Raw genomic sequence first — 111641 nt, 5'->3', positions numbered from 1 at the left:
CTGCATCGCCCAGCCCGCGACCCGCACGTACCTCGTCGACCTCGCCGCCGAGGCGGCCGTGCGGCCCGGCGCGCGCGGTACCGAGCTGGAGTCCTGTGGCTGGTACGGCCTCGCGCATCTGCACGCCCACGACAAGACCGGCGGCGTCGCGCTCGGCGACGGGGCGCAGTATCTGATGTCGCTCTGCTTCTGCGGCGCGTGCCGTGACGGCTATGCGGCGACCGGGCTCGACCCGGACGCCCTCACGGCGTCGGTGCGGCGGGCGCTCGAACCGGTGTGGCGCGGGGATGCGCCCTCGGACGCCCCGCCGGCGAAGCTGCTCGACGGCGAACTTCTCGCCGCGACCCTGGAGTTCAGGACCGCGGTCGCCCGCTCGCTCCAGGAGGAGGCGGTCGCGGCGGTCCGTGCGGCGGCCCCCGCGGACTTCCAGGTGCTGCTGCACGCGGACCCCGTGCCGTACCACTGCGGCGCCAACGCGGGAGTCGACCCGGCGCACATCATGGGCGTGGCCGACGGGGTGGTCGTGCCGTGCACGGGCGGCGCGGACCTGCTGACGCCGTTCGCGGCACAGGGCGTGGACGGCGCCGTACTGGCGGCCAACTTCACCGTGGTGAGCGGCATGGGAGGCGCACCCGGCCGCCTCCGCGAGGACGCGGCACGGGCGAAGGAACTCGGCGCGACCGAACTGCGGCTCTATCACGCGGGGTTGGCGTCGGACGCGGATCTGGAGGCGGTACGGGTGGCGCTCGGTTAGGCCGTCGCCGCGGGCTGTCGCTCCGCACCCGCGCGTGACCCCCGCACCACAGCCGGTACCGCGGCGACGCCCGCCACCCCGAGCGCCACGAGCAGCGCCCGGTGGTCGACCAGCGCGACCAGGCCCGCCCCCGCCCCGAGCGCCACCGCGTTCGGGGCGAAGACCAGGGTGTTGGCCGTGGCCGCGACCCGGCCGAGCAGTTCCTCCGGGGTGCGCTGCTGCACCGCCGTCAGGACCGCGATGAGCACGCACGGCAGGCCGGCCCCGATCGCCGCGCTGCAGACCAGGACGACGGCGTCGTGGGGCACCGCGCGTACCGCCACCGCCACGGAGAAGAGGCCGAGCCCGGCCGCCGCGAACGTGCGCTCCCCGAGGCGGCGCAGCAGCGGCCCGGCCGCCAGGCCGATCGCCACGGAACCCGCGCCCTGCACCGCGTACAACACCCCCACGTACGCGGGTGCGTGACCGAGTCCTTCGTCCACCACCGCGAAGACCAGCGCCCCGTTGACGCCCGCGAGCAGCATCGTGAAGCCGCCCGCGAGGGCGAGCGGGCGCAGCACCGGATGCGCCCACAGGTGCCGCGCGCCGTCGGCGCTGCGCTCCCACCACGTCCCGGCGGGCGGTGCGGGCCGGTCCTCGCGGATCCGCAGGAGCGCGTACAGACCGGCCGCGAGGACGAAGGTGAGGGCGTCGAGCAGCGCGACCCGGCTCCCGCCGTACGCGGCGAACAGGCCCGCCCCCGCGAGCGGGGCGATCAGCTTCATGCCCTCGTTGACGGTCATCCGCAGCCCGTTGAAGTCACCGAGCAGGTCCTTGTCGACGGCGGTCGCGACGAGGGCCGCCTCGGCCGCGTCATGGACGACTCCGGCGGCCCCGTACACGAGCAGGACCGCGAACAGGATCCAGACCCGGGACGCGTCGTCCACCGCGAACAGCGCGGTGAGCAGGACGGCCAGGGCCAGGTTCGTCGTGACGAGGAGCGGGCGGCGGCGCACCCGGTCGGCGAGCGTGCCGAGGAGCGGTCCGGCGAGCACCGGCAGCCACAGGGCGAAGGTCGCCAGGGCGGCCAGGGCGCTGGAGCCGGTGAGCTCCTTGACCCAGACACCGCTCACGAGCCACATCGCGGAGGTGCCGAAACCGGAGACGAGGACACCGGCGAGATAGAGACCGGCGTTGCGGTCGCGGGCGAGACGGGCTGCTGTCCAGGGCATGAGGCCAGCGTGGGGGCAGGGCACGGGCGGGGCGTAGGGCGGATGCCTTAGGGCGGGCCTCAGATCGGGTGGGTTGGTGGGTAGGGGCGGGCGGCGGCGGCGGCGGGTCATCCCGCGGCGCGCGGTGCGATGAGTTTCCGTGCCCGCGACGGTCACCCCTGTACGAGCATCCACCGGAGGAGAGCCATGCCGCAGATCGACTTCGCCGCCCAGACCCGTCTCGTGACCGAGCTTGCCGACCGTGTCACCGAGGACCAGCTGGAGCTGCCGACGCCCTGTCCGGAGCTGGCCGTACGCAATCTGCTGGGGCATATCGTCGGGCTCGCCGGGGCGTTCCGTGACGCGGCGCGCAAGGACCTCGGTCCCGCCGCCGACCACGCGCCCGACGTCGCCGCGTCCGACGTCGGCCCCGGCTGGCGCGACGAGCTGGCGAAGAACCTGGCCTCCCTCGCCGAGTCCTGGCAGGACCCCGCCGCCTGGGAGGGCTTCACCAAGGCGGGCGGGGTGGATCTCCCGGCGGAGATCGCCGGGCAGGTCGCGATGAACGAACTGGTCCTGCACGGCTGGGACTTGGCGCGCGCCACCGGTCAGCCGTACGCCCCCGACCCCGCCTCGCTGCAGGTCTCGTACGAGATGGTGGCCGCGACCCCGGACGGCCCCGAGCGCGAAGGGCTCTTCGGGCCGATCGTGCCCGTGCCGGCCGATGCGCCGCTCCTGGACCGCACGGTCGGCCTCGCGGGCCGCGATCCGGGCTGGGCCGCGGGCTGAGGCGCCTTGACCGCCGGTGGCGGACGGGCTCCGCACACCACCCCCTAGCCTCGGCCCATGACCTTCACGCTCACCCCGCTCGGCACCGCCGCCCCGCACCCCCGGCCGGGGCACCCCTGTTCCGGTTACCTCGTGGAGGCTGGTGACGCGAAGGTCTGGATGGACGCGGGGCCCGGGACGTTCGCCGCGCTCCAACAGCATGTGCGGCCGCAGGAGCTGAGCGCGGTGTGGATCAGCCACCTGCACTCCGATCACTGGGCGGATCTGATCGCGGCCGAGGCGGGGATCTCCGACGGCGGGCTGCGGATCGACCGGCCGGTCCCGGTGCACGCGCCCGCCGCCGCGCCCGGCCGCCTCGCCGCCTTCTACGGGAAGCCGGACCCCGGAGCCCTCGCCGAGGTGTTCGCGTTCCACGCGATCGAGGACGGCGGCACCCTCCGGTTCGGAGACGCCGAGTTGACCGGCCACGCCGTGCCGCACGGCATCGAGGCGTACGGCGCGAGGATCACGTACGCCGGACACGTCCTCGCGTATACGGGCGACAGCGGACCGGGCCCGGAGCTGACCGAACTCGCGCGCGGCGCGGACGTGTTGCTCGCCGAGGCATATCTGGACCGGCACGACGGACCGCGGGTGAACGGACCGCGACTGCACCTCACGCCCGAGGACGCGGGCGCACTGGCGCGCGAGGCGGGCGTCGGCACGCTGCTCATCACCCACGTCGGCCCGACGCTCACCCCGGACGAGGCGACCGCCCGTGCCGCCGCCGTCTTCGGCGGACCCACGCTGCGCGCCGAGGAAGGCGTCTCGTACACCGTGGGCAGTGGGCGGACCTAAGGCAACGGGCAGACAGGGCAACAGGCGGACAGAAAGGATCAGTTGACGCCCGATCCGTAACACGGCGAAAACCTGGAGCGATCGAAGCAGGGGAACAATCCAGCCAACACCCGCACCCTGACCCCTCGGGAGCAACGCCGTGTCACACACAGGAGAGCCGGCCGGCAAGACCGACGGCATACCTGAACCATCCGCACACCCCGTGGACCGGTTCTTCCGGATCACCGCGCGTGGTTCGACCTTCGGCCGGGAGATACGCGGCGGCTTCGCCACGTTCTTCACCATGGCCTACATCCTCGTGCTCAACCCGATCATCCTCGGCACCGCCGAGGACAAGTACGGCAACAAGCTCGACGGGGCCGAACTCGTCACCGCCACCGCCCTGGTGGCCGCCGTGATGACGGTCATCATGGGCGTCGGCGGCAATCTGCCGCTCGCCCTCGCCGCCGGACTCGGACTCAACGCCGTGGTGGCGTTCCAGCTCGCCCCGCAGATGAGCTGGCCGGACGCGATGGGGCTCGTCTTCGTCGAGGGCATCCTCATCTGCGTCCTCGTCGTCACCGGCCTGCGCGAGGCCGTGATGCACGCGATCCCGCCCGCGCTGAAGTACGCGATCAGCGTCGGGATCGGTCTCTTCATCGCGTTCATCGGCTTCATCGACGCCGGCTTCGCCACCCGCATCCCCGGCGACACCGGCTCCGTACCCGTCCAGCTCGGCGCCGGCGGTCACCTCTCGGGCTGGCCGATTCTCGTCTTCTGCGTCGGAGTGCTGCTCACCGTGGCGCTGCTCGCGCGCAAGGTGCGCGGGGCGATCCTGATCAGCATCGTCGTCACCACGGTCATCGCGGTGATCATCAACGAGATCGCCGACATCGCGCCCGCCGCCTGGGGCCTGACCGTCCCGGCCGTTCCCGACGACGTGGTGGGCACCCCGGACTTCGGGCTGCTCGGCGCGTTCAGCCCGTTCGGTGCCTTCTCCGAGGTCGGCGCCGTCACGCTCGTCCTGCTGATCTTCACGCTGATCCTGAGCGATTTCTTCGACACGATGGGCACCGTCGTCGGCATCTCCAGCGAGGCCGGGCTGCTCGACGACGAGGGCAAGGTCCCGCACCTGGGCCGGGTCCTCCTCATCGACGGCGCCGCGGCCGTGGCCGGCGGCGCGGCCTCCGCGTCCTCCAACACCTCGTACATCGAGTCGGCGGCCGGTGTCGGCGAAGGCGCCCGCACCGGCTTCGCGAACCTCGTCACCGGTGGCCTGTTCGCCCTCGCCCTGTTCTTCGCGCCGCTCGCCCTGATCGTCCCCGCCCAGGCCGCCGCACCGGCCCTGGTCGCGGTCGGCTTCCTGCTGATGGCGCAGGTACGGCACATCGACTGGGAACGCTGGGACCTGGCGATCCCCGCCTTCCTCACGGTCGTCGTGATGCCCTTCACCTACTCGATCACCAACGGCATCGGCGCGGGCTTCGTCGCGTACGTCGTGATCAAGACGGTGCTCGGCAAGGCCCGCGAGGTCCACTGGCTGCTGTGGGGAGCGGCCGCCCTGTTCCTCGTCTACTTCGGCATCGACCCGATCGAGCAGCTGCTCGACGTGAAGTGAGCCCGCCGGTGGGGGTGCCCCGCACGGCACCCCCACCGAAGGCCCCGGCGAAGGCCCCACCGAAGGTCAGCTCTTCAGGGCCGCCTGCATCATCGCCTTCGCGACCGGCGCCGCCAGACCCGTGCCGCTGATCTGGTCGCGGGCCGCGCCCGAGTCCTCGATGATCACGGAGACGGCCACCTCCTTGCCGTCGGACCCCTTCGCGTACGAGGTGAACCAGGCGTACGGGGTGCCCTCGTTGTCGACACCGTGCTGGGCCGTGCCCGTCTTGCCGCCCACGGTCGCGCCCGGGATCTTCGCGTTGGCGCCGACCTGGTCCGCGACCGTCTGCATCGCCGACTGCAGCTCATCGGCCACCCGCTCGCTGACGATCCGCGAGCTGTCCGCGTCGTCGAAGCTCTGCAGCACCGAACCGTCCGCGTCCGTCACCTGCGAGACCATGTGCGGGTCGACGAGCGTGCCGCCGTTGGCGATGGCCGCGGAGACCATCGCCATCTGCAGCGGCGTGGCCGTCACGTCGAACTGGCCGATACCCGAGAGCGCCGTCTGCGCCTTGTCCATGTCCGACGGGTACAGGCTCTGCGAGGCCCGTACGGGGATGTCCTGCTCGTCGTCGTTGAAGCCGAACTTCTCCGCCATCGCCTTGACCTTGTCCTGCCCGAGGTCCGCCGCCATCTGCGCGAAGACGTTGTTGCACGAGTAGCGCAGACCGGTGCGGATCGTGGCGTTCTCGCAGGGCGCCGAGGGAATGTCGTTGGGCAGCGTCGTGGTGGTGCCCGGCAGCGTGTACGGGGAGGGGCTCTTCGTCGGTACGTCCACCGAGCTGTACAGACCGTCCTCGAGCGCCGCCGCCGCGACGACCAGCTTGAACGTCGAACCGGGCGGCAGCGGCTGCCGGATCGCCCGGTTCACCAGCGGCTTGTCCTCGTCCTCGGTGAGCTGCTTCCAGGCGTCACCGTCCGTGGAACCGGCGATCTTCGACGGGTCGTACGAAGGGGTGGAGACAAGGCCGAGGATCTTGCCGGTCTTCGGGTCGATGGCGACCGCGGCGCCCTTCTTGTCGCCGAGCGCCTCGTACGCGGCCTTCTGCACGGCGGGATCGATGGTCGTGACGACGTCGCCCGGGTCGGCCCGCTTGTCGGTGAGCGTGTCGAGCGGGTTCTTCAGGCGCGTGTCCGTGCCGTCGAGAACGTCCTGGTAGATGCCCTCCAGCTGCGTGGCCCCGTACACCTGCGAGCTGTAGCCGGTCACGGCCGCGTACAGGGATCCGTCCTGGTACGAGCGCTTGTACTTGAGGTCACCGCCCTTGGTCCGCACCGAGCCGGTGATGTCCTCACCGCCCACGATGATGCCGCCCAGCGGGTACGCGTACTTGTCGATGGTGCCGCGCCGGTTGTGCTTGCTGTCCGCGAGGGCCTGGCCGTCGTAGTACTGCACCCATGTCGCCCTCACCAGGAGGGACAGGACGAGGAGCAGCGTGAAGACCGAGATCCGCCTGATCGTCTTGTTCATCACTGGGGAGGACGAACCAGGCGGAGCGAATCGTTCCGCCCGTGTCCCGATTCACAGGAAACGTTCATATGGGGCGGGCCGCGCCTCACGTCCCGACGAAGCCCGCCTCGTACGCCGCGATCACCGCCTGGGTACGGTCCCGCGCGCCGGTCTTCGCGAGGACCGCGGCCACGTGCGTCTTGACCGTCGCGGGCCCCACGCCCAGCTGCCCGGCGATCTCCGCGTTCGTCAGACCGGTCGCCATCCTCCGCAGCACCTCCGCCTCGCGGTCCGTGAGCCGCGCCACCCACGGCGGCCGCGGACGGTCCCGTGCCGCGTGCTCCGCCGCGAGGCTGCGGACCGCCGCCGGGAACAGGAGGGAGTCGCCGCCCGCGACCGTACGGACCGCCTGCACCAGCTGGTCGGCGTCGGCGCGTTTGAGCAGGAAGCCCGCGGCGCCCGCGCGCAGGGCGTCATAGACGTACGAGTCGTTCTCGAAGGTCGTCACGACGACGATCCGGGGCGGGTCGGGCAGCGAGCCGACGAGCTGCTCGGTGGCGCGGATCCCGTCGATCCCGGGCATCCGTACGTCCATGAGCACCACGTCGGGACGGAGCGCACGCACCACGGACACGGCCTCGGGGCCGTTCTCCGCCTCGCCGACGACCTCCAGACCGGGCTCGGCGCCGAGGATCGCGCGCAGCGCCGTGCGCACCATGCGCTCGTCGTCGGCGAGCACGACACGGATCGGGGACGGTGTGCTCATCGGGCATCTCCCTGGTGGGGCGTGCTCATCGGGCGCCTTTGCCGGCGGTCGGCGGAAGCCGGACCGCGAGCCGCCACAGCTCGCCGTCGGGCCCTTCGTACGGTCCGGCGCTCGCGGTGCCGCCGAGCAGCCGGGCCCGGTCGGCGATGCCCTTGAGGCCATGGCCGCCGCCGGGGCGGGTGCGGTGCGCCGCCCTGTCGTCGGAGGGCAGGGGGTTCTCCATCACGATCTCCAGCTCCTCGCCGGACGCACCGGACGGGGCGATCCGCAGCGCGACGGGCATGTCCGCCGCGTGCCGCAGCGCGTTGCCCAGGCCTTCCTGGACGATGCGGTACGCCTCCCGCGACACCAGGGCGGGCAGCGCCGCCGTCTCGACCTCGACGGCGGCCGTGACCCGTGTTCCCGTGGCCCGGGTGCGCTCCAGGAGCCCGGGCAGGTCGCGGTCGAGCGTGGGCGCCGGTGCCTTCGAGGCGTCGTCGCCCTCGCGCAACAGACCGAGCACCGCGTCGAGTTCACCGACCGTGCGCCGTGTCGTGTCCTCGATGGCCGCCAACGCCTCGCGCACGAAGGCCGGATCGCGGTCGAGGACCCGGCGCGCGGCACTCGCCTGCAGCGATACGGCGCTGAGCGCATGGCCCACGGAATCGTGCAGTTCGCGGGCGAGCCGGTTGCGCACGGCCAGTTCCGCCGCGCGTTCCTCGGCGGCCGCGAGCCGGTCCGCCGGGGTGGGCCCGAGCAGCACGGGCGCGCAGCGGGCGAGCAGCGACCCGGCGGCGGTGGCGCAGAGGGCGAGCACCAGGAGCATCGCGAGCCCGGCGAACGGGGCGAGTGCCAGCACCCAGGGTTCTTCGAGGGACGGCGGGAGCCGCAGCCAGTCCCGCAAAGCCGAGAAGACCGGGAGGAGCATCACCGACACCGCGAACGGCGGCAGCGCGAGCATCATCCCGCTGAGCAGCCCGCCCACCGCCACATGAAGGGTGAGCCAGCCCGCCGTCCGCCGGCGGGCGGCCCATCCCCGGGCCGGACCGTCCGCGAACCGCGCACCGTCCACGCCGCACAGTGCCCGCGCCATGCCCACCGAGAGGGGCCGGACGAGCGGGAAGAGCCCGGCGACCGCGACGAGCGGCAGCGCCGCCAGGAACGCCCCGAACTGGGTCAGGACCGCCCCGCCCGCCATGACACTGCCCTGGCCCGCCACCGGCGCCACGATCAGCGCGGTGACGAGCCAGAACGGCATCAACAGGGCGCCGCCGAGCACCAGATGGACCCAGCGCAGCCGGGCGCGGTGGCCGAGCAGCGCCTCGGCACGGGCGCGCAGTCTCATACGGACGCGCGCCGGGCGGCGGTGTGCCGCACCCCGGTCAGCAGGACGAGCAGGCCGGTGATCATGGCCCCAGCGTAGGTCAGCAGCATCAGCGCTGTCGGGCGGTCCGCCATGTCCGTGGCCGCGAGCGAGCCGATGAGCAGCCAGCCGCCCCAGCACGCGGTGGCCGCCGAGCCGAGCCAGACGAGCGCGAGCGGCACCCGCAGCGCGAGACCGGGGGCGGGACGGAACGCGAGGAGCAGGGCGCCGGCGACGGCGACGACAGGGAAGAGGGCGTACAGGACCTCGAGGGCGTAGAAGTCCGAGGCGCGGCCGTCCGCGGCGGCGGAGCTGAGGCCCGTCGCGGAGCCGGTCGCCCAGAGGGTGTGGGTGGTCACCGGAAGGACCGCGCACACGGCCGCCGCGACGGCGGGTGCCTTCGGGCCGGCGTCCAGATCCCACACGCGCCCCTGCCAGATGTGGCCCCAGCGCCGGCGCGCGTACAGCACGAACAGGGCGCCGAGAGCGAGGCCTTGGAGGATGAAGCCGCCGTACACCACCGAGAAGACCCACTCGTGGAGGAAGGGGTCGTTCGCCGCCTCGGTGCGGACGCTGCCGCCGAGGAGCCGGACCAGGATCTGCAGCGGGAACCCGGCCATGATCGGCGCGAGCAGCCCGGTCGCCGCCCACATCGGCACGGCGAGCAGCCAGGACCGCACGCGCAGCCCCCAGGGCCGGGTGAGCAGCAGGGCCAGGACGACGACGCAGGCGTCCATCAGGACCGTCGCGGTGTTGGCGATCAGCATCGTGGCGCGGTGGTCGAGCAGGGTGCTGTCCTCGGGGATGCCGATACGGCCGCCGAAGATCCAGGTGAGCTTGAGCGAGAGATACGGGACGCACGCGGCGATGGCGACCGCACGCAGCGCCTTGACGCCGCGGCTTGTCGCGGGTCGGTCGGTGGTCCGGGTGGTGAGCGGTGTCGTGGTCATGCCTCCACGTTCCTGTCCCGCCGCCCCCGTGCCGTCCGACGGGAAGACGATCCGCCTCCGCCGCGCGGGGGAGAGGGTCCGGGCGGATCCGCCTCCGCCGCGCGAGGGTCCGGGCGCGCGCTCAGGCGTCGAGGCGCAGGACCACTTCGTCGATCTCCTCGCCGCGCGCGTGCGCGAACCCCCGGTCGTGCCCCGTCAGGACGAAGCCGCACTTCTCCAGGACCCGGATCGACCCCGCGTTGTCGGCGGCCGCCCGCGCGTGCAGCGGACGCTCGGTGACCTCGCCGACGAGTGCGCGCAGCGCGGCCGTTGCGACGCCCTTGCCCCAGTACGCACGGTCGATCCAGTACGTGACCTCCAGCTCGCCCGGGTCGCCGTAGACCGCCGCGCTGCCGACCACATCGCCGTCGAGCAGCACCGTGCGCACCACGTACTGCTCGCAGATGCGGGCCCAGTGCGCGGCGAACTCGTCCCAGTCCGCGGACTTCGGCGAGACGAACGCGGCCACGCGCATCGACTCGGGGTCGTTGGTCTGCCGGAAGAACACCGGGATGTCGCTGGGGTGCACGGGGCGCAGGGCGAGATCCATCAGAGCCTCCGGGTGGCGAGCGTGAGACGGTCGCGCGCGTCGAACAGCGCGTCCTTGATCATCTGTTCATGGCCCGGCGTGAGGCGGGCCACCGGCACCGAGCAGCTGATCGCGTCACGGGCCGGTGTGCGGTACGGGATGGCGACGCCGAAGCAGCGCAGCCCGAGCGTGTTCTCCTCGCGGTCCACGGCGATGCCCTGCTCGCGGATCTGGTGCAGCTCCTCGATCAGCTGCTCGCGGTCCGTGATGGTGTGCTCGGTGAGCGGCGCGAGCGTCTCCGGGAGCATCTTGCGGACCTGCTCGTCGGTGTGGGTCGCGAGCAACGCCTTGCCGAGGGACGTGGAGTGCGCGGGCAGCCGGCGGCCGACGCGCGTGAACGGGCGCAGATAGTGCTGGGACTGGCGGGTGGCCAGATAGACCACGTTGACCCCGTCGAGGCGCGCCAGGTGGATGGTCTCCGTGGTGTCGTCGGAGAGCCGGTCGAGGGTGGGCCGGGCCGCGGCCACCACCTCGTCGCCGTCGATGTAGGAGGTGCCGACGAGCAGGGCGCGCACCCCGATCCCGTAGCGCGTACCGGTCGCGTCCGTCTCGACCCAGCCGAGCTCCACGAGGGTGCGCAGCAGCATGTAGAGGCTGGATTTGGGGTACCCGACCGCTTCCTGGACCGCCGCGAGCGAGTGCATTCCGGGGCGGCCCGCGAAGTACTCGAGCAATTCCACGGTCCGCACAGCGGATTTGACCTGTGCACCACCGGTGTCGGCTGCCGACATCGCCCTTGACCCCTTCGTTCGCCTGCGCATAGCCTCCGAAGCGATTCACATTCGGAGACAGCGTTCAGCATATCGAACAGCCCTGGTGGGCGGCAGAGTTTCGCACCAGGAAACTCCGCCCTCCGGGCCTCGTGGAAGGACCGGCCCGTGGCAGCAGCACAAGTCTGGAGTGTCGACCCCCGTACGGGGAAGCCGCGTGAAGAGGTTGCGGCCGAGGCCACAGCGGAGGAAATCGACCGCGTCGTCCGCACGGCCCACGCCGTACGGGACGCCCTGGCCGACCGCGCCGTACGGGCCGCGTTCCTGCGCACCGCCGCCGCCCTGCTGGAGGAGACCGCCTCCCATGTGGTCGAGGCGGCCGACGCGGAGACCGCGCTCGGCCCCGGCCGCCTCAACGGCGAACTGGCCCGCACGGCCTTCCAGTTGCGCTCCTTCGCGGACATCGTCGACGAAGGCGCCTTCCTCGACATCGTGATCAACCACGCCGACGACTCCCGTACGCCGCCGTGGCCGGATCTGCGCCGTATCAAGGTGCCGCTCGGCGTCGTCGCGGTCTACGCCGCCTCCAACTTCCCGCTCGCCTTCTCCGTCCCCGGCGGCGACACCGCCAGCGCGCTCGCCGCGGGCTGCCCGGTCGTCGTCAAGGCCCACCCGGACCACCCGGCCACCGCCGAGCTGTGCGCCTCGGTGCTGCGCCGCGCCGCCGCGCAGTCCGGACTGCCGCAGGACGTCGTGCAGTTGGTGCACGGCTTCGAGGCCGGCGTCGAGCTGATCAGGCACCCGCTGGTCTCCGCGGCCGGCTTCACCGGTTCCGTACGCGGCGGGCGCGCCCTCTTCGACGCGGCGGCCGCCCGGCCGCACCCGATCCCGTTCCACGGCGAGCTCGGCTCGCTCAACCCCGTGGTGGTCACCGCGGCGGCCGCCGCCGAGCGCGGCGAGGAGCTCGGGGCGGGGCTCGCGGCCTCGATGACCTTGGGCGTCGGCCAGTTCTGCACGAAGCCCGGTCTCGTCCTCGTGCCCGCGGGCGCCGACGGCGACGTCCTGGTCAAGGAGCTGACGCACGGGGTCAGCGAGGTCGAGGCCGGGGTGCTGCTCGACCACCGGATGCGGGAGGCCTTCGTCGCCGGGGTCGCCGAGCGGGCCGCGCTCGACGGCGTCGAGGCGCCGGTGACGCCGGGAGCGGGCGGCGAACACACCGTCGGCGCGGGCTTCCTCGCCGTGGACGCCGCGCGGCTGGCCCGGGAAGGCGCGCACGATCTGCTCCTGGAGGAGTGCTTCGGCCCCGTCACGGTCGTCGCCCGTTACTCCGACGACGCCGAGATCACCGCCGTCCTGTCCCGCCTGCCCGGCAACCTCACCGCGACGCTGCACCTGTCCCGGGCCGAGTCCGCGGGGGAGGGCCACGGCGCCGCGCTGCTCGCCGCGCTCACCCCGCTCGCAGGACGTGTGCTCGTCGGCGGCTGGCCCACGGGTGTGGCGGTGGCCCCGGCCCAGCAGCACGGCGGCCCCTACCCCGCGACCACCTCGACCTCGACCTCCGTGGGCGGCACGGCGATCGAGCGCTGGCTGCGCCCGGTCGCGTACCAGACCACACCCGAGGCACTGCTCCCGCCGGAACTGCGCGACGCCAACCCGCTGGGGCTGCCGCGCGTGGTGGACGGGCGGCGCGAGGCCGGGGTGCGCGCGGAGGGCAACTGAGCACCGTCGTCCGGTACTTCACCGGCCACGGCGCGGCAGCAGAGCCGTCGCCGTGGCCGTGGCCGTCATGAACACCGCGGCGATCAGCACGCTCGCGTGCAGACCGGTCACGAACGAATGGGCGCCGGACGAACCCGAGATCAGTACCCCGAACACGGCGACGCTCAGCGCGCCCGCCACCTGACGCGCCGAGTTGAGGACTCCCGCCGCCAGACCCGCCCGCTCGGCCGGCACGGCGTCCAGGATCGCGGCGGTCAGCGGCGGCACCGTCAGGGCCGAGCCGATGGCCATCGGCATCAGGATCAGCGCCAGCATGAGCGTGGAGTCCCGCTCGTCCACGAGGAGCAGCAACAGCAGACCGACGATCGCGACAGGCTGCCCGATCAGCATCGGCAGCCGTGGTCCGTACCGCCCCGCGAGCTTGCCCGCGACGATGTTGGAGACGGCGATCAGCCCCGTCATCGGCAGGAACATCAGACCGGCCGCCATCGCCGAACGCCCCTGCTCCTCCTGGAAGAAGAGGCTGAACACGAAGACGAGACCGTAGAACGCCACGCTCACCGCCGCACCCGTCGCCACCATCACCGCGACCGTGCGGTTGCGGAACAGGCCGAGCGGCACGACCGGGTGTGCCTGGCGCCGCTCGATCCGTACGAACACCGCCGCGGCGCCGACCGCCACCACCGCGGCCACGGCACCCACCGCGCCGCGCTCGATCACCGCGAACGCCAGCGCGGTCAGCGCCACCGCCGCGCTCGTCTGGCCCGGCAGGTCGAGCGGCGTACGACGGCGCTCGAAGCGCGGTGCCCGCACCAGGAGGGCGAGCGCGAGCAGGCCGAACGGCACGTTGATGAAGAAGATCCCGCGCCAGTCCCAGGCCGTGGTCAGGGCGCCGCCCGCGACGGGACCGAACGCCGTCGCCGCCGAACCGCCCGCCGCCCAGGCCGCCACCGCACGGGCCCGCTGGGCCGCGTCGGGAAAGGCGCGGCGGACCAGCGCGAGCGAGGCGGGCAGCACGATCGCGGCGCCGATGCCCTGAAGGACGCGGGCGCCGGTCAGGACGGCGAGGTTCGGGGCCAGACCGCAGGCCACGGAGGCCGCCGTGAACAGCGCGACCCCGATCCCGTACGCCTTCGTCGCACCGATCCGGTCCGCGAACGCCCCGGTCGAGAGCATCAGGGCGGCGAGCGCCAGGGTGTACGAGTCCACCACCCACTGCAGACCGGTCATGCCCGCGCCGAGCGAGTCGGCCATCGACGGCAGGGCGACGTTCACGACGGACACGTCGAGGGTGATGAGGAAGAAGCCGAGCAGGGCGGCGAGCAGGGTGAGCGCAGGGGAGTGCCGGTGTTCGGGGCTTGCCGAGGCGGCGGGTCGTGCCTGCTCGGAAGGTGCGGTCCGGGTTGTCATGGCCTCTACCTTGGCCATCGCCGCGGGCGTAGAGTAGTGGCTTGAATGCCATGCACCCGGAGGTTCTGGCCATGCCGACCCGAAAGCCGCCCCCGACGAGCCCGCACCGCATCCCGCACCGCATCGCCGTGATCGCCCCCTCGCCCGTCTCGATGTTCAACCTGGCGATCCCCGAGATGCTCTTCGAGAAGGTCGAGATCGACGGCGTACGGGGGTACGAGGTGGTGGTCTGCACCCCCGAACCCGGCCCGATCGTCACCACCGGCGGGCTCGGCCTGGAGGTGCCGCACGGCCTCGAAACGCTCGCCGCGGCCGACACCGTCCTGGTCGCGGGCACGGGCCACCGCTATCTGCCCGACCCGCGCACCGTCGAGGCGGTACGGGACGCGGCGGAGCGCGGGCTGCGCATCGCGTCGATCTGCAGCGGTGCCTTCGTGCTCGCGGAGGCCGGGCTGCTCGACGGCCGCTCGGCGACGACGTACTGGCAGCTCACCCAGGAGCTCAAGGAGCGCTACCCGTTCCTCGACGTGCAGGGCGACGTCCTCTACGTGCAGGACGGCCAGGTCATGACCTCCTCCGGGTACGCGGCCGGGATCGACCTGTGCCTGCACATGATCCGCACGGACTACGGGGCGGCCGCGGCCAACACCGTCGCGCGGCTGGCCCTGGTCGCGCCGGTCCGTCCGGGCGGCCAGACCCAGTTCACCCAGACCCCGCTGCCGCCCGCGCGCGGCACCGCGTGCGCCGACACCCGCGGCTGGGCGATGCGGCGCCTCGACCAGCCGCTCACCCTGACCGACCTGGCCCGCCACGCGGGCGTCAGCGTCCGCACGCTCACCCGCCGCTTCCACGCGGAGTCCGGCGTGAGCCCGCTCCAGTGGCTCCTGCACCAGCGCGTCGAACGCGCGAAGGAGCTGTTGGAGACGACCACACTCCCCATGGACCAGGTCGCCCGCGCCTGCGGCCTGGGCACAGCGGACTCACTCCGCCAGCACGTGGTGCGACGGACGGGGCTGACACCCAGCGGGTACCGGGTGCAGTTCAGCAGGGTGGGCGCGGCCTGAGCCCGAGGGAATGAAACCCACCGGTTCAACGTTCACCCAAACACCCCGAGCAACCCCTGACCTGGAGACATACCCCATGCGCGTGGAGATCTGGTCCGACATCGCCTGCCCCTGGTGCTACATCGGCAAGAAGCGCTTCGAGGACGGCCTCGCCGCCTTCGCCCACCGCGACGACGTCGAGATCATCCACCGCTCCTTCGAGCTCGACCCGAACCGCGCCAAGGGCGACACCGCACCGGTGATCGACATGCTCGCGAAGAAGTACGGCCGCACCGTGGACGAGGCCCGCGCCATGGAGGAGCACGTCGCGTCCAACGCGCACGCCGAGGGCCTCGGCTACCGCACCGAGGGCCGCGACCACGGCAACACCTTCGACATCCACCGCCTCCTGCACCTCGCGAAGGCCCGCGGCAGGCAGGACGAGCTGCTCGCGCTCGCCTACCGCGCCAACTTCGCCGAGGAGCGCTCCGTCTTCGACCCGGAGGTCCTGGTCGCCCTCGCCGCCGAGGCCGGGCTCGACGAGGCCGAGGCGCGGGCCACCCTCGCGGACGAGTCGGCGTACGCGGACGACGTGCGCGCCGACGAGCGCGAGGCCGCCGAACTCGGTGCCTCGGGCGTCCCGTTCTTCGTCCTCGACCGCAAGTACGGCGTCTCCGGCGGCCAGCCCGCCGAGGTCTTCACCCAGGCGCTCCAGCAGGCCTGGGGCGAGCGCTCGCCGCTCACGCTGATCGACCGGGCCGGCCCGGAGGGAGAGGCCGAGGCGTGCGGCCCGGACGGCTGCGCGGTGCCGCAGAACTGAGACCCGGGGGACGGGGTGCGCCCGCAGATGCGGTGCTCAGAGCCCATGTATAAGCATCGCTAAGACAAACCCTGCAAAACTCCGCAATGGACGTGGAGTTGGTCCCGTACCAGCATGGTGTCCATGGAGCGCACCCCGAGCACCGCATCCCCGAGCACCGCCCCGAGCACCGCATCCCTGGGCGGCGACGCCTTCGTCGCCCCGCAGTCGACGTATCTCAACACCGCGAGCACCGGGCTGATCCCCGCCGCCGGTGTCGCCGCGCTGCACGAGGGCGTCCTGGCCACCGCGGCCGGGCGCCCGCTGGATCACTTCCGTGACGTGGAGGCCGCGCGGGCCGCGTTCGCGCGGCTCGCCGGCGTCCCCGCGCACCGCGTCGCCACCGGCGCCTCGGTCGCCGTGTACGCGGGCCTCATCGCCGCCTCGCTGCCCGACGGCGCCGAAGTCCTGCTCGCCGAGGACGACTTCAGCTCGCTCGTGAACCCCTTCCACATGCGTCCCGGCCTCAAGCCGCGCACCGTCGCCCTGGAGCGCCTCGCGGAGGAGGTCCGCCCCGGCACCGCCCTGGTCGCGGTCAGCCAGGTGCAGTCCGCGGACGGCCGGATCGCCGACCTCGACGCCGTACGGGACGCGGCGCGCGCCCACGGCGCCCGCACTCTCGTCGACGTCTCGCAGTCCGCGGGCTGGCTGCCGGTGCCGCAGGCCGACTTCGTGGTCTCGGTCGGCTTCAAGTGGCTGCTCGGCCCGCGCGGGATCGCCTACCTCACCGTCCCCGAGGACCTCGGCGGCCTCACCCCGTTCCTCGCGGGCTGGGTCGCGGGCGAGCAGCCGTGGGACAGCTGCTACGGACCCGTCACCGAACTCGCCCGCTCCGCACGGCGCTTCGACATCAGCCCGAGCCTCTACTCGTACGCGGGAGCCGTGGCCGGACTCGACCTGATCGAGACCCTCGGTATCCCGGCCGTCCGCGCCCACGACACCGCGCTCGCCGACCGCTTCCGCACGGGCCTGGCCGCCCTCGGCCACACCCCGGTCGACGCGCCCGGCTCGGCGATCGTCGCCGTCCCCGGCCTCGGCGCGCGGCAGCCGCAGCTCAGCGAGGCCGGTCTCGAACTCTCGGACCGCGCCGGGAACTTGAGGGCCTCATTCCACCTCTACAACACCACGGAGGACGTCGACCGCCTCCTGAACCTGCTCGCCTGAGCCCTCCCGACGCACCCTGGCGCCCGCCCCGTCCACGCGCTAGGAATGCCGGGAGGAGGCGGTGCCGGTGGAGAAGAGTCGGGCGCCGACCGACGCCGAGCTGCACCGGCGTCTGGTGTACGGGGACGAGACCGCCCTGGCCGCGGCGTACGACACCTACGGCGGACTCGTCCGACGGATCGCCCTGCGCGTGACGCATGCGCCGGGCGCCGCCGACGACGTGGCGCAGGAGGTGTTCGCGCACCTGTGGTCCCGTCCGTACACCTACGATCCGCAGCGCGGCACCCTGCGCACCTGGCTGTCGATGCTCGCCCACCGGCGCTCGGTGGACTGGGTGCGCGCAGAGGAGCGGCACCGCAAGGCCGTGCACGCGGACGAGGCGGTCCTGCGCTCCCTGCCCGCACCGGGCCCTGGCCCGGACGAGGCGGTCGTCGACATGGAGCGGGCGCTGCTGCTGCACTCCGCACTCGCCGCACTCCCGCTGCCGCAGCGGCAGGCCGTGCATCTGGCGTATTTCGCCGGGCACAGTTACCGGCAGGTGGCCGTCGAACTCGGCATCCCGGAAGGCACCGCGAAGACCCGGCTGCGCGCCGCCCTGCGCCGCCTCGCGGCCACCCTCGCCGAGCCACCGGACCCGGCTGTGGAACGGGGTGCGTGAGGGTGAGCGACGCGAGGACAGGCACGGAAGTGCGGTGCCTGATGACGGACACCGGCAAGAAGGGCACGTGATGGCCGCCGACCACGAAGGCGTACGCGAACTCCTGGGAGCCTGGGCCCTCGACGCCGTCCCGCCCTCCGACGAGCCGCGGCTGCTCGGCCATCTCGCCGAGTGCGAGAGCTGCGCCGACGAGGCCGGCCGACTGCGCGACACGGTCCGGCTGCTCGACGGCGGCGACCCCGCGCTCGCCTACGAACGCATCGACCGGGCCGCCGCCGGCGAACCCGACGACACGGCCGCCCCGGCGGCCCGCGGACGGCTGCTCGCCTCCGTTCTGGCACAGCGCCCCGCCGCCGCACGGACCGCACCGCACGCCGCCCCGTACGCCGCCGCCGTGGCCGGACTGCAGGCGCTGTTGCGGGAGTTGGGCGCGCAAGGCCCCTGGGGCACCCCGGTCGTGCACGACTGGGACGTGCACGCCACCGTCGCGCATCTGCTCGCCGCCGACGAGTCCCTGGCGCTGCGCCTGGGACTGACGGCCAGCGTGCCGCGCGGACCGCAGCCGCAGGACGCCTCCTGGCGCCGGATCTGGGCGCACCGCACGGCCGAGGTGATCGCGCACGAGCGGACCCGGATGCCTTCGGACACCGTCGCGTCCTGGCAGGAGCAGTCGGCCGCGCTGCTCGCCGCACCCGAGGCCGCCTCGGCCGAACTCGCCGCGCAGGCCACGACCTTGCTCGGGGTGCGCCTGCCGCTCGCCGACCACTATGTGGTGCGCGGCTTCGAGACCTGGATCCACACCGACGACATCGGCCGCGCACTGGGCCGGCCCGTCCCCGCCCCGCCCGACGCGCACCTGTGGCGCATGGTCCGGCTCGGGGTGCGCATGCTGGGCCTCGCGCTCGGCGACAGCCCCGCGCCCGTGCTGCTCACGGTGGCCGGGCAGGGCGGCGAGGGGGAGTGGGTGCTCGGCTCCGAGGACGAGCCGGTCGCGGCCGAACTCGTCCTCGAACCTGTCGACTTCTGTCTGCTCCTGGCCGGCCGCCACGACCCGCACGAGGTGCCGCGGGGCCTGGCCGGAGACGGCAGGGCGGCACGCTCCGTACTGGAGCGCGCCGCCCGGATCGCCTGGCTGTGAGGACTCCCGCGACCTACTGCACCGGGGTGAAGTCCCTCGCCCCGATGAACTCCGGCCGCCGGATCGGCGCCGCGAACGGCTCCTCGGCCGCGTTCTCCACGCTGTTGAACACGATGAAGACGTTCGAGCGCGGATACGGCGTGATGTTGTCGCCCGAGCCGTGCATCGCGTTGCAGTCGAACCAGGTCGCCGAACCGGCCCTGCCCGTGAACAGCCGGATCCCGTGCCGGTCCGCGTACCGGGTCAGGGCCTCGTCGCTCGGCGTCCCCGCGTCCTGCATCTGCAGCGACTTCTTGTAGTTGTCCTTCGGGGTCTCACCCGCACACCCGAGGAACGACTTGTGCGAACCAGGCATGATCATGAGCCCGCCGTTGGTGTCGTAGTTCTCGGTCAGCGCGATCGAGACGGACACGGTCCGCATGTGCGGCAGACCGTCCTCGGCGTGCCAGGTCTCGAAGTCCGAGTGCCAGTAGAAGCCGCTGGCCCCGAAGCCCGGCTTCACGTTGATCCGCGACTGGTGCACGTACACGTCCGAGCCGAGGATCTGCCGCGCGCGGCCCACGACCCGCTCGTCGCGCACGAGGCGTGCGAACACCTCGCTGATCCTGTGCACCTCGAAGACCGAGCGGATCTCCTGCGACTTCGGCTCGACGATCGAGCGCTCGTCCGCACGGATCGCCGGATCGGCGATCAGCCGCTCCAGCTCCCCCGCGTACACGCCCACTTCGTCGGGCGTGATCAGCTGCTCGATCGCGTGGAACCCGTCCCGCTCGAACCCCTGCAGCTCCGACGGCGCCATCGGCCCCGGCGCACCCGGCGAGGACCACACGACAGGGTCCTTCCGCTCGGTGATCACCTCGGTCGCGGCGCGGGTCGGATACAGGTCGGTGCGTTCGGGTGCGGTGGTCATGATGGTGCCTTCCTCTCCTTACGTACGGTTCCTCATGCGGTCCCTTATGTGCGGTTCGGGAGTGCCGGTGGATCAGACGGGATCGGGCTCCGTCAGAAGGGGGTAGACCCCGTTCTCGTCGTGGTCCTCGCGGCCGGTGACCGGCGGGTTGAAGACGCACAGGCAGCGGAAGTCCTGCTTGATCCGCATCGTGTGCTTCTCGTGCCCGTCGAGCAGGTACATCACGCCGGGCGTGATGGTGTGCTTCTCTCCGGTCTCGTCATTGGTCAGTTCGGCCTCGCCCTCGATGCAGACGACGGCCTCGATGTGGTTCGCGTACCACATGGACGTGGTCGTACCGGCATACAGCACGGTCTCGTGCAGGGAGAAGCCCACGCGCTCCTTGGCGAGCACGATGCGCTTGGACTCCCAGGTGCCCGACGCGGACTTCACATGCCGGTCGGTGCCTTCGATCTCCTGGAACGAGCGGACGATCACGGTGGGTTGCTTCCTTCTCTCGTACGGGGGTGGGGTCGGCGGGGCAGGCTCAGACGGTTTCGCGGATCGCGCGGGCCAGGATGCGCAGGCCCTCGTCCAGCTCCTCGGGGGTGATGGTCAGCGCCGGAAGCAGCTTGACGACCTCGGACTCCGGGCCCGAGGTCTCCACCAGGAGCCCCAGGTCGAAGGCGCGACGGGCGATCTTCGAGGCATGCTCCGGGGTGGTCATCTCCAGGCCCCACACCAGACCGCGGCCGCGGTACTCCCGCGTGGCCTCGGGGTGTTCGGCGCGGATCGCGACCATGGCCTGCTCGATCTGCTCGCCGCGCGCCAGGGTCTGCTTCTCCATCTCGCCGTCCGCCCAGTACGCGCTGAGCGCGGCGGCGGCCGTCACGAACGCGGGGTTGTTGCCGCGGAACGTGCCGTTGTGCTCGCCCGGCTCCCACACGTCGAGCTCCGGCTTGAACAGGCAGAGCGACATGGGGAGTCCGTAGCCGGAGATCGACTTCGAGACGGTGACGATGTCCGGGACGATCCCGGCCTCCTCGAAGGAGAAGAAGCCGCCGGTGCGGCCGCAGCCCATCTGGATGTCGTCGACGATCAGGAGCATGTCCCAGCGCTTGCAGACATCGGCGAGCTTGCGCAGCCACTCGGCGCGCGCCACGTTGATGCCGCCCTCGCCCTGCACGGTCTCGACGATCACCGCGGCCGGGTGGTTCAGACCCGAACCGGAGTCCTCCAGGAGGCGCTCGAACCAGATGAAGTCCGGGGTCTGCCCGTCGAGGTAGTTGTCGAACGGCATCGGCGTGCCGTGCACCAGCGGGATACCGGCACCGGCGCGCTTGAACGCGTTGCCGGTCACCGCGAGCGAGCCGAGCGACATGCCGTGGAACGCGTTCGTGAACGACACGATCGACTCACGGCCCTTGACCTTGCGGGCCAGCTTCAGCGCGGACTCCACGGCGTTGGTGCCGGTCGGGCCCGGGAACATGACCTTGTACGGCAGGTCGCGGGGCCGCAGCACCGTCTCCTGGAAGGTCTCCAGGAAGGCGCGCTTGGCCGTGGTCGACATGTCGAGACCGTGGGTGACGCCGTCACGTTCCAGATAGTCGATCAGTGCGCGTTTCAGGACCGGGTTGTTGTGCCCGTAGTTGAGGGAGCCGGCGCCGGCGAAGAAGTCCAGGTACTCATGGCCGTCCTCGTCGTACATCTTGCTGCCCTGCGCGCGGTCGAAGACGGTGGGCCAGCCGCGGCAGTAGCTGCGCACCTCCGACTCGAGGGTCTCGAAGACGCTGAGGTCGGGCTGGGTGATGGTCACAGGGACTCCTTGGTGGTGAACGGACCGATGAGGTACAGCACTTCGGGATCGTGGGCGCTGCCGTCGGGGAACTCCTCCGCGCTGAAGAGGACTTCGCGCTCGAGGGGTGCGCCATGACGCGCGGCGAACGAGGTGAACAGCCGCTCGGAGGCGGTGTTCCCGGGCGTGATCGTGGTCTCGACGCGGTTCACCCCGTGCGTTCCGGCGACTCTGCGGGCGAGCCCGTCGAGGAGCGTGGCCGCCAGGCCCCGGCCGCGGTGCGCGGCGTCCACGGCGACCTGCCACACGAGCAGCGTCTGCGGGCTCTCGGGCCGGATGTACGCGGTGATGAAGCCGACCGGTTCCCCCTGCTCGTCACGCGCCACCACCGACGTACCGGAAAAATCACGGCACCACAGCAGATAGCTGTACGACGAGTTCAGATCGAGCGTCTTCGAGTCACGGGCGATACGCCACAGTGCTGCCCCGTCCTTAACCTCAGGGCTGTCGAGCCGGACGCCTTTAAAAGGCAGAGCCTGTGCAGTGGTCATGCGGATTGAATTTACCGAGAGGAAATCGAAATCGCATGGGGCTCAGGGGTTACGCAGGGCGCGCCGGTCTGTTATCCGCGCGGGCGAGGCTCGGCGATTTGAGGGGATTTGGGGCCGATTTAAGGTGCGAATCGGGCGTGGTGTGGAGTCGGTCACAGCCCCGAGGGTCCCGTAGATGTCTACAAAATCTTAGTGTTTAGGCCCCGGGAAACCGGGCAGAAGCGAAACGGGAAGCTACGTATAAACGCGCTTCCCGTTTTCACGAATTCTTAATTCAATTAAGGCTTCTGAAGGTGCATGGCTTCACTCAGTACCGCGAGCACGCGCTCCACGACGTCGATACGGGCATCGGGACCGTAGTGGTTGACGCGGATCATCTCGTGGGCGAGCGCCCCGCCGCCCGCGGCGACCGGCAGCGTGGCATCGGCGGCCAGCGCCGCCGCGACCACCGCGGAGGCGTCGACACCCTCCGGCGTCCGCAGCGTCGTGGCCACCGGAGCCGCGTCCTTCGCGTCGTGCACGTACGGCGCGAGCCCCGCGGCCGCCGCACCCTCACGCGTGGCACGCGCCGCATCGGCGTGCCGCGCCATCAGCGCGTCCAGGCCCTCGTCCTCGATCCGGTCCGCACAGGCGCCCAGCGCCAGCATCTCCAACTGCGCCGGCGCGTGCAGCAGCGCCTTGCGGCCGCCGTCGACCCAGCGCTCCTTCCAGTCGAGCAGCGACAGATACGAACGCCGCGGCGCCCGCGGATTGTCCGCGAACCGCTTCCACGCCCGCTCGCTCACCGACACAGCCGACACCCCGGCCGGACCGCCCATGGCCTTCTGCGCCCCGATCACACACAGGTCGACGCCCCACGCGTCGGGCAGCAGCGGCTCCGCGCCCACCGACGCGACGGCGTCCAGATAGAAGAGCGCACCGTGCTCCCGTACGACCGCGCCGATCTCCGCCACCGGGTTGGTGTTGCCGGTCGCGGCCTCCGCGTGCACGAGCGAGACGAAGTCGATGTCCGGGCGCTCGGCGAGGGCCGTGCGGATCTGCTCGGCCGTCACGGCCGTGTGGAAGGGGACCGCCAGGTCGATCACCTCGGCGCCGCAGTCCCGCAGCCAGTTGCCGAAGGTCTGCCCGTACGGACCGGTGATCACGTTCAGTGCCACCGTGCCGGGCTGTGCGGCCGCGCGGATGCAGCCCTCCAGCGGGAGCAGCGCCTCGCCCTGCATGATCACGACGTCCTGCTCGGTCCGCAGGAGCCGCGCCACCTTGTCCTCGATCGCGGCGAACTCGGCGGCGCTCATCGGGGCCAGGTCGAGGAAGGGGTGCTGGTCGTGCGTCATGGTGCTCTCTTCGGTCCGGCGCAGGGATGGGCGCAGTGCGTGGCGCGGTGGTCGGCGCATGCATCGGGTTGCGTGTCCGAGCGTACCCAGTGGGTTCTACGCTGCCGTACATGAGCGATCAGTCGACGGTGCTGCGGGTGAAGGGACGGGTCCTCGCCGGACCCGAGGACGTGCGGGACGAACTGTGGGTGATCGGCGGGCGGATCACCTACGACCGCCCCGTCGGATCCCACGACGTGACCACCGTCGAGGGCTGGGCGCTGCCCGGACTCGTCGACGCGCACTGCCACGTCGGACTCGACACCCACGGTCCCGTGTCCGACGAGGTCGCCGAGAAGCAGGCCCTCACCGACCGCGACGCCGGCACCCTGCTCATCCGCGACGCCGGCTCGCCCTCGGACACCCGCTGGACCGACGAGCGGCCCGATCTGCCGAAGATCATCCGGGCCGGCCGGCACATCGCCCGCACCCGCCGCTACATCCGCAACTACGCCCACGAGATCGAGCCCGAGGACCTTGTCGCGTACGTGGGGCAGGAGGCGCGGCGCGGCGACGGCTGGGTCAAGCTCGTCGGCGACTGGCTCGACCGCTCGTCCGGCGACCTCGGCGCCTGCTGGCCGCGCGAGGCCGTGACCGAGGCCATCGCGGAGGCCCACCGGCTCGGTGCCCGCGTGACGGCGCACTGCTTCGCCGAGGACTCGCTCGTCGACCTCGTCGAGGCGGGCATCGACTGCATCGAGCACGCGACGGGCCTCACCGAGGAGACGATCCCGCTCTTCGCCGCACGCGGCGTGGCGATCGTCCCCACCCTCGTCAACATCGCCACGTTCCCCAAGCTCGCGGAGCAGGGCGACGCGAAGTTCCCCATCTGGGCCGACCACATGCGCCGCCTCTACGACCGCCGCTACGACACGGTGCGCGCCGCCTACGACGCGGGCATCCCGGTCTTCGTCGGCACGGACGCGGGCGGCGCGCTCGCCCACGGCCTCGCGGGCGCGGAGGTCGAGGAGTTCGTCACGGCGGGCATCCCGGCCGTCGCCGCCCTCTCCGCCGCCACGTGGGGCGCCCGCGAGTGGCTCGGCCGCCCGGGCCTGGAAGAGGGCGCGCCCGCGGACCTCGTCGTGTACGAGGAGGATCCGCGGGCGGATGTGCGGGTGCTGGCGGGGCCCCGGCGGGTGGTGCTCGACGGGGTGGTGGTGGGCTGAGGCGCGGCGGGTGGTGGTGGGTTGAGGCGCGGCGGGCGGTGGGCCGAGGCCCGAACGGCCGCCCGCTCCGGTCAGCTCTTGCGGCTGCTCAGGACGCAGAACTCGTTGCCCTCGGGGTCGAGGAGGGTCACCCAGTGCTGCTCGTCCTGCACGGAGTTCGCGCGTCGGGCGCCGAGCGAGAGGAGCCGGGCGACCTCGGCCTCCTGGTCGTCGGGGCGGAAGTCGGGGTGCAGCCGGTTCTTCGCCGTCTTGCCCTCGGGGACCGGCACGAAGAGCAGCCCCGGCAGCCGGTCCGGCGCGGGCCGGATCTCGATGATCTCCGCGGTCTCGTCGACCACCACCCAGCCGAGCGCCTCGGCCCACCAGCGCCCGAGGGCGACGGGGTCTTCGGAGTCGACGATGATCTGTTCCCATTCGAGAGCCATGGGCGTGAGCTCAAGCAGGGCCGGCCGGCTGCGAGGACCGAGGGTCGTGCCCTGTGCCGCCTTGACGGAACGTGACATTCACCTGGGGCACTCGTTGGTCACGGTTGCGCATGCGCCGGAGCGTCAACCGGCGCGTTCGTCCGGTGTTCGGGCGGTGTCGGCGACACGGGTGACGGACGGGTCCGTATATGCGACAGAAATCGAATACCAGGCCGGAAACCCCACTTTGGGGTGAACTCACGCCACGCTGCTGTCAGTTCACTCTCCGTGCGTAAAGATTCTCGGCGTCGAGGTCGTCGGCACGGCGCATGTCCCGGAAGTACCCGCGTGGGCCGACGGCTCCAAGTCTCCCTGGGGGTTTCTCCGTCTTGAACAGCAACACCTTTGGCATGCCCGCACGCATGCCCGCACGCAGGCTCGCCGCGACCGCCGCGGCGACCCTCCTGGCCACCGGTCCCGTGGCCCTCGCCGGCGCCGTTCCCGCCCATGCCACGGGCGACGAGGGCAAGGCGAGCGCGGCCGTGCTGCGGACGCAGCTCGATGTCGGGCTGCTCAACAAGACCGTCCAGGTCCCGCTGCGGACGACGCTCAACGAGGTACAGGCGCCGCAGTCCGCGGAGAAGACCGCCCTGTCGGTGCGCCTCGACGGCGTCGACCGGGGCAAGCCGGTCAGCATCCTCAAGGCCGATGTCGCCACGGCCAAGGCGACCACGGACCGGCACAAGGCCGAGGCGCGCAGCAATCTCGCGCAGGCCAGGATCCATGTCCCCGGCCTTCCGCTGCTCTCCCTGATCGAGGTGGAGCAGGTCACCTCGAAGGTGGTCTGCGAGGCGGGCGAGCAGCCCGTCGCCGAGTCGAACCTGCTCGGCTCCGTGACCCTTCTCGGCAAGAAGGTGACGATCTCCCCGGGCGAGGTCACCCGGGTCGCCGTGCCGAAGGTCGGCGAGGTGACCCTCTCGTACGCGAAGACGCACACGACGTCGAAGACGGCCGCGGCGGCGGCGCTCGAACTCAAGGTCTCGGTCGACCCGTTGGACCTCAACGTCGCCGAGGTTGAGGGGGTCATCGCCCTCGCGGAGGCTTCGTGTGAGACGCCTGCGGGGCCGCCGCAGCCGGCCGACGAGGGGGAGAAGCCGGCCGGTGAGGCGAAGGACAAGGCCAAGGACGAGGGCGGGATCGAGGCGCAGTCCGCGGGCGAGCCGGAGCAGCAGGATCTCGCGGCGACCGGCGGCAGCACCGCCACGCCGTTCATCGCGGGCGGTGCGGTGCTTCTGCTCGGTCTGGGCGGCGGCGCACTGGTCCTGGCCCGCGCCCGCAGCCGCGGCTGACCCGCGGCCACGGAAACGTCCCCTGCAGTGACATCCCTTGGGCTGTACGGGGCTTGAGCAAGGGGAGGGCGGAAATCCCTGTGCCGCCCTCCCCTTGTGGTTCCGCTTGCCGTTCGTTGTGCGGCGAGGTGCCTACCGCGCACCGCCTACCGCGCACCGCCTACCGCGCACCGCCTACCGCACACCCACCTTCGCCAGCGCCTCTGCCAGCAGGTCCGTCGTCGCCCTGTCCCGTACTGCCAGTCGCAGCCACTGCGGGCCGAGCCCGGGGAAAGTGTCGCCGCGGCGGACCGCGAAACCGGCCTCGCGCAGGCGCGCCCGGACCTCCATCGCCCCGTCGAGCCGCAGCAGCACGAAGGGACCGGCGGCCTCCCCGGCGACCGAGACCTCCGCGAACTCCCGCAGGGCCGCGAGAAGATACGCCCGGTTCGCCGCGTACGTACGGGCCGCCTCCTCCGCCTCCGCCAGCGCGGCGGGCCGCATGCAGGCCGATGCCGCGGCGAGGGCCGGGGTGGACACCGGCCACAAGGGCTGCGCCTGTTCCAGACGCGCGACGGTCGACGGATCCGCGAGCACGTATCCGATCCGCAGACCCGCGAGCCCCCAGGTCTTCGTGAGGCTCCGCAGCACGATCAGGCCGGGCACGTCCGTCCGGCCCGCCAGCGACTCCCGCTCCCCGGGAACCGCGTCCATGAACGCCTCGTCCACCACCAGGAACCGCCCGGGCCGCGCCAGTGCGGCCACGGTGCGGGCCGGGTGCAGCACCGACGTGGGGTTCGTCGGATTCCCGAGGACCACGAGGTCCGCCTCCTCGGGTACGAGGCCGGGGTCGAGCCGGAAGCCGCCGGCCGCGGGCAGCACGACTCGCCCCACCTCGTGCCCGGCATCCCGCAGCGCCGCCTCCGGCTCCGTGAACTGCGGGTGCACCACGACCGGCCAGCGCACGTCGAGCGCCCGCGCGAGCAGCACGAACGCCTCCGCCGCCCCCGCCGTGAGCAGCACCCGCTCGGGGTCGACCCCGTGCCGCGCCGCCACGTCCGCCCGCGCCGCCCGTCCGTCCGGGTAGGCGGCCAGACCGCCGAGCGCGGCCGCGATCTCGTCGCGGAGCCACTGCGGGGGCGTGCCCGTACGGACGTTGACCGCCAGATCGGTCAACGCACCGCCGTCCCGCACCTCCGCGTCACCGTGGTGCCGGAGGTCGTAGGTGCCGTTCGCGGACCGGTCCGCCGCGCTTGACACGGCCGCCGGATCCCTCTCAGTGTGCGTGCGCATGGCCGTGGTGGTGACCGGACCCGTGGTGATGGTGGTGGCCGTCGTCGTCGGGGTGGAAGTGCGGCTGCTGCGGCAGGCCCACCTTGTCCTCGAAGCCCGGCAGGGCCACGCGGTACACGCACGAGTCGCAGTTCATCCGCAGATCGCCCTTGAGCGCCTCGCGGTAGCGCTCCATGACCAGGGCGAGCAACTCCTCCTCGGGACCGATCACATCGGCGCACCGCACCTCGGCGTCGGACTGCGCGGCCGCCCAGTCACCGGCCTGCTGACGCACCCGGTCCGGCAGGATCCCCGTGAACAGGAAGTACGGCAGCACGACGACCCGCCGCGCCCCCAGCCGGACGCACCGGTCAAGCCCGCTCGGCACATCGGGAGCCGCGAGCGACACGAAGGCCGTCTCGACCCCCGCGTATCCCCGTCCCTCCCAGAACAGCCGCGCCGCCTTGTGCACCTCGGCGTTGGCGTCCGGATCGGTCGAGCCGCGTCCGACGAGCAGCACCGTGACGTCCTCGCGCGCCCACTCCCCGCGCGCCTCGTCCACCCGCCGCTCCAGGACCGCGAGCAGCGAGGGGTGCGGGCCGAGCGGGCGGCCGTAGGTGTACGTGATGCCGGGGTGCCGTTCCTTCTCGCGGGACAGCGCCGCCGGGATGTCCCCCTTCGCGTGCCCCGCGGACACCAGCATCAGGGGGACCGCGGCGAAGCGCCGTACGCCCTGCTCGACCAACTCGGTCACCGCATCGCCCAGCGGCGGCGGGGAGAGCTCGATGAAGCCGCCGGCCACGGCCAGTTCGGGGTGGCGGCGCCCCAGCTCCCGTACGAACGAACGGAATGCCTCGGCGCCACCGTCATCGCGGGTGCCATGCCCTGCTACGAGCAGGGCGGGAAGGGTGGTGCTCACGGGGTCTCCTTCGAAGACGGGTTGTGCTGGGGGGTGTGCGGCGCCGGGTGGTACAGCAGCGCGTTGAGCGCCGCCGAGGCCACGGCGGAGCCGCCCTTCTCGGATACGTTGCTGACGGCGGGCAGTCCGCTCTCGCGGAGCGCCGCCTTCGATTCGGTGGCGCCGACGAAGCCGACGGGCAGCCCGATCACCAGCGCCGGCGCGGCGTCGAGCGTGAGAAGTTCCTCAAGCGCGGTGGGCGCGCAGCCGATCACCCAGAGCGCGCCGGGCCCGACCTGCTCGTACGCGAGGCGGATCGCGTGCGCCGAACGGGTCAGCCCCGGACCGGACTTGGCCTCGCGCAACCGGCAGACCGTCCCGCGCCGGGTGATGCCCGCCGCGACCATCTCCACGTCCACCACCACGGGCACGCCCGCGTGCAGCGCCGCATGCCCGCGGACGAGGGCGTCCTCGTCGGTGACGAGGTCGTCCGCGTAGTCCAGGTCGGCCGCCGAGTGGATGACCCGCTCGACCACCGCCCTGGTCAGCGGCGGGAAGTGCGAGGTGTCGAGGCGGGCGCGCAGCCTGCGGAACGACTCCTGCTCGATGGGGTGCACCACGCGCTCCCACACGGGAGCGGCGGCCGGGTCCTGCGCCCCGGGCCGTGCCTCACAGGTGCTCATCGGCGGTCTCCGTCCCGGCCGGGTCCTGCTGCCAGCGGTAGCCGCGCGGCGTGACCATACGGCCCGCTATCTCGCGCGTGGCCGTATTGCCCACGGTGACCACGGTCATCATGTCGACGGTCGCCGGGTCGAGCCCGCCCAGCGTCGTCAGGCGTACGGACTCGTCGGCGCGCGACGCGTTGCGCACGACGCCCACCGGAGTACGCGGCGTGCGGTGCTCCGCGAGCAGGCCGAGGGCCTTGGGGAGCTGCCAGTCGCGGCCCCGGCTGCGCGGGTTGTAGAAGGTGACCACGAGATCCGCCTCGGCGGCCGCGCGGACCCGCCGCTCGATCACCTCCCACGGGGTGTGCAGATCGGAGAGGCTGATCGAGACATGGTCATGGCCGAGCGGCGCCCCGAGCAGCGCACCCGCCGCGAGCGCGGCGGTGACACCGGGCACCCCGACGATGTCGATGTCGTCGCCGGCCTCGGCGAGCGCGGGGGACGCCATCGCGTACACGCCCGCGTCACCCGAGCCGATCAGCGCGACGGTCTGCCCCTTCGCGGCCTCGGCCACGGCGGTACGGGCCCGCTCCTCCTCGGCACCGAGCCCGGACTCCAGGACGAGCGTGCCGGGCCGGAGCAGATCGCGGATCTGGTCCACGTACTGGTCGAGGCCCACGAGCACGGCGGCGCGCCGCAGTTCGTCCTTGGCGCGCGGCGTGACGAGGTCCCGCGCACCCGGCCCGAGCCCGACGACCGCGAGCCGCCCGCGCGGCGCGCGGCGCGCGACGGCGACCGTGGCCATGGCGGCTCGCCCTTCCGGCGCGGACTTCCGCTTCGGCACCAGGAGTCGGGTGCCCGTCTCGGCCAGCGCGGCGGCCTCGGCGACGGACGGGGTGCCGACGGCGGCGAGGGGCGCGTCGGAGGGATTGGGCACGGGGACGCAGGCGAGGCGGTCGGCGTCGTACGTCACGAGCGGCACCCCGAGCCGCGCGGCCGCGTCGACGATCCCGGGCTCCCCGGCCTTGGCGTCGACGGTGGCGAGGTGTGCCAGGGACCGGACGCTGAGCCCGGCGTCGGCAAGGGCGTCGGTGACGAGCCCGTACACCTCGTCCACGGGCGCGCCCTTGGAGGCGCCGACGCCGACGACGAGCGAGGGCGGGCGCAGGACGGCCTCGTGCGGGGCGAGGCCGACCGTGCGGTCACTGAGGAGGAGGCGGGCCGGTGCGGTGTTCCGGGATGCACCGGAGCCCTGACCCGCCGGCGTCGGGTCCGACTGCTCCGGAGCCCGGACCTGTGCGGGGAGCGCGGGCAGGGGCCATGCGAAGTCGGGCTCCCAGGCGACCTGTTCGCCGTCGAGGACCGCCCGGCCGACGGCCGCGACGTCTCCCTCCACGGGCAGCCCCAGCATGTCGAGCCCGGGGATCCCCACGGCGTCCGTCGCCGTGGTCACCACCGGCTGCGCGCCGAGCGCCTCGGCCACCTCGTGGGCCAGCGCGTTCGCCCCGCCGCCGTGGCCACCGACCAGCGACACGGCGAACCGGCCCGCCTCGTCCACGCACACCACACCGGGATCGGTGGTCTTGTCGGTGAGCAGCGGGGCGAGGAGACGGACGGTCGCGCCCGTGGCGAGGAAGCAGACGAGCTGCTCGCACTCGGCGAACGCACGCTGCACGCAGGACCCGACGGGCCCTTCGTACACCCGCACCCGCCCGGGCCAGACCGCGGCGAGCCGCGCACTCGCGGCGGCACCCGCGGCGGTGGCGGAGATCAGGCCGATCACTTCAGGACTCCTTCAGGGGAGGTGAGAGGGGAGTGGTTCCGGGGGTGCGGGGAGGACGTGACGTCGCACTCCGGCGACGGCGACGGCGACAGCGACGGCGGGGAAGCCGGGGCCGGGGTGTCGTCGTTCAGCGCCGGGACCAGGTCCGGCGCGCCCGCCGCCCCTACGCGGTCCCCCCACAGCAGGAACACCGGATTGCCCGCCGCGAGCCGCGTCACCTCGCCCGGCAGGGGTGCCAGGCGGGAGGACTGCAGCAGGACGCCGTCGCACGCGTACCCGGACTCCGCGAGGGCCGCCTGCACCTGCGGTACGCGGTCGAGCGCGGCGAGGGCGACGACCACCGTGCGGCGGGCGCGCCGGGCGCAGGCCCGGACGATCGCCGGCAGCTCACGGCCGCCGCCCCCGATGAACACCGCGTCGGGATCGGCGAGATGGGACAGCACCGTGGGCGCGGCGCCGTGCACCGCGCGGACGTCGACCCCGTGCGCCGCCGCGTTGGCCCGGATCCGCTCGACACCGTCCGCCGTCTTCTCGACGGCGACCGCCGCCGCGCCGAACCGCGCGCACTCGATCGCCACCGAGCCGCAGCCGGCGCCCACGTCCCAGACGAAGTCGCCGGTGCGCGGCCCGAGCCGGGCCAGCGCGAGGGCCCGTACCTCGAACTTGGTGATCATCGAGTCCCGGTGCGCGAACGCGTCCTCCGCCAGCGCCCACCGCGCGGGCCCAGGCCGTGGCCCCGCCACCGTCCGTACCGGTGAAAGCACCCGCGTCTCGTCGAGACACAGCACCACGCTCACCGCGTCCCACACCCGCTCGGCCGCCTCCGCGGGCGTGACCCGCTCGAGCCGCTCGTGCACGGGATCGCCGAGCGCGCTCGCCACGAGCAGCACCCGCTGATCCGCCCGGTGCACCAACTCCGCGCCCAGCTCGGCCGGTCCGGCACCCGGACCCGTGAGCACCGCCGTCTTGGGGTGCGCACGGCACACGTTGACCGCGGTGCGCAGATCGCGCCCGTGCGCGCTGACCACCACCGCGTCGTCCCACGGCAGCCCGGCCTTCGCGAAGGCCGCCGCGACCGAGGACACCCCGGGCCGGATCTCCAGCGCCTGCGGACCGAACCGCTCCGCCAACGCCCGGACGACGCCGAAGAACCCGGGATCGCCGGAGGCGAGCACGACCACGCGCGAACGCCCGTCCGCGATCCGTTCGTCGAGCACGTCGAGGGCCGGCGCGAGTGGTCCGAGCACGATCCGCTCCACGTCCGCCCCGAGCTCCACCGCGTCGAGGTGCCGCTTCCCGCCGACGGCCACCGTCGCCGCGGCCAGCAGTTCACGGGCCCGGGCATCGAGCGGCGCCCCGCCCGCGCCCACCCCGATGACCGCGACCGTCATGACCCGGCCCCTTGCGTGCGCAGGGACTTGCGGGCCGCCGGGTCGGCCTTGCGGTAGCCGTGGAAGTGACCGGGGTGGTACAGGTGCGAGCGCGTGCCCGAGGCGGCGAGCGCGGGCCCGACCAGGAACAGCGTGTGCTTCCAGAGCTTGTGCTCCTTGACCGTCTCCTCCAGCGTGCCGATCGTGCAGTGCACGAGCAGCTCCTCGGGCCAGGTCGCCTGGTACGCCACCACCACGGGCGTCGTCGTCGGATAGCCGCCTTCGAGCAGCTCGCGCACCAACTGCCCGGAGCGCGCGGCCGACAGGAACAGGGCCATCGTCGTGCCGTGCCGCGCGAACTCCCGTACCTCCTCACCCGGCGGCATCGGCGTCTTGCCGCCGCCGAGCCGCGTCAGGACCACGGACTGGGCCACCTCGGGAATGGTCAGCTCACGCTGCGCGAGCGCCGCCACCGCGGAGAACGCGGACACGCCCGGCACGACCTCGGTCTCCAGACCGAGCGCGGCGCAGCGGTCGAGCTGCTCCTGCGTACCGCCCCACAACGCGGGGTCGCCGGAGTGGATACGGGCCACCTCGAGGCCGTCGCGCAGCGCCCGCTCGTAGACCTCGACGACGTCCTCCAGCGACATCGTCGCGGAGTCGAGTATCTCGGCGTCCGGGCGTGCGTGCTCCAGGACTTCGGCCTGTACGAGGCTCGCCGCCCAGATCACGACGTCCGCGTCCGCGATGGCCCGCGCCGCGCGGAACGTCAGCAGATCGGCGGCGCCGGGGCCCGCGCCGACGAAGGTCACCTTGCCGGTCACGGGAGCGTCCTCGGTTGCCATGGGGTGGAGATCCTCTCGGGGTGGTTCGTGGGGGTGGGGTGGCTGTTCGTGCGGGAAGGGCGGGCGTGCGTGGGGCCGGGGCGGGCCGCGGACCGACTCGTCCGGGTGCGCTCGGCCGCTCGCGGCGAGCCGTGCGGGCGCCGGAGCGCCCCATCGGCTAGCAAGGGCGCATGGCGGTGTTCGTAGCGCTCGGCGCGTTCTTGATGACGCTGGTCGGCGGGTGGACGGCGCAACGCGTCACCGACCGCCGCCATCTCGTACTCGGTCTGGCCGGCGGCCTGATGCTCGGTGTCGTGGGCCTCGATCTGCTGCCCGAGGCGATGCACGCGGCGGGCCAAGAGATCTGGGGCGTACCGCAGGCGCTGTTGCTGTTCGTGGGCGGCTTCCTCACCGCCCATCTGCTCGAACGGCTCCTCGCGCTCCGCCAGGCCGCTCATGGGGCGGACGGCGAACGCGTCCCGCAGGTCGGCCTCGGGGCCGCCGCGGCGATGGTCGCCCACAGCCTCATGGACGGCATCGCGATCGGTGCCGCGTTCCAGGCGGGCAGCGCGATGGGCCTGACCGTCGCCCTCGCCGTGATCACGCATGACTTCGCCGACGGCTTCAACACGTACACGATCACGCGTCTGTACGGGAACGCCCGCCGCCGGGCCGTCGCCATGCTCTTCGCGGACGCCGCCGCCCCGGTGGTCGGCGCGGCCTCCACCCTGCTGTTCACATTGCCCGAGGAACTGCTCGGCTCCTACCTCGGCTTCTTCGGCGGCGCGCTCCTGTACCTCGCGGCGGCCGAGATCCTGCCCGAGGCCCACCACGAACACCCCGCCCGGTCGACGGTCCTGTGCACCATCGCGGGCGTGGCCTTCATCTGGCTGGTGGTGGGCGCGGCGGAGTGACACGGCGGCGAGCCAGTCGCGAGGGTGAGCCGCCGCCCGGGCGCCGCCGCTCACAACTTCCCTCCCCGTCCGCCCTCGCGCCGCGCCGGAGCGATCAGCGTCGAGAGGTACGGCAGCGGGCCGTCGGCCAGCTCGCTCGCCGGGCGGATCGACTCCTGGGGGAGGCCGAGCGCGGAACCCCAGACCGCACCCTCGGTACGCCCCGACTCCCGCAGCGCACCGGCCACTTCCTCGGCGAGGCGGCCGAACTTGTACGCCACCACGGTGCCCGGCCCGTCCAGCGCGTCCTTGAGCGCCGCGGACCCCGCCGTCACCGGCACGAGCGTCAACGGCTCGGTGCCCTCGGTCAGTACGGCACCGCTGCGCGCCGCCAGGTCCTGCATCGCGGTGATCCCGGGCACGGTCTCGACCGCCACGCCGGGGACGAGCCCGGAGATGGTCTGCGCGAGATACGTGAACGTCGAGTACACATTGGGGTCCCCGATCGTCGCGAACGCCACCACGGCGTGCGCCTCGAGGAGCTCGGCCACCCGCGTGCCCGCCGCGTCCCAGGCCGCCTCGCGGCGCCCGCGGTCCGAGCGCTCGTTGAGCGCGAACACCACGCGGACGACCTTCTCGCGCGCCACGTACTCCAGGACCGTCGCCTCGGCGCGCCCCGGCTCCCCGCCGTCCGAACCGTCGGCGGCCGCCATCACGGGCACCACCACGACATCGGCCTCACGCAGGGCCCGTACGCCCTTGACCGTCACCAACTCCGGGTCACCGGGGCCCACTCCGACACCGATCAGCGTCCGGCTCACCGTGCTGTCCACTGCGCACACCTCTCCACGAACCTGCGGGCGGCCGACGGCAGCGCGGCCGCATGGGTGTGCAGATAACTGGCGTGCACCCCCTGCTGTACAAACCCTTCGACCCGGCGCTCCGGAGCATGCAGCCCCCACGCCGGGGTGGCACCCGCGGCCGGTTCGATCGCGGTGCGGTGGAACTCATGCCCCCGCACCCGTGTCCCCGCCGGCGCGAGCACGCTGTCGGAGACGGCGACCGCCTCCCGGTAACCGAGCGTCAGCCGCTCCGTCATCCGCGCGTCGGCGTCGAGGACACCGCACATCGGCTTCCCGTCCAGGGAGCGCGCCAGATAGAGCAGCCCCGCGCACTCCGCCGCCACCGGCGCACCGCCGTGCGCCAGGCCGGCGACCGCCTTGCGCAGCGGCTCGTTGGCGGACAGCTCCGGCGCGTACACCTCGGGGAACCCGCCGCCGATCACCAACCCCCGGGTGCCGTCCGGCAGTTCCGTGTCGTGCAGCGGATCGAACGGCACGACCTCGGCACCCGCCGCCGTCAGGAGCTCGGCCTGTTCCGCGTACGAGAACGTGAACGCCGGACCGGAGGCGAGCGCCACGACCGGCCGACCGGACGCCATCCCGGACGCCGTCCCGGAGGTCTCGTCCGCAGGGGAAGCGGTCTCCGCGCCCGAAGCCTCACCAGCACCCGGCATCCGCGCGAGCGCCTCCCGAGCCGACCAGACCTCCGTCTCCAACGGCGGCGCGCTGCGCGCCAGCGCGAGCAGCCCCTCCAGATCGCAGCCCGCCCGCACCTGCTCGGCGAGCGCCGCCACCGACGCGACCGCCTCGTCCGAGCGCTCGGCGACCGGCACCAGCCCCAAGTGCCGCGACGGGGCCCGCACTTCACGGACCCGGCGCAGCGCGCCGAGCACCGGCACACCCGCCCCGTCGAGCGCCTCGCGGAGCAACGCCTCGTGGCGCTGTGAGCCGACCTTGTTGAGGATCACCCCGGCGACCCGCACCCCGGTGTCCCAGGACGCGAAGCCGTGCACCAGCGCGGCCACGGAACGCGACTGCGAGGACGCGTCCACGACGAGCACCACCGGCGCCCGCAGCAGCTTGGCGATCTGCGCGGTCGACGCCAGCTCGCCCTGCCCCGACGCACCGTCGAACAGCCCCATCACGCCCTCGACCACCGCGAGATCGCAGCCCGCCGCCCCGTGCGCGAACAGCGGCGCCACCAGCTGCGGACCGCACAGATACGCATCGAGATTGCGCCCCGGCCGCCCCGTCGCCAGCGCGTGATACCCGGGGTCGATGTAGTCGGGCCCGACCTTGTGCGGGGACACGGCGAGCCCGGCCGCGGCGAAGGCCGCCATCAGGCCCGTCGCCACGGTCGTCTTGCCGCTGCCGGACGAGGGCGCGGCGATCACCAGACGGGGGACCGAGGTCACCATTCGATGCCCCGCTGGCCCTTTTGCCCGGTGTCCATCGGGTGCTTGACCTTGGACATGTCGGTGACGAGATCCGCGAACTCCACCAGCGCGGCCGGGGCGTTCCGCCCGGTGATCACCACATGCTGGGTGCCGGGCCGCTCCCGCAGCACGGACACGACCTCCTCGGTGTCGATCCACCCCCAGTGCATCGGATAGGCGAACTCATCGAGGACGTACAGCTTGTACGTCTCGGCGGCGAGGTCGCGCTTGACCTGCTCCCAGCCCTCGCGGGCCTTGTCCTCGTTGCTCATCTCGCCCTCGGCGGGCGCCCGCTGGATCCACGACCAGCCCTCGCCCATCTTGTGCCAGTCGACGCTGCCGCCCTCGCCGGAGGCGCCGAGCACCTTCAGCGCGTTCTCCTCGCCGACCTTCCACTTCGCCGACTTCACGAACTGGAACACCCCGATCGGCCAGCCCTGATTCCAGGCCCGCAGCGCGAGCCCGAACGCCGCCGTCGACTTTCCCTTGCCGATCCCCGTGTGCACGACGACCAGCGGACGGTTGCGGCGCTGGCGCGTCGTCAGTCCGTCGTCCGGCACCACGGCCGGCTGTCCCTGGGGCATCAGGCGGCCCTCCGCTCGTGTCGGTTGACGTTCTGTACGTCCTTGACCAGGCCCGCGATAATGTCCGCGCGCAGCTCGTCCAGGGTGACGACGGTGCCGCCGAGCCCCTGCGCCACCGCCCCCGCGAGCCCCAGCCGCACCGGCCCCGACTCGCAGTCCACGGTCACCGAAGCGATCGACGCGGCCGCGAACAGGCCCGCCGCCCGCAGCGCCTGAGCCACCGGCTCACCCGCACCGGCCGACCGTCCGCCCGTCGCCCGCCCGTCGGTCACGAGCACGACCAGCGGCCGTCGTACGGGGTCGCGCAGCCGCTCCACCCGCAGCACCTCGTGCGCCGTGAGGAGCCCCGCCGCGAGCGGGGTCCGCCCGCCGGTGGGCAGCGCCTCCAGACGTGCGGCGGCGGCGTCCACGGAGGACGTCGGAGGCAGCGCGACCTCGGCGCCCGCACCCCGGAAGGTCACCAGGCCCACCTTGTCCCGCCGCTGGTACGCGTCGAGGAGCAGGGAGAGCACGGCGCCCTTCACGGCACTCATCCGCTGCCGCGCCGCCATCGACCCCGAGGCGTCCACGACGAACAGCACGAGGTTCCCCTCGCGCCCCTCCCGTACGGCCTGCCGCAGATCGTCTCTGCGCACGACGAGCCCGCGCCCCGAGCGGCCGCGCGCCTGCTGGTGGGGTGCGGCCGCCTGGACGGTCGCCGCCAAGTGCAGCTTGGTGAGCGCCCCTTGAGGCCGCCTGGCCCCCGTCGTGCGCCCGTGGTCGGTGCGCGCACGCGAGCGCCGCCCGGCCGCCCCGGCGCCCGTGCCGGGCACGCTCAGGAGTTTGGTGCGGAACGGTTCGGCCGCGGCGGCCGGACCCTGTTCGGCCGAGCCCGTACCCGAGCCGGTGTCCGAGTCCGAGTCCGTACCGGACGGCGCGGGCTGCTCGCCCTGCTCCGTGCCGGACTCGGGCGCGGGCGCCTGCGGAGGCACCCGCGAGCCCTCGCCCTGGTCGCCCCCGTCGCCCTGCGGCGGGACACCACCGGGACCGCCGCCTCCCGGCCCGTCGGGATCCGGGTCGTCCTCGGGCCCGTCGCCCTCGGCCTGCGAGGGATCAGGCCCGAACTCCTCCAGGGTCTCGTCGAGCTTGTCCTCGTCGAGCCCGGGCGCGTCGAACGGATTACGCCGCCGCCGGTGCGGCAGCGCGAGCAGCGCGGCCTGCCGTACGTCCTCCGCCGTGACCTCGTCACGCCCGGCCCAGGCCGCCAGCGCGGTGGCGGTGCGCGCCATCACGATGTCGGCCCGCATCCCGTCGACCTCGAAGGCCGCGCAGGTCGCCGCGATCTGCCGCAGCACGCCATCTCCGAGCCGTACGGACGGCAGCAGCGCGCGGGCGGCCACGATCCGTGCCCGCACCGCGTGCTCCTCGTCGGCCCAGCGCGCGGCGAACCCGGCGGGATCGGCGTCGTAGGCGAGCCGCCGCTTGACGACCTCGACCCGCTGGTCGGGCTCGCGCGAGGCCGCGACCTCCACGGTCAGGCCGAAGCGGTCGAGCAGCTGCGGCCGCAGCTCGCCCTCCTCGGGATTCATCGTCCCGACGAGCAGGAACCGCGCCGCATGCCGTACGGACACGCCCTCGCGCTCCACGTACGACGCACCCATCGCGGCGGCGTCGAGCAGCAGGTCGACGAGATGGTCGTGCAGCAGATTGACCTCGTCGACATAGAGGATCCCGCGATGCGCGTCCGCGAGCAGCCCCGGCTCGAAGGCCTTGACTCCCTCGGCGAGCGCCCGCTCGATGTCGAGGGCACCGACGAGGCGGTCCTCGGAGGCGCCGACGGGCAGCTCGACCATCCGCGCGGCCCGCGCCGCCGCCCCTGCCGCGTCATGCGGCCCGTCCGGACACTCCGCGTCCGGCGCGAGCGGATCGCACGAGAACCGGCACCCGGGCACGACATCGACGTCGGGCAGCAGGGCCGCAAGGGCCCGCACGGCCGTCGACTTGGCCGTCCCCTTCTCCCCGCGCACCAGCACACCGCCGACGGCGGGGGAGACGGCGTTGAGCAACAGCGCAAGCCGGAGGTCGTCCTGGCCGACGAGGGCGGTGAAGGGATAGGGCGCGTTCATAGGGAAACCTCCACTGTCAGCCCCTGCGGCGTCTGAGCAGATCCGAACGGAGCTCGGATGACGGGGGCGCTCACGACCCATCACCTTCCAAGTCACCCTCAAGCTCCAGATACATCGCCCGAAGCCGCTCCAGGGTCGACGGATCGGGCGCGGCCCACAGCCCTCGCTCCGCCGCCTCGAGCAACCGCTCCGAAATCCCGCGCAGCGCCCAGGGGTTGGACTTCCGCATGAACTCCTGGTTGTCCGGCGAGAACACGTACTCCGCGGCCAACTTCTCGTACATCCAGTCGTCCACGACTCCGGCCGTGGCGTCGTACCCGAACAGGTAGTCCACGGTGGCCGCCATCTCGAACGCGCCCTTGTAGCCGTGCCGCCGCATGGCCGCCATCCAGCGCGGATTGACCACGCGGGCACGGAACACCCGGTGTGTCTCCTCGCCGAGCGTGCGCGTCTTCACCTGGTCCGGAACGGCCGAGTCGCCCACGTACGCCTCGGGCGAGTCGCCGGTCAGATGGCGCACCATGGCGACCATCCCGCCGTGGTACTGGAAGTAGTCGTCCGCGTCGACCAGGTCGTGCTCGCGCGTGTCCACGTTCTTCGCCGCGACGGCGATCCGCCGGAACGCCGTCTCCATGTCGGCGCGCGCGGCCCGCCCGTCGAGCCCGCGCCCGTACGCATAGCCGCCCCACACCGCGTACACCTCGGCGAGATCCGCGTCGGACCGCCAATTGCGCGCATCGATCAGCGGCAGCAGCCCGGCCCCGTACGCACCGGGCTTGGACCCGAAGACGCGCGCGGTCGCCCGCCGCCGGTCGCCGTGCTCGGCGGTGTCCTCGTCGGCGTGCGCCCGTACGTAGTTCGACGACGCGGGCTCGTCGAGCTCCGCCACCGCCCGTACGGCGTCGTCGATCAGGGCGACCACATGCGGGAACGCATCACGGAAGAAGCCGGAGATCCGCACGGTCACATCGATCCGCGGGCGGCCCAGCTCCTCCAGGGGCACCACCTCGAAGCCGGTGACCCGGCGCGAGGCGTCGTCCCACACCGGCCGGCAGCCGAGCAGCGCGAGGATCTCCGCGATGTCGTCGCCCTGGGTGCGCATCGCCGACGTGCCCCACACCGTGAGGCCCACCGACTTCGGGTACTCGCCCGTGTCCGCGAGATAGCGCGCGACAAGAGAGTCGGCCAGCGCCTGCCCCACGTCCCACGAGAGGCGTGAGGGGATGGCCTTGGGATCGACCGAGTAGAAGTTCCGCCCGGTCGGCAGCACGTTCACCAGGCCACGCGTGGGCGAGCCGGAAGGACCGGCCGGCACATAACCCCCGTCGAGGGCCCGCAGGATGTTCCCGATCTCGTCCGTGGTCCGCGCGAGCCGCGGCACGACCTCCTCGCACGCGAAGCCCAGGACGGCCACCGCGGGCGGCAGTTCGACCCCGAGCACGTCACGCACAAGGTCCCGCACCGCCGACAGCTGCCAGTCCTGTGCCTCCATTCCCTCCGCGAGCCGGCGGCACAACTGCTCCAGAAGGTCCAGGGCATCCGCGCCGGTGCGCGCGGGGCCGTCGACGAGCGCCGTCAGACCGTCCGCCACCTTCACGGCCGCCCCGGGCTCCGCCAGCAACTCCTTCTCCACCAGGCCGAAATGCTCGGCCAGACAGGCCCGCAGACCCGGCAGCGCATGCGCCGTACCGCCCCACACCTGCGAGGCGCGCAGCACCGCGAGCACGAGGTTGACCCGCGGCTCGCCGACGGGACCGCCGCCGAGGATGTGCAGGCCGTCGCGGATCTGCACATCCTTGATCTCGCAGAGGTAGCCGTCGATGTGCATCACGAACTCGTCGAACGCCTCGTCGTCCGGCTGATCGTCGACATGCAGATCGTGGTGCAGCTCCGCGGCCTTCACCAGCGTCCAGATCTGGGCCCGCACCGCCGGAGCCTTCGCCGGGTCGAGATCGCTCACCAGGGCGTACTCGTCGAGCAGCTGCTCCAGCTTGGCCAGGTCACCGTAGGTGTCCGCGCGGGCCATCGGCGGCACCAGATGGTCCACGACCGTGGCGTGACCGCGCCGCTTGGCCTGGGTGCCCTCGCCCGGGTCGTTCACGATGAACGGATAGATCAGCGGCAGCTCGCCCAGCACCGCGTCCGGCGCACAGCTCCCGCTCAGACCGAGCCCCTTGCCGGGCAGCCACTCCATCGTGCCGTGCTTGCCCATGTGCACGATCGCGTCGGCGCCGAAGGTGTGGTCGAGCCAGCGGTACGCCGCCATGTAGTGATGCGACGGCGGCATGTCCGGGTCGTGGTAGATCGCGATCGGGTTCTCCCCGAAGCCGCGCGGCGGCTGGATCATCACCACGACGTTCCCGAACTGCAGGGAGGCCAGCACGATGTCGTCCCCGTCGACGTACAGCGACCCGGGCGGCTCCCCCCACGCCTCCAGCATGCCCTCGCGCAGCGAAGGCTCGAGCCGGTCGAACCACGCCTGGTAGTCGGCCAGCGGCACCCGCGCGGGCGCGGCCGCCAGCTGCTCCTCGGTCAGCCACTCCACGTCGTGCCCGCCCGCGTTGATGAGCCGGTGGATCAGCTCATCGCCCTCGGCGGGATGCCCCACCACCCCGTACCCGGCGTCGCGCAGCGCGTCGAGCAGCCGTACCGCGGAGGCCGGCGTGTCCAGCCCCACCGCGTTGCCCACGCGCGAGTGCTTCGTCGGATACGCGGTGAACACCAGGCCGAGCTTCTTCTCGGCGTTGGGCTTGTACCCGAGCCGGGCGTGCCGCACCGCGATCCCGGCGACCCGCGCGGCCCGCCCCGCGTCCGCCACGTACACCGGAACGTCGTCGGGCCCCTGCTCCTTGAACGAGAACGGCACGGTGATGAGCCGCCCGTCGAACTCCGGGATCGCCACCTGCATCGCCGCGTCCATCGGGGACAGCGCCGCGTCCGAGGCCTCCCAGGCCGCTCGCGACGACGTGAGGCAGAGCCCCTGCAGCACCGGGATGTCGAGGTCGGCTAGCGCACCGATGTCCCAGGCCTCCTCGTCCCCGCCCGCGGACGCCTCCGAGGCATGGGTGCCGCCCGCCGCGAGCACGGTCGCCACCAGGGCGTCGGCCTGCCCGATCAGCTCATAGAGCGCGGGGTCGGCGCCCCGCAGCGAACCGCAGTACACCGGAAGGGCGTTGGCGCCCTGCGCCTCGACCGCCTCGCAGAGCGTGTCGACGAACGCCGTGTTCCCGGAGAGCTCGTGCGCACGGTAGAAGAGCACCCCGACCGTGGGCCGGCCCTCGATGCGCGCATACGTGCCGTGCACGCCGAACTCCGGCATCTTCTCCGGCTCGGCGAAGCCCTCACCGGTCAGCAGCACCGTGTCCGACAGGAAGCGCGCCAGCTCCGCGAGGTTCCCCGGGCCGCCCTCGACGAGATAGCGCAGCGCTTCGGCGACCACGCCCGCGGGCACCGACGACTCGGCCATCAGCTCGGCGTCCGGCACGGACTCCCCGCCGAGCAGCACCGTCGCCACCCCGGACGCGCGCAGCGCCGCGAGCCCGTCCTCCCAGGCCCGCTTGCCGCCGAGCAGCCGCACCACGGCGATGTCGACGCCGTCGAGCAGCCCGGGCAACTCCTCGGTGACATCCACCCGCATCGGATTGCCTATGCGGTACGGCGCGTCGGACGCCCGCGCCGCGAGGAGATCCGTATCGGCGGTGGACAGAAGAAGAACGGTCATGAAGGTGCCCCCGGAGCGATGAAAGGAAGACCGGATGGCGCACCGGTCTCGATCAGCCTGAGCAGCGCGGAGGTGTCCGCGTGCTCCTCGATGAGGTCGCCGAGCCGGTCCAGCTGCTCCTCGCGCAGAGCACCGAAGCTCGTGTCGTCGGCGGGCACAAAACGCCGGCCCGCGTCCGCCGCGACAGCACGCAGGAACGCACGGCGGAACGCGTCGCTCTCCAGCGACCCGTGCCAATGCGTGCCCCACACACCGCCGACCCGGCAGCCGTCCAGGAACGGCTCACCGCCGAGCACTTCGGCGACCCCGTGATGAATCTCGTAACCTTCGACGTTTTCGCCCAGTGCCCTGCCCACTGGACGCGTCAGCGTCTTCTCGCGCCGGAAGCGGACGCGGACGGGCAGCAAGCCCAGCCCGTCCACCGCTCCCTCGCGGGACTCGATCTCGTCCTCGATGTGCTCGCCCAGGATCTGGAATCCGCCACAGATCCCCAGAATCGGGCGTCCCTCGGCTGCCCTGCGCCTCAGCGCCGACTCGAATCCCCGCCGTCTCAACCATGCCAACGCCGCGACGGTCCCGCGAGTTCCCGGGATCACGACGAGATCCGCGTCGACCAACTCCTCGGGCCGGTCCACGAATCGGACCACCACGCCCGGCTCTGCCGCGAGCGCGTCCACATCGGTGAAGTTCGACATCAGCGGGATCGCGCACACCGCGACCCGCAGCACCTCGTCACCGACCGGCGGCGCGACCTCCGACTCGCGCACCGCGCCGCGCAGCGAGACCCGGAGCCCGTCCTCCTCGTCGATCCCGAGCCCGTGCGCGAACGGCAGCACCCCGTAAGTGGCGCGCCCGGTGAGCCCCTTGAGCATGTCCAGGCCCGGTTCGAGCAACGAGACATCCCCGCGGAACTTGTTCACCAGATACCCGGCGACCAGCTCCTGGTCCTCCTTGCTCAGCAGCGCCGTCGTACCGAAGAAGGACGCGAAGACCCCGCCGCGGTCGATGTCGCCGACCACGACCACCGGGAAGCGTGCGGCCCGTGCGATCCCCATGTTCACGATGTCGGTGCGGCGCAGGTTGATCTCCGCGGGACTCCCGGCCCCCTCGCAGATCACCGCGTCGTACGAACTCCGCAGCTGCTCCAGGCAGTCCACGACCGTCCCGAGCAGCGCCTCCTGCCGCCCGCCGTGGTAGCCGCGGGCGCTCATCTCGCCGACCGGCTTCCCCATCAGGACGACCTGACTCGACCGGTCACTGCCGGGCTTGAGCAGCACCGGGTTCATCAGCGCAGTGGGCTCCACCCGTGCGGCCTGCGCCTGCATCGCCTGCGCCCGGCCGATCTCCGCGCCCTCGCGCGTCACAAAGGAGTTGAGGGACATGTTCTGCGCCTTGAACGGCGCGACCGACACCCCCTGCCGCACCAGCCAGCGGCAGATCCCCGCGGTGACCACGCTCTTCCCGGCATCCGACGTGGTCCCGGCGACCAGCAGTCCACCGCTCATGCCATCCCTCTTCCTGTACGCATCCGCCGCAGTCCGCCACGCGACACACGGCCCACGACCGCACCACCCGCCGCGGCCACCGCGAACGCCAGCCAGTTCACCCGCCGCGCGAGCCGCACGGCCCGTTCGACATCCGCCACGTGGACGGCGCGCCCGGCGTCGTTCAGGACAGGGCGGTGCTCCACTCGACCCCCGTACGAGAGAACACCCCCCAGCCGTACGCCGAGCGCGCCCGCGAAAGAGGCCTCCACCGGGCCTGCGTTGGGGCTGGGATGCTTCCCCGCGTCCTGCCGCCACGCGCGCACCGCACCCCGCGGGTCACCGCCCGCGAGCACGGCGAGGCACGCGGTGAGCCGGGCACCCGGCCACCCCGCGACGTCGTCGAGCCGGGCCGAAGCCCAGCCGTAGTTCAGGTATCGGGGTGACTTGTGGCCGACCATCGCGTCCAGCGTGTTCACCGCACGGAACCCGACGAGACCGGGCACCCCCGCCACCGCACCCCACACCAGCGCACCCACCACCGCGTCCGAGGTGTTCTCGGCGACCGACTCCACGACGGCGCGCGCGATGCCCGCCTCGTCGAGCGCCTGCGGATCACGGCCGCACAGATGCGGCAGCCGCTCGCGCGCGCCCGCGAGATCGCCCGCGTCCAGCGCCGAGGCGATGAGCCACGCTTCGCGCGCGAGCGAAGTGCCGCCCACCACCGACCAGGTGGCGACGGCCGTCAGCGCGACGGAGGCGGCGGGGGAGCGGCGTACGGCGCCGGCCGCGAGCGTTCCCAGGGCCACCGCGCCGCCCGCGCAGAAAGCGGTGTGCAGGACGCCGGCGGCCTTGTGGTCGCGCCACAGGACACGCTCGACGGCGCTCGCGGCGCGCCCGAACGCGGCGACCGGATGCCCACGGCGAGGATCGCCGAACACCAGGTCACCGAGGAGGCCGGCCGCGGCGCCGTACGCGAAAGTGCGATCGGCACTCACCGGTCAGCCGGCCGTCACGCCTCGGAGAACGCGCATGCGGGAGGTACTCGGCGTACATCCCGCAGCAAGGGAGGGCGGGGGAACCGGCGGAGCAGAGCAGCCGCGCATCGCGATACGTCCTCACTCAGGGTGTCCACGCCCTGGTCAGAAGGAGACGGCGGCGAGAGTTCCTGACTCCCGGGGATCAACTCCCCGGTCACAGTGGCGGGACCGCGCCGGATTCGCACCGGCTTCCTCTGCTGCTGCCGTATTGGCTCCGGCAGTCCACCACGCACCGAGAACACCCGTCAACTCGGCGTTGACCTGCGACGGAAGAGTGTGCGCAGACACACACCGGCGTACGCCGAAGCGCCCGTCGTCCGACCCGGAACGGGGGTCGGACGACGGGCGCTTCGGTACTGCTTCAGCCGCTGTTCGCGACCTCGGCCGACGATCAGGCCGACGACCTCAGCTGACGATCAGGAAGATCCCGAACGACACCGCCGCCACGCACAGCGCGAAGCAGGCGTACGCGCCGGTGCGGGCCAGCGCGGCGGAACCGCCCTGTGCGGCGGCCTCCTCCTGCTTGGAGAGGCCGAGGATGCCCAGGGTGAACAGGCCCACGAGAAGGACCGTGGCCAGGAGGCTGACGCCGAAGACGGAGCCCAGAGCTGCCCAGTCGATGTTCATGCTGCTGATTCCTTACGTGTCGGACGCGCCGCGTCAGGCGGTCGCACCGGCCGGCTGCGTGGAGTCGGCAGCAGGGGCGGGGGCCGGGATGGTGGTCTTGACGGCGCTCGCGGCCGGTGCCTCGGCCGCCTCGGCGGCTTCCGCGGCAGCGGTCGGCGGCGGGGTCACCGCGGCGATGGCGGTGGTCACGACGCCGGGACCGTCGACAGCCGGCTCGCCGGCGGCCGGGGTGTCGACCTCGTTCACGTTGTTGTGGTCGACGACCTGGCGGCGCGAGATCAGCCAGATCGCCGCGCAGGAGGCCACGAGGAAGACCGCGACGACCGCGACACCCCAGTCGCCCTGACGGGCCACGAACTCGGCGCCCGCGGCGACCAGACCGGCGGCCGGCAGGGTCAGACCCCAGGCCACGAACATCCGGGTCGCGGTGGACCAGCGCACGACGCCGCCCTTGCGGCCGAGACCCGCACCCATCACGGCACCCGAGCAGGAGTGCGTGGTGGAGAGCGAGAAGCCCAGGTTCGACGAGGCCAGGATGACCGCGGCGGCCGAGGTCTGGGCGGCGAAGCCCTGCTGCGGCTGCAGGTCGGTGAGGCCCTTGCCCATGGTGCGGATGATGCGCCAGCCGCCCAGGTAGGTGCCGAGCGCGATGGCCAGACCGGCGGAGACGATGACCCAGACCGGCGGGTTGGAGCCGGGCGCGAGCGCGCCGCCGGCGACCAGGGCCAGGGTGATGATGCCCATCGTCTTCTGGGCGTCGTTGGTGCCGTGGGCCAGCGAGACCAGACCGGCGGAGGCGATCTGGCCGGCGCGGTAGCCCTTCGCCGACGTCTTCTCACCGACGTTCTTGCCGAGCTTGTACGTCAGGCGGGTCGCGAGCATCGCGGCGAGGCCGGCCACGAGGGGCGCGGCGATCGCGGGGATGAGGACCTTGGTGACGACGACATCGCCGTTGACCCCGCCGAAGCCGATCGAGGCGACGGTGGCACCGATCAGACCGCCCATGAGGGCGTGCGACGAACTGGACGGGAGGCCGACCAGCCAGGTCAGCAGGTTCCACAGGATGGCGCCGACGAGCGCCGCGAGGATCACTTCGGGTTGGATCCCGTCCTCACTGACCAGGCCGCTGGAGATCGTCTTGGCGACCTCGACCGAGAGGAAGGCTCCGACAAGATTCAGGACGGCGGACATGGCGACCGCCGCCTTGGGCTTCATTGCGCCGGTCGAGATGGTCGTCGCCATCGCGTTGGCGGTGTCGTGGAAACCGTTCGTGAAATCGAACACGAGAGCTACGGCGATCACAATCGCGAGCAGCAGCGTGAAGTGTTCCATTTACCCAGGCAATCGTTCGATGTCAGTGGCTCGATGAACGTAGGCAACCTGGGTGAACGGAAGGTGAACTGAGACGGGCGGCTGGGTGTCCGAAGGCGGGGTCGGCGCCCAGCCTTGATTTCCAAGTAAAAGGCGCCAACCCGTGCGAAATGGGGCCTATCGACCTCGGGCGAACTTCTTCAGCTGCCCGCTCGAGCCGTTGAAGAGATTCTGATCACCCGGCAGACGACCGCTGTTGTCGTACTGCCAGAAGGTCGGATACGACCATCCCGCGGGCAGCGGTCCCGGCGAGGAACTGTAGCGCGCGAGCCACAGCGCGTGATTGCGGCCGAACCCCGAGTAATTGCCCGTGCACATCTTCCACCAGTTCGTATTGGTGTAGATCACGGGCCGCCGACCGGTCTGGCGCACCATCTCGTTGCTGAACGCACGGATCCAGCCGACCATCTTCTTCTTGCTCAGGCCGTAGCACTTCTTCTTGCTGTACGGGTTGTACTCGATGTCGAGCGCGGGCGGCAGCGTCCACCCGTCGGCACGCCAGCCCCCGCCGTTGCGCGCGAAGTAGCGGGCCTGGGTGGTGCCGGAGGACTTGTTCGGCAGCGCGAAGTGGTAGGCGCCGCGGATCAGCCCGGCGCTGCGCGAACCCTTGTACTGCTGGTTGTAGTACGGGTTCTTGTACGTGTGCGACTCGGTCGCCTTCACGTAGACGAACTTCGCACCCTTGGACTTGGCCTTCTTCCAGTTGACGTTCTTCTGGTGCGAGGAGACGTCGTGCCCTCTGGGCTTGGAGGCCGCCGCGGCCGGCGACTCGACGAGCGCCGTTCCCCCCAGTGCGAGTGTCGCCGCGGACGCGGCCAGCATGCGGATACGGCGACTGCGACGGCGTGCCGCTTTGTCACGAGCCATATTTCCCCCCGGATGGCGACGTGCATGACAAATCCCCCCGAGGGTAGCGAGGGATCCCCCGATGCCCCCCGATGCCCATCGATCTTCGGCCAATCCGGAGAGAGTGGTACGTATGCGCTTTTGCGCCCTTACGGAGCCCTGGGCTCCGGGCTACAGTGCCCCGGCTTCGGCCCCGTACCGCCGCGGGCCCTGGCAGGATCGGGCCCATGGTGCGCGACGAGGGTGAGGCCGGCGGCAGCAGCTGGCAGGACAAGGCGGCCGCCCGCTGGCAGGGCAGGGCCGAGGCGCGCGAGCAGGAGCAGGCCGTCGCCGACGCCTGGCACCTGCTCACGGTCACCGCCCGCAGGACCGCCGCGGAGGGTCTGGTCGTCGGCACCTCGGGCAACGTGTCGGTACGGGTCGGGGACCTGGTCCTCGTCACGCCCAGCGGTGTCCCGTACGAACGGCTGCGGGCCGAGGACGCGCTCGCCGTGGACCTCGACGGCAGGACCGTGCTCGGCGAGCTCACCCCGACCAGCGAACTGCCGCTCCACCTGGCGCTCTACCGCGCGACCGACGCGCAGGCCGTGGTGCACACCCATGCGGTGCACGCGACGGCCGTCTCCGCGCTCGTCGACGAACTGCCGCCCGTCCACTACATGACCGCGGCCCTCGGCGGAGTGGTCCGCGTGGCCCCGTACGCCCTCTACGGATCGGCCGAATTGGCCGAGAACATGCTGGCGGCTCTTCGCAATCGCACTGGTTGTCTACTCCAGAACCACGGCACGGTCACATACGGAGCCACCCTCGAGCAGGCCTACGACCGCACGGCCCAACTCGAATGGATGTGTCAGCTGTGGCTGACCGCGAGCTCCGTGCCGGGTCGTACGCCGCGCCTGCTTTCCGACGGCGAATTGCGCGAAGTGGGGGAGAAGCTTCAGGGCTACGGGCAGCGGGAGCGGCCCGACACCACCGACTGACCCTCCCGTACGGACCTCCTGACCCGCCCGTACGGACCGCCTGACCGCTCCCGCCCACTGGCCGCCCGCCCGTGACGCACCGACACTGGACCCGTGCGCCCCGCTACCGCGACGGCAGCAGCCGTCACCGCCCTGATCGGCGCCGGCGCGGCCGTGCTCGCGGCCGGCCGGCACGCCAGTGATGCCGCCCTGAAGGTCTCGCCGGGCCGGCCTCTCGCCGGTGAGCCCGCGCTCACCGTGCATGCCACGTCCACCCGCCAGGTCGCCCTGACCCGCGCCATCGCCTCGCGGCGGCCCGGCGTCTACGGGCTGACCGGCCATGACTGCCATGCCGTGGTCGGTCCGCTCGTCGAGGACGCCCTGCACCCGGCCGACACCGTCGTGCGCCGCCTCGACCGCATCACGCACGGCACCCTCGACGTCGGTACGAAGGTCTGGCTCACGCCGCAGGTCCACCTCGGCAACCCGCGGACCGCGCTCGGCCTCGACCACGCCGACGTCGACATCCCCGGGGAGCTCGGCGGACTGCCCGCCTGGTTCGTGCCCGCCGAGCGCGACACGTGGGTGATCACCGTGCACGGGCTCGGCGCCACCCGCGAACACCCCATGGTCGTCATGGACTTCCTGCACGGCATGCGCATCCCGGTGCTCGACCTCGCCTACCGCGGCGACCTCGGCGCACCCCGCTCACCGGACGGACTCGCCCACCTCGGCGAGACCGAATGGCGCGACCTGGACGCCGCCCTGCGCTACGCGGTGCGCTACGGAGCGCGCAACATCGTCGTCCACGGCTGGTCGACCGGCGCCACCATGGCGCTGCTCGCGCTCACCCACTCCGCGCTGCGCGACCGGATCTCCGGACTGATCCTCGACTCGCCCGTCCTCGACTGGGAGAACACGGTCCGCGCGCTCGCCGCCGCCGGCCGCACCCCGGGACCGCTGCTGCCGCTCGCGGTGCGCGCCGCACAGGGACGGACCGGGCTGACGGGGGACCGGGCCACGGGGGCCGTGAAGCACGGCGCGGTCGGGGTGCCCGTGCTGCTGTTCCACGGCCCTGAGGACACGGTGGCTCCCTGGGGCGCCAGCCGTGAATTCGCCGCGCGGCAGCCTGACTTGGTCACGCTGCACACCGTCCGCGAGGCCCCGCACGGGGCGATGTGGAACGCGGACCCGGCGGGGTACGAAGAGGCGATGCGGAGGTTCCTGACGCCGTTGCTGTGACGGTGCGGGTGTGACGGTGCCGGGTGGGCGGTGTGCCTCCGGAGCGGAGTTGCAGGCCCCGATTGGGTTTTCGGGAGCCGAGCGGGAAGACTGCACCCCGTGACGTCCCGTACCCCGCGCGACTCCAGACTCCGACTCGTCCGCCCGCGCCCCCTCGCGCCCGTCCCCGCAGCAGCGCCCCCGAGGGTCCGGCGCAGGCCCGCGCCCCGTCCGCCCGAGGGCACGCCCGCGCCCGCGGAGCTGGCCGGGATGGCCCGCCAAGGGCTGGCCGCCGCCGCGCGGATCGCCCGCTGGGCCGGTGGCACCGGCGGGGAGCAGCCGAACGTGCTGCGCACGGCGCCCGGCGGACTGCTCACCGCGGACAGCGCCGAACAGGCCGCCGCCGCACTGGTGCTGACGGAGCAGCAGGTGCGCGCCGACTGGGACACCGCACGCCTGGCCGGTCTGATCGAGGTGCACGGCGACACCGCGCGCGCCGGCTGGCGGCTGCGCGCCTGGGACCGCGACGACTCGGCGGTGCTGCGTGGCTGGGTCGCGCTCTTCGACGCCTGGTCCCTCGTGCACCCCGCGCCCGTCGAGCTCGCCTCCGCCGCGGTGGCCGAAGTGATCGAGGCCGTACCGCAGTTGCTGTCCGTCCTGCAGCTCTCGCAGGGGCCCGTGCCCCTGCCGCAACTGCTCGACCTGCTCGACCAGCGCGTGGCCGAACTGCGCGACGAGCGCTGCGAGATCCCGTACGGCCCGCAGCCCGAACCCGTCCCCGCCGAGACCGACCTGGCGCCGCTGCTCGACTGGGCGCTCGCCGGTCTCGCCGCCGTCGGCGCGCTCACCCTGGACACCGGTCAGGCCACCATGACGCCGCTCGGCAGCTGGGCGGTCTGGGTCAAGCTCGAGCAGATCATCGTGGCCGCGCAGAGCCCCGCCGGGAACATCGAGCAGGCCGCCGAGGGCATGCTCCGCGGCTGCGCACGGCTGCGGCCCAACGCGGCCCGCGCCGAATACCGCGCCTGGCTCGCCGCCCGCCCCGTCGGCAGCGCCGTCACCGAACTCCTCGACGCGGCCCGCGGCGACGACTCCCTGCTGCGCGGCCTCGCCTTCGAGGCCCTGCGCGTGGTCGGCGCCCCCGCCGAATCCGATGTGCGCGCGGTCGTCGACGAGCTGCTGCTCCGCCCGTACGCCCTGATCTGGCTCGCCGAGCAGGAGGGCTGCGACCCCGAGGACGTGCACACCGTGCTCAGCCGCGAGGAGTCGACCTGGCTGTGGGTGGACACGGCGGCCGCGGTCGCCGACCACGGCGAGGCCACGCTCCTCGTACGGCACCTGGAGGCGGCGGTGCAGCCGACCATTCCCCAACTGCTCACCGAGGTACGGGCCGTCGGGCACCCGCGCACCGTCCAGGTCCTTGTCGCCCTCGCGGCCGCCCACCCCGACCCGGCGCTCGCCAAGGCCGTGAGGCGGGCGGCCTTCCAGGTGCACACCGGGGGAGCCTGAGCGAGGCCGGTGCGGGCAGCCCGCGCGGGCTCAGCCGCCCTGCGGGCTGTAGTCGCCGAAGCTCCAGACGTTGCCCTCCAGGTCACGGGCCATGTAGTCCCGCGAGCCGTAGTCCTGGTCGGTGGGCGGCATCAGGATCTCGACGCCCTGCTCCACGGCGTGCCGGTGGTGTCCGTCGACGTCGTCGACATGGATGAACAGACCGGTGGGGCCCGACTGCGCCATGGCCTTGGCGAAGACGCCGTCGCGGCTCTTGGAGCCGAGCATCACCACACCGTTCCCATAGGTGAGCTCGCAGTGCTCGACGACGCCGCCCTCGCTCTCGTACAGCGCGGCCTCCTTGAAGCCGAAGGCCTCGGTGAGCTGGCGGATCGCGGCCTTCGCGTCGTCGTACAGCAGGGTCGGAGTGATGGTCGGTGACGATGCCATGGTGATCCACTTCCTCGGGGATGCAGCGGCTGATGTGACCTGCGACCCAGTCTTCCACCGGGCACTGACAATCCCCGCCGGACCGGTCGGCCGGCGAGCGGCGAGAGCTCAGCGGAAGGTGTTGCACTGGGCCATGTCGCCGGTGCGGAACCCCTGGTAGAACCACTGCTGGCGCTGCTCGGCCGAGCCGTGCGTCCAGTTCTCGGGCTGCACCCGGCCCTGGAAGCGCTCCTGGATCCGGTCGTCGCCGACCGCCGCGGCGGCGCTCAGTCCGTCGCGGATGTCCTCGTCCGTGAGCGAGGTGATCAGCGGGCGGCCCGTGGCGTCGTCCGGCGTGCTGGTCGCGTGCTTCGCCCACACCCCCGCGTAGCAGTCGGCCTGCAGCTCCACGCGGACGGCGTTGCTGTTCGCGCCGGTGCGGCCGTCCTGGGCGCGCTGCAGCGTGCCGGCCAGGTTCTGGATGTGGTGGCCGTACTCGTGCGCCACCACGTAGGCCTGCGCGAACGGGCCGCCGCTCGAGCCGAACTTGGTGCGCAGCTCGTTGAAGAAGCCCAGGTCCAGATAGACCTTGCGGTCGCCGGGGCAGTAGAACGGGCCGACCGCCGAGGTCGCGGCGCCGCACGCGGTGTTGACCCGGTTGGTGAAGAACACGGTCTGCGCGTCGCTGTAGCGGGCGCCCCGCCGCGGGAACTCCTGGCGCCAGTAGTCCTGCAAGCTGTTGACCACCGCGACCATCCGGCAGTCGTCCTTGGTGTTCGCGTCCTGCCCGGTCCGGCAGGTCTGCTGCACCTGGGCGGCGCTCGACGCGGCGTCCGAAGGATCGTCGTTGCCGGAGGTCAGGCCCAGGTTGTCCGGGCCGACCCCGAAGAAGAGCCCCATGATCAGCGCGATGATGCCGGCGAGACCGCCGCCCATGGCCGCCTTGCTCTTCATCCGGCTGCCGCGGACGTCCTTGACCTCGGAGGTGTCCAGATTGGCGTTGTCGTCGAACTGCACGGGCGCACGCTCCTTATGCCGCCGATATCCGATTCTCGGCCTCTTCATCCTGTTACGCCCGGCGGAGGAGGGCGTCAGCAGAGGACCGAACGGGCGACACCCGCACTCGCGCCCGCCGTGTCGCAAGGCTCCCCGGCGGCCCGCGCCCGGCCGCGGGACTACGCTCTGCGCCTGATCCAGGCGGCAGCAAAGGGGGATACGTGAGCGGTGCACCGACGCGTACGGGGACCGGGGCCGTCACGCCCCCCGCACGGGAGCCGCACGCCGGCCGGCATCCGGCCGGCGGACCCTACGCGCCGACCCGGCCGGACGGCCCGCGGCGCCCCCCGCGCCGAGCCACCCGCCTGATGCTCCCGCTGGCCCTCGCACTCGCCGCGGCCGTCCCCCTGATCACCGCCGCGCACGACGCCCGCCCCGCCCCCTTCGGCGACCGCCTCGTGCGGCACGCCTCGGGCCCGGTCGAGGCCCGCCTGCGTACCGGCAAGGCCGAACCCCGCCTCCGTATCGAGAACGGAGCGGTACGCGCCTACGACGCGGCCGCCGACCGCCCCCGCTGGACCCACGCGCGCACCGGACGCCGGGCCCTCGCCCTGCTGCCCGCTCCCGGGCACGCGGTCACGGTCTGGGACGACGGGCTGATCACCGACACCCTGCGCGACGGCAGCGCGGTCCGCTGGCACCGGGCCCTCCCCGGCGCGGCCGCCCGGCTGCGTGCCCACGGTGCCCGGGGCGTGCTGCGGCCCCTGGACGCCGAGGCGCGGATGGTCGCCGTGGTCACCCCGGAGCGGATCACCGCGTACCGCACGGCCGACGGCGATCTGCGCTGGGTGCTGCCCGCCCGCCGCGGCTGCGCCTTCGCTCCGGAGCGCGCGGTGCGGCACGGCTCGGCGTGGGTGATCGCACAGCCGTGCTCCGGTGCGGCGGTGGCCTGGCCGCTGGAGATCGTGGCGGTGGACGACCTCGGGCGGATCGCGCCGCACCGGCGCCCCATGGGCAACGCGCTCCCGTAACCGCGGCCCCCGGGCCCACCGGCCCCGTAAAGCAGTTGCCCGCCCCCGGTAGAATTGCCGCCATGGCCATTCTCCTTGTGCATTAGGCGGCGTCGACACGTCCCTCAGCCCTGTCCTCGCCCGTCCCACCTGCCTGGAGACTGTCCCGTGATCACCGCAACCGGCATCGAGCTGCGCGCCGGCGCCCGCATCCTCATCGAGAACGCCACCTTCCGCGTCGCCAAGGGCGACCGCATCGGTCTGGTCGGGCGCAACGGCGCCGGCAAGACCACCCTCACCAAGTGCCTTGCCGGTGAAGGCATCCCGGCCGCAGGCACCATCACGCGCTCCGGCGAGGTCGGCTACCTGCCGCAGGACCCGCGCACCGGCGACCTCGACATCCTGGCCCGCGACCGCATCCTGTCCGCCCGCGGCCTGGACACCCTGATCCGCAAGATGCGCGAGAACGAGCAGCGCATCGCCACCGGCCAGGGCGGCACGCGCGAGAAGGCGCTGAAGCAGTACGAGCGCCAGGAGACCGAGTTCCTCACCAAGGGCGGCTACGCGGCCGAGGCCGAGGCCGCCACCATCGCCGCCGCGCTCGGGCTGCCCGACCGCGTGCTCGGCCAGCCGCTGCATACGCTCTCCGGCGGTCAGCGCCGCCGCGTCGAGCTCGCGCGGATCCTGTTCTCGGACGCCGACACCCTGCTCCTCGACGAGCCCACGAACCACCTCGACGCCGACTCGATCGTCTGGCTGCGCGAGTACCTGAAGACGTACCGCGGCGGCTTCATCGTGATCTCCCACGACGTCGACCTGGTCGAGACCGTGGTCAACAAGGTCTTCTACCTGGACGCCAACCGCGCCCACATCGACGTCTACAACATGGGCTGGAAGCTCTACCAGCAGCAGCGCGAGGCCGACGAGAAGCGCCGCAAGCGCGAGCGGCAGAACGCCGAGAAGAAGGCCGCGGCCCTCAACGCGCAGGCCGACAAGATGCGCGCCAAGGCCACGAAGACCGTCGCCGCACAGAACATGGCCCGGCGCGCCGAGCGCCTCCTGTCCGGCCTCGATGAGGTCCGCCAGTCCGACAAGGTGGCCAAGCTGCGCTTCCCCGACCCCTCGCCCTGCGGCAAGACGCCGCTGACGGCGGAGGGCCTGTCGAAGTCGTACGGCTCGCTCGAGATCTTCACGGATGTGGACCTCGCCATCGACAAGGGCTCGCGCGTGGTCATCCTCGGGCTCAACGGTGCGGGCAAGACGACCCTGCTCCGTCTGCTCGCGGGCGTCGAGCAGCCCGACACCGGCGAGGTCACGCCCGGGCACGGGCTCAAGCTCGGCTACTACGCGCAGGAGCACGAGACCCTCGACCCGGAGCGCACCGTCCTGGAGAACATGCGCTCGGCGGCCCCTGACCTCGATCTGGTCCAGGTGCGCAAGACGCTCGGCTCGTTCCTGTTCTCCGGTGACGACGTCGACAAGCCGGCCGGTGTCCTGTCCGGCGGCGAGAAGACCCGGCTCGCGCTCGCGACCCTCGTCGTCTCCTCCGCCAACGTGCTGTTGCTCGACGAGCCCACCAACAACCTCGACCCCGCGAGCCGCGAGGAGATCCTCGGCGCGCTGCGTACGTACCAGGGCGCGGTCGTGCTGGTCACGCACGACGAGGGCGCGGTCGAGGCGCTGCAGCCGGAGCGGATCATCCTGCTGCCGGACGGTGTCGAGGACCTGTGGGGCGCGGACTACGCGGACCTGGTGGCGCTCGCGTAAGGCGAGGGAGCCCGGCAAGGCCGTGGGGAGGCTCGTCCGGAACACGATCGGACGAGCCTGATCCACTTCGTCTGGATCATTCTGCTGATGCGTGATCCTTCGTCTGTGTGAGATCGCCTAGTACCGCGGTGTGTCGTACACCGGATCAAGGGCTGGCCTGGCCGTGCGGGGTTGACCGCGACCTTGTGCGCCTTGACCTGCCAGTTCGTTCATGGACGTGTTCGGCGGGGCGAACCAAGGTCACCGGAATTGTTCCCTCCTCTTGTGAGGAAGCGCTTGGAGGCGCCAATTCCGGCCGGACGGACCTTGCCGAATGGGTGGCCAGGACGCTCATGAGGGGTGATCATGAGAAGTCCAGAGCGCACTTCCCATGAGGAGGCACGGGTGGCCGAGACTCTGAAGAAGGGCAGCCGGGTAACCGGCGCCGCGCGCGACAAGCTCGCGGCAGACCTGAAGAAGAAGTACGACTCCGGTGCGAGCATCCGGGCGCTGGCCGAGGAAACCGGCCGCTCCTATGGATTCGTCCACCGGATGCTCAGCGAGTCCGGCGTCACGCTGCGGGGACGCGGCGGGGCGACGCGGGGCAAGAAGGCGGCTTCCTGACCCCCTGGTCCTCGATGGTGGCCACCCGGTCGGTCCGCTGACCGCCCGGGTGGTTACTGTGCAGTCACTTAACGGTTCGCCGTACTGACCGCACCCCTCGGAGACCTCATGACCACGACCGAACCCTCCGGCTCCGTCGTCCTCGACAAGGACGGCGTCCGGCTCACCATCGACGGCGCGCTCGCCACGGTGACCCTGGCCAACGCGGCCAAGCGCAACGCCCAAAGTCCCGCACTCTGGCGGGCGTTGACCGAGGCCGGCCAGTCGCTGCCGGGCAGCGTACGGGTGGTGGTCCTGCGCGGGGAGGGCAAGTCGTTCTCCGCCGGTCTCGACCGGCAGGCCTTCACGCCCGAAGGATTCGAGGGCGAACCCTCGTTCCTGGACATGGCGCGCGGTGATGAAGCGGAGCTCGATGCGCTCATCGCCGAGTACCAGGAGGCGTTCACATGGTGGCGGCGCAGCGATGTGCTGACCGTCGCGGCCGTGCAGGGGCATGCCATCGGTGCCGGTTTCCAGCTGGCGCTCGCCTGCGATCTCCGGGTCGCGGCCGATGACGTCCAGTTCGCGATGCGCGAGACCAGCCTGGGTCTCGTGCCCGACCTCACCGGCACGCATCCGCTGGTCTCGCTGGTCGGCTACGCACGGGCCCTGGAGATCTGTGTCACCGGGCGCTTCGTGCACGCCGACGAGGCCGAGCGGATCGGCCTCGCCAACCTGGTGGTCCCCGCCGCGGAACTCGACGCGGCGGTACAGGACCTGGCGGGCGCACTGCTCGCCGCCCCGCGCGACGCCGTCGTCGAGACGAAGGCGCTGCTGCAGGGTGCGGTGGAGCGCTCGTACGAGGACCAGCGGGTCGCCGAGCGCGCGGCGCAGGGGCGGCGGCTGCGCGATCTGGCCGGGCTCGGGGACTGATTCCCCGCCCCTGCCCGGTTCCCCGCCCGGCGGACGCGGGCTTCGGCTTGCGTCCGTCGCGTGGGGCGCGGGCCCTACGTGAGCCCGTCCACCTCGGACACGAGGACCGCCACCGTCGGCCGGTCGGGCAGCGCGCCCGACACGGCCCGGCGGACCGCGAGTGCCACTTCGAGCGCGTTGTGGTGCGCGGCGGTCGCCACTTCGATACGGAGGTGGCGTGCCGTCAGCGCACCGGGCGTGCGGCGCTCCACCACTTGAACGGCGCGCCCCGTGCCGCCGAGCACCCCCGTGAGCCGGGACACTCCCGGCACCCCGAGGGCGGCTCGGGCGGCCGGGTCCCGGCCCGTACCGATCGCGGTGCGGGCCGTTTCCGTGCGGGCCGCTTCGGTGCCGGTCGTTTCGGTGCGGGCCCTGTTGGTGCGCCGGCCCGGCTCGCGGGCCTTAGTCTCCGGCGGGAGCAGCTCGGTGATCTCCACGTCCACCGCGTCCACCACCAGACCGAGCCCGTGCGCGGTGACCGCGAGCGCCGACCGCAGCCGCCGGGCCACCGCGGGCAGCGGCTCGCCGCTCTCCGCCGCGATCCGCGCGGTCATCCTGAGCGGCCCCGGCCGCAGTGCGCTCGGCGGTCCCGGCACCACCGGCTCGGCGGTCGTGTCAGGGTCGGCGAGGGCCAGGCCGACGGCATCGAGGCGCACGCCCCGTAGCGCCGCGGCGGCGTGCTCCAGGACCGCGCGCGCCGCCGACTCCGCGATCCACGCGCCGTCCGCGGGGCCGCCGAGCGCCAACAGACGCCCCAGGCGCAGCTGTTGGCGGACCGTCCGCGCGAGACCGTCCCTCGCGTCCCTTCTTTCCATGGATGCAGCTTGCCCGGTGACCGAACGGGCACGCGCACTTACGGTGGGCCGGGAAGCGCAATCGGCAGCGATGGGGACAAGCGATGACCGAGACCGCACAACAAGGCAGCGTCAAGGCGGAAGCGACCGAAGCGGCGCAAGCGGCGGCGGGGGAACCGGCCGCGGTGGTGAGGAAGCGGGGCGGCGGTGACCCCGCGACCCGCGGGCGCACCACCATCGCCGACGGAGTGGTGGAGAAGATCGCGGGCCTGGCCGCACGCGATGTGCTCGGGGTGCACGCGATGGGCAGCGGACTGTCCCGTACCTTCGGCGCGGTGCGGGACCGCGTGCCCGGCGCCAAGTCCGTGACGCGCGGCGTCAAGGCCGAGGTGGGCGAGGTGCAGACGGCACTCGACCTGGAGATCGTCGTGGAGTACGGCGTCTCGATCGGGGACGTGGCCCGTGCCGTGCGCGAGAACGTGATCGCCGCCGTGGAGAGGATGACCGGGCTCGAGGTCGTCGAGGTCAACATCGCGGTCGGCGACGTGAAGCTGCCCGACGAGGAGGACGACGACGAGACGCGGCTGCAGTGAGCCGGCGGACAGGGTCGGCGAGTTCAGGCGGCACCGGACGATCTGCTGCGAGCGGCAGCGGAGCGTCGGTCCCGGTGAGACACCGGCCGACGGTTCCCGCCGGCCGTCGGGCAGCGCCCCCGGTACGGCACGTGACCGTGGCTTCGGGGAGTCGGCGACGAGTTGGGAGGCGGGTGCGATGAGCAGGGCTTCGATCGGGCTGCTCGCCGGGATGGCCCTCGGATTCGCCGCGTACTTCGGCGGGTTCGGCGCGTTCCTGCTGGTGGCGGCGCTCGGCGCGCTCGGCTTTCTCGTCGGGCGGTACGCGGACGGGGAGCTGGATGTGGGCGACCTCTTCCGCGGCCGGGGCGAGTCCCGTGGCGACCGGCGGCGGTGATGGCCGGTGACGACAGCGCGTCCCGGCCCGGGGTGCGCACCGTCCCGCCGGCCGAGCGGGGCGCGACCTCCGTCGCCGACCGTGTCGTCGAGAAGATCGCGGCACGCGCGGCGTACGAGGCACTCACGGCGGACGTGCCCGCACCCGGCGTACGGCCCCGGGCCGCGATCCGGGTCAGGGACACCACCGTACGAGTGCGGATCACCCTCGACCTCGGCTACCCCTGCGACATCGGCGCTCAGTGCGCGGCCGTGCGTCGTCAAGTCACCGAACGGGTAGAGGCGTTGGCGGGGATGACCGTGCCCGAGGTGGCCGTCCGGGTGGACGGACTGCATCCGGCGCACGCGGTGGGGAGGACACGATGAGCGAAGGACGCGAAGGGCGGGCGGCACCGCCCGGTCCCGGGAGCGAGGGCACGACAGGGAGTCTGCCCGTACTCGAGAAGTCCGGGCAGGCCGGGGCGTCGGCCGCGCTCGACCAGTCGGCGTCGGCCGCGCGGTACGCCCCGGTGGTCACCCCGCAGGAGGACGGCGACGGCGGCCGCCTGTGGTCCGTGCGCCGGATCCCCGCGGGTGTGCTCGCCCTCGTGCTCGCGGCCGCCGCCGGGCTGCTGGTCTACGACCTCGCGGCAGTACGGGCCGAACAGACCGCGATGGCCTGGCGCAGAGAGCTCGCCGCACAGCTCGGCACCCGTCCTCTCGACGACGGGTGGGTGCTCGCGGGCGCCGCGGCGGCCGTACTGCTCGGCCTCGCGCTCCTGCTCCTGGCCGCCGCACCAGGCCACCGCGCCGCCCTGCCGATGCGCAGCGGCGACGGCGAGGTACGGGCGTGGCTGGACAGCGCCGCCGCGGCCCTCGTGCTGCGCGACCGGGCGATGGAGGTCGCCGGGGTGCAGTCGGTACGGGTCCGGGTGTACCGCGCGAAGGTCGACGTCCGCGCGGTCTCGCACTTCCGTGAACTCGACGAGGTGCGCGCCGATCTGGACGCCGCGCTCGGCGACGGCATCCGCTCGCTGGGCCTCGTCGTGGGCCCCGCGCTGTCGGTGACGGTCGCCCGTCCGGGCAAGTCCGCGAAGGGGGCGTGAGCGATGCTGAGGATTCTCAACCGTGTGCTGCTCGGAGCCGTCGGCCTGACGCTGCTCGTCGTCGGCGGGAGCGTGCTGGTCGCAGGGCTCGGCGGGCCGGTGCCCTCGTGGTGGTTCCACGACGCGCAGGGCGATGTCCTGCTCGCCGAGTCGGCGCGGGACCGGTGCCGTGAGGACACCTGGTGGTGGCCCGCGGTGTTCGGGGCGCTCGGCGTGCTGTTCGGGCTCATGGTGTGGTCGGTGATCGCCCAGATCCGGCGCAACCGCCTCACCGAGGTCCTCGTCGACAGCGGCGACGGACAGGGCGCCCTGCTGCGGGCTCGGGCCCTCGCGGGCGTCCTGGCCGGTGCCGCCGAGGAGCTGGACGGCGTCGACCAGGCCGACGTACTGCTCGTCGGGCGCCGCAACGCGCCCGAGGCCCGCGTCCACCTCGTCCTGTCCGCCGGCGCGGAACCGAAGGAGACACTGCGTGGGCTGACCGACGAGGCGCTGGCCCAGGCGCGCGACTCGGCGGGTCTGGAGCGGCTGCCGGCGCAGGTGGAGCTGGGGGTGGTCAGGCGCCGGGCGCAGCGCGTGAGCTGACCGCGGCGCCGGGCGCCCGCCGGGGTTCCGCACCGTCTGGGTCGCGAGCACACTGGGGCGTGAACTCCCGGGCAACCGCACACGGTTCACGTATGAGGGGCGCGGCCATGGGACAACCACCACAGGGCCCTTCGGGCCCGCGGGGCCAGTGGGTCGACGAGAACGGCGACGTCTGGGAACCCGACGGCGACGGCGGCTGGATGTACCTCGGCAATGTGCACGACGACGCACCCGGGCGGGCCGATCCGCGGCCCGTCTCCTGGCGGATCGAGGACGCCGCCGACGCGGCCCGCTCCGTGATGGGCATGATCGTCGGGGCGGTCTTCTTCATCGCCTTCATCGCGCTGGTGCTCGCGATTCTGGTCTGAGCCCTGCGCATGGGCGGCCGCGCCCCACGCGACCGCCCACCTGCCGAGACCGCCGGTCAGAACCCGCGCAGCGCCCCGCCGTCCACCGGCACCATCACACCGGTCAGATACGAGGCCGCGGGCGACAGCGTGAACGCCGCGACCCGGCCGAACTCCTCCGGCGTGCCGTAGCGGCGCAGCGGGATACGGGACTCGTTGGCGGCGCGGGCCGCCTCCGGATCGGGGGAGAGGCCGTCGAGCTGGCGCAGCCGGTCCGTGGCGATCCGCCCCGGGAGCAGACCGAGAACCCGGATGCCACGCGGGCCGACCTCGTCCGCGAGGGACTTCGCGAAGCCCGCGAGGCCAGGGCGCAGACCGTTGGAGATGGTCAGACCGCCGATCGGCTCGTACACCGAACCGGACAGGACGAAGGCGATCGTGCCGCCCTCGCCGAGCTCGGCGGCCGCGGTGCGCGCGAGCCGTACCGCGCCGAGGAACACCGCGTCGAAGGCGTCCTGCCACTGCTCGTCGGTGTTGGAGGCGGCCGTGCCGGGGGCGGGGCCGCCGACGCTCACGAGGATGCCGTCGAAGCGGCCGAAGCGCTCACGCGCGGTGTCGATCAGCCGCTGGGCGACGGCCGGGTCGGAATTGTCGGCGCCGACCCCGACGGCGTTCTCACCGAGCGCGGCGGCGGCCTCGGCGGCGGCCTTCTCCTCGCGTCCGGTGATCACGACCTTCGCACCGTCCGCGACCAGCGCGGCGGCGCTCGCGTACCCGAGGCCGCGGGTGGCTCCGGTGACGACGTACACACGGTCCTTCAGTCCAAGATCCATGGCCCCATCCTGCCGCGTCCGCGCGCACCGGGGGAGTCCGGGGTCAGAGCCTGTTTCCGAACCCCCGTCTGCGCCCCGACGCCCGGCACGCACTCTCGGCGCACGGCGCCCCAGGACAGGTGGCTCCGCCACATGACCTGGAACGCCGCACGCCGAGAGCACGCACCGACCGCCGCTGCGCCGTCCTTCGGACGAACGACGGGGGTTCGGAAACAGGCTCTCAGGCCGGAACCGGCGCGGCTTCCTCCTCGGCCGCCTCCCGCTCGCGCTCACGGCGCTCGCGGAGCTCCCGCCGTACGAGGAAGACCCAGCCGACCGGGACGGCCGCGGTGAACAGCCACCACTGGACCGCGTACGCGAAGTGGTTGCCGATCGAGTCGTGGTCGGGCGCCGGGATCTGCTCCGGGGACTCGGTGGCCGGGTCGGTCAGCTCGATGTAGCCGCCGAGGACGTCCTTGCCGAGGAGCTGCGCCTGCTGCTCGCTGCTGATCAGCATCACCTGGCGGTCGGGCAGGCCCTTGAGGTCCTTGATGCCGCTGGCGTCCGTGGTCTGCGAGGCCATCAGGCGGCCCGTCACCGTCCGCTCGCCGGCCGGCGGCGGGGGAACCTTCGGGAACGCCTTCTGGTCGTCGGCCGTGGGCACCCAGCCGCGGTTCACCAGGAGGACCTTGCCGTCCTCGAGGACGAACGGGGTCAGGACGTGGAAGCCGACGCGGTCGTCGGAGTTCGTCCGGCGCCGGACCACGACCTCGTGCTCCGTGTCGAAGCGGCCGGTCGCGGTGACCTGGCGCCAGTAGTCGGCGCGCGGCAGGGTCTCACCGGGGGCGGTGAGCTCCTCGACGGGGACGGCCTTTGCATTGAGGCTCTTCGCGATCAGCGCGTTCTGCGCGACGCGCGCCTCGTGCCGGTGCATCTGCCAGAAGCCCAGCTCGATCATCACGGGGATGAGCACAAGGGCGAGCAGGGTGACGAACACCCACTGCCGGGTCAACAGGAAGCGGTACACGCCGTCGACGGTACCCCGGCACGCGAAGGCCCCCTGCGGGAGGGTCCCGGAGGGGGCCGAAACGGACAGAACGGAGGGGTCACACCCGGTCGACGATGCCCACCTGCCCCTCCGCGCGCGAGCAGTGCGCTCCGCAGTACCAGTGGCCCTCGACCTCGACGCCCTGCCCGATGATCTGGCACCTGCAGTGCTCGCAGATGGGGGCCATGCGGTGGATGGCGCAGGAGAAACAGTCGAAGACATGGACCGCGCCCTGGGCGTGGATCTCGAAGCTCATGGAGTAGTCGTTTCCGCAGACTTCACAACGTGCCATGCGCCACAGAGTGGGGATCCGGCGCGGCGGCCGTCACCACGGCATGCGGGACGCGGGCTGATAATCACCCGGACAGCTTCCCGGCGGGCACACCCGCGAGCCACGGACCCGGCCGCTCCGGTCCTTCCTCCGCTCCCGTCAGCCCCCGGTCGCCGCCGGTGCCACATCCCGCAGCAGCTGGCCGAAGGCCGCCTCGTCCACGATCGGTGTCCCGAAGCTCTTCGCCTTGACGACCTTGGACGTGCCCGAGTCCGGATCGTTCGTCACGAGCAGGCTCGTCAGCCGCGACAGGCTGGTCGCCACATGGAGCCCCGCCTCGACCGCACGGTCCTCCAGGAGCTCGCGCTCGGTGGAGGTGTCGCCCGAGAACGCGACCCGCATGCCCTGCCGCAGCGGCCGCCCCTCCTCGTACCGCCCCGGGTTCGGATACGGGCTCGGCGCCAGCTTGCGGGCCGGCCGCCAGTTCGTCTGCGGGCTGTACTGCCGGCCGATGCCCGGCGACGGCGGCGCGCTCCACTCGGTGAGCGGCCGGCATTCGTGCAGCGGCAGCCGCATGGAATCCTTCGCGGCCGCCCGCAGGCTGGGCCGGAACGCCTCCGCGAGCACGCGTGCGTCGTCGAGCGCGTCGTGTGCCCGCTGCTGGACGACGCCGAAGTGGGCGGCCAGCGACTCCAGTTTGTGGTTGGGCAGCGGCAGCGCCAGCTCCTTGGAGAGCGCGATGGTGCACAGCCGCTGCCGTACGGGCGGGGTGAGCGCGGCCCGTGCGTACTCGCGGGCGATCATCTGCCAGTCGAAGACAGCGTTGTGCGCGACGAGCACCCGGCCGTCGAGCCGGGCCGAGAACTCCTCGGCGATCTCCGGGAAGAGGGGCGCTCCTTCGAGCGCGTCGCTCGTCAGACCGTGAATCCATACGGGGCCCGGATCACGCTCGGGATTGACCAGCGTGTACCAGTGGTCCTCCACCTCGCCTCGTGCGTCCAGCCGGTAGACGGCGGCGGAGATGATGCGGTCGTCGCGGGCGAGACCGGTGGTCTCGACGTCGACGACCGCATACCCCGACGGGTAGGCGGCCGGCCACGGTGCGGCGGTGGTGGGGTCTTCGAGCATGGTCCATGAGGATAGGGCCCGACACTGACAAGACGGACAGCGGGGCCAAACCGGCTGCGGGACCGACCGGTTGCGGACCCTCGTGTTCAGTGCGGGAGAGCGGCGGCTTCAGCGAGGGGGAGCGGCCAGCAGGCCCTCCACCATGGCCCGTACGGAGAGCAGGAAGAGCCGCTCGGGATCCGGCTCGGCCGCCAGGCCCTTGGCGAGCCCCGGATCGTGCTCGCTCGCACCGGCGTCCCACAGGGACTCGTCACCGGGGTACTGCACGGGCGCCCGTTCGCGATTGCGCTCGACCAGGACGAAACCGACGACCTGGAAGAGCAGCGACCGTACGACGTCCGCCGCCTGGCCGCCGCGCAGTCCCGCCGCGTGCACCTCGTGCACCAGGGCCTGGGTGGCGGGCTGGAACATCCGCTCGGTCAGGCCCCGTTCGTGCACCATCGCCACCAGGTGGGGGTGGCCGCGCAGCTGCGCGCGCAGGGCGCGGGTCACCGAGACGATCCGGGTGGTGGGGGTGCGGCCCTGGGCGCGGATCTCGCCGAGGTCCGCGACCGTGCGTTCCACCAGGGCGTCGAGCAGCGATTCGCGATTGCCGACATGCCAGTAGATCGAGGTGACGGCCGTGCCGAGCTCGGCGGCGAGCTTGCGCATCGTCAGCGCGCGCGGGCCGTGCTCCTTGACCATGGCCGCGGCGGCGGCGAGGACGTCGTCCCGGGTGAGTGCGCGCTTCGGTGCGTCGCTCATAAGACTCCCAACTTCCGTTTCCCGCACGGCTCTTTACCCTTCATCGCGGGCGGTGTAACAGTGTTACAGGCTCGTTGGAACACCCCCATCGAAGGGCGGTACGCCATGGCACGAGTACGGTACGGCGCGCGCACCGAGGCCGAGATCCAGACGGCGCGCGAGAAGAGCTCGAAGCTCCCCGACATCTGGTCGACCGGTGTGGTCGCGGTCTGGGAGAGCGATCCGGACGCGGTGGCCGCGGTGCTGCCACCGCCGCTCAAGCCCACCGAGAAGCCGCTCGTACGGGCGAACATCAGCAAGGTCGACCTGCCGGGCTATCCGCTCGGCGCGGGCTCCGTGGCGGTCGCCGCAGAGCACAACGGTGTCGAGGGCTGGTATCCGCTCGTCATGCCGATGACCCACGAGCGGGCCCTCATCGGCGGCCGCGAGGTCTTCGGCGAGCCGAAGAAGCTCGGCGAGGTGACCGTGGACCGCGACGGTCTGGTGGTCAACGCCCGCCTCGCCCGGCACGGCATCGCGTTCGTGGAGGTGCGGGGTGCGGTCAACGGCGATCTGCCGCTGCCCGAGCCCACGCAGAAGACCGACTTCTATTTCAAGTTCCTGCCCGCCGTGGACGGTTCGGGCTTCGACGCCGACCCGGTCCTCGTGCACTGCACCCGCAACGAGAAGGTGCGCAAGCTGGAGCGGATCACCGGCGACGTGGTGCTGCGGGAGTCGATGTTCGACCCGATCGCGGACCTTCCCGTCCGCACCATCGTGGAGATCACCATCGGCGAGAAGACCACCGACCAGCGCGGCAAGGTCGTCGAACGGGTCAGCGCCCAGGCCCTGCTGCCGTACATCCACCAGCGCTATGACGACCCGCAGCAGATCCTCGACGGCCCGCCGGAGGGCAGCGACAGGGAGGCCGGTACCCGATGAAGCTGGAAGCCGGACAGGTCGCCGTCGTCACCGGCGCCGCGAGCGGCATCGGTCTCGCGATGGCCCGCCGCTTCGCCGCGAGCGGACTCAAGGTGGTCCTCGCCGATGTGGAGGAGGGCGCCCTGGAGAAGGCCGCCGCCTCGCTCAGGGAGGACGGCGCCGAGGTGCTCGCCCGCGTCGTCGACGTCTCCGACCGCGACTCCGTGATCGCGCTGGCGGACGCCGCGTACGACGCGTACGGCGCCGTGCACGTCCTCTGCAACAACGCGGGCGTCGGCTCGGGCGCCGAGGGCCGGATGTGGCAGCACGAGCCCAACGACTGGAAGTGGGCCTTCTCCGTCAACGTGTGGGGCGTCTTCCACGGCATCCAGGCCTTCGTGCCGCGGATGATCGAGGGCGGGCAGCCGGGCCATGTCGTCAACACCTCGTCAGGGGACGGCGGGATCGCCCCCCTTCCGACCGCCTCCGTGTACGCGGTCACCAAGGCGGCGGTCGTCACGATGACCGAGTCGCTGTACGCGCACCTCAAGGCCGAGGGCGTACAGGTGGGCGCGTCCGTGCTGTTCCCGGGCCCGCACATGCTGCGCACCGGACTGTGGGAGTCGCACCGCAACCGGCCCGAGCGGTACGCGAAGGAGAAGCCGCGCAAAACGCCGTACCGCAGCCTCGACCAGTACGAGGCGGCGATGAAGGCCGCCGGACACGAGGTGCAGTTCACGCCGGTCGAGGAGGTCGCCGACTTCGTGGCCGAGTGCATCGAGGCCGGCAGCTTCTGGATGATGCCGGCGAGCGAGCACAGCGACCGGCAGATCAAGGCACGGTCGCAGTCGATGCTCGACCGTGCGAACCCCGCGTATCTCGAGAGCTTCATCCTGGACTGAGGGGCGCCATGACAGAGGCACAGGATCCGTATCTGATCATTTCGAGCGACTGCCATGCCGGGCTCCCCACCGAGGAGTACCGGCCGTATCTGGACTCCCGTTTCCACGGGGAGTTCGACGAATTCCTCGCGGGCCGCGACCGGCGCCGCGAGGAGATGACCCGGCTCGGCGTCCGCAACGAGGCCTTCGCGGACAAGTGGTTCAGCGACAACGAGGAAGGGCTGCGCGGCGGCTGGGACGTCGCCCAGCGCCTGAAGGAACTCGACGGCGACGGGGTGGCCGCCGAGGTGGTCTTCCCGGACGCCGACGCCGTCGACAGCCAGACCGCCGCGCCCTTCGGCGTCGGACTCGGGCTCTCCGGCGACCAGGACCCCGCGCTCGGCATGGCGGGGGCACAGGCGCACAACCGCTGGCTGGCGGAGTTCGTGGGCGAGAACCCCGAACGGCACTGCGGCGTGGCCCTGCTGCCGATCACCGCCGACGTCGACAAGGTCGTCGCCGAGATCCACCGGGCCAAGGAGTCGGGGCTCGGCGCCCTGATGATCCCGTCCATGTGGGTCGACCACCCGCCGTACCACGACCGCCGCTACGAGCCGGTCTGGGCCGCGGCCGCCGAGACGCAGATGCCGCTGGTCACGCACTCCGGTGCGGCGCCGCGGCACGAGTACGGCGATCATCTCGGGATCTACGTGAGCGAGGTGACGTGGTGGCCCGCGCGGCCGCTGCACTTCCTCATCTGGTCGGGTGTCTTCGAACGGCACCCGGGCCTGAAGTTCGGGGTGGCGGAGTCCGGTTGCTGGTGGCTGCCGAACCTCCTGTGGTTCATGGACCGCCTCTACCTCGGCGCGCACGGCGGCAAGAAGCTCTCGCCGTTCTCCGAGCTGAAGCGGCCGCCGAGCGAGTACCTCGACCGCCAGGTGTTCATCTGCGCCACCAACACCAAACGGCGCGAACTCGCCCAGCGCTACGAGATCGGCGTCGACAACATCCTCTGGGGCTCCGACTTCCCGCACCCGGAAGGGACCTGGCCCAACACCCGTACCTGGCTCAAGAACACCTTCCACGACATCCCGGTGGCGGAGACCCGGCGGATGCTCGGGCTCGCGGCCGCGGATGTCTTCGGCTTCGACACGGAGAAGCTCGCGCCGGTCGCCCGCCGCATCGGCCCCACGCCCGCCGACCTCGGCCAGCCCGAGGACCAGTCGGCGGTCGAGGCCTCCTGGGCCCGTTCGCGCGAGGTGGGCCGGCACTGGCTCACCGGCAACGACTTTCCGACGATGGGGGTGCAGGTGCCATGAGCGAGGACCGCTACACCGTCATCTCCGCCGACTGCCACGCCGGCGCCGATCTCCTCGACTACAAGCCCTATTTGGCGTCCGGGCACCACGAGGCCTTCGACGCGTGGGCGGCCACGTACGTCAATCCGTACGAGGACCTCCTCGCCGACACCGCCGACAAGAACTGGAACTCCGACCGGCGGATCGCCGAGATGGAGGAGGACGGGATCGTCGCCGAGGTGGTGTTCCCCAACACCATCCCGCCGTTCTTCCCGTCCGCCGCGCTGATGGCGCCCGCGCCCACACGCGAGGAGTACGAGCAGCGCTGGGCGGGGCTGCGCGCGCACAACCGCTGGCTCGCGGACTTCTGTTCGCTGGCCCCCGGCCGCCGCGCGGGCGTCTTCCAGATCCTCCTCAACGACGTCGAGGAGGCGGTCAAGGAGATCCGCTGGGCGCACGGGGCGGGGCTCACCGGCGGGCTGCTGCTGCCCGGTACGCCACCGGGTTCGGGGCTGCCCGAGCTCTACTCGCAGGAGTACGACCCGATCTGGGCCGTCTGCGCCGAGCTCGGCGTGCCCGTGAACCACCACGCGGGCTCCGCGTCCCCGCCGCTGGGCGAGGAACCCGCGGCGCGCGCGGTGTTCATGGTGGAGACCACCTGGTTCTCGCACCGCGCCCTGTGGCACCTGATCTTCGGGGGCGCCTTCCGCCGCAACCCCGATCTGAAGCTGGTCCTCACCGAACAGGGCTCGGGCTGGATCCCCGGCGTCCTGGACATGCTGGACTACTACCACGCGCGTCTGGTGAAGGCCGCGACGAAGGCGGCCGGGCCGAAGGCCAACACCGCGGAGTCGAAATTCGGCCAGGGCCTCGCGGCCTCCATGGGCAAGGGGCCGTCCACGGTCTGGGCGGAGAACTGCTTCGTCGGCGCCAGCTTCATGCGCCCGCACGAGGTGCCGCTGCGTGAACGGATCGGCCTCGACAAGATCATGTGGGGCAGCGACTACCCGCACGACGAAGGCACGTATCCCTATACGAGGGAAGGTCTGCGGATCGCCTACGCGGGGCTGCCGCAAGCCGAGGTCGCGGCGATGGTCGGCGGCAACGCCGCCCGCGTCTACGGCTTCGACCTCGATCTCCTCGACCCGCTCGCGGCGAAGGTCGGGCCGACGGTCGAGGAGATCGCCGAACCCCTCAAGGAACCGCCGTCGGACGCGACTTCGCCGGTCTTCGCGCCAGGGGGCAAGGTCCGCGTGTGGTGAGCGTTCATGCCGGGAGGGCGTGAGAACCTCCCGGCATGAACGAGCCGAACGACCGCGCCGGGCACGTCGAGCACCACGACTCCGGGATGTCCACGCGGCTCAACTGGCTGCGGGCCGCGGTGCTCGGCGCCAATGACGGCATCGTCTCCACGGCGGGCCTTGTCGTCGGCGTCGCGGGCGCCACCTCCGAGCGCGACACGCTCCTGACGGCAGGTCTCGCGGGACTGCTCGCCGGCTCCATGTCCATGGCGGCCGGCGAATACGTCTCCGTGGCGACCCAGCGGGCCTCCGAGAAGGCGGCGCTCGCCCAGGAGAAGCGCGAACTGCGTGAGAACCCGACGCCGAACTCGACGAGCTGACCGGTCTGCTCCAGGCCCGCGGCCTCAGCGCCAAGGTGGCCCGCGAAGCCGCCGTGCAGCTCACCGAGAAGGACGCGCTGCGCGCCCACGCCCGCGTGGAGCTGGGCATCGACCCGGACGCCCTCACCAATCCCTGGCACGCGGCGGGCGCCTCCTTCCTCGCGTTCACAGTCGGGGCGCTGCTGCCGCTCCTCGCGATCGTCCTGCCGTCCGAGTCCCTGCGTCTGCCGGTCACGGTCGCCGCCGTACTCGCCGCGCTGTGCTTCACCGGCTGGTGGAGCGCCCGCCTGGGCGAGGCCCCGACGGCCCCGTCCGTCCTGCGCAATGTGGCGGGCGGCGCGCTGGCGATGGCGGTGACCTACGGCGCCGGGTCGCTGCTCGGGGCCGTCGGGGGCTGAGGCGTCCGGTGCCTGCGGGCCTCTTGGCGGAGTCCGCCAAGAGACAGGGCGTAACCACTGGTAATACTTGTCGGTAACTACCTCTAGCCCCGGCCCCACCAGCGCCCTTACCGTGCACCCATGCCTAACCTGCCCGACGTGGTCCTGTGGTCCATACCTGCCTTCGTCCTTCTGACGATCATCGAGATCGTCAGCGTGCGGCTGCACCCCGACGAGGACGCCGCCGGATACGAGACCAAGGACGCCGCCACCAGCATCACCATGGGGCTCGGCAGTCTGGGCTTCGACTTCCTGTGGAAGATCCCGGTCGTCGCGATCTACACCGCCGTGTACGAGCTCACGCCCGCTCGCGTGCCCGTGCTCTGGTGGACGGTCCTGCTGATGCTGCTCGCGCAGGACTTCTTCTACTACTGGTCGCACCGCGGACACCACGTCATCCGGATCCTGTGGGCCTGCCACGTGGTCCACCACTCCAGCCGGAAGTTCAACCTCTCCACGGCGCTGCGCCAGCCCTGGACCTCCGTCACGTCCTGGCCGTTCTACCTGCCCCTCATCGCGTGCGGTGTGCACCCGGCCGCGCTGGCCTTCTGCTCCTCGGCGAACCTCGTCTACCAGTTCTGGATCCACACCGAGCGCATCGACAAGATGCCGCGGTGGTTCGAGTTCGTCTTCAACACCCCCTCCCACCACCGCGTCCACCACGCCTCCCAGGGTGGCTACCTGGACCGGAACTTCGGCGGGATCCTGATCGTCTGGGACCGTATGTTCGGTTCCTTCGTCGCCGAGACCGAGCGCCCCGTCTTCGGTCTGACGAAGAACATCACGACCCACAATCCGTTCAAGGTCGCCACCCACGAATACGTGTCGATCGCCAAGGACCTCAAGGCCGCGACCAGTTGGCGCGAGCGCTTCGGACGGATCCTGCGCGGACCCGGCTGGTCGCCCGAGCCGGCCGCCGCCGAGACGGTTCCGGAGCGTGTCGCATGATCCTGCTGTGGGCCTTCGCCGTAGCTGTCACCGGCGACCTCGTCTCCCTGCTCGCGGACTGGGACCTCGGCCACACGGTCTTCAAGCCGCTCCTCGTCCCGCTGCTCCTCGCGTACGCGGTGACCCGCAAGGCACCCCGGCTGCTGCTCGCCGCCCTGTTCTTCGGCTGGACCGGTGACGTCCTGCTGATGTTCGACGCCGACGCGGCCTTCCTCGCCGGCATGGGCGGCTTCGCGGTCGGTCACATCTGCTACCTCGTTCTCTTCGCGAAGTACGGGACCCCGCACCGGCACACCGCCCCGCTCGCGGCCGCGTACGGCCTCGTCCTCGCCCTGACCCTCGTCCTCATGTGGGGCGACCTGCCCGGCGACCTGCGGGTGCCCGTCGCCGCGTACAGCCTGCTGCTCACCGCGATGGCGCTGCGGGCGGCCGCGCGGTTCGGGCTCGTCGCGGGGATCGGCGGCGCGCTGTTCCTGCTCTCCGACACCCTCATCGCCACCGGGATCGCGGAGTGGCCGCAGCTGCCGCGCCCCGACTTCTGGGTGATGCTCACGTACGCGGCGGCGCAGGCGCTGCTGGTCAAGGGCGTACTCGCCGGGCTCGACGCGCAGAAGGAGCAGGCCGCGGCGTACGGTGAGAGCCGCACGGCCGCCGCAGCGCCCTGACGGCGACGCGGCCCGCCGTACCCCCGCTTTCGCGGCCCGCCGCACCCGTACACCCGAAGGACCCGCCATGCGCGCCACCACCATCCACGCTCCGTACGACATGCGCGTGGAGGAGGTGGCGGACCCACGGGTCGAGCAGCCCACCGACGCCGTGCTGCGCGTCCTGCGGGCCTGTATCTGCGGCAGCGACCTGTGGGCCTACCGCGGGGAGGCCGCGCGGCAGAAGGGGCAGCGGATCGGGCACGAGTTCCTCGGCATCGTCGAGGAGACCGGGTCCGACGTGCGCGGATTCAAGGCCGGCGACCTCGTCGTCGCACCGTTCATGTGGTCCGACGGCGTCTGCGACTACTGCGCCGAAGGGCTCACCACGTCCTGCGAGCACGGCGGGTTCTGGGGCGCGGTCGGGCACGACGGCGGCCAGGGCGAGGCCGTGCGCGTCCCGTACGCGGACGGCACCCTCGTACGGCTGCCCGCCGACGCCGCCTCCGACGACCACCTGCTCACCGCGCTGCTCACGCTCTCCGACGTGCTGGGCACCGGCCACCACGCGGCGCTCGGCGCGGGCGTGCGCGAGGGCTCCACGGTCGCCGTCGTCGGCGACGGGGCCGTCGGCCTGTGCGCGGTGCTCGCCGCCAAGCGGCTCGGCGCCGAGCGGATCATCGCGCTCGGCCGCCACCAGGTGCGGACCGACATCGCCCGCCGCTTCGGTGCCACGGACGTGGTCGCCGAGCGCGGCGACGAGGCCGTCGAGGCGGTACGGGCGCTCACGCGCGGGCAGGGCGCGGCCTGCGTGGTCGAGGCGGTCGGTACCGAGCAGTCCATGAGCACGGCCGTGAACATCACCCGCGACGGCGGAGCGATCGGCTTCGTCGGCGTCCCGCACGGCAGCGGCACGGGTCTCGACCTGGGCGTCATGTTCGACCGCAACATCGCGCTGCGCGGCGGCGTCGCGCCCGTGCGCACGTACATCCCGGAACTGCTGCCCGACGTCCTCGACGGCACGATCGACCCGTCCCCGGTCTTCGACCTGACGGTCGGCCTGGACCAGGTGCCGGACGGCTACAAGGCGATGGACGCGCGAACGGCGCTGAAGGTGCTGGTCACGTTCTAGGGCCGTCCTTTTCGCCGTCACGGGGCCGCCCTTCTCGCCGTCACCCCCACAGCGGCCGGTCCCACCAGATCGGCGCCGGCACCGCGGTGAGCAGAGCCGACACCGCGACCGCGAGGCCGAGCACCACGACCTCCGCCCGCGCGGGCACCGCGGCGGCCACCGCACCGCCGCGTCCGAGGCGGGCCCGGGCGGTGACGGCGAGGCCCGCGATCACCACCACGAGCAGCAGCTTGGCGAAGAGCACGCGACCGTACGCGGTGGTCAGCAGCGAGTCGAGCGGCAGCTTGCGCAGCGTCGAGCAGATGCCCGACGCCGTGATCGCGGCGAACAGCACGGCCGCGACCCGCGCGTACAGGCCGAGCAGCGCGGCCGAGGGCGCAGGCCGGGCCCGCCACAGCCGCAGCGTCCGCAGCACATGGAGCAGTCCGCCCGCCCAGAGCGCGGCCGACGTGAGGTGGACAAAGGTCAGCGCGCTGCCGATCAGCGGGTCTTCCTCGGGGCCGATATTCGGGTGCGCCCGCAGCGCCTCCGCCGCCGCGAGCACCACGAGCGGCAGGAACGCGCTGCCGGGGCGGCGGGACTGGGCGCAGTAGCCGGCGGCGATGAACGCGTTGACCTCCAGGAGCGCCAGGCGCCCGTCCGTCGTCTGCCACAGCCGCCCCGGCCGCAGCTCGGCCAGGGAGTCCGGCGGGATGTTGCCGTTGGCGACGATCAGCGCGAGACCCACCGCGGCGACGGCGCCGACGAACGCCGCCATCACCGACCAGTTCACGGGCCGCGGCTCGGGCGCCCCGGGCACCCGGCGGGTCAGCCAGCCGTCGGCGGCCTGCCCGGCGAGCACGCACAGGGCGGCGAACATGACCATCCGCAACGCCGTGACCATGCCGATTCCCGGCGGGGTCGCCTCGCCCGATTCGTACAGCGCGAGATCGGGGCCGAGCAGCGGCACCAGGGCGGCGAGCAGCAGCAGGACGAGCACGGCTGCGCCGCGGCGCAGCGCGGACCTGCGCTCGGGAGCCGACGGAGCGTCAGTTCCCATGCTGCCGTCTGATTCTTCGGCCGGGGCGGCCGCAACGGAGGGGCGGGATACGGTCATTGATCGATTTTGACCGGAACAGTGTGATTGTTGCAACGGTTGACGGTGCAGGTCGGCCCGGAGCCACCCGTACGTCGCCCCCGGTCAGCGGCCACGGACCCACGATCTGCTCAGCCTTCGAGGACCACGGGCAGCGCCTCAAGGTCGTTCTGCGTCAGGACCGGCGCCTTGCGCAGCTCCTGCGCGGGGACCGCCAGCCGCAGCGACGGGAAGCGCGCGAAGAGCGCGGGCAGCGCGATGGCCGCTTCCAGGCGCGAGAGCGCCGCACCGGGGCAGATGTGCGGGCCGTGGCCGAAGGCGACGTTGCGGGCGGCGTCGGTACGGGTGATGTCGAAGGAGTCCGCGTCGTCGCCGTAGAAGGAGGTGTCGCGGCCGATCGCCCGGTAGGACATGACGACGCCCTCGCCCTTCTCGATCACGAAGCCGCCCGCTTCGTCGACCACCACGTCCTCGGTCGCGAAGCGCATCAGCAGATGCGTGACCGGCGGGTCCCAGCGCAGCGCCTCCTCGATCACGGCCTCCCACGAAACGCTCCCGCCGAGCACGAGCTCCAGCTGGGCGGGGTGGGTGAGCAGGCCCCGTACCGCACTCAGGATCAGCGCGATCGTGGTCTCGTGACCGGCCGCGATCATCGACTGCAGATTGCCGGCGATCTCCTCGCGGCTCATCGGCGCGCCGCCCTCGTCGGCCAGGATCAGCGCGCTGGTCAGGTCGTCGCCGGGCGCGGCCTTCTTCTCCTCGACCATCTTGAGGAAGATCCCGTAGATCTCCGCCATCACCGCGAGCCGCTCGTCCTGCGGCGTCAGCATCGAGAAGAAGGCCTTCCACAGCCGCATCTGCCGGGGTATCTCCGCCTCCGCGACGCCCATCAGATGGCAGACCACGGACATCGGCAGCGGCCCCGCGAACGCCGGCTTCAGGTCCACCACCCCGCCTGGCGCGCTCTTGGCCTGCCCGGCCATGGCGTCGAGGAGCTGCTCGGTGTACCCCTCGATGACCGGCCGCAGATCCTCGACGCGGCGCGCGGTCAGCGCCTGCGCGATCTTCGTGCGCAGCCGCCGGTGCTCGGCGCCGTCCGTCGTGAACATCGACGGCGGTACGTCGACCATGCCGATCAACGGCCAGTCATGGGTGACCTGCCCCGAGGTGAAGAGCCCCCACTGGTTGATGTCCTTGACCAGGCGCGCATCCGTGAGCAGCCGCCGCGCCACGGTGTGCGAGGTGACGGTCCACGCGGGCGCGCCGAGCAGATCGATCCGCACGATCGGCCCGGCCGCGCGCAGCCGGGCGGTCTCGCCGTCGAGGTCCTGGACCAGCGGGTCGATGGAGAGGGGAGTCGGCGACGCGTTCAACGGGGCCTCCGGAGGCGGGAACGGATGACGGGCCGGGCGGGAGGTGCGGTGGCACTCACAGCGGTGGCGCTCACCGCAGTGGCGCCCACACATGCGCACGGGCCCGCCCCTCGGGAGGAGGGGCGCGCCCGTGCGGTCCTTCGGATGCCGGCCGCGCGAAGGCGTACCGGCGGTTCGTGCGGTACTGCTACTTCACCGCGTCCAGGGCGTTCACCACTCCGGCCCCGAAGAACCCGTTGGTGCGCTTGCCCTCCTTGCACCACGCGTCCACGACACCGTCGCCGTCACCGTCGTACGGAGCCGTCGGGCAGCCCGGGTTGTCGGCCTGCGCCTTGAGCATCGCCTGCAGCTGCTTGGGGCTCGCCCACGGGTACTCGCTCTTGAGGAGCGCGGCCACGCCCGAGGCGTGCGGCGACGCCATCGAGGTGCCCTGCATGTAGTCCCAGCCGCCGCCCGGCACGGTCGACAGGATGCGGCCGTTCTTCAGCGGGGTGTCCGGGATCTGGTACTTGTCGCCACCCGGCGCCGCGACGTCGATGACGCCCTTGCCGTACGTGGAGAAGTACGACTTGGTGCCCTTGACGCCCACCGAGCTGACCGTCACGACACCCGGCAGCTGGGTCGGGATGTCGAAGCACTCGTGCGGGTCGATGGTGCGCGTCTGGGGCGTCTCGACGTCGTCCGGGCTGGAGTCGTCCACGATCGCGTCCGAGTCGAGGTCGTGGTTGGAGTTGCCCGCGGCCGCGACGTTGAGGGTGCCCTTGCGCTGTGCGTACAGCTGGGACCGGTTGACCGCGTCGACGATCGCCCGCTGGTCCGGGTCGTTCATGCAGTTGTACAGCCAGGGGTCCACGTAATAGCTGTTGTTGGTGATCTCGATGCCCTTGTCCGCGGCGAAGACGAACGCGCAGACCACGGACTCCGGGAAGAACAGCTGGGTGTCCGGCTCGGCCACCTTGATGCCCGCGACCTTCACACCGGGCGCCACACCCGCGACACCGATGCCGTTGCGCGCGGCCGCGATCTCGCCCGCCACGTGGGTGCCGTGGTCGTGCGAGGGGTCGGCCGGGCGCCAGGCGCCGGGGGACGTGTCGGGCTTGCCGCCGACACAGTTGGCGGACTGCGAGGCCGAGAAGTTCGGCGCGAGGTCCGGGTGGGTGTCATCCACACCGGTGTCGATGACACCGACCGTGACCCTCCGGCTGCCGTCGTTGATCTTCGCGGCCTTGTCCGCGCCGATCGCACGGAGATCCCACTGCTCGGGCTCCAGGGGCTCCTGGCCCTTGCCCGCCTGCGCAGTGATCTTCGCGGCATCCTCCGGCGTGAGCTCCTGGACGGAGCCCTCGCGGGTGATGCCCGCGGGCGCGAGCGGCGCGGTGCGGGTCGCGCCCGCGCTCTGCACGCCGCGCACCTTGCGTATCTGCTCGCCGAACGAGGGGTTCGTCGAGTGGACGACGATCACGCCTATCTGCCGGTAGGTGATGACGACCTCACCACCGGCCTTGGCTATCGCCTTCTCCACGGAGGAGATCGTGCGGTGGTCCGTCCGCGTGTTCACCACATACGGCAACTTCGGACCGGTCTGCGTCGAAGCCGTCGGAACGTCGGCCGGAGCCGCGGCCTGGGCCGCGGGTGCGACGCCGAGCGTGGCCAGTGTGAGGACCAGGCCCAGCGGGGCGACGAGACGACGCCGTCTGGAACGCAGATGAGTCATGGGATCTCCACTTCATCCGTTGTGAGGGATTTGCTTGGTTCGGTGCGCCTTTATGCCCCAACTGCCGTAATAGGCAGGGCTGTTGGCGCGTACAACGAACGTGAAGCTAGCGCCCGGCATGTCGGCCGAGCAATGGGAGCGGGGTGAGTGGGCGGAAAAGTTTCCGACTGGCCGGGTGGGGCGTTGAACCACAACGCGCGCGTCGCCGTGCGGTTGGCAGGGGGAGAAGCCAGCATCAGCCCCCTGCCGGATCACCCCGGGGAGGTCACCGACTCGCCCTCCCGGCCGGAGTGGTCCCTGTTCACAGCGAGGTCGAATGTCCCCATCCACCGCTTCCGTCGCGCAAGGAGTCCCCGTGGCCACCGACGCACCACCGCCCGCCAAAGGCGGGCCAGAACCCGTAACGCCGTCGACCGAGGCCTTCCTGGAGGTCCAGGAGAGCGCGGAGTTCGGTGAACTGCGCCGGTCCTACCGCTCCTTCGCGTTCCCGCTCACGATCGCGTTCACCACCTGGTACCTGCTGTACGTGCTGCTCTCGAACTACGCGGGCGGCTTCATGGGCGCCAAGCTCTTCGGCAACATCAACGTCGCCTTCGTGTTCGGCATCGCCCAGTTCCTCACCACGTTCCTCATCGCCTGGTGGTACTCGCGGCACGCCGCCGCCAAGCTCGACCCCAAGGCCGAGGCGATCAAGTCCCGTATGGAGGGCGGCGCATGAGCCCCATGATCCAGTCCGCGATGGGTGACACCCTGCTCGCGGCCAACGAGGCCAGCGAACACCGGCCGCTGATCATCTCGCTGTTCGGGGCGTTCGTCCTCGCGACCCTCGGCATCACGATCTGGGCCGGACGGCAGACCAAGGACGCCTCCGACTTCTACGCGGGCGGACGGTCGTTCACCGCGTTCCAGAACGGACTCGCCGTCTCCGGCGACTACATGTCGGCCGCGTCGTTCCTCGGTATCGCGGGCGCCATCGCGCTCTTCGGCTACGACGGCTTCCTGTACTCCATCGGCTTCCTCGTCGCCTGGCTGGTGGCGCTGCTCCTGGTCGCCGAGCCGCTGCGCAACTCCGGCCGCTACACGATGGGCGACGTCCTCGCGTACCGCATGCGGCAGCGTCCCGTGCGGACTGCCGCCGGCACCTCGACCATCGTCGTCTCGATCTTCTATCTGCTCGCGCAGATGGCAGGCGCCGGTGTGCTCGTCTCGCTGCTCCTCGGCATCACCTCGGACGCGGGCAAGATCGGCATCGTCGCCCTGGTCGGCGTCCTGATGATCGTCTACGTGTCCATCGGCGGCATGAAGGGCACCACCTGGGTCCAGATGGTCAAGGCCGTGCTCCTGATCGGCGGCACGATCCTCATCACCTTCCTGGTGCTGCTCAAGTTCAACTTCAACATCTCCGACCTGCTCGGCACCGCCGCCGAGAACAGCGGCAAGGGCGACGCCTTCCTGGAGCCCGGGCTGCAGTACGGAGCGGACGCGACCACCAAGCTCGACTTCATCTCGCTCGGCATCGCCCTGGTGCTCGGCACCGCCGGTCTGCCGCACATCCTGATCCGCTTCTACACGGTGCCCAACGCCAAGGCCGCCCGTAAGTCCGTGAACTGGGCGATCGGCATCATCGGCGGCTTCTACCTGATGACCATCGCGCTCGGCTTCGGCGCGGCGGCCCTCATCAAGCCGGACGAGATCATCGCGTCCAACCCGTCCGGGAACACGGCGGCCCCGCTGCTCGCCCTGCACCTGGGCGGCACCGACTCGGCCTGGGGCGCGATCCTGCTCGCCGTGATCTCCGCTGTCGCCTTCGCCACCATCCTGGCCGTGGTCGCGGGCCTCACCCTCGCGTCCTCGTCCTCGTTCGCGCATGACATCTACGCCAACGTCATCAAGCGCGGCAAGGCCACCGAGAAGGAGGAGATGCGCGCCGCGAAGCTCGCCACCATCGGCATCGGCGCGGTGTCCATCCTGCTCGGCGCCCTGGCCCGCGACCTCAACGTCGCCGGCCTCGTCGCCCTCGCCTTCGCCGTGGCGGCCTCGGCGAACCTGCCGACGATCCTCTACAGCCTGTTCTGGAAGCGGTTCACCACCCAGGGCGCCCTGTGGTCGATCTACGGTGGTCTGATCGTCGCCGTCGGCCTGGTGCTCTTCTCGCCGGTCGTCTCCGGCGACCCGAAGGCGATGTTCCCGGACGTGGACTTCGCCTGGTTCCCGCTGAAGAACCCGGGTCTGATCTCCATCCCGTTCGGCTTCCTGATGGGCTGGCTTGGCACCGTCCTGTCCAAGGAGGAGCCCGACACCGGCAAGTACGCGGAGCTCGAGGTCCGCTCGCTCACCGGCACCGGCGCCCACTGACGGCGCTCCGGTCCGCACGGGTCACGGCCGCGTCGTAGGTCTCTACGACGCGGCCGTACCGGTCGTCGTGCGATCAACACCCTGATACCTGTCAGCCCCCTCGCGTAGGCTCGTATACAGAAGCCAGTTCCAGCCGCATCGCCAAGGGAGGGGCCCCACGTGCTCATCGACACGTTCGGCCGCGTGGCCACCGATCTCCGGGTCTCGCTCACGGACCGGTGCAATCTGCGGTGCACCTACTGCATGCCCGAAGAGGGCCTGCAGTGGCTGGCCAAGCCCGACCTGCTCACCGACGACGAGATCGTCCGGCTGATCCGTATCGCCGTCACACAGCTCGGCGTCGAAGAGGTCCGCTTCACCGGCGGTGAGCCGCTGCTGCGCCCCGGGATCGTCGGCATCGTCGAGCGCGTCGCGGCCCTCGGGCCGCGCCCCAAGATGTCCCTGACCACCAACGGCATCGGCCTCAAGCGCACCGCCACCGCCCTCAAGGCGGCGGGCCTGGACCGGGTGAACGTCTCGCTCGACACCCTGCGCCCCGACGTCTTCAAGACGCTCACCCGCCGCGACCGCCACCAGGACGTGCTCGACGGCATGGCCGCCGCCCGCGACGCCGGTCTGACCCCGGTCAAGGTCAATGCGGTCCTGATGCCCGGCCTCAACGACGACGAGGCCCCCGACCTCCTCGCCTGGGCGATGGAGAACGACTACGAGCTGCGGTTCATCGAGCAGATGCCGCTGGACGCCCAGCACGGCTGGAAGCGCGACGGGATGATCACGGCCGGTGACATCCTGCAGTCGCTGCGCACCCGCTTCTCGCTCACCGAGGAGGGCCAGGACGAGCGCGGCTCCGCCCCGGCCGAGCGCTGGATCGTCGACGGCGGCCCGCACACCGTGGGCGTGATCGCCTCGGTCACCCGCCCGTTCTGCCGCGCCTGCGACCGGACGCGCCTGACGGCCGACGGCCAGGTGCGCACCTGTCTGTTCGCCACCGAGGAGACCGATCTGCGCGCGGCCCTGCGCGCCGAGGACTCCTCGGACGAAGAGGTCGCCCGGCTGTGGAAGCTGGCGATGTGGGGCAAGAAGGCCGGTTCTGGTCTGGACGACCCCACGTTCCTTCAGCCCGCCCGCCCCATGTCCGCGATCGGCGGCTAGCCGCTCGTCAAATCGGCGGCTAGTCGCTCTCCTGCGCGGCGTCCCAGTCGGAGAGCCGTACGACATCCTTCAAGAACCCGCGCACGCCCAGGAATTGGGACAGGTGCTCGCGGTGCTCCTCACACGCGAGCCAGGTCTTGCGGCGCTCCGGCGTGTGCACCTTCGGGTTGTTCCACGCGAGGACCCAGACCGCGGCGGTCCGGCAGCCCTTGGCGGAGCACTGCGGGGTGTCGATGGAAGGTTCGGGGAGGATCACGCCTCAACCCTAAACGCTGCGGAAAAGGCGACGCCGAGCAGCCACGGGGGGAGCTGCCCGGCGTCGGTCTGTCGCTCCGACGGGGGATGCGGAGCGCGTACGAAGTATGTCACGGGGGACCCCGTGCGGTGCACCGGAACTACATGATTGATCTGAGCTTTTCTTGAGCTTTGCAGACCGGTGCAGGTCAGGTTCGGCTGCCCGAGCCCTCCTGTGTCTCCTGCCCCGCGGATTCCGGGACGGATTCCGCCGGATCGGGTGCGGAGGGCGGCGGCAGCATCGGCCGCACGGGCGCCGCGACGAAGGTCGACGGCAGCGAAGGGACGTTCTCCCGCCCGGCGTTGGCGATCACGACGGCGATGTAGGGGAGCAGCACACCCGCGGCGAGCGCCACGATGGCGACATGCCGCTCCACGTTCCACAGGACGGCCGCGAGAATCACCGACAGCGTCCGGATCGACATGGAGATCACGTAGCGGCGCTGCCTGCCCCGGACGTCGTCCGCGAGGGACTGGCGCGCTCCCGTGATCCGGAAGACCTCGGTCCCGCCCGCTGTGCTCTGCTTCCGCATCACGTTCCACCACCCGCTCTGCTGCCGGACTCTCCCCGGACCGGACACGGCTCCACGGTACGCCGGGCCTGCGCAGCCTTCGAGACCGGGGCGGTCGCCGCCGGGGCGGATCCACTGCGCCGTACCCCGTATGGGGGTGCCCGACATGCGCCGTATGGCCGAGGGACGGAGACTGGCGGTACTGCTCACCCGTGCGCATATGAGGAGGCGGTCATGGGCTGGTTGTGGGCGATCATTGTGGGATTTGTACTGGGTCTGCTCGCGAAGGCGATCCTGCCCGGAAAGCAGCACATGCCGCTGTGGATGACCACCATCCTCGGCATCATCGGCGGTGTGGCCGGCAACTCCCTCGCGGCGGGCTTCGGCATCGACGAGACCCGCGGTATCGACTGGGGCCGGCACGCGCTGCAGATCGCTGCGGCCGTCGTGCTCGTCTTCCTGGGCGACATGATCTACAAGGCGGTCAAGGGCGGCAGCAGACAGGCCACCTGAGCCTTCGGTACACGCATGAGGGGCCGGTCCATACGGACCGGCCCCTCATGTGCGTGCGTCAGCCCGCGACGACCTCGATCAGCCCGCGACGACCTCGATCGCCGCCAGGTTCTTCTTGCCGCGCCGCAGCACCAGCCAGCGGCCGTGCAGCAGGTCCTGAGCGGCGGGGACCGCGTCCTCGCCGGCGACCTTCACGTTGTTCACGTACGCGCCGCCCTCCTTGACGGTGCGCCGGGCGGCCGACTTCGACGCCACGAGGCCGACCTCCGCGAACAGGTCCACGACCGGGCGCAGCTCGGTGACCTGCGCGTGCGGCACCTCGGACAGCGCGGCGGCCAGGGTGGCCGCGTCGAGGTCACCCAGCTCGCCCTGGCCGAACAGCGCCTTGGACGCGTTCATGACCGCGGCGCACTGGTCGGCGCCGTGCACCAGCGTGGTCAGTTCCTCGGCGAGCGCGCGCTGCGCGGCCCGGGCCTGCGGCCGCTCCTCGGTGAGCTTCTCCAGCTCCTCCAGCTCCTCGCGGGACTTGAAGCTGAGGATGCGCATGTACGTGGAGATGTCACGGTCGTCCGTGTTCAGCCAGAACTGGTAGAACGCGTACGGCGTCGTCATCTCCGGGTCGAGCCAGATGGCGCCGCCCTCGGTCTTGCCGAACTTGGTGCCGTCCGACTTCACCATCAGCGGCGTCGAGTAGCAGTGCACCTCGGCCTCGGGGTGCATCCGGTGGATCAGGTCGATGCCGGCCGTCAGGTTGCCCCACTGGTCCGAGCCGCCCTGCTGGATGACACAGCCGTGGCGCCGGTACAGCTCCAGGAAGTCCATGCCCTGCAGGAGCTGGTAGCTGAACTCCGTGTAGCTGATGCCCTCCTGGGACTCCAGGCGGCGGGCCACCGAGTCCTTGGTGAGCATCTTGTTGACGCGGAAGTGCTTGCCGATGTCGCGCAGGAACTCGATCGCGGACATGCCCGCGGTCCAGTCCAGGTTGTTCACCATCTGCGCCGCGTTCTCGCCCTCGAAGTCGAGGAACGGCTCGATCTGCGAGCGCAGCCGCTGCACCCACTCGGCGATGACCGCCGGGTCGTTCAGCGTGCGCTCCGCGGTCGGGCGCGGGTCGCCGATCTGGCCGGTGGCGCCGCCCACGAGGGCCAGCGGCCGGTGCCCGGCCTGCTGCAGCCGGCGCAGGGTGAGGACCTGGACGAGGTGGCCCACGTGCAGGCTCGCCGCGGTCGGGTCGAAGCCGCAGTAATACGTGACCGGGCCGTCCGCGAGCGCCTTGCGCAGGGCGTCTTCATCAGTGGACTGGGCGAAAAGGCCGCGCCACTTCAGCTCGTCGACGATGTCGGTCACGGTGGTGGATCTCCTCGGGAGGCGGTGAAGCGCCCACGGTCCGCCGCAGGCGCTTCACCAGTCTATGGGGGCGGCGGCCAGGAGCCGACCGGATTCCACCCTTCAAGATCGTCGCCGCAGGATCACCGCCCGGGTCAGACGCCCTGGCTCACCGAGCTCATGTTGAAGTCCGGCACCCGCAGCGGCGGCATCGCGGCACGGGTGAAGTAGTCGCCCCACTCGCGCGGCAGCGTCTTCTCCGTGCGGCCCGCCTCCGTGGCGCGGCCGAGCAGGTCGACGGGGGACTCGTTGAAGCGGAAGTTGTTCACCTCGCCGACCACCTCGCCGTTCTCCACGAGGTACACGCCGTCGCGCGTGAGCCCGGTCAGGAGCAGGGACGCCGGGTCGACCTCGCGGATGTACCAGAGGCAGGTCAGGAGCAGCCCGCGCTCGGTCCCGGCGACCATCTCGTCGAGGGAGCGGTCGCCGCCGCCCTCCAGGACCAGGTTGTCGATGTCCGGGGCGAGGGGCAGTCCCGTCAGGCCCGCGCTGTGCCGCGTCGTGACAAGCCGGGCGAGCTCGCCCTCGCGGATCCACTCGGTGGCCGCGAGCGGCAGACCGTTGTCGAAGACCGACGAGGTGTCGCCCGAGGCGTGCGCGATGACGAAGGGAGCGGACTCCAGACCGGGCTCCCGCGGGTCGCTGCGCAGGGTCAGGGGCAGTTCGCTGAGCCGGTCGCCGATGCGGGTGCCGCCGCCGGGCTTGGAGAAGACGGTCCGGCCCTCCACCGCGTCCCGGCCCGCCGACGACCAGTACTGGTAGATCAGCAGATCCGCCACCGCCGTCGGCGGCAGCAGGGTCTCGTAGCGCCCGGCCGGCAGCTCGATGCGGCGCTCCGCCCAGCCGAGACGCTGGGCGAGTTCGGCGTCGAGCGCTCCGGGGTCCACGTCCGCGAAGTCCCGTGTCGCGCGACCCGCCCACGCCGAGCGCGTACGGTCCGGCGATTTGGCGTTCAGCTCCAGCGTCCCGTTGGGCTGGTCGTGCCGCAGCCGCAGCCCTGTCGACGTACCGACATAGCTCGATGTCATCTCGTGGTGCGCGAACCCGTACAGCTCACGGCCGCCCGAGCGGGCCCGTGCGAAGGCCTCGCCGAGGGCCGGGGCGAACGCGCCGAAGACGGCCGACGAGGTCTCGGCGGGGGAGTCGGCGAAGCCCGGCGAGGCAGGCGTGCCGGACACCAGCGCCCGGGCGTCCTCGGCCGGTTCACCGTCGCGTGCCGCCTTCTCCGCGGCCCGTACGAGATCCTCCAGGTCATCGGCGGTGACGGCCGAGCGCGAGACGACCCCGGAGGCCGTGCCCTCCTTGCCGTCGACCGTGGCGATGACCGTGAGGGTGCGGCCGCGTGTGACGCCGTTCGTGGTGAGCGCGTTGCCCGCCCAGCGCAGGTTGGCGCTGGACTCCTCGTCGGCGATCACCACGCACCCGTCGGCGGTGGACAGGTCCAGGGCCCGCTCGACGATCTCGTGCGGCTTGCTGCCACGGTGCGTCCGAGAGCTCATCGACCGGCCTCCTGCGTCGTGTTGAGGATGTTCACGTTCTGGAAGAGTGCGGAGGGGCAGCCGTGCGAGACCGCCGCCACCTGGCCCGGCTGCGCCTTGCCGCAGTTGAAGGCTCCGCCGAGGACATACGTGTCGGGGCCGCCGACCGCTGCCATCGAGCCCCAGAAGTCGGTGGTCGTCGCCTGGTACGCCACATCGCGCAGCTGGCCCGCGAGCTGCCCGTTCTCGATCCTGAAGAACCGCTGCCCGGTGAACTGGAAGTTGTACCGCTGCATGTCGATCGACCAGGACCTGTCGCCGACCACGTAGATCCCGCGTTCGACCCCCGCGATCAGCTCGTCCGTCGAGGGCCCCTCGGGCGCGGGCTGCAGCGAGACGTTCGCCATCCGCTGCACCGGCACATGGCTCGGGGAGTCCGCGTACGCGCAGCCGTTGGAGCGCTCGAAGCCCGTGAGCTTCGCGATCCGGCGGTCCAGCTGGTAGCCGACGAGCGTGCCGTCCTTCACCAGGTCCCAGGACTGCCCGGCCACGCCCTCGTCGTCGAACCCGATGGTCGCGAGGCCGTGCTCGGCCGTGCGGTCACCGGTCACGTTCATGATCTCGGAGCCGTACGCCAGCTTCCCGAGCTGGTCGAACGTCGCGAACGACGTGCCCGCGTACGCCGCCTCGTAGCCGAGCGCACGGTCCAGCTCCGTGGCGTGGCCGATCGACTCGTGGATCGTCAGCCAGAGGTTCGAGGGGTCGACGACCAGGTCGTAGCGCCCCGCCTCGACACTCGGCGCCCGCATCTTCTCGGCCAGGAACTCCGGGATCTGCGCCAGCTCCTTGTCCCAGTCCCACACCTCCTTGCCGAGGTACTCCCAGCCGCGCCCGACCGGCGGTGCGATGGTGCGCATCGAGTCGAACTCGCCGGTCCGCTCGTCCACCGCCGTCGCGGTCAGCTGCGGATGCAGCCGCACGCGCTGCTGGGTGGTCACCGTCCCCGCCGTGTCCGCGTAGAACTTGTTCTCCTGCACGGTCAGGAGCGAGGCGTCCACATGCGCCACGCCCTCCGCCGCGAGCAGCCGCGCACTCCAGTCGGCGAGCAGCCCGGTCTTCTCGGCGTCCGGCACGTCGAAGGGATTGATCTCGTACGAGGAGATCCACTCCTTGTCCGCATGGACCGGCTCCGCCGCGAGCTCCACCCGCTCGTCCGAACCGGCGGCGGCGATCACCTGCGCGGAGAGCTTCGCCATGGCGACGGCCTGCGAGGCGACCTTCGCGGCCGCGTCCATCGACAGATCGACACCGGAGGCGAACCCCCAGCTGCCGCCGTGCACCACACGGACGGCATAGCCCAGGTCCGTCGTGTCCGACGAACCGGACGGCTTCGCGTCCCTCAGCCGCCAGGCGGCGCTGCGCACCCGCTCGAAGCGGAAGTCCGCGTGGTCGGCGCCGAGCGCACGCGCCCGGGCCAGCGCGGCGTCCGCGAGCGCGCGCAGCGGGAGTGCGGTGAAGGTCGCGTCGAGGACGTGACGGGCTTGGGGCACTTCAGCACCAGCCTTTCTGTAGGGACCCGACAGGGACTGCTCCGGGTCACTGTGGGTGACCGATTCTCCGTAACCACGACGGGCCAGATAAGTTTCCGGGTATCCGACCACTATCGAAAGGGTGATCCGTTGAGCCGCTCGGTTCTCGTCACCGGAGGAAACCGGGGCATCGGCCTCGCCATCGCCCTCGCGTTCGCCGAGGCCGGCGACAAGGTCGCGATCACTTACCGCTCGGGCGACCCCGCCGAGCTGGAGAAGCAGGGTCTCCTCGCCGTCAAGTGCGACATCACCGACAGCGAGCAGGTGGACCAGGCCTACAAGGAGATCGAGGAGAAGCACGGTCCCGTCGAGGTGCTCGTCGCCAACGCCGGCGTCACCAAGGACCAGCTCCTCATGCGCATGTCCGAGGACGACTTCACGTCCGTCCTCGACACCAACCTCACCGGCACCTTCCGTGTCGTGAAGCGCGCCAACCGCGGCATGCTGCGCGCGAAGAAGGGCCGAGTCGTCCTGATCTCGTCGGTCGTGGGCCTTCTCGGCTCGGCCGGCCAGGCCAACTACGCCGCCTCCAAGGCCGCCCTCGTCGGCTTCGCCCGCTCGCTCGCCCGTGAGCTGGGCTCGCGCAACATCACCTTCAACGTCGTCGCGCCCGGTTTCGTCGACACCGACATGACCAAGGTGCTCACCGACGAGCAGCGCGCCGGCATCGTCTCGCAGGTGCCGCTCGGCCGGTACGCGCAGCCGGCGGAGATCGCGGCGGCGGTCGCCTTCCTCGCGTCGGACGACGCTTCGTACATCACTGGTGCCGTCATCCCGGTTGACGGCGGACTGGGAATGGGTCACTGATCACCATGGCTGGAATCCTCGAGGGCAAGAAGATCCTCATCACCGGTGTGCTGATGGAGTCCTCCATCGCCTTCCACGCCGCGAAGCTGGCGCAGGAACAGGGCGCGGAGATCATCCTCACCGCCTGGCCCCGGCCGACGCTGACCGAGCGCATCGCCAAGAAGCTCCCGAAGCCGGTCACGGTCATCGAGCTCGACGTCACCAACGACGAGCACATGGCCTCGCTCGCCGACAAGGTCCGCGCCGACCTCGGCGGTCTCGACGGCGTCGTGCACTCCATCGGCTTCGCGCCGCAGGACGCCCTGGGCGGCAACTTCCTCGACACTCCCTTCGAGTCGGTGTCGACGGCCATGCACGTCTCGGCGTACTCCCTGAAGTCGCTGACGATGGCCCTGAAGCCGCTGATGACCGACGGCGGCTCGGTGGTCGGCCTGACCTTCGACGCGCAGTTCGCGTGGCCGCAGTACGACTGGATGGGCCCGGCGAAGGCCGCGCTGGAGGCGACCAACCGCTACATGGCGCGCTACCTCGGCCCGGACAACATCCGCTGCAACCTCGTCTCGGCCGGCCCGCTCGGCTCGATGGCCGCGAAGTCCATCCCGGGCTTCTCCGACCTGGCCTCGGTCTGGGACACGCGCTCGCCCCTGAACTGGGAGCTCACGGACCCGGAGCCGACGGGCAAGGCGATCGTGGCCCTGCTGTCGGACTGGTTCCCGAAGACGACGGGCGAGATCATCCACGTGGACGGCGGTCTGCACGCCATCGGCGCGTAGTTCCCGTACGAGGGCGGTGACGCCCCGGCCTTCACGGACCCCCGAGGCCCCGTTTCCCGCACCGCGCGGGAGGCGGGGCCTCGCCCGTTCGGGCGCTCTCCGCCTGCGGGCGGGAGGTGAACGGCGCACGGTGGAAGTCCAGTTCCCCCCTTGAGGTGCAGCCGCGGCGGCAGTTGACTGCCGGGTCGCGGTACGGCCGAGGAGGTCTTCCGAGTGGTGCGCAGTCCGCGGTGGTACGGGCCCCTCCTCGCGGGGCTGAGCCTGCTGCTCGTGCTGCCGGGCCACGCCGGCACCGCACCCGCCGCCGCGCAGCCCGCACCCGAGCCGCGTCCCTTCGGCGCCGACTGCCGTACCGGCGTCGACGGGTCCCGGGTCACCGCGTACTGCCACAACCCGTATCCCGAGACGGACCACGTGCGGCTGCACATCGAGTGCGAGCAGTGGTGGGACATCGACACGGACGCCGCGCCGGTCGCGACGGGCCCCGCGCAGACGGTGCGGCTGAGCGGGCGCTGCTGGAAGGGCGTCGGCTCCGCGTGGGTGAGCCACGCCCGCGCGCCCCGAGGCTGATCAGCGCGGGCGGAAGTGCTCCAGGCGGCACATGAACGGGTAGCTCGCCGCCTCGTCCGCCGCCGCCTGCGCGTCCCCGTTCCGGATCGCGTCCACGAGACGGGTGTGGTCCATGTGGTTCTCGGGCCGCAGGGTCTCGCCGATGTCGTCCCGCAGCCAGCCGCGGAGCACATCCCCGAGGTCCGCGTACAGCTCGGTCAGGACGTCGTTGTGCGCGGCCGAGACGACCGCCAGGTGGAAGGTCGCGTCTGCGCCCACGAACGTCTCGCGGTCGCCGGACTCCCAGGCCAGCTCACGCCGGTCCAGGAGCGCGTCGAGCTGCTTCAGGTCGCGCTCGGTGCGCCGCCCCGCTGCCAGCTTCGCCGCCGTGGACTCCAGCGTGGCGCGCAGCTCCGCGATGTGCCGCGGATCGGCGGACGCGAAGCGCTGCTGCATCACCCCGGCCAGCTCGCTCGTGGCCACCACGTACGTGCCCGAGCCCTGGCGGATGTCGAGGAGCCCGTTGTGCGCGAGCGCGCGCACCGCCTCGCGCACCGTGTTGCGCGCCACGCCCAGCTGCTCGACCAGCTCGGGCTCGGTGGGGATGCGGGAGCCGACCGGCCACTCGCCCGAGGTGATCTGGTTCCTGAGCTCGGCGATCACCTGGTCGGCGAGCGCGGAGCGCCGCGGGGACGAGAGGGCCATGGCTCTTCCTTCAGCAGAACTACGAAAGCGGCGGTCGACCTGACCGTACCGCCGGGCCGGAACCGGGTGTGACCAGGACCGACTGGACAACCAATCATCCCATGATTCTATGATGGCTCTCATGGCCAGTGAGAAGTCGACAGTTCTGCCCCCGACCGAGGCGCCCGCCGCCACCTCCGCGGCGACCCCCCTCGCGCAGCCCGAGCCCGCCTCGGCCGCGCGCACCTGGGGCGTGCCCTTCGTGATCGCCGGCATCGTCCTGGCCGCCCTCAACCTGCGCCCCGCCATCACCAGCCTCGGCGCCCTCCTCGAAGAGGTACGGGTCGGCCTGGGCATGAGCGGCTCGGTCGCCGGTGTCCTCACCTCCGTACCGCCGCTCTGCTTCGCGGTCTTCGGCAGCCTGGCCCCGCGCCTGGCCCGCCGCTTCGGCCCGGCGGCCGTCGTCTGCGGCGGCATGGCCGCCATCGCGGCCGGCCTCGTGGTGCGCCCGTTCACCGGCAGCACCGCCGCCTTCCTCGCCACCAGCGCCCTCGCGCTCGCGGGCATCGCCGTCTCCAACGTCCTGATGCCCGTCGTCATCAAGGAGTGGTTCCCGCAGCGCGTCGGCTCGATGACCGGGCTCTACTCGATGGCCCTCGCGCTGGGCACCTCGCTCGCGGCCGCCATCACCGTCCCCGTCACGGAGGCGCTCGGCGGCAGCTGGCAGACCGGCCTCGCCGTGTGGGCCGCGCTCGCCGCAGCCGCGGTGATCCCGTGGCTGCCGGTGCTCCGAGGGCCCCGTAACCCCGCCGTCGCCACCTCCCCCGAGCAGGCGCCGCAGCCCGCGGTGAAGCTGCGGATCACGCGCAGTGGTACGGCGTGGGCGCTGGCCGTCTTCTTCGGGCTCCAGGCCACCGGCGCGTACATCACGATGGGCTGGATGCCGCAGATCTTCCGCGACGCCGGGGTCTCCGCCGAGACCGCCGGTGTGCTCCTGGCCATCACCATGGCCGTCGGAGTCCCGCTGTCCTTCGTGATCCCGCGCACCGCGGCCCGCATGAACCACCAGGGCCCCATCGTCGCCGCGCTCGGCATCTGCGGACTCATCGGCTACACCGGCCTCTACCTCGCCCCCGCCGGCGGAGCCTGGGTGTGGGCCGTGGTGCTCGGCATCTCCAACTGCTCGTTCCCGCTGGCCCTCACCATGGTCGGGATGCGCGCCCGGACCGGTCCGGGTGTCGTGCAGCTGTCGGCCTTCGCGCAGAGCGCGGGCTATCTCCTGTCGATCCCGGGACCGCTGCTCGTCGGCGTCCTCTACCAGCACACCGGTGGCTGGGAGGTGCCGATCGTCCTCATGGGCGCGATCCTCGTGCCGCAGATCGTCTTCGGCATCCTGGCCGGACGGCAGCGCACCGTCGAGGACGAGTGCGCGGCCTGACCATCGTTGCCGGGTGACCCCGGCGGCGGGGGAGTGCGCAAAGGGTGCGAGACTGGCCGTATGCCAGTGCTCGACCCGCACCCCAAGAACAGCCAGAAGAAGCTGCTCATCGTCTTCGGCGCCATGATGGCGATCACCGTCGTCATCGGGATCATCGCCACGATCGCCTCACCGTGACCGCCCCCGTGGCGCCCCATGGTGGTGCTGGCACCACCATCCCCTAGGGGGCTGGTGTCAGGGTCAAGTGGGTGGATCACCGGATGGGTTGGAGGCCCGGGCCTCCGTAGGTTTGTGAGTACGCCGCGAGGACGCGGCCACCCAGACCTGAAGACCCGGAGGCGTCATGTCGGCCCCAGCGCACACCCGCTCCCCGCAGCAGGCCCGTGACGCCGGCACCCGCCTTCCGTGGTGGGGCGTCGTCCTTCCCGTGATCGCCTTCGTCGCGCTGCTCATGATCGTGCTGCATCCGGCCGAGGCGCACGCCACGACCGGCGACCCGGCCGTCGGCGACTTCCTCGGCCGCCTCAAGGAAGCGCTGATGTTCCGCATCCCGTGAACCGCTTCCGCGTTCTTCGCCGTCCCGTGAACCGGCCGTCATCCTTCGAGGGAGAGCCCGTCAACTCCCTGCGCCGCAGGGAGCGTTTCGTGCGAAGCTGGGACACATGAGTGTCGATACACCGCGCAGGCTTGTCCTCCTCAGGCACGCGAAGGCCGACTGGCCCCAGATCTCCGACCACGAAAGGCCGTTGGCCGAACGGGGCCGCAAGGACGCCCCTTCGGTGGGCCGCCGGCTCGCGGAGAGCGGGATCGCCTTCGACCTCGCCGTCTGCTCCACGGCCGCCCGCACCCGCGAGACCTGGAAGCTGGCCGTCGGCGAGCTGCCGCACCGCCCGCGGACCGTGTACGAGGAGCGGGTCTACGAGGCCTCGCCCGGCGAACTGATCGCCGTGCTCAACGAGACGCAGGACGATGTCGCGGATCTGCTCCTGATCGGCCACAACCCCGGGATGCAGGCCCTCACCGAGATCCTCGCGGGCTCCGCCGACGACGAGGTGCTGGCGCGGCTCAACCGCCGCGGATTCCCGACCTCGGCGATGGCGATGCTGACCTTCAAGGGCTCCTGGAAGTCCCTGGAGCCGGGCGTGGCGAAGCTCTTCGACTACTGGGCGCCGAACGAGTAGGCAGCGCACCTGGATTCCATACGTACGCGAGGGCCCCGGCAGCGCTGCCGGGGCCCTCGATGTGTGTGAGGGCGCTCAGCCCACGTGGGTGTCGGCCGCCTCGACCTCTTCGCGGGTGACGCCGAGGAGATAGAGCACCGTGTCGAGGAACGGGAAGTTCACCGCGGTGTGCGCCGCCTCCCGCACGACAGGCTTCGCGTTGAACGCGACACCGAGGCCCGCCGCGTTGAGCATGTCGAGGTCGTTGGCGCCGTCGCCGATCGCCACCGTCTGCTCCAGCGGGACACCGGCCTCCGCGGCGAAACGCTTGAGGAGCCGCGCCTTCCCGGCCCGGTCCACGATCTCGCCGGTGACCCGGCCGGTCAGCTTTCCGTCGACGATCTCCAGGGTGTTGGCCTGCGCGAAGTCGAGGCCGAGACGCTCCCGCAGATCATCCGTGACCTGGGTGAACCCGCCCGATACGACGCCGACTTGGTAGCCGAGCCGCTTGAGCGTGCGCACCAGGGTGCGGGCGCCGGGCGTGAGCCGCACCTCGGAGCGCACCTTGTCGACGACCGAGGCGTCGAGGCCCTCCAGGAGCGCGACCCGGGCGTGCAGCGACTGCTCGAAGTCCAGCTCGCCGCGCATCGCGCGGGCGGTCACCTCGGCGACCTCCTCCTCGCAGCCCGCGTGCGCGGCGAAGAGCTCGATGACCTCGTCCTGGATCAGCGTCGAGTCGACATCCATCACGACGAGCCGCTGGGCGCGGCGGTGCAGCCCCGCCGAGACGACGGCCACGTCGACGCCGAGCGCGGCGGCCTCTATGGCGAGGGCGGTGCGCAGCGGTTCCGTCGGCGTACCGGAGACAGCGAACTCCACGGCGGTCACCGGGTACTTGGCGAGCCGGAAGATACGGTCGATGTTGCCGCCGGTCGCGGTGATGCACGCCGCGATGGCGGCGGTGGACTCGGCGGTCAGCGGGTGCCCGAGGACGGTGACGTGGGAACGGCCCTCGCCGCGGGGGCGGTTGTCGCCGACGCCCGAGATGATCTCGGCCTGCAGTTTGAGCGAGTCCGCCCAGCTGTGCACGGTCGACCGCAGCTCGCCCTCGAGCCCGGCCGCGGGCTCGGTGACGAGCGCGCAGAGCACGATCCGGCCCCGGGTCACGACCTGCTCCAGATCGACGACGTCGACGGAGAAGGCGGCCAGGGTGTCGAAGAGCCCGGCGGTGATCCCGGGCCGGTCCTTCCCGAAGATCTTGACAAGCAGCGTGGGGACATCGGCGTTGCCCTGCGGGGGCTGCGGTGAGCTCATGGTGGGTCCACGGTAGCGGGCGCCCGGATCGGGGGTGGGGGGTGCCCGGGTTGTGGGATGGGGTGGGGTGCGGTCTCGTTCTTGGGCGCGGGTGCGTGGCGCCTGCGGCGGGCTCCCTCCCCCACCCCGCCCCTTCCCGAAAATTCAGCCCGTCCGGCGATTGAGGACATCCGAACGAAGTTCGGATGCGGGGTCCGGGGCGAAGCCCCCCACGCGGCGGAGCCGCAAATGTCACTGCCGGGAAGGGGCGGGGTGGGGGAAGAAGATCACCGGCCGCCACCGGACCCCGGCGGATCCCGGAAGTCGTCCGGGAGCTGGAGGTACGGGTTGGTGTGCGGATTCGCCGGCCGGAACGGCGGTGCGGGATCGTAGGGACCCGAGGCGTCCGGGTCCGGTGCATCCAGGTCGGGCACGGCCCCGCCGACACTCACCGCACGCCCACCCGCCGCCCCCGTCCCGTACGCGAGAAGCCCTCCGAGCCCTCCGGCCCCAAGCCCCCACGCGGCCCCGAGCAGCACCCCGAGACCCGCCTGCCCCTGCAGCGACAACCCGGCCCCGAAGGCGTCGAAGCCCAGGACGGACAGGGACGCGTCCGCGGTGACCGTGGTGAGCTGGATCAGGAGCGGCACCGCGAGCGCCGTGGCCGCGCCGAGCCGCACCGCGCACCGCCCCGCGAACCCCGCCGCCGACAAGGGCCCCACGGGAGTGCGCACCGCCGTGAGCACCCCCGCGAACAGCATCATCACCGCGACGGCCACCACGAGCAGCCACACCCGCCCGTCGAGCGAGGCGAGCCGCCCGATCGTGGCGGGTTCGTCCGCGCCGACCCGGAAAAACTCGTCGAGCGGCGCCGGCAGGACCTCGGTCAGCGCACCGGTCGCCTTGCCCTCCCAGGGCACGAACATCCCGAGCGGCACCGCGAGCCACACGCCGTTGGGTGCCCCGAGCAGTGCGGCCCCCGCGATCCGCCCGGGATGGTCGTCGCCGACCGCCGCGTACGCCGCCGCCGCGAGCCCCGCCGCCACCGCCACCAGGAGCACCGTGACGAGGGCGGACACCGCGGGCCGTACGACCGTGTGCAGGGACGAGAGCGCCGCGGGCAGCGCCGTGCGGCGCGAGGCGAGGAGCGCGATGGCCAGCACCCCGAGCACCCACACCAGGCCGCCGAGCAGGGAGGGCCCCGTGTTCACGGTGAAGCCGACCGCCGCCTCGGCCTCGGCGAGATCGCCGAGCCGGTCGGGGAGCAGATCGCCGAGTCCGCCCGGCAGGTCGTCGGTGAGACCGCCGCCGCCCGGCAGCTCGTCGAGCCCGAGCGAGGCGCCGTCGAGGGTGATCACGTCGTGGCCGGCCCAGGCGAGCCCGGCCAGCATCGCGAGGAAGAGCACCGCCACGGCGCCCGCCCGCGCGGCCAGCTCGCGGGCCGTCACGTCAACTCCCAGGGCCCGTAACGACCGCAGGAAGAAGAAGGCGAGGAGCAGGGCGCCCGCGAGCCCGACTCCCAGCGGAGTCACCTCTATTGCGGTCGTCGCTTCCGCGCCATCGAGGCCGAAAGCCGACACATCGCCCGAAGGGGTCACCGAACCGCCCGCCCCGAGCACCACGGCCGCGGCCGTCATCGGTCCGAGCGAGCCTGCCGCGTCCGCGCCGAGCAGATGGAGGCCGAGGGCCGCGACCCCGGCCATCCCGATGAGGGCCCAGCTCACACAGGCCACCGCGGTGAGCAGTACATCACCCCAGCGAATCCGCGGCACTTGGCCGGCCGCCGCAGTCGACCGCATCGCGCCCATCGGCCGTCCCCCGATCCGTAGACCTTTGCCACCTATGTACAGATTCGCTCCTGTGGGATCCGCCAGGAGCGGGTGATCGATCTGTTCCGTTCCGCATGATCTGTCTGCACTGATGGGTGATTACTACTCTCCGGGGCGGTTTCCGGACCGTCAACGGGGCGAACCGCAGGGCGCCTACGCTCTCTTCACAAGGCCCGACTTTCGGACAGGGGCCTGCGCCTGAAATAGTTCCCCACGATGTTCGACATCCCTAGACTCCCCATGTCGGGGGTAACTCGGGGGACAACGTAGTGGGGCATGGAGTGCCGGAACTCGTACTGGAATTGAACGGACGGACCTGGACCCTGGATCCGTCCAGGTCATACACGCTCGGACGCGACCCGGGCGGTGATGTGGCGATCGACGATGCGCGGGTTTCCTGGCGTCACGCCACCATCAGCTGGGGCGGCCGGAGTTGGGTCATCGAGGACCACGGCTCGACGAACGGCACGTTCGTCCAGGGCCAGCGGATCCATCAGATGGAGATCGGCCCCGGCTCGGCGGTCCACCTCGGCAACGCGACGGACGGCCCGCGGGTGAACCTGACGGGCGCGGGCGCCGGAGCCGCGGCGGGCGCCGCTGCCGCCGCCCCGCAGCAGCAGGCCCAGCGCCAGGCGCCGGCCCAGCCGCAGCACGCCCAGCAGCAGGCGCACCAGCAGGCCGCGCCCCAGCAGGGTGCCCCCGGCTGGTCGCAGCAGCAGCCGCAGCAGCCGCCGGCCCCGCAGCAGGGCGTGCCGCAGCAGCAGGGCTGGCAGCAGCAGCCGTCGCCGCAGCTCCCGCAGCAGGGCGGCAACGCGGGGGCGCCGCCGGTCTACGGCGACCGCAGCCCCACCACGTTCCACCAGCTGGCTCTCGGCCGCGTGATGCGCATCGGCCGTGCGCTGGAGAACGAGCTGGTCGTCTCCGACCTCCAGGTCTCGCGTCACCACGCCGAGTTCCACGCGACGCCCGACGGCCGGATGGAGATCCGCGACCTCGGCTCGCACAACGGCACGTATGTCAACGGTATGCCGATCGCCAAGGGCGGCACCGCCCTGCTCGGCCCCAACGACATCGTCGGCGTCGGCCACTCCACGTTCCGTATCGTCGGCGGCCAGCTCGAGGAGTTCGTCGACACCGGTGAGGTCTCCTTCTCGGCCCGCCACCTCACGGTCACCGTCGACGGCGGCAAGCAGATCCTCAAGGACGTCTCCTTCGGCGTCCCCGAGAAGTCGCTGATCGCCGTCATCGGCCCGTCCGGTTCTGGAAAGTCGACGCTGCTCAAGGCGCTCACGGGCTACCGCCCGGCCAACCAGGGCGACGTCCTCTACGACAACCGGAACCTGTACAAGCAGTTCGCCGAGCTGCGCCAGCGCATCGGTCTGGTCCCGCAGGACGACATCCTGCACAAGGAGCTGACCGTACGGAAGGCCCTCAAGTACGCGGCCAAGCTCCGCTTCCCCTCGGACACCACCGAGGCCGAGCGTGCCGCCCGGATCGACGAGGTGCTGCGCGAGCTCAAGCTCGACATCCACAAGGACAAGAAGATCACCTCGCTCTCGGGTGGTCAGCGCAAGCGCGTGTCCGTGGCCCTCGAGCTGCTCACCAAGCCGTCGCTGATCTTCCTGGACGAGCCCACCTCGGGTCTCGACCCGGGCATGGACCGCGACGTGATGCAGCTGCTCCGCGGTCTCGCGGACGACGGCCGCACCGTCCTCGTCGTCACGCACTCCGTGGCCGAGCTCGCGATCTGCGACAAGCTGCTCGTGATGGCGCCCGGCGGTTCGGTGGCCTACTTCGGCCCGCCGGAGGAAGCGCTGAACTTCTTCGGCTACAGCACGTGGGCCGATGTGTTCTCCGCGTTCGAGAACTACCGCGACTACGACTGGGCGGGCCGCTGGAAGGGCTCGCAGCACTACCAGATGTACGCGGCCGACATCGACGCCGTCGCCGCGCAGCCGGTACAGATGCCGCCGATGCAGCAGATCAACCCGCCGAAGCCGCAGGGCTGGTTCTCGCAGCTGCTCACGCTGGTGCGCCGCTATGTGTCGGTGATCGCCTCCGACAAGGGCTTCATGGCCCTGATGGTGATCCTGCCCGCCGTGCTCGGCGCGGTCAGCCTGCTGATCGAGCCGGACAAGGGCCTGTTGGTCAACGTCAACGAGCAGACCGGCCGGATCATCCCCAACGGCACGGCGACCACCGTTCTGCTGATCATGGCGGTCGGCGCCTGTTTCGCCGGTGCCGCCAACTCCGTACGAGAACTGATCAAGGAACGGGTGATCTACGAGCGCGAACGGGCCACCGGCCTGTCCCGCTCCGCGTACCTCATGTCCAAGGTGATCGTCCTCGGCCTCATCACGGTCATCCAGGGCGCGCTGGTCGGCGTGATCGGCTTCTCCACCCGTGAGATCCCCGAGGAGGGCCTGCTGCTCGGCAGCCAGGTGCTGCTGGAGCTCTCGCTGCCGATCATGGCGCTCGGCTTCACCTCGATGATGTTCGGCCTGATCATCTCGGCCCTGGTGAAGACCGCCGAGAAGACCATGCCGCTCCTGGTCATGTTCGCGATCATCCAGGTGGTCTTCACCGGCTGCCTCTTCATCCTGCACGGCACGGTCGGCGTCAACGAGTTCTCGTACCTGATGCCGTCCCGCTGGGCGGTCGCGGCCGCGGGCACCACGCTCGACTTCAACCGGATCAATCCCAACACCGACGATCCGGGCAGCACCGACCCGCTGTGGGACCACGAGGCCGCGGCCTACGGCATCGACATGGCCGCGCTGCTCGCCCTCGGCGCCCTCTGCGGCTTCCTCGTCCTGCGCTTCCTGCGCCGGCACGAGCCCGAGGTCATGCGCAAGTGACCCGGTGGTCCAGGCGAACGCCGAAGGGCGGCACCCATGCGGGGTGCCGCCCTTCGGCGTTGCTGAGGACGTGATCAGTACGCGGGACTGATCAGTACGCGCTGTTCACGTTGTCGATCGAGCCGTAGCGGTCGGCCGCGTAGTTCGAGGCGGCGACGATGTTCGAGACCGGGTTGTACTGGTTGTGCTCGGTTCCGGACACGTGGTACGCGTCGAAGGTCGGCTTGATGACCTGCAGAAGACCGATGGACGGCACGCCGTTCTGGGCGTTGATGTCCCAGTTGTTGATGGCGTTGGGGTTGCCGGACGACTCACGCATCACGTTCTTGTAGATGCCGTTGTACGTGCCCGGGATGCCGTTCTTCTTCATGATGTCGAGCGACTCACGGATCCAGCCGTCGAGGTTGTTGGCGTAGACCGGCTTGCGGGCGGCGGCACGGCTGGCCGCCTCCTTCTGCTCGCGGGCCTTCTTCGCCTTCGCCTCGGCCTCGGCCTTGGCCTTCGCGTCGGCCTTGGCCTGCGCGGCCTTCGCCTCGGCCTCGGCGCGCTTCACGGCGGCGTCGGCGTTCTTGGCCGCGGCGGCGTGCTGCTTGTCGATCGTGGTCTGGAGGTCCTTGTTGACCGTGAAGGCCACAGGGTTGGCGGAGACCTCGGCGGCCTGCGCCGGGGAGGACTCGTCGGCGTTGCCCGGCACGACGGAGACCGCGAGAGCAGCGGCGCCGAGGACGGCGACGCCGGCCATCGAGATCTTCTGGCTCTTGGTCAGGGACTGACCAGCAGTTCGGTGCTTGGGCATGGCGAATGGACCTCTTCGAATAGCGGGGGTCGCCTTTCCGGCTCGGAAACAGATTCCGGCCATCCGAGCGGTGGCGGATGACCACTGCTCCGAGCGACGGGTGCCATTCTTAGCGGCCGCAAAATTCTGGTGCAATCATGTGACGTACGAAGACGCTTAGTGGATCAGGCTGTGGGACCTAAGTCCTGAATGGGGCATTGAAGGGGGCAATCTCCCGCCCGTGAGGCCCCCTAGGGTTCTACTAGGGGGCCTCGTAAGTGATGTAGGTCCTATGCGCGGGCTCACATCGGGCGTGTAACGGTTTCACCAGGAGTTGCCACTGCAATTCAGCGGGTAGTCGCCCTCATTCGGAAGGATGAGGTGGCTGTCCCCGAACTCATGCCAGAGATAGAGCCCGCGTACCGCTGCGGCATAAGAACGCTCCAACGCGGGCCTTCCCGCAATGGCTTCGAGCATCAGGAGATGAGAGGCCTCCGGCTCGTGCAGTCCGGTCAGAAGCCCGTCCACGACCTTTACGCCGCGCTCAGGTGTGACCACGAGATCCGTCCAGCCCGCGGCCGGCCGCACGATCCCGTCGCTGCCCGCCGCCGACTCCACGGCCCGCACCCCCGTCGTCCCGACCGCGATGATCCGGCCGCCCCCGGCCTTCGCGGCGTTGATCAGCCGCGCCGACGCGGCCGGCACCTCGAAGCGCTCGGGATACGGCGGCTCGTGCGCCTCGCCCGACGCCACCCCCGTATGCAGGGTGATCGGAGCGAACTGCACCCCGCGGCTCACCAGCTCCGCCACGAGCCGCGCCGTGAACGGCCGCCCCGCGCTCGGCATCTCAGCGGACCCCGCCCCGCCGGGCTGCGGCAGCGCGAAAACCGTCTGGTACGCGGAGAGCGGCTGGTCCTTCCTCGTGTACGAGTAGCGGATGGCCCGCCCGTACCGGCCGAGCAGCGCCGGCACCGGCACGGACGCCCGCGCCCACCAGATCCGCGTCCCGGCCGGATCGAGCGGCTCCTCCAGTACAAGGGAGGCACCGCCCGGCAGCCGCACCGTCACCGGCCGGCCCGCCAGCGCCCGCGTCGTGCCCGCGCGGTCGGGCTCGCGCAGCTCCACCGCCCAGCGGCCGTCGGCGCCCCGCGTGGAGAAGTGGACGACCACGTCCGTGTCCCCGATCCGGCCGTCGAGCGCGGCGGCCAGCGTCGGCGAGGTGTTGACGATGAGCAGATCGCCCGCCCGCAGCAGCTCGGGCAGCGCACGGAAGGTGTGGTGGGAGACCGCGGTGCCGCGCGAGACGAGCAGCCGGACCGCGTCCCGGTCCCGTCCCGGACCGCGCTGCTCGGCGGGCTCACGGGCCGACAGCTCCTCGGGGACGCGCAGATCTGCGAGGCGCACCGCCTCGTCGACGCTCACCGTGTCTCCAGGAGCGCCGGAGCCGCGTACCGACCGCTCGCCGGACGCTCGTCGAGCAGCCGCAGGAACGCGGGCACGACCGTCGCGGGCTCGGGCCGCCCCGAGTCGTCGTCGACCGGTACGGCGGCGCGGTAGAGATCGGTGCGCATGTCACCCGGATCCACCGCCCACACCCGCAGCCCCGGCTCCTCCACCGCGAGCACGGCACTGAGGTGGTCGAGCGCCGCCTTCGAGGCGCCGTATCCGCCCCATGTCTCGTACGCCTCCGCGGCAGCGTCCGAACTCAGCGAGATCACCGTCCCCGCCGCGGCCTCCCGCAGCAGCGGCAGCGCCTCCTGCACCAGACCCAGCGGCGCCACCACATTGACCTCGAAGGCCTCGCGCAGTCCGTCGAGCGGATGCCGTTCCAGCGGTACGAGCGGTTCGGAGCCCAGCACGCTCGCGTTGTTCACCAGCAGATCGAGCCCGCCGAGGTCACGCGCCGCGGCGATGAGCGCCGAGCGGTGCCAGGCGTCGGCGACCGTCCCCGGCAGCGCCACCACCCGCGTGCCGTGCGCCCCCAGCTCCTCCGCGGCCTTCGTCAGCGCGTCCGCGGACCGCGCGTCGACGACCAGATCCCAGCCGCGGGCGGCGAGCGCGCCCGCGAGCGCCTTGCCGAACCCCTTCGAAGCCCCCGTGATGATCGCTACCGGCATGATGTCCGTCCCCTTAGTACGTCTTAGTACGTCGCTCTGTACGTCACTGCCCTCAACGTAGAAAGAGGGAGGGCCCGGGCACCTCGGACGCGGGACCCGCCTGCGCAAGGTCCTTCGGACTACGCCCGGGGTCCTAGGCAGGGGCGGTCCGTGGTCCGATACGGGCCGTGGAACCCCGCCGGTACGGTGTGTCCATGACCGACGGCCCCCGATCCGGCCTGTACGCCGTGAGCACTGCGCTCCTGGCGATGAGCAGGCATCTCGAAGTGCGCGACGTCCTCAAGACGATCGTGGCCTCGGCCCGTGAACTGCTCGACGCCGAGTACGCGGCGCTCGGCGTCCCCGACGACCACGGCGGCTTCGCCCAGTTCGTCGTCGACGGCGTGAGCGACGAACAGTGGAAGGCCATCGGCCCGCTCCCGCGCCAGCACGGCATCCTCGCCGCGATGCTCCACGACGACGGGCCCGAGCGGCTCGCGGACGTCCGCAAGGACCCGCGCTTCGGCGGCTGGCCCACCGCGCACCCCGACATGTCCGACTTCCTGGGCCTGCCGATCCGCGACGGCGACGAGACCATCGGCGCCCTGTTCCTCGCCAACAAGAACTGCCCCAAGCCGGACGGCGGCTGCGGCTTCACCCAGGAGGACGAGGACTTGCTGGGCATCCTCGCCCAGCACGCCGCCATCGCCCTCACCAACGCCCGGCTGTACGAGCGCAGCCGCGAGCTGACCATCGCCGAGGAACGCACCCGCCTCGCCCACGAACTGCACGACGCGGTCAGCCAGAAGCTCTTCTCGCTGCGGCTCACGGCCCAGGCGGCCGCCAAGCTGATCGACCGCGACCCGGTGCGCGCCAAGGGCGAGCTCCAGCAGGTGGCCGCACTCGCCGCCGAGGCCGCCGACGAACTGCGCGCCGCCGTCACGGAGCTGCGGCCCACGGCGCTCGACGAGGACGGCCTGGTCGCCACGCTCCGCACCCACATCCAGGTGCTCGACCGCGCCCACGCCCCCGTGGTGACCTTCCGCTGCGAAGGCGTACGGGCACTGCCCGCCTCCCAGGAGGAGGCGATGCTGCGGGTCGCCCAGGAGGCACTGCACAACGCGTTGCGGCACTCCGACGCCGCCCACGTGACCGTCGTCCTCGAGAAGCACGGCCAGGGCGCCGTGCTGCGGGTCACGGACGACGGCCGGGGCTTCGAGCCGCGCGCGACCCGGCGCGCGGGACGCCACCTCGGCCTGGTCTCCATGCGGGACCGGGCGAGCGGCGTCGGCGGCCGGCTGACGGTGGAATCGGCGCCCGGCGAGGGCACCACGATCGAGATGGAGGTGCCCGGTGGCTGACAAGGTGATCCGTGTACTGCTGGTCGACGACCACCAGGTCGTACGGCGCGGACTGCGCACCTTCCTGGAGATCCAGGAGGACATCGAGGTCGTCGGCGAGGCCTCGGACGGGGCCGAAGGCGTCGAGCGCGCCGAGGAGCTGAAGCCGGACGTCGTCCTCATGGACGTCAAGATGCCCGGCATGGACGGCGTCGAGGCCCTGCGCAAGCTGCGCGAACTCGCCAACCCCGCCCGGGTGCTGATCGTCACCAGCTTCACCGAGCAGCGCACGGTGGTCCCCGCACTGAAGGCGGGCGCCGCGGGATACGTCTACAAGGACGTGGACCCCGACGCGCTCGCCGGCGCGATCCGTTCCGTGCACGCCGGTCACGTCCTGCTCCAGCCCGAGGTGGCCGGGGTGCTCCTCGCGCAGGACGAGGGCAACGGTGCGCAGGGGCGCGGCGGTTCGCTCACCGAGCGCGAGCGCGAGGTGCTCGGCCTGATCGCCGACGGACGGTCCAACCGGGAGATCGCACGCGCGCTCGTCCTCTCCGAGAAGACCGTCAAGACCCACGTATCGAACATCCTGATGAAACTCGACGTGGCCGACCGCACCCAGGCCGCTCTGTGGGCCGTACGGCACGGTCTTAACGGCTGATCAGGGACGATCGCTGCCGGCAGGACCGTTTCGCCCGGGAACGGTTGCGGATCGTCGTCTTCCGGTCTGAGATTCATACCGTCGTGTGGATGTCCCCCGGATGGCGTATCCCGGGCGGCCGTGGGCCGTTCTCCTTGCATGCTGCGGCGGCTGGCCGCAGTCACCGCAAGGAGGACTCAGAAGTGAAGAACCTGAAGAAGGCCGCGGCTGTCACGATGGTGGCGGGCGGCCTGGTCGCAGCCGGTGCCGGTTTCGCCTCCGCCACGGACGGCGCGCACGCCGACGGCCACGCCACCAAGTCGCCGGGCGTCGCCTCGGGCAACCTCATCCAGGTGCCGGTCCACGTGCCGGTCAACGCGTGCGGCAACACCGTCAATGTGGTCGGTCTGCTGAACCCGGCCTTCGGCAACGACTGCTTCAACGGCTGACGTTCGCCCGGTCGCACGGCGACTGACCACCGGCCCTCCAGGCGCTGCCTGGGGGGCCGGTCGCGTGTGTGCCACGCATCCCGGCTTGCCATGCATCCCTTGCTTGCCACACATCCCGGCCGGATTCCACAGATCGTCGTCCTATTGATCCGTACGAGGGTCATCGCGCGGCGATCCGTGTCATCCGGACGGCCCAAGCGTTCTTCAGCGTACGACCCCGCGGCTGGGGTCGCGGAACAGTGAACTCCCGTACCTGGTACGGGACTTGATGGAGGAACAACCTCATGAACTTCGCCAAGAAGGCCGCTCTGGTCGCCGCCGCCGCTTCGATGGCCGCGGGCGCCTCCGCCGGTGCCGCGTTCGCCGACGCCGAGGCGGGCGGCCAGGCCACCCAGTCCCCGGGTGTCGCCTCCGGCAACCTCGTCCAGCTGCCGGTGCACGTCCCGGTGAACGCCTCGGGCAACTCCGTCAACGTGATCGGTATCCTGAACCCGGCGTTCGGCAACACCGCCGTGAACGACTGATCCTGACTGCCACGAGCCCCGCGAACACCTTCCTGTTCGCGGGGCTTCGGCATGTCCATGGGGCCGCGTCCGCAACGCATCCGCGTCCGGGAGGTCCGGCGGGGGCCTCAGCCCCGCAGCAGCTCCTCGACATACGCGTTGTACGCGGCCACCTGCGCCCGGCGCGCCGTCCGCTCCACCGGCCGCAGCGCCTCGGCCCGCGCCCCGATCTCCGAGGAGCTGACGGCCCCGCCGTGCCCGTTCTCGGACGCCACCGAGATCAGCAGCCCGACCCGCTGCGCCAGCTCCAACACCCGCACCGCACGCGGCGGATACCCCGGCGCGAGCACCTCGCGCCCGCGTTCGGCCCGCGCCCGGTAGGCGTCGACGGCCGCCTCGGCCACCGGACCCGAGCCCGCGACGTCCAGCTGCGTCAGAAGCGCCGTCGCCTCCCGCAGCGCCTCTGCCAGCTCACGCTCCGCCTCGCCGAGCGAGGGCACGTCCGCGGGCGGCGCCTCGCGCACGGGCAGACAGTGCCAGACGACCTCCACGTGTACGTCGTCCTCGTACACCTCGGGCACCAGCCCCAGCGCGACCCCGTGACAGACCACGGCCTCCTCGGCCTCCAGCGCCCGCGCGTTGAACTCCGGCGGCCCGCTGAGCCCCAGCGGATGCCCGGGCGCGGGCAGCGCGACCCGCAGTCCCTGAGCGCCGAGCGCCCGCAGCCGCCCGAGCGCGAGCGTCAGCCCGACCTGCCCGGACTCACCCGGCAGCCCTTCCACCCGGTGCACGGCATCGTCCCCGACGATGGCGAGCACGGCCTCGTCCGGCGAGATAAGTCCGGCAATCAACGCATTACCCCAAGAGGCCAACAGGCCCGAGCGTGGTTCCGTGAGCATGGACACCAGCCTAAGGACTGGACTGCCGACAGGACTCATCGCCCGGTGGCGTAGGTTTTCCCTGGGGGCGGCGTCCACCCGACGCTCGCAAGTTCCGATACGCATGGGAGACAGCACGCTCATGAGCGATGTGCTCGAGCTGGAGGACGTGTCCGTGGTCCGAGGGGGCCGCGCGCTGGTGGATCAGGTCTCCTGGTCGGTGAAGGAGGGGGAGCGCTGGGTCATCCTCGGCCCCAATGGCGCCGGCAAGACGACGCTGCTCAATGTCGCCTCCAGCTACCTGTTCCCGAGCAAGGGCACTGCGACCATCCTCGGCGACACCCTCGGCCAGGTGGATGTCTTCGAGCTGCGCCCGCGCATCGGCATGGCCGGCATCGCCATCGCCGACAAGCTCCCCAAGAGCCAGACCGTCCTGCAGACCGTGCTCACCGCCGCGTACGGCATGACCGCCGGCTGGAACGAGCAGTACGAGGAGATGGACGAGCAGCGCGCCCGCGCCTTCCTCGACCGCCTCGGCATGTCCGACTTCCTGGACCGCAAGTTCGGCACCCTCTCCGAGGGCGAGCGCAAGCGCACGATGATCGCCCGCGCGCTGATGACCGACCCCGAGCTGCTGCTCCTCGACGAGCCGGCCGCCGGCCTCGACCTCGGCGGCCGCGAGGACCTGGTGCGCCGCCTCGGCAGGCTGGCCCGCGACCCGATCGCCCCCTCCATGATCATGGTCACGCACCATGTCGAGGAGATCGCCCCCGGCTTCACCCACGTTCTGATGATCCGTCAGGGCAAGGTGCTCGCCGCCGGCCCGCTGGAGCTGGAGCTCACCTCCCGCAACCTCTCCCTGTGCTTCGGCCTCCCGCTCGTCGTCGAGCAGGTCGGCGACCGCTGGACGGCACAGGGCCTGCCGATCGCCTGATCCGCGGCAGGGGGCGCACGGCTGCCGCAGTCCATGCCCACGCGCACCCTGTCCCGAGGGGCCACCCCACCCCTACCATGAACAACATGGACCCTTGGCTGTGGTGGCTGATCGGCGCGGTCGTCCTGGGCATCGCCCTCGTGATCACCGCGATGCCCGAGCTCGGGATGCTCTCCGCCGGTGCAGTCGCCGCCGCCGTGACCGCCGGTCTCGGCGGCGACGTCGTGCTCCAGGTGATCGTCTTCGCCGCCGTCTCGGTGGCGCTGATCGCCGTCGTACGCCCCATCGCGGCCCGGCACAAAGCCCAGCGGCCCCAACTCGCCACCGGGGTCGAGGCGTTGAAGGGCAAACAGGCCGTCGTCCTGGAACGGGTCGACGCCCGCGGCGGCCGGATCAAGCTCGGCGGCGAGATCTGGTCGGCCCGCTCCCTCGACGCCACACAGTCGTACGAGGTGGGCCGCCAGGTCGACGTGGTCGACATCGACGGCGCCACCGCCGTCGTGATGTGACCACAGGCTGATCCACGGAACTGGACTCGCAGCACACGCCGTTCTGACAGACTCGACCAGCAAGATCTTCAGACGTACGCGAACCACGCAGCGTATTCAGGTACTTCAGGCTCGAAGGGCACGGGGAGCGCGATGCAACCGGTCATCATCGTCCTCATCATCCTGGTGGTGTTGGTCTTCATCGCCCTGATCAAGACGATCCAGGTGATCCCGCAGGCCAGCGCCGCCATCGTGGAGCGCTTCGGCCGCTACACGCGCACGCTCAACGCGGGCCTGAACATCGTGGTCCCGTTCATCGACTCGATCCGCAACCGGATCGACCTGCGCGAACAGGTCGTCCCGTTCCCGCCCCAGCCGGTGATCACCCAGGACAACCTCGTCGTCAACATCGACACCGTCATCTACTACCAGGTGACCGACGCCCGAGCCGCCACGTACGAGGTCGCCTCCTACATCCAGGCGATCGAGCAGCTCACCGTCACCACGCTCCGCAACATCATCGGCGGCATGGACCTCGAGCGGACGCTGACCTCCCGCGAGGAGATCAACGCGGCGCTGCGCGGCGTCCTCGACGAGGCCACCGGCAAGTGGGGCATCCGCGTCAACCGTGTCGAGCTCAAGGCGATCGAGCCGCCCACCTCCATCCAGGACTCGATGGAGAAGCAGATGCGCGCCGACCGTGACAAGCGCGCCGCGATCCTCACCGCCGAAGGTATCCGCCAGTCGCAGATCCTCACCGCCGAAGGTGAGAAGCAGTCCGCGATCCTGCGCGCGGAAGGTGAGGCGAAGGCCGCGGCCCTGCGCGCAGAGGGCGAGGCTCAGGCCATCCGTACGGTCTTCGAGTCGATCCACGCGGGCGACCCCGACCAGAAGCTGCTCTCCTACCAGTACCTCCAGATGCTCCCGAAGATCGCCGAAGGCGACGCGAACAAGCTCTGGATCGTGCCCAGCGAGATCGGCGACGCGCTCAAGGGCCTGTCCGGTGCGATCGGGAACTTTGGCGGCGGACCGCTCGGCGGCGTCGGCCCGCAGGCCGGCGCGCCCAATGCGGAGCGCCGCGAACAGCCGCCGGTCGACTGATCCGTCGTGACGCCCTGGGAGATCGTCGGGGTCCTTGCCGCCGGATTCGGTGCAGGGGCCATCAATACGGTCGTGGGCTCCGGGACCCTCATCACCTTCCCGGTCCTGCTGGCCATCGGCCTCCCACCCGTGACCGCCACGGTCTCCAACGGGCTCGGTCTGCTGCCCGGCTTCGCCGGCGGAGTCTTCGGCTACCGCCGTGAACTGGCCGGGCAGCGGGCGCGCGTCCTGCGCTTCGGCATCGTTGTCACCGCGGGCGGACTGTGCGGGGCGATCCTGCTCCTGACCCTCCCGCACTCCGCCTTCGAGATGATCGTCCCGGTCCTTGTCGGCCTCGCGCTCGTCCTCATCGCGCTCCAGCCCTGGATCGGCAAGGCCGTTCAGCGCCGACGGGAGCGCAAGGGCGAACCCGGCAGCGAGTTCGGCGGACCCTGGCTGCACATCGGCCTGTTCCTCGCGAGCGTCTACGGCGGCTACTTCACCGCCGCCCAAGGCATCCTCTACATGGCCCTGATGGGCATGTTCCTCGGCGAATCACTGCAGCGCGCCAACGCCGTCAAGAACATCCTGGCCGCCATGGTCAACGCGGTCGCCGCGCTCTTCTTCCTCTTCGCGGCCCACTTCGACTGGAACGTGGTCCTGCTCCTGGCGGCCGGCTCCACGGTGGGTGGTTTCGTGGGCGGAACACTGGGTCGGCGCATCCCGTCGGGGGTGCTGCGAGGCCTGATCGTGGCCGTCGGTACAGTCGCCTTGATCCAACTACTGCTGAGGTGACCCATGGCTCTTGAGATGCGCACCGTGTGCGAGCGCTGCGAGTGCGCCATCGCCCCGCACGAGACCGCGTACATCTGCGTATACGAGTGCACCTGGTGCCCCGCGTGCACCTCGGCCATGGATCACACCTGCCCCAACTGCGGCGGCGAGCTGGTGATCCGGCCCCGGCCCAAGGCCTGACGCACCGAGGCCCGCCTCCCCATCCGGGAAGGCGGGCCTCGACGGGACCACGTCTCGTACGACTGCTTACGCCGCCACCGACTGAGTCAGCCACTCCGGCAGCGCCGACCTGTCATCCGCGGCCAGCGCGAACAACATCGCGTCGCTCGGCGTCGGCACGAACGGGTCGAACAACAGCGGCATCTGCGCCTGCTCCGGTGTCCGGTCAGCCTTGCGGTGGTTGTCCGGCGCACACGAGGCCACCGTGTTCAACCACGTGTCCCCACCGCCCTGCGCCTTCGGCACGACGTGGTCCACCGTGGTGGCCCGCCTGCCGCAGTACGCGCACTTGTTACGGTCCCTGATCAAGACACCCCGCCTCGACCAGGGCGCGTGTCTTCGGAACGGCACCCGTACGTAGCGGCACAACCTGATCACCCGCGGCACCGGCAGTTCCATCGTGGCCGCACGCATCTTCAGCTCGGGGTGGGCCTGCTCGACCACGGCCTTGTCCGTCAGAACCAGCACAACTGCTCGGTTCAACGTCACCGTCGACAGCGGCTCGAAGCTCGCGTTCAGCACCAGCGTGTCCCGCATCTCGCCCACCCTCCCGTGCGCACCTGCCCACCGCGCGGCGGACTGGGATCAACTCTGGCCGGGCGGGCTGATCTGGACAACGGAATAAAAATGCCCGCCCCTGATCAATTCCATGACCAGGGGCGGGCAAACAGCGGATGAACCCTCGGCTCCCCGCTCAGCTCTCGGCAGGCGCCTCGTACTCCCCGACGAGCTGCGCACGCGCGAGCGTGTGGAACCGGAGATTGAAGCCGACGACGGCAGGCGACGCCTCCGCGTCCGGCCCCAGCTTCTCCTGGTCCACCGCATAGACGGTGAAGACATAACGGTGCGAACCATCCCCGGGCGGGGGAGCGGCACCACCGAAGTCCTTCGTCCCGTAGTCGTTGCGCGCGTGCACCGCGCCCTCGGGCAGCCCCTCGAACTTGCCGCTGCCGGCACCGGCCGCCAACTCCGTGACGGAGACCGGAAGGTCGAAGAGCACCCAGTGCCAGAACCCGCTGCCCGTCGGGGCATCCGGGTCGTAACAGGTCACCGCGAAGCTCTTGGTCCCCGCCGGGAAACCCTCCCACCGCAGCTGCGGCGAGACATTGCCCTGCGCGAACACCTGGGCATCGTCCAGGACTTCACCCGGCGCGACATCGTCGCTCAGCACCGTGAACGACGGCACCTGGGGGTGGAAGTCATGGGGGAGCGGTCGCCGCTTGTCCGTCACGTCTAACCTCCGGTCGGCAGTCTCGGGTCTGCGCCTCAGAGCCTAGGCCCAGTTGCGCTTGCCGCCGACCTGGGAAATCCACTCGTTCAGGTAAGCCGTCCAGTCGGTGCCCTGGTAGTCGTTCAGACCGACCTTGAAGGCACGGAAGGTGTCGCCACCCGAATTGAACAGGCCCGGCTTCTTGTCCATCTCCAGGACGACGTCCATCTCACGGTCGTCGGCTACGAAGCTCAGCTCGACCTGGCTCAGACCCTGGTACTGCGACGGCGGGAAGAACTCGATCTCCTGGTAGAACGGCAGCTTCTGACGCGTGCCGCGGATGTGACCGCGCTCCATGTCCGCGCTCTTGAAGCGGAAGCCCAGCTGGATGAAAGCGTCGAGGATCGCCTGCTGCGCCGGCAGCGGGTGCACGTTGATCGGGTCCAGGTCACCGGAGTCCACGGCGCGCGCGATCTCCAGCTCCGTGGTCACACCGATGTTCATGCCGCGCAGCGTCTGACCGTCGATCGTCGTGACCGGCGTCTCCCACGGGATCTCCAGACCGAACTGCACCGCGTGCAGCGCGTTGGCCTTCAGCTCGAACGCGCCACCGAGCCGCTGCTTGGTGAACTCGATGTCCTGCTTGACCTCCTGGTCACCGCCTTCGACCTCGACCCGGGCCTGCAGACCGACCGACAGCGCCTCGATCTGCTGATCGACCGACCCGCCCTGGATCCGGACCTCGCCCTGGACGACGCCGCCCGGGACCACATTGGCCTCGGTCAGCACGGTCTCCACCGAAGCGCCCCCGGCACCCATGCTCGCAAGCAGCCTCTTGAACCCCATGTCAGTCCTCCCCGTGCCGTACGACGACGGCCCGTCTTGATCAGTGATCTCTCATCTATCAACGCGAACCGGCAGGCGCTGGTTCCGGCCCACACCCTTCCAAGCCCGGGCCCCGGTGACCACCCACCCGTACAGAACATTTGCACTACGCTCGTACGCCATGATCGCGGCCCCCGACCGTACGCCCCTGCCCCGCGCCTTCTTCGACCGCCCTGTTCTGGAAGTGGCCCCCGATCTTCTGGGCCGCATCCTCGTCCGCAGCACCCCGGACGGTCCGATCGCACTGCGCCTCACAGAGGTGGAGGCATACGAGGGCGAGTCCGACCCCGGCTCACACGCCTATCGCGGCCGGACCGCACGCAACGAGGTGATGTACGGACCTCCGGGTCACGCATACGTCTACTTCACGTACGGCATGTGGCACTGCCTCAACATGGTCTGCGGTCCCGAGGGCTTCGCGAGCGGAGTCCTGCTGCGGGCCGGCGAGATCATCGACGGCGCCGAGCTGACCCGGCACCGTCGGCAATCGGCCCGCCATGACAAGGAACTGGCCAAAGGCCCGGCCCGCCTCGCCACGGCACTGGACGTGGACCGCGCCCTCAACGGCACGGACGTCTGCGCCGGCCCGACCGCACCCCTCTCCCTCTATACAGGGGCTCCCGCACCCGCCGACCAGGTACGGAGCGGTCCGCGCACGGGAGTCTCGGGGGAGGGCGGCGTCCACCCGTACCGCTTCTGGATCGCCAACGACCCGACCGTCAGCCCTTATCGAGCCCATACGCCCCGACGAAGGACGTCTTGACGGGACTTGACGCGGCCCGGGCGGATCCGTAATGTAGCCCGAGCCGCTTGAACCGGGTACTGCCTTTGACAGCAGCCGGAAGCGGCCAAACCACTACTGCGACTTCCCTCAACGGGGTCCATTTCGGCATGCCGAAATTCGATTCCCGTGACTCGATTATGAGTTACCGAAGGAATCGGCTAACGTAGTGAATGTCGAAAGGCCGCGAGGCCGAATAGACCGCCGAAAGGCAAATCCCGCCGACAGGGAATCGGAACTCGAAAGAGTCTGATAGAGTCGGAAACACCGAAGGGAAGCCCGGAGGAAAGCCCGAGAGGGTGAGTACAAAGGAAGCGTCCGTTCCTTGAGAACTCAACAGCGTGCCAAAAGTCAACGCCAGAT

The 111641-nt window shown here is 71.6% G+C and carries 111 protein-coding genes, 1 pseudogene and 1 riboswitch (1 of these 113 running past the window's edge); of the genes and pseudogenes, 56 read left to right on the top strand and 56 right to left on the bottom strand.

What is annotated here, in order from left to right; all coding sequences use genetic code 11:
- On the top strand, window positions 1-754 hold the 3' portion of the coding sequence (locus tag ACIBI4_RS15785; protein ID WP_399204438.1) for a hypothetical protein. It extends 398 nt beyond the left edge of the window; the window shows 754 of its 1152 coding nt (coding positions 399-1152); its start codon lies beyond the left edge, outside the window; it ends in the stop codon at window positions 752-754.
- Here the strand turns inward: ACIBI4_RS15785 and ACIBI4_RS15780 are convergent.
- Entirely contained in the window at window positions 751-1965 is a 1215-nt protein-coding gene (locus tag ACIBI4_RS15780; RefSeq protein ID WP_399204437.1) for an MFS transporter, read from the bottom strand. The two genes, ACIBI4_RS15785 and ACIBI4_RS15780, sit on opposite strands and share 4 nt — an antisense overlap.
- Before the next feature lie 186 nt (window positions 1966-2151).
- Here ACIBI4_RS15780 and ACIBI4_RS15775 point away from each other — a divergent pair, with 186 nt between their 5' ends.
- The 3 genes from ACIBI4_RS15775 (at window position 2152) to ACIBI4_RS15765 (ending at window position 5167) form a co-directional block, all read left to right on the top strand.
- Complete coding sequence (locus ACIBI4_RS15775; RefSeq protein WP_399204435.1) at window positions 2152-2733, top strand: TIGR03086 family metal-binding protein; 582 nt, start codon at window positions 2152-2154, stop codon at window positions 2731-2733.
- 57 nt (window positions 2734-2790) lie between these two features.
- On the top strand, window positions 2791-3570 hold the full coding sequence (locus ACIBI4_RS15770) for an MBL fold metallo-hydrolase (RefSeq protein WP_399204434.1): 780 nt from the start codon (window positions 2791-2793) through the stop codon (window positions 3568-3570).
- 178 nt (window positions 3571-3748) lie between these two features.
- A complete protein-coding gene (locus ACIBI4_RS15765; RefSeq protein WP_399204810.1) occupies window positions 3749-5167 on the top strand; it encodes an NCS2 family permease in 1419 nt (472 codons plus the stop codon).
- Between the two features lie 66 nt (window positions 5168-5233).
- Here the strand turns inward: ACIBI4_RS15765 and ACIBI4_RS15760 are convergent, their stop codons facing one another.
- From ACIBI4_RS15760 to ACIBI4_RS15735, 6 genes are all read right to left on the bottom strand, one after another.
- Complete coding sequence (locus ACIBI4_RS15760) at window positions 5234-6679, bottom strand: peptidoglycan D,D-transpeptidase FtsI family protein (protein ID WP_399204433.1); 1446 nt, start codon at window positions 6677-6679, stop codon at window positions 5234-5236.
- A gap of 85 nt (window positions 6680-6764) precedes the next feature.
- A complete protein-coding gene (locus tag ACIBI4_RS15755) occupies window positions 6765-7424 on the bottom strand; it encodes a response regulator (protein WP_399204432.1) in 660 nt (219 codons plus the stop codon).
- 25 nt (window positions 7425-7449) lie between these two features.
- Window positions 7450-8742 (bottom strand): sensor histidine kinase, encoded by a 1293-nt coding sequence (locus tag ACIBI4_RS15750; protein WP_399204809.1) that lies wholly within the window; start codon window positions 8740-8742, stop codon window positions 7450-7452.
- A 2-nt stretch (window positions 8743-8744) separates the two neighbouring features.
- On the bottom strand, window positions 8745-9716 hold the full coding sequence (locus ACIBI4_RS15745; RefSeq protein ID WP_399204431.1) for a hypothetical protein: 972 nt from the start codon (window positions 9714-9716) through the stop codon (window positions 8745-8747).
- A 121-nt stretch (window positions 9717-9837) separates the two neighbouring features.
- On the bottom strand, window positions 9838-10305 hold the full coding sequence (locus ACIBI4_RS15740) for a GNAT family N-acetyltransferase (RefSeq protein WP_399204430.1): 468 nt from the start codon (window positions 10303-10305) through the stop codon (window positions 9838-9840).
- Entirely contained in the window at window positions 10305-11075 is a 771-nt protein-coding gene (locus ACIBI4_RS15735; protein WP_399204429.1) for an IclR family transcriptional regulator, read from the bottom strand. Before ACIBI4_RS15735 ends, ACIBI4_RS15740 begins: the two co-directional genes overlap by 1 nt.
- A 147-nt stretch (window positions 11076-11222) precedes the next feature.
- Here ACIBI4_RS15735 and ACIBI4_RS15730 point away from each other — a divergent pair, with 147 nt between their 5' ends.
- Complete coding sequence (locus tag ACIBI4_RS15730) at window positions 11223-12773, top strand: aldehyde dehydrogenase (NADP(+)) (protein ID WP_399204428.1); 1551 nt, start codon at window positions 11223-11225, stop codon at window positions 12771-12773.
- Window positions 12774-12791: 18 nt separating this feature from the next.
- Here ACIBI4_RS15730 and ACIBI4_RS15725 read toward each other — a convergent pair whose 3' ends face one another.
- Window positions 12792-14183, bottom strand: a complete 1392-nt coding sequence (locus ACIBI4_RS15725) for an MFS transporter (protein WP_399204427.1) — start codon at window positions 14181-14183, stop codon at window positions 12792-12794.
- A gap of 71 nt (window positions 14184-14254) precedes the next feature.
- Between ACIBI4_RS15725 and ACIBI4_RS15720 the strand changes: the two genes are divergently transcribed.
- The 5 genes from ACIBI4_RS15720 (at window position 14255) to ACIBI4_RS15700 (ending at window position 19045) form a co-directional block, all read left to right on the top strand.
- Window positions 14255-15247, top strand: a complete 993-nt coding sequence (locus ACIBI4_RS15720) for a GlxA family transcriptional regulator (RefSeq protein WP_399204426.1) — start codon at window positions 14255-14257, stop codon at window positions 15245-15247.
- 76 nt (window positions 15248-15323) lie between these two features.
- Entirely contained in the window at window positions 15324-16046 is a 723-nt protein-coding gene (locus tag ACIBI4_RS15715) for a DsbA family oxidoreductase (RefSeq protein ID WP_399204424.1), read from the top strand.
- Between the two features lie 123 nt (window positions 16047-16169).
- Entirely contained in the window at window positions 16170-17249 is a 1080-nt protein-coding gene (locus ACIBI4_RS15710; protein WP_399204423.1) for an aminotransferase class V-fold PLP-dependent enzyme, read from the top strand.
- Between the two features lie 61 nt (window positions 17250-17310).
- On the top strand, window positions 17311-17907 hold the full coding sequence (locus ACIBI4_RS15705) for a sigma-70 family RNA polymerase sigma factor (protein ID WP_399204422.1): 597 nt from the start codon (window positions 17311-17313) through the stop codon (window positions 17905-17907).
- A gap of 70 nt (window positions 17908-17977) precedes the next feature.
- Window positions 17978-19045 (top strand): maleylpyruvate isomerase family mycothiol-dependent enzyme, encoded by a 1068-nt coding sequence (locus ACIBI4_RS15700; protein ID WP_399204421.1) that lies wholly within the window; start codon window positions 17978-17980, stop codon window positions 19043-19045.
- 13 nt (window positions 19046-19058) lie between these two features.
- Here the strand turns inward: ACIBI4_RS15700 and thpD are convergent, their stop codons facing one another.
- The 5 genes from thpD to ACIBI4_RS15675 all read right to left on the bottom strand — a co-directional run bounded on the left by thpD (window position 19059) and on the right by ACIBI4_RS15675 (window position 23614).
- Entirely contained in the window at window positions 19059-19955 is an 897-nt protein-coding gene (gene thpD, locus ACIBI4_RS15695) for an ectoine hydroxylase (protein ID WP_399204420.1), read from the bottom strand.
- Between the two features lie 72 nt (window positions 19956-20027).
- Window positions 20028-20432 (bottom strand): ectoine synthase, encoded by a 405-nt coding sequence (locus ACIBI4_RS15690; RefSeq protein ID WP_399204419.1) that lies wholly within the window; start codon window positions 20430-20432, stop codon window positions 20028-20030.
- Window positions 20433-20481: 49 nt separating this feature from the next.
- The gene (ectB, locus tag ACIBI4_RS15685) at window positions 20482-21750 is read right to left on the bottom strand and encodes a diaminobutyrate--2-oxoglutarate transaminase (RefSeq protein ID WP_399204416.1); all 1269 of its coding nucleotides are present in this window, start codon (window positions 21748-21750) and stop codon (window positions 20482-20484) included.
- Window positions 21747-22280 (bottom strand): diaminobutyrate acetyltransferase, encoded by a 534-nt coding sequence (gene ectA, locus ACIBI4_RS15680; protein WP_399204415.1) that lies wholly within the window; start codon window positions 22278-22280, stop codon window positions 21747-21749. Before ectA ends, ectB begins: the two co-directional genes overlap by 4 nt.
- Before the next feature lie 278 nt (window positions 22281-22558).
- On the bottom strand, window positions 22559-23614 hold the full coding sequence (locus ACIBI4_RS15675) for a pyridoxal-phosphate-dependent aminotransferase family protein (RefSeq protein WP_399204414.1): 1056 nt from the start codon (window positions 23612-23614) through the stop codon (window positions 22559-22561).
- Between the two features lie 110 nt (window positions 23615-23724).
- Between ACIBI4_RS15675 and ACIBI4_RS15670 the strand changes: the two genes are divergently transcribed.
- Window positions 23725-24819, top strand: coding sequence for an amidohydrolase family protein (locus ACIBI4_RS15670; protein ID WP_399204413.1), 1095 nt, complete (start codon window positions 23725-23727; stop codon window positions 24817-24819).
- A 71-nt stretch (window positions 24820-24890) separates the two neighbouring features.
- Here ACIBI4_RS15670 and ACIBI4_RS15665 read toward each other — a convergent pair whose 3' ends face one another.
- Window positions 24891-25244, bottom strand: a complete 354-nt coding sequence (locus ACIBI4_RS15665; RefSeq protein ID WP_399204412.1) for a VOC family protein — start codon at window positions 25242-25244, stop codon at window positions 24891-24893.
- Between the two features lie 368 nt (window positions 25245-25612).
- Here ACIBI4_RS15665 and ACIBI4_RS15660 point away from each other — a divergent pair, with 368 nt between their 5' ends.
- Complete coding sequence (locus ACIBI4_RS15660; protein WP_399204411.1) at window positions 25613-26572, top strand: SCO1860 family LAETG-anchored protein; 960 nt, start codon at window positions 25613-25615, stop codon at window positions 26570-26572.
- Window positions 26573-26746: 174 nt separating this feature from the next.
- On the opposite strand, the gene cobC is transcribed toward ACIBI4_RS15660, so the two are convergent.
- Genes cobC through cobM form a run of 6 tightly spaced genes read right to left on the bottom strand, consistent with a single transcriptional unit; the run spans window position 26747 to window position 33384 of the window.
- Window positions 26747-27844, bottom strand: a complete 1098-nt coding sequence (cobC, locus tag ACIBI4_RS15655) for an Rv2231c family pyridoxal phosphate-dependent protein CobC (protein WP_399204410.1) — start codon at window positions 27842-27844, stop codon at window positions 26747-26749.
- Complete coding sequence (locus ACIBI4_RS15650; RefSeq protein ID WP_399204409.1) at window positions 27828-28742, bottom strand: sirohydrochlorin chelatase; 915 nt, start codon at window positions 28740-28742, stop codon at window positions 27828-27830. The genes cobC and ACIBI4_RS15650 overlap by 17 nt, the downstream gene beginning before the upstream one ends.
- Window positions 28739-29404 carry a precorrin-8X methylmutase gene (locus ACIBI4_RS15645; RefSeq protein ID WP_399204408.1) on the bottom strand — a complete coding sequence of 222 codons (666 nt, stop codon included), beginning with the start codon at window positions 29402-29404 and terminating at the stop codon, window positions 28739-28741. The genes ACIBI4_RS15650 and ACIBI4_RS15645 overlap by 4 nt, the downstream gene beginning before the upstream one ends.
- Window positions 29391-31169 (bottom strand): precorrin-3B C(17)-methyltransferase, encoded by a 1779-nt coding sequence (cobJ, locus tag ACIBI4_RS15640; RefSeq protein WP_399204407.1) that lies wholly within the window; start codon window positions 31167-31169, stop codon window positions 29391-29393. Before cobJ ends, ACIBI4_RS15645 begins: the two co-directional genes overlap by 14 nt.
- On the bottom strand, window positions 31166-32560 hold the full coding sequence (cbiE, locus tag ACIBI4_RS15635) for a precorrin-6y C5,15-methyltransferase (decarboxylating) subunit CbiE (RefSeq protein WP_399204406.1): 1395 nt from the start codon (window positions 32558-32560) through the stop codon (window positions 31166-31168). Before cbiE ends, cobJ begins: the two co-directional genes overlap by 4 nt.
- Window positions 32557-33384 carry a precorrin-4 C(11)-methyltransferase gene (gene cobM, locus ACIBI4_RS15630; RefSeq protein WP_399204405.1) on the bottom strand — a complete coding sequence of 276 codons (828 nt, stop codon included), beginning with the start codon at window positions 33382-33384 and terminating at the stop codon, window positions 32557-32559. The genes cbiE and cobM overlap by 4 nt, the downstream gene beginning before the upstream one ends.
- Window positions 33385-33554: 170 nt before the next feature.
- Here cobM and ACIBI4_RS15625 point away from each other — a divergent pair, with 170 nt between their 5' ends.
- Window positions 33555-34277: a ZIP family metal transporter gene (locus ACIBI4_RS15625; protein ID WP_399204404.1), complete on the top strand. Its 723-nt coding sequence runs from the start codon at window positions 33555-33557 to the stop codon at window positions 34275-34277.
- A 50-nt stretch (window positions 34278-34327) separates the two neighbouring features.
- Here ACIBI4_RS15625 and cobI read toward each other — a convergent pair whose 3' ends face one another.
- The 10 genes from cobI to ACIBI4_RS15575 all read right to left on the bottom strand — a co-directional run bounded on the left by cobI (window position 34328) and on the right by ACIBI4_RS15575 (window position 48333).
- A complete protein-coding gene (cobI, locus tag ACIBI4_RS15620; protein ID WP_399204808.1) occupies window positions 34328-35077 on the bottom strand; it encodes a precorrin-2 C(20)-methyltransferase in 750 nt (249 codons plus the stop codon).
- A complete protein-coding gene (locus ACIBI4_RS15615) occupies window positions 35074-36516 on the bottom strand; it encodes a cobyrinate a,c-diamide synthase (RefSeq protein WP_399204403.1) in 1443 nt (480 codons plus the stop codon). The genes cobI and ACIBI4_RS15615 overlap by 4 nt, the downstream gene beginning before the upstream one ends.
- On the bottom strand, window positions 36510-37118 hold the full coding sequence (gene cobO, locus ACIBI4_RS15610; RefSeq protein WP_399204402.1) for a cob(I)yrinic acid a,c-diamide adenosyltransferase: 609 nt from the start codon (window positions 37116-37118) through the stop codon (window positions 36510-36512). The genes ACIBI4_RS15615 and cobO overlap by 7 nt, the downstream gene beginning before the upstream one ends.
- Window positions 37118-39223 (bottom strand): putative cobaltochelatase, encoded by a 2106-nt coding sequence (locus ACIBI4_RS15605; protein WP_399204401.1) that lies wholly within the window; start codon window positions 39221-39223, stop codon window positions 37118-37120. The genes cobO and ACIBI4_RS15605 overlap by 1 nt, the downstream gene beginning before the upstream one ends.
- A 70-nt stretch (window positions 39224-39293) precedes the next feature.
- Window positions 39294-42944, bottom strand: a complete 3651-nt coding sequence (cobN, locus tag ACIBI4_RS15600; protein ID WP_399204400.1) for a cobaltochelatase subunit CobN — start codon at window positions 42942-42944, stop codon at window positions 39294-39296.
- A complete protein-coding gene (locus ACIBI4_RS15595; protein ID WP_399204398.1) occupies window positions 42941-44449 on the bottom strand; it encodes a cobyric acid synthase in 1509 nt (502 codons plus the stop codon). Before ACIBI4_RS15595 ends, cobN begins: the two co-directional genes overlap by 4 nt.
- Window positions 44446-45426: a cobalamin biosynthesis protein gene (locus ACIBI4_RS15590; RefSeq protein WP_399204397.1), complete on the bottom strand. Its 981-nt coding sequence runs from the start codon at window positions 45424-45426 to the stop codon at window positions 44446-44448. The genes ACIBI4_RS15595 and ACIBI4_RS15590 overlap by 4 nt, the downstream gene beginning before the upstream one ends.
- A 143-nt stretch (window positions 45427-45569) precedes the next feature.
- Window positions 45570-45711, bottom strand: a riboswitch (cobalamin riboswitch).
- 162 nt (window positions 45712-45873) lie between these two features.
- Complete coding sequence (locus ACIBI4_RS15585) at window positions 45874-46095, bottom strand: hypothetical protein (protein ID WP_399204396.1); 222 nt, start codon at window positions 46093-46095, stop codon at window positions 45874-45876.
- 33 nt (window positions 46096-46128) lie between these two features.
- Window positions 46129-47427, bottom strand: a complete 1299-nt coding sequence (locus ACIBI4_RS15580; RefSeq protein ID WP_399204395.1) for an anion permease — start codon at window positions 47425-47427, stop codon at window positions 46129-46131.
- Between the two features lie 156 nt (window positions 47428-47583).
- Window positions 47584-48333 carry a lysozyme gene (locus ACIBI4_RS15575; protein WP_399204394.1) on the bottom strand — a complete coding sequence of 250 codons (750 nt, stop codon included), beginning with the start codon at window positions 48331-48333 and terminating at the stop codon, window positions 47584-47586.
- A 206-nt stretch (window positions 48334-48539) separates the two neighbouring features.
- Between ACIBI4_RS15575 and ACIBI4_RS15570 the strand changes: the two genes are divergently transcribed.
- The 3 genes from ACIBI4_RS15570 (at window position 48540) to ACIBI4_RS15560 (ending at window position 52001) form a co-directional block, all read left to right on the top strand.
- Window positions 48540-49292 carry a class II aldolase/adducin family protein gene (locus ACIBI4_RS15570; protein ID WP_399204393.1) on the top strand — a complete coding sequence of 251 codons (753 nt, stop codon included), beginning with the start codon at window positions 48540-48542 and terminating at the stop codon, window positions 49290-49292.
- 93 nt (window positions 49293-49385) lie between these two features.
- The gene (locus tag ACIBI4_RS15565; protein ID WP_399204392.1) at window positions 49386-50513 is read left to right on the top strand and encodes an alpha/beta hydrolase; all 1128 of its coding nucleotides are present in this window, start codon (window positions 49386-49388) and stop codon (window positions 50511-50513) included.
- A 99-nt stretch (window positions 50514-50612) separates the two neighbouring features.
- Window positions 50613-52001 carry a hypothetical protein gene (locus tag ACIBI4_RS15560; protein WP_399204391.1) on the top strand — a complete coding sequence of 463 codons (1389 nt, stop codon included), beginning with the start codon at window positions 50613-50615 and terminating at the stop codon, window positions 51999-52001.
- A 30-nt stretch (window positions 52002-52031) separates the two neighbouring features.
- On the opposite strand, the gene ACIBI4_RS15555 is transcribed toward ACIBI4_RS15560, so the two are convergent.
- Window positions 52032-52430, bottom strand: a complete 399-nt coding sequence (locus ACIBI4_RS15555) for a VOC family protein (protein WP_399204390.1) — start codon at window positions 52428-52430, stop codon at window positions 52032-52034.
- A gap of 108 nt (window positions 52431-52538) precedes the next feature.
- Window positions 52539-53426 carry a neutral zinc metallopeptidase gene (locus ACIBI4_RS15550; protein ID WP_399204389.1) on the bottom strand — a complete coding sequence of 296 codons (888 nt, stop codon included), beginning with the start codon at window positions 53424-53426 and terminating at the stop codon, window positions 52539-52541.
- A gap of 200 nt (window positions 53427-53626) precedes the next feature.
- Between ACIBI4_RS15550 and ACIBI4_RS15545 the strand changes: the two genes are divergently transcribed.
- From ACIBI4_RS15545 to ACIBI4_RS15530, 4 genes are all read left to right on the top strand, one after another.
- Window positions 53627-54436, top strand: coding sequence for a hypothetical protein (locus ACIBI4_RS15545; protein ID WP_399204388.1), 810 nt, complete (start codon window positions 53627-53629; stop codon window positions 54434-54436).
- Window positions 54437-54583: 147 nt separating this feature from the next.
- The gene (locus tag ACIBI4_RS15540; RefSeq protein ID WP_399204387.1) at window positions 54584-56182 is read left to right on the top strand and encodes an ABC-F family ATP-binding cassette domain-containing protein; all 1599 of its coding nucleotides are present in this window, start codon (window positions 54584-54586) and stop codon (window positions 56180-56182) included.
- A 384-nt stretch (window positions 56183-56566) separates the two neighbouring features.
- Complete coding sequence (locus tag ACIBI4_RS15535) at window positions 56567-56785, top strand: helix-turn-helix domain-containing protein (RefSeq protein ID WP_046727957.1); 219 nt, start codon at window positions 56567-56569, stop codon at window positions 56783-56785.
- A 108-nt stretch (window positions 56786-56893) separates the two neighbouring features.
- The gene (locus tag ACIBI4_RS15530; protein WP_399204386.1) at window positions 56894-57697 is read left to right on the top strand and encodes an enoyl-CoA hydratase/isomerase family protein; all 804 of its coding nucleotides are present in this window, start codon (window positions 56894-56896) and stop codon (window positions 57695-57697) included.
- A gap of 74 nt (window positions 57698-57771) precedes the next feature.
- Here ACIBI4_RS15530 and ACIBI4_RS15525 read toward each other — a convergent pair whose 3' ends face one another.
- Window positions 57772-58551: a nucleopolyhedrovirus P10 family protein gene (locus tag ACIBI4_RS15525; protein ID WP_399204385.1), complete on the bottom strand. Its 780-nt coding sequence runs from the start codon at window positions 58549-58551 to the stop codon at window positions 57772-57774.
- Window positions 58552-58634: 83 nt separating this feature from the next.
- Here ACIBI4_RS15525 and ACIBI4_RS15520 point away from each other — a divergent pair, with 83 nt between their 5' ends.
- The 6 genes from ACIBI4_RS15520 (at window position 58635) to ACIBI4_RS15495 (ending at window position 61533) form a co-directional block, all read left to right on the top strand.
- Entirely contained in the window at window positions 58635-59123 is a 489-nt protein-coding gene (locus ACIBI4_RS15520; RefSeq protein WP_399204384.1) for an Asp23/Gls24 family envelope stress response protein, read from the top strand.
- Between the two features lie 178 nt (window positions 59124-59301).
- Complete coding sequence (locus ACIBI4_RS15515) at window positions 59302-59499, top strand: hypothetical protein (protein ID WP_399204383.1); 198 nt, start codon at window positions 59302-59304, stop codon at window positions 59497-59499.
- A complete protein-coding gene (locus ACIBI4_RS15510) occupies window positions 59499-59864 on the top strand; it encodes an Asp23/Gls24 family envelope stress response protein (RefSeq protein WP_399204382.1) in 366 nt (121 codons plus the stop codon). Before ACIBI4_RS15515 ends, ACIBI4_RS15510 begins: the two co-directional genes overlap by 1 nt.
- On the top strand, window positions 59861-60583 hold the full coding sequence (locus tag ACIBI4_RS15505) for a DUF6286 domain-containing protein (protein WP_399204381.1): 723 nt from the start codon (window positions 59861-59863) through the stop codon (window positions 60581-60583). Before ACIBI4_RS15510 ends, ACIBI4_RS15505 begins: the two co-directional genes overlap by 4 nt.
- A 3-nt stretch (window positions 60584-60586) precedes the next feature.
- A complete protein-coding gene (amaP, locus tag ACIBI4_RS15500; protein WP_399204380.1) occupies window positions 60587-61165 on the top strand; it encodes an alkaline shock response membrane anchor protein AmaP in 579 nt (192 codons plus the stop codon).
- Window positions 61166-61272: 107 nt separating this feature from the next.
- The gene (locus tag ACIBI4_RS15495; RefSeq protein WP_399204379.1) at window positions 61273-61533 is read left to right on the top strand and encodes a hypothetical protein; all 261 of its coding nucleotides are present in this window, start codon (window positions 61273-61275) and stop codon (window positions 61531-61533) included.
- 56 nt (window positions 61534-61589) lie between these two features.
- Here the strand turns inward: ACIBI4_RS15495 and ACIBI4_RS15490 are convergent, their stop codons facing one another.
- From ACIBI4_RS15490 to ACIBI4_RS15470, 5 genes are all read right to left on the bottom strand, one after another.
- Window positions 61590-62345 carry an SDR family oxidoreductase gene (locus ACIBI4_RS15490; protein WP_399204378.1) on the bottom strand — a complete coding sequence of 252 codons (756 nt, stop codon included), beginning with the start codon at window positions 62343-62345 and terminating at the stop codon, window positions 61590-61592.
- A 220-nt stretch (window positions 62346-62565) separates the two neighbouring features.
- Window positions 62566-63351, bottom strand: coding sequence for an SURF1 family protein (locus ACIBI4_RS15485; protein WP_399204377.1), 786 nt, complete (start codon window positions 63349-63351; stop codon window positions 62566-62568).
- A gap of 79 nt (window positions 63352-63430) precedes the next feature.
- The gene (locus ACIBI4_RS15480) at window positions 63431-63664 is read right to left on the bottom strand and encodes a hypothetical protein (RefSeq protein ID WP_399204376.1); all 234 of its coding nucleotides are present in this window, start codon (window positions 63662-63664) and stop codon (window positions 63431-63433) included.
- 138 nt (window positions 63665-63802) lie between these two features.
- On the bottom strand, window positions 63803-64771 hold the full coding sequence (locus ACIBI4_RS15475; protein ID WP_399204375.1) for a DEDDh family exonuclease: 969 nt from the start codon (window positions 64769-64771) through the stop codon (window positions 63803-63805).
- A gap of 108 nt (window positions 64772-64879) precedes the next feature.
- A complete protein-coding gene (locus tag ACIBI4_RS15470; RefSeq protein ID WP_399204374.1) occupies window positions 64880-65515 on the bottom strand; it encodes a TetR/AcrR family transcriptional regulator in 636 nt (211 codons plus the stop codon).
- A gap of 105 nt (window positions 65516-65620) precedes the next feature.
- Here ACIBI4_RS15470 and ACIBI4_RS15465 point away from each other — a divergent pair, with 105 nt between their 5' ends.
- The 8 genes and pseudogenes from ACIBI4_RS15465 to ACIBI4_RS15430 all read left to right on the top strand — a co-directional run bounded on the left by ACIBI4_RS15465 (window position 65621) and on the right by ACIBI4_RS15430 (window position 73376).
- The gene (locus ACIBI4_RS15465; RefSeq protein ID WP_399204373.1) at window positions 65621-66436 is read left to right on the top strand and encodes an acetoacetate decarboxylase family protein; all 816 of its coding nucleotides are present in this window, start codon (window positions 65621-65623) and stop codon (window positions 66434-66436) included.
- On the top strand, window positions 66433-67317 hold the full coding sequence (locus ACIBI4_RS15460; RefSeq protein WP_399204372.1) for an SDR family NAD(P)-dependent oxidoreductase: 885 nt from the start codon (window positions 66433-66435) through the stop codon (window positions 67315-67317). Before ACIBI4_RS15465 ends, ACIBI4_RS15460 begins: the two co-directional genes overlap by 4 nt.
- Window positions 67318-67325: 8 nt before the next feature.
- Window positions 67326-68615, top strand: coding sequence for an amidohydrolase family protein (locus ACIBI4_RS15455; protein ID WP_399204371.1), 1290 nt, complete (start codon window positions 67326-67328; stop codon window positions 68613-68615).
- Window positions 68612-69856, top strand: a complete 1245-nt coding sequence (locus ACIBI4_RS15450; protein WP_399204370.1) for an amidohydrolase family protein — start codon at window positions 68612-68614, stop codon at window positions 69854-69856. The genes ACIBI4_RS15455 and ACIBI4_RS15450 overlap by 4 nt, the downstream gene beginning before the upstream one ends.
- A gap of 86 nt (window positions 69857-69942) precedes the next feature.
- Window positions 69943-70613: pseudogene (locus tag ACIBI4_RS15445) on the top strand (VIT family protein).
- Window positions 70614-70733: 120 nt separating this feature from the next.
- A complete protein-coding gene (locus ACIBI4_RS15440; protein ID WP_399204369.1) occupies window positions 70734-71600 on the top strand; it encodes a sterol desaturase family protein in 867 nt (288 codons plus the stop codon).
- Window positions 71597-72265 carry a lysoplasmalogenase gene (locus tag ACIBI4_RS15435; RefSeq protein ID WP_399204368.1) on the top strand — a complete coding sequence of 223 codons (669 nt, stop codon included), beginning with the start codon at window positions 71597-71599 and terminating at the stop codon, window positions 72263-72265. Before ACIBI4_RS15440 ends, ACIBI4_RS15435 begins: the two co-directional genes overlap by 4 nt.
- Window positions 72266-72332: 67 nt before the next feature.
- Window positions 72333-73376 (top strand): zinc-dependent alcohol dehydrogenase family protein, encoded by a 1044-nt coding sequence (locus ACIBI4_RS15430; RefSeq protein WP_399204367.1) that lies wholly within the window; start codon window positions 72333-72335, stop codon window positions 73374-73376.
- A gap of 40 nt (window positions 73377-73416) precedes the next feature.
- Here the strand turns inward: ACIBI4_RS15430 and ACIBI4_RS15425 are convergent, their stop codons facing one another.
- The 3 genes from ACIBI4_RS15425 to ACIBI4_RS15415 form a co-directional block, all read right to left on the bottom strand.
- Window positions 73417-74415 carry a CopD family protein gene (locus tag ACIBI4_RS15425; RefSeq protein WP_399204366.1) on the bottom strand — a complete coding sequence of 333 codons (999 nt, stop codon included), beginning with the start codon at window positions 74413-74415 and terminating at the stop codon, window positions 73417-73419.
- A gap of 167 nt (window positions 74416-74582) precedes the next feature.
- Window positions 74583-75824 carry a cytochrome P450 gene (locus ACIBI4_RS15420; protein WP_399204365.1) on the bottom strand — a complete coding sequence of 414 codons (1242 nt, stop codon included), beginning with the start codon at window positions 75822-75824 and terminating at the stop codon, window positions 74583-74585.
- Between the two features lie 187 nt (window positions 75825-76011).
- Complete coding sequence (locus tag ACIBI4_RS15415; RefSeq protein WP_399204364.1) at window positions 76012-77538, bottom strand: S8 family serine peptidase; 1527 nt, start codon at window positions 77536-77538, stop codon at window positions 76012-76014.
- A 355-nt stretch (window positions 77539-77893) separates the two neighbouring features.
- Between ACIBI4_RS15415 and ACIBI4_RS15410 the strand changes: the two genes are divergently transcribed.
- From ACIBI4_RS15410 to moaA, 3 genes are all read left to right on the top strand, one after another.
- The gene (locus tag ACIBI4_RS15410) at window positions 77894-78256 is read left to right on the top strand and encodes a DUF485 domain-containing protein (protein WP_399204363.1); all 363 of its coding nucleotides are present in this window, start codon (window positions 77894-77896) and stop codon (window positions 78254-78256) included.
- A 5-nt stretch (window positions 78257-78261) separates the two neighbouring features.
- The gene (locus ACIBI4_RS15405; RefSeq protein WP_399204807.1) at window positions 78262-79893 is read left to right on the top strand and encodes a cation acetate symporter; all 1632 of its coding nucleotides are present in this window, start codon (window positions 78262-78264) and stop codon (window positions 79891-79893) included.
- Window positions 79894-80052: 159 nt separating this feature from the next.
- Entirely contained in the window at window positions 80053-81045 is a 993-nt protein-coding gene (gene moaA / locus ACIBI4_RS15400) for a GTP 3',8-cyclase MoaA (protein ID WP_399204362.1), read from the top strand.
- 19 nt (window positions 81046-81064) lie between these two features.
- Here the strand turns inward: moaA and ACIBI4_RS15395 are convergent, their stop codons facing one another.
- Window positions 81065-81301, bottom strand: coding sequence for a hypothetical protein (locus tag ACIBI4_RS15395; protein WP_399204361.1), 237 nt, complete (start codon window positions 81299-81301; stop codon window positions 81065-81067).
- A gap of 187 nt (window positions 81302-81488) precedes the next feature.
- On the bottom strand, window positions 81489-81872 hold the full coding sequence (locus ACIBI4_RS15390; RefSeq protein WP_399204360.1) for a DUF3099 domain-containing protein: 384 nt from the start codon (window positions 81870-81872) through the stop codon (window positions 81489-81491).
- Between the two features lie 213 nt (window positions 81873-82085).
- On the opposite strand from ACIBI4_RS15390, the gene ACIBI4_RS15385 reads away from it, so the two are divergent.
- Window positions 82086-82364: a GlsB/YeaQ/YmgE family stress response membrane protein gene (locus ACIBI4_RS15385; RefSeq protein ID WP_399204359.1), complete on the top strand. Its 279-nt coding sequence runs from the start codon at window positions 82086-82088 to the stop codon at window positions 82362-82364.
- A 78-nt stretch (window positions 82365-82442) separates the two neighbouring features.
- Here ACIBI4_RS15385 and tyrS read toward each other — a convergent pair whose 3' ends face one another.
- The 3 genes from tyrS to ACIBI4_RS15370 all read right to left on the bottom strand — a co-directional run bounded on the left by tyrS (window position 82443) and on the right by ACIBI4_RS15370 (window position 86778).
- Window positions 82443-83711, bottom strand: a complete 1269-nt coding sequence (tyrS, locus tag ACIBI4_RS15380; protein ID WP_399204357.1) for a tyrosine--tRNA ligase — start codon at window positions 83709-83711, stop codon at window positions 82443-82445.
- Between the two features lie 134 nt (window positions 83712-83845).
- Entirely contained in the window at window positions 83846-85249 is a 1404-nt protein-coding gene (locus ACIBI4_RS15375) for a metallopeptidase TldD-related protein (RefSeq protein WP_399204356.1), read from the bottom strand.
- The gene (locus ACIBI4_RS15370) at window positions 85246-86778 is read right to left on the bottom strand and encodes a TldD/PmbA family protein (RefSeq protein WP_399204355.1); all 1533 of its coding nucleotides are present in this window, start codon (window positions 86776-86778) and stop codon (window positions 85246-85248) included. The genes ACIBI4_RS15375 and ACIBI4_RS15370 overlap by 4 nt, the downstream gene beginning before the upstream one ends.
- 129 nt (window positions 86779-86907) lie before the next feature.
- Between ACIBI4_RS15370 and fabG the strand changes: the two genes are divergently transcribed.
- From fabG to ACIBI4_RS15355, 3 genes are all read left to right on the top strand, one after another.
- Complete coding sequence (gene fabG / locus ACIBI4_RS15365; RefSeq protein ID WP_399204354.1) at window positions 86908-87624, top strand: 3-oxoacyl-[acyl-carrier-protein] reductase; 717 nt, start codon at window positions 86908-86910, stop codon at window positions 87622-87624.
- A 5-nt stretch (window positions 87625-87629) separates the two neighbouring features.
- Window positions 87630-88397, top strand: a complete 768-nt coding sequence (gene fabI / locus ACIBI4_RS15360; RefSeq protein WP_399204353.1) for an enoyl-ACP reductase FabI — start codon at window positions 87630-87632, stop codon at window positions 88395-88397.
- A gap of 216 nt (window positions 88398-88613) precedes the next feature.
- Window positions 88614-88967, top strand: coding sequence for a hypothetical protein (locus tag ACIBI4_RS15355; RefSeq protein ID WP_399204352.1), 354 nt, complete (start codon window positions 88614-88616; stop codon window positions 88965-88967).
- Here ACIBI4_RS15355 and ACIBI4_RS15350 read toward each other — a convergent pair whose 3' ends face one another.
- Window positions 88968-89651, bottom strand: coding sequence for a FadR/GntR family transcriptional regulator (locus ACIBI4_RS15350; protein ID WP_399204351.1), 684 nt, complete (start codon window positions 89649-89651; stop codon window positions 88968-88970).
- 121 nt (window positions 89652-89772) lie between these two features.
- Between ACIBI4_RS15350 and ACIBI4_RS15345 the strand changes: the two genes are divergently transcribed.
- The 4 genes from ACIBI4_RS15345 to ACIBI4_RS15330 all read left to right on the top strand — a co-directional run bounded on the left by ACIBI4_RS15345 (window position 89773) and on the right by ACIBI4_RS15330 (window position 92249).
- Entirely contained in the window at window positions 89773-91068 is a 1296-nt protein-coding gene (locus ACIBI4_RS15345; RefSeq protein WP_399204350.1) for a CynX/NimT family MFS transporter, read from the top strand.
- Between the two features lie 60 nt (window positions 91069-91128).
- Window positions 91129-91245, top strand: coding sequence for an SGM_5486 family transporter-associated protein (locus ACIBI4_RS15340; protein WP_399204349.1), 117 nt, complete (start codon window positions 91129-91131; stop codon window positions 91243-91245).
- A 166-nt stretch (window positions 91246-91411) separates the two neighbouring features.
- Window positions 91412-91624 carry a hypothetical protein gene (locus tag ACIBI4_RS15335; RefSeq protein WP_399204348.1) on the top strand — a complete coding sequence of 71 codons (213 nt, stop codon included), beginning with the start codon at window positions 91412-91414 and terminating at the stop codon, window positions 91622-91624.
- A 106-nt stretch (window positions 91625-91730) separates the two neighbouring features.
- Window positions 91731-92249, top strand: a complete 519-nt coding sequence (locus tag ACIBI4_RS15330; protein WP_399204347.1) for a SixA phosphatase family protein — start codon at window positions 91731-91733, stop codon at window positions 92247-92249.
- 75 nt (window positions 92250-92324) lie between these two features.
- On the opposite strand, the gene serB is transcribed toward ACIBI4_RS15330, so the two are convergent.
- Together serB and ACIBI4_RS15320 are read right to left on the bottom strand one after the other, a co-directional pair.
- The gene (gene serB / locus ACIBI4_RS15325; RefSeq protein ID WP_399204346.1) at window positions 92325-93542 is read right to left on the bottom strand and encodes a phosphoserine phosphatase SerB; all 1218 of its coding nucleotides are present in this window, start codon (window positions 93540-93542) and stop codon (window positions 92325-92327) included.
- Between the two features lie 266 nt (window positions 93543-93808).
- The gene (locus ACIBI4_RS15320) at window positions 93809-95245 is read right to left on the bottom strand and encodes a streptophobe family protein (RefSeq protein WP_399204345.1); all 1437 of its coding nucleotides are present in this window, start codon (window positions 95243-95245) and stop codon (window positions 93809-93811) included.
- A gap of 374 nt (window positions 95246-95619) precedes the next feature.
- On the opposite strand from ACIBI4_RS15320, the gene ACIBI4_RS15315 reads away from it, so the two are divergent.
- A complete protein-coding gene (locus ACIBI4_RS15315) occupies window positions 95620-98208 on the top strand; it encodes an FHA domain-containing protein (protein WP_399204344.1) in 2589 nt (862 codons plus the stop codon).
- 91 nt (window positions 98209-98299) lie between these two features.
- On the opposite strand, the gene ACIBI4_RS15310 is transcribed toward ACIBI4_RS15315, so the two are convergent.
- From ACIBI4_RS15310 to ACIBI4_RS15300, 3 genes are all read right to left on the bottom strand, one after another.
- Window positions 98300-99004 carry a transglycosylase SLT domain-containing protein gene (locus tag ACIBI4_RS15310; protein ID WP_399204343.1) on the bottom strand — a complete coding sequence of 235 codons (705 nt, stop codon included), beginning with the start codon at window positions 99002-99004 and terminating at the stop codon, window positions 98300-98302.
- Between the two features lie 303 nt (window positions 99005-99307).
- Window positions 99308-100405: an S-adenosylmethionine:tRNA ribosyltransferase-isomerase gene (locus ACIBI4_RS15305; RefSeq protein WP_399204342.1), complete on the bottom strand. Its 1098-nt coding sequence runs from the start codon at window positions 100403-100405 to the stop codon at window positions 99308-99310.
- Entirely contained in the window at window positions 100402-101100 is a 699-nt protein-coding gene (locus ACIBI4_RS15300; RefSeq protein ID WP_399204341.1) for an SDR family NAD(P)-dependent oxidoreductase, read from the bottom strand. The genes ACIBI4_RS15305 and ACIBI4_RS15300 overlap by 4 nt, the downstream gene beginning before the upstream one ends.
- A 194-nt stretch (window positions 101101-101294) precedes the next feature.
- Between ACIBI4_RS15300 and ACIBI4_RS15295 the strand changes: the two genes are divergently transcribed.
- The 4 genes from ACIBI4_RS15295 to ACIBI4_RS15280 all read left to right on the top strand — a co-directional run bounded on the left by ACIBI4_RS15295 (window position 101295) and on the right by ACIBI4_RS15280 (window position 104029).
- Window positions 101295-102440, top strand: a complete 1146-nt coding sequence (locus ACIBI4_RS15295) for a GAF domain-containing sensor histidine kinase (protein WP_399204340.1) — start codon at window positions 101295-101297, stop codon at window positions 102438-102440.
- Window positions 102433-103077 carry a response regulator gene (locus tag ACIBI4_RS15290; RefSeq protein WP_399204339.1) on the top strand — a complete coding sequence of 215 codons (645 nt, stop codon included), beginning with the start codon at window positions 102433-102435 and terminating at the stop codon, window positions 103075-103077. Before ACIBI4_RS15295 ends, ACIBI4_RS15290 begins: the two co-directional genes overlap by 8 nt.
- 182 nt (window positions 103078-103259) lie before the next feature.
- Window positions 103260-103505 carry a chaplin gene (locus tag ACIBI4_RS15285; RefSeq protein WP_399204338.1) on the top strand — a complete coding sequence of 82 codons (246 nt, stop codon included), beginning with the start codon at window positions 103260-103262 and terminating at the stop codon, window positions 103503-103505.
- Window positions 103506-103789: 284 nt separating this feature from the next.
- Window positions 103790-104029: a chaplin gene (locus ACIBI4_RS15280; RefSeq protein ID WP_399204337.1), complete on the top strand. Its 240-nt coding sequence runs from the start codon at window positions 103790-103792 to the stop codon at window positions 104027-104029.
- Window positions 104030-104136: 107 nt separating this feature from the next.
- On the opposite strand, the gene ACIBI4_RS15275 is transcribed toward ACIBI4_RS15280, so the two are convergent.
- Window positions 104137-104907 carry a hypothetical protein gene (locus ACIBI4_RS15275; RefSeq protein ID WP_399204336.1) on the bottom strand — a complete coding sequence of 257 codons (771 nt, stop codon included), beginning with the start codon at window positions 104905-104907 and terminating at the stop codon, window positions 104137-104139.
- 121 nt (window positions 104908-105028) lie between these two features.
- Between ACIBI4_RS15275 and ACIBI4_RS15270 the strand changes: the two genes are divergently transcribed.
- The 5 genes from ACIBI4_RS15270 to ACIBI4_RS15250 all read left to right on the top strand — a co-directional run bounded on the left by ACIBI4_RS15270 (window position 105029) and on the right by ACIBI4_RS15250 (window position 108363).
- Window positions 105029-105820, top strand: a complete 792-nt coding sequence (locus ACIBI4_RS15270) for an ABC transporter ATP-binding protein (RefSeq protein WP_399204335.1) — start codon at window positions 105029-105031, stop codon at window positions 105818-105820.
- Window positions 105821-105897: 77 nt separating this feature from the next.
- Entirely contained in the window at window positions 105898-106329 is a 432-nt protein-coding gene (locus ACIBI4_RS15265) for an NfeD family protein (RefSeq protein WP_399204334.1), read from the top strand.
- 132 nt (window positions 106330-106461) lie between these two features.
- Window positions 106462-107409, top strand: a complete 948-nt coding sequence (locus ACIBI4_RS15260) for an SPFH domain-containing protein (RefSeq protein WP_399204333.1) — start codon at window positions 106462-106464, stop codon at window positions 107407-107409.
- A 6-nt stretch (window positions 107410-107415) separates the two neighbouring features.
- Window positions 107416-108183 (top strand): sulfite exporter TauE/SafE family protein, encoded by a 768-nt coding sequence (locus ACIBI4_RS15255; protein ID WP_399204332.1) that lies wholly within the window; start codon window positions 107416-107418, stop codon window positions 108181-108183.
- 3 nt (window positions 108184-108186) lie between these two features.
- On the top strand, window positions 108187-108363 hold the full coding sequence (locus ACIBI4_RS15250) for a DUF1272 domain-containing protein (protein WP_399204331.1): 177 nt from the start codon (window positions 108187-108189) through the stop codon (window positions 108361-108363).
- 66 nt (window positions 108364-108429) lie between these two features.
- On the opposite strand, the gene ACIBI4_RS15245 is transcribed toward ACIBI4_RS15250, so the two are convergent.
- The 3 genes from ACIBI4_RS15245 to ACIBI4_RS15235 all read right to left on the bottom strand — a co-directional run bounded on the left by ACIBI4_RS15245 (window position 108430) and on the right by ACIBI4_RS15235 (window position 110458).
- Window positions 108430-108939, bottom strand: a complete 510-nt coding sequence (locus ACIBI4_RS15245) for an HNH endonuclease (protein WP_399204330.1) — start codon at window positions 108937-108939, stop codon at window positions 108430-108432.
- A gap of 157 nt (window positions 108940-109096) precedes the next feature.
- Window positions 109097-109633, bottom strand: a complete 537-nt coding sequence (locus tag ACIBI4_RS15240; protein ID WP_399204329.1) for a YbhB/YbcL family Raf kinase inhibitor-like protein — start codon at window positions 109631-109633, stop codon at window positions 109097-109099.
- Between the two features lie 42 nt (window positions 109634-109675).
- The gene (locus ACIBI4_RS15235) at window positions 109676-110458 is read right to left on the bottom strand and encodes a sporulation protein (protein WP_399204328.1); all 783 of its coding nucleotides are present in this window, start codon (window positions 110456-110458) and stop codon (window positions 109676-109678) included.
- Between the two features lie 160 nt (window positions 110459-110618).
- Here ACIBI4_RS15235 and ACIBI4_RS15230 point away from each other — a divergent pair, with 160 nt between their 5' ends.
- Complete coding sequence (locus ACIBI4_RS15230; RefSeq protein WP_399204327.1) at window positions 110619-111260, top strand: DNA-3-methyladenine glycosylase; 642 nt, start codon at window positions 110619-110621, stop codon at window positions 111258-111260.
- Window positions 111261-111641 lie beyond the last annotated feature (381 nt).

It is taken from the genome of Streptomyces sp. NPDC050418 (genome assembly GCF_044458745.1).
Taxonomy (GTDB): domain Bacteria; phylum Actinomycetota; class Actinomycetes; order Streptomycetales; family Streptomycetaceae; genus Streptomyces.
This window is presented reverse-complemented; position numbering and strand designations above follow the sequence as displayed.

Excerpts from the sequence above, each read along its gene's own strand:
- ACIBI4_RS15780 (WP_399204437.1), bottom strand. The coding sequence starts at position 1,965 with ATGCCCTGGACAGCAGCCCGTCTCGCCCGCGACCGCAACGCCGGTCTC.
- ACIBI4_RS15775 (WP_399204435.1), top strand. The coding sequence starts at position 2,152 with ATGCCGCAGATCGACTTCGCCGCCCAGACCCGTCTCGTGACCGAGCTT.
- ACIBI4_RS15770 (WP_399204434.1), top strand. The coding sequence starts at position 2,791 with ATGACCTTCACGCTCACCCCGCTCGGCACCGCCGCCCCGCACCCCCGG.
- ACIBI4_RS15760 (WP_399204433.1), bottom strand. The coding sequence starts at position 6,679 with ATGAACAAGACGATCAGGCGGATCTCGGTCTTCACGCTGCTCCTCGTC.
- ACIBI4_RS15755 (WP_399204432.1), bottom strand. The coding sequence starts at position 7,424 with ATGAGCACACCGTCCCCGATCCGTGTCGTGCTCGCCGACGACGAGCGC.
- ACIBI4_RS15745 (WP_399204431.1), bottom strand. The coding sequence starts at position 9,716 with ATGACCACGACACCGCTCACCACCCGGACCACCGACCGACCCGCGACA.
- ACIBI4_RS15740 (WP_399204430.1), bottom strand. The coding sequence starts at position 10,305 with ATGGATCTCGCCCTGCGCCCCGTGCACCCCAGCGACATCCCGGTGTTC.
- ACIBI4_RS15735 (WP_399204429.1), bottom strand. The coding sequence starts at position 11,075 with ATGTCGGCAGCCGACACCGGTGGTGCACAGGTCAAATCCGCTGTGCGG.
- ACIBI4_RS15725 (WP_399204427.1), bottom strand. The coding sequence starts at position 14,183 with ATGACAACCCGGACCGCACCTTCCGAGCAGGCACGACCCGCCGCCTCG.
- ACIBI4_RS15720 (WP_399204426.1), top strand. The coding sequence starts at position 14,255 with ATGCCGACCCGAAAGCCGCCCCCGACGAGCCCGCACCGCATCCCGCAC.
- ACIBI4_RS15715 (WP_399204424.1), top strand. The coding sequence starts at position 15,324 with ATGCGCGTGGAGATCTGGTCCGACATCGCCTGCCCCTGGTGCTACATC.
- ACIBI4_RS15710 (WP_399204423.1), top strand. The coding sequence starts at position 16,170 with ATGGAGCGCACCCCGAGCACCGCATCCCCGAGCACCGCCCCGAGCACC.
- ACIBI4_RS15700 (WP_399204421.1), top strand. The coding sequence starts at position 17,978 with ATGGCCGCCGACCACGAAGGCGTACGCGAACTCCTGGGAGCCTGGGCC.
- thpD (WP_399204420.1), bottom strand. The coding sequence starts at position 19,955 with ATGACCACCGCACCCGAACGCACCGACCTGTATCCGACCCGCGCCGCG.
- ectA (WP_399204415.1), bottom strand. The coding sequence starts at position 22,280 with ATGACCACTGCACAGGCTCTGCCTTTTAAAGGCGTCCGGCTCGACAGC.
- ACIBI4_RS15675 (WP_399204414.1), bottom strand. The coding sequence starts at position 23,614 with ATGACGCACGACCAGCACCCCTTCCTCGACCTGGCCCCGATGAGCGCC.
- ACIBI4_RS15670 (WP_399204413.1), top strand. The coding sequence starts at position 23,725 with ATGAGCGATCAGTCGACGGTGCTGCGGGTGAAGGGACGGGTCCTCGCC.
- ACIBI4_RS15665 (WP_399204412.1), bottom strand. The coding sequence starts at position 25,244 with ATGGCTCTCGAATGGGAACAGATCATCGTCGACTCCGAAGACCCCGTC.
- cobC (WP_399204410.1), bottom strand. The coding sequence starts at position 27,844 with ATGCGCACGCACACTGAGAGGGATCCGGCGGCCGTGTCAAGCGCGGCG.
- ACIBI4_RS15645 (WP_399204408.1), bottom strand. The coding sequence starts at position 29,404 with ATGAGCACCTGTGAGGCACGGCCCGGGGCGCAGGACCCGGCCGCCGCT.
- cbiE (WP_399204406.1), bottom strand. The coding sequence starts at position 32,560 with ATGACGGTCGCGGTCATCGGGGTGGGCGCGGGCGGGGCGCCGCTCGAT.
- cobM (WP_399204405.1), bottom strand. The coding sequence starts at position 33,384 with ATGGCAACCGAGGACGCTCCCGTGACCGGCAAGGTGACCTTCGTCGGC.
- ACIBI4_RS15625 (WP_399204404.1), top strand. The coding sequence starts at position 33,555 with ATGGCGGTGTTCGTAGCGCTCGGCGCGTTCTTGATGACGCTGGTCGGC.
- ACIBI4_RS15615 (WP_399204403.1), bottom strand. The coding sequence starts at position 36,516 with ATGGTGACCTCGGTCCCCCGTCTGGTGATCGCCGCGCCCTCGTCCGGC.
- cobO (WP_399204402.1), bottom strand. The coding sequence starts at position 37,118 with ATGCCCCAGGGACAGCCGGCCGTGGTGCCGGACGACGGACTGACGACG.
- ACIBI4_RS15605 (WP_399204401.1), bottom strand. The coding sequence starts at position 39,223 with ATGAACGCGCCCTATCCCTTCACCGCCCTCGTCGGCCAGGACGACCTC.
- cobN (WP_399204400.1), bottom strand. The coding sequence starts at position 42,944 with ATGACCGTTCTTCTTCTGTCCACCGCCGATACGGATCTCCTCGCGGCG.
- ACIBI4_RS15595 (WP_399204398.1), bottom strand. The coding sequence starts at position 44,449 with ATGAGCGGTGGACTGCTGGTCGCCGGGACCACGTCGGATGCCGGGAAG.
- ACIBI4_RS15585 (WP_399204396.1), bottom strand. The coding sequence starts at position 46,095 with ATGAACATCGACTGGGCAGCTCTGGGCTCCGTCTTCGGCGTCAGCCTC.
- ACIBI4_RS15580 (WP_399204395.1), bottom strand. The coding sequence starts at position 47,427 with ATGGAACACTTCACGCTGCTGCTCGCGATTGTGATCGCCGTAGCTCTC.
- ACIBI4_RS15575 (WP_399204394.1), bottom strand. The coding sequence starts at position 48,333 with ATGGCTCGTGACAAAGCGGCACGCCGTCGCAGTCGCCGTATCCGCATG.
- ACIBI4_RS15570 (WP_399204393.1), top strand. The coding sequence starts at position 48,540 with ATGGTGCGCGACGAGGGTGAGGCCGGCGGCAGCAGCTGGCAGGACAAG.
- ACIBI4_RS15555 (WP_399204390.1), bottom strand. The coding sequence starts at position 52,430 with ATGGCATCGTCACCGACCATCACTCCGACCCTGCTGTACGACGACGCG.
- ACIBI4_RS15530 (WP_399204386.1), top strand. The coding sequence starts at position 56,894 with ATGACCACGACCGAACCCTCCGGCTCCGTCGTCCTCGACAAGGACGGC.
- ACIBI4_RS15525 (WP_399204385.1), bottom strand. The coding sequence starts at position 58,551 with ATGGAAAGAAGGGACGCGAGGGACGGTCTCGCGCGGACGGTCCGCCAA.
- ACIBI4_RS15520 (WP_399204384.1), top strand. The coding sequence starts at position 58,635 with ATGACCGAGACCGCACAACAAGGCAGCGTCAAGGCGGAAGCGACCGAA.
- ACIBI4_RS15515 (WP_399204383.1), top strand. The coding sequence starts at position 59,302 with ATGAGCAGGGCTTCGATCGGGCTGCTCGCCGGGATGGCCCTCGGATTC.
- ACIBI4_RS15510 (WP_399204382.1), top strand. The coding sequence starts at position 59,499 with ATGGCCGGTGACGACAGCGCGTCCCGGCCCGGGGTGCGCACCGTCCCG.
- ACIBI4_RS15505 (WP_399204381.1), top strand. The coding sequence starts at position 59,861 with ATGAGCGAAGGACGCGAAGGGCGGGCGGCACCGCCCGGTCCCGGGAGC.
- amaP (WP_399204380.1), top strand. The coding sequence starts at position 60,587 with ATGCTGAGGATTCTCAACCGTGTGCTGCTCGGAGCCGTCGGCCTGACG.
- ACIBI4_RS15495 (WP_399204379.1), top strand. The coding sequence starts at position 61,273 with ATGGGACAACCACCACAGGGCCCTTCGGGCCCGCGGGGCCAGTGGGTC.
- ACIBI4_RS15490 (WP_399204378.1), bottom strand. The coding sequence starts at position 62,345 with ATGGATCTTGGACTGAAGGACCGTGTGTACGTCGTCACCGGAGCCACC.
- ACIBI4_RS15480 (WP_399204376.1), bottom strand. The coding sequence starts at position 63,664 with ATGGCACGTTGTGAAGTCTGCGGAAACGACTACTCCATGAGCTTCGAG.
- ACIBI4_RS15475 (WP_399204375.1), bottom strand. The coding sequence starts at position 64,771 with ATGCTCGAAGACCCCACCACCGCCGCACCGTGGCCGGCCGCCTACCCG.
- ACIBI4_RS15470 (WP_399204374.1), bottom strand. The coding sequence starts at position 65,515 with ATGAGCGACGCACCGAAGCGCGCACTCACCCGGGACGACGTCCTCGCC.
- ACIBI4_RS15465 (WP_399204373.1), top strand. The coding sequence starts at position 65,621 with ATGGCACGAGTACGGTACGGCGCGCGCACCGAGGCCGAGATCCAGACG.
- ACIBI4_RS15460 (WP_399204372.1), top strand. The coding sequence starts at position 66,433 with ATGAAGCTGGAAGCCGGACAGGTCGCCGTCGTCACCGGCGCCGCGAGC.
- ACIBI4_RS15455 (WP_399204371.1), top strand. The coding sequence starts at position 67,326 with ATGACAGAGGCACAGGATCCGTATCTGATCATTTCGAGCGACTGCCAT.
- ACIBI4_RS15450 (WP_399204370.1), top strand. The coding sequence starts at position 68,612 with ATGAGCGAGGACCGCTACACCGTCATCTCCGCCGACTGCCACGCCGGC.
- ACIBI4_RS15440 (WP_399204369.1), top strand. The coding sequence starts at position 70,734 with ATGCCTAACCTGCCCGACGTGGTCCTGTGGTCCATACCTGCCTTCGTC.
- ACIBI4_RS15435 (WP_399204368.1), top strand. The coding sequence starts at position 71,597 with ATGATCCTGCTGTGGGCCTTCGCCGTAGCTGTCACCGGCGACCTCGTC.
- ACIBI4_RS15430 (WP_399204367.1), top strand. The coding sequence starts at position 72,333 with ATGCGCGCCACCACCATCCACGCTCCGTACGACATGCGCGTGGAGGAG.
- ACIBI4_RS15425 (WP_399204366.1), bottom strand. The coding sequence starts at position 74,415 with ATGGGAACTGACGCTCCGTCGGCTCCCGAGCGCAGGTCCGCGCTGCGC.
- ACIBI4_RS15415 (WP_399204364.1), bottom strand. The coding sequence starts at position 77,538 with ATGACTCATCTGCGTTCCAGACGGCGTCGTCTCGTCGCCCCGCTGGGC.
- ACIBI4_RS15405 (WP_399204807.1), top strand. The coding sequence starts at position 78,262 with ATGATCCAGTCCGCGATGGGTGACACCCTGCTCGCGGCCAACGAGGCC.
- ACIBI4_RS15390 (WP_399204360.1), bottom strand. The coding sequence starts at position 81,872 with ATGCGGAAGCAGAGCACAGCGGGCGGGACCGAGGTCTTCCGGATCACG.
- ACIBI4_RS15385 (WP_399204359.1), top strand. The coding sequence starts at position 82,086 with ATGGGCTGGTTGTGGGCGATCATTGTGGGATTTGTACTGGGTCTGCTC.
- ACIBI4_RS15375 (WP_399204356.1), bottom strand. The coding sequence starts at position 85,249 with ATGAGCTCTCGGACGCACCGTGGCAGCAAGCCGCACGAGATCGTCGAG.
- fabI (WP_399204353.1), top strand. The coding sequence starts at position 87,630 with ATGGCTGGAATCCTCGAGGGCAAGAAGATCCTCATCACCGGTGTGCTG.
- ACIBI4_RS15350 (WP_399204351.1), bottom strand. The coding sequence starts at position 89,651 with ATGGCCCTCTCGTCCCCGCGGCGCTCCGCGCTCGCCGACCAGGTGATC.
- ACIBI4_RS15345 (WP_399204350.1), top strand. The coding sequence starts at position 89,773 with ATGGCCAGTGAGAAGTCGACAGTTCTGCCCCCGACCGAGGCGCCCGCC.
- ACIBI4_RS15340 (WP_399204349.1), top strand. The coding sequence starts at position 91,129 with ATGCCAGTGCTCGACCCGCACCCCAAGAACAGCCAGAAGAAGCTGCTC.
- ACIBI4_RS15335 (WP_399204348.1), top strand. The coding sequence starts at position 91,412 with ATGTCGGCCCCAGCGCACACCCGCTCCCCGCAGCAGGCCCGTGACGCC.
- ACIBI4_RS15330 (WP_399204347.1), top strand. The coding sequence starts at position 91,731 with ATGAGTGTCGATACACCGCGCAGGCTTGTCCTCCTCAGGCACGCGAAG.
- serB (WP_399204346.1), bottom strand. The coding sequence starts at position 93,542 with ATGAGCTCACCGCAGCCCCCGCAGGGCAACGCCGATGTCCCCACGCTG.
- ACIBI4_RS15310 (WP_399204343.1), bottom strand. The coding sequence starts at position 99,004 with ATGCCCAAGCACCGAACTGCTGGTCAGTCCCTGACCAAGAGCCAGAAG.
- ACIBI4_RS15300 (WP_399204341.1), bottom strand. The coding sequence starts at position 101,100 with ATGCCGGTAGCGATCATCACGGGGGCTTCGAAGGGGTTCGGCAAGGCG.
- ACIBI4_RS15295 (WP_399204340.1), top strand. The coding sequence starts at position 101,295 with ATGACCGACGGCCCCCGATCCGGCCTGTACGCCGTGAGCACTGCGCTC.
- ACIBI4_RS15280 (WP_399204337.1), top strand. The coding sequence starts at position 103,790 with ATGAACTTCGCCAAGAAGGCCGCTCTGGTCGCCGCCGCCGCTTCGATG.
- ACIBI4_RS15275 (WP_399204336.1), bottom strand. The coding sequence starts at position 104,907 with ATGCTCACGGAACCACGCTCGGGCCTGTTGGCCTCTTGGGGTAATGCG.
- ACIBI4_RS15270 (WP_399204335.1), top strand. The coding sequence starts at position 105,029 with ATGAGCGATGTGCTCGAGCTGGAGGACGTGTCCGTGGTCCGAGGGGGC.
- ACIBI4_RS15265 (WP_399204334.1), top strand. The coding sequence starts at position 105,898 with ATGAACAACATGGACCCTTGGCTGTGGTGGCTGATCGGCGCGGTCGTC.
- ACIBI4_RS15260 (WP_399204333.1), top strand. The coding sequence starts at position 106,462 with ATGCAACCGGTCATCATCGTCCTCATCATCCTGGTGGTGTTGGTCTTC.
- ACIBI4_RS15250 (WP_399204331.1), top strand. The coding sequence starts at position 108,187 with ATGGCTCTTGAGATGCGCACCGTGTGCGAGCGCTGCGAGTGCGCCATC.
- ACIBI4_RS15245 (WP_399204330.1), bottom strand. The coding sequence starts at position 108,939 with ATGCGGGACACGCTGGTGCTGAACGCGAGCTTCGAGCCGCTGTCGACG.
- ACIBI4_RS15235 (WP_399204328.1), bottom strand. The coding sequence starts at position 110,458 with ATGGGGTTCAAGAGGCTGCTTGCGAGCATGGGTGCCGGGGGCGCTTCG.
- ACIBI4_RS15230 (WP_399204327.1), top strand. The coding sequence starts at position 110,619 with ATGATCGCGGCCCCCGACCGTACGCCCCTGCCCCGCGCCTTCTTCGAC.